Below are 112,204 nucleotides of genomic sequence, written 5' to 3' on the forward strand. Positions count from 1 at the left end.
CGAACTCCAGGGTCACCGGTTCGGGAACGTCGGGCACGCTCGCCGCCTGCCGCGGCAGCGGTAGCACCGGCTCGGTGACGAAGTACGCCTCGGCCTCGTAGGCGGGCCGGTAGGTGTCCTCGTACATCCCGTAGGGCAGCGTCTCCGCGGTGTGCACGGAGGCGTCATGGCCGTACGGGTCGTACGTCTCGTACTGCGACTTGCTCACGCCGACACGCTCCAGAAGGCCAGAGGGGTCCGGATCGGGCCCCCAGAACCTAGCGGAGCGGATGTCACTGTCCAAAGCGACGCGACTACGTACTGTTGCGCGCCGAATCTGCGGCCGGTGATCGAATCAGTAAGCGAAGGCGCGTGCGGTGTTCGCGCCCAGGGCGGTCGCCAGGGTGTCCTCGTCGATGCCGCGCACGGCGGCCATCGCGCGCACCGTGACCGGCACCAGATACGGGGCGTTGGGCCGTCCGCGGTAGGGCGCCGGGGTCAGGAAGGGCGCGTCGGTCTCCACGAGGACCAGCTCCAGCGGGGCGACGGCGAGGGCGTCCCGGAGGTGCTGGGCGTTCTTGAAGGTGACGTTGCCCGCGAAGGACATGAAGTAGCCCTCGCGGGCGCAGATCTCGGCCATCTCGGCGTCGCCGGAGTAGCAGTGGAAGACGGTGCGCTCGGGGGCGCCCTCCTCCTTCAGGACGCGCAGGACGTCGGCGTGGGCGTCGCGGTCGTGGATGACGAGGGCCTTGCCGTGCCGCTTGGCGATCTCGATGTGGGCGCGGAAGGACCGCTCCTGGGCGGCCTTGCCCTCGGGCCCGGTGCGGAAGTAGTCCAGCCCCGTCTCGCCGACGCCCCTCACCTGGGGCAGCCCGGCCAGCCGGTCGATCTCGGCGAGGGCGTCGTCCAGCGCGGCGTCACCGCCCGGCTGCCGTGCGCCCTGCCGGGACCAGCCGTCGGGGTCTCCGTGGACGATCCGCGGGGCCTCGTTGGGGTGCAGGGCGACGGTCGCGTGGACGTTCTCGTGCGCGGCGGCCGTCTCGGCGGCCCACTGCGAGCCCTTGATGTCGCAGCCGACCTGGACGACCGTCGTCACTCCCACCGACGCGGCCTTCGCGAGGCCCTCCTCGACCGTGCCGGACTGCATGTCGAGGTGGGTGTGGGAGTCGGCCACGGGCACTCGGAGGGGCTCCGGGAGCGGCGGTGCCGCGTTCTTGTCGGCGTTCGAAGGCATGCCTCCGATCCTACGAAAGGAGCATGCGTTCGAACGTCGGCGAGGTGCTCAGCTCGCCCTGCGCTGGAACGGGTGCAGGAGATCGGACAGATGCCAGTGGTGGTGTTCCTCGGTCCGCGCGGCCGTCTCCGCCGCCTGCGGTGCCTCGGCCTGCGGCGCCTCGGCCCGCGGTGCCTGGTGGTGCTGCGCCGCGCTGCGCACCGACGACACCTGCCCCGGCCGCATGATCCGGACGACGTGGCCGTCGCAGTTCTGGCACGTCGGCCGGCTCAGCGGGGACGGCACGACCTGCCCGCCGGTCACGTACATCACGAACTCGTGGCCGTCGGCGTCCGTGTGGTGCTCTATCGCGTACGACTGCTCCCAGCCGTGCCCGCATCGCATGCAGGCGAACGAGTACGACTCGTGAACGACGGCTGTGGCCGTACCGCGGAGGCCGGTCTGCCCTGCGATCTCGCTCATGCCAGCTCCTCTTGTCCGCTGGACACGGGACGGGTGCGTCCCTTCGACCAGTGGACGCCTTCACCGGAGCGAATGCAGCAGGCCTGTCGAGTGTTGGAGGCGATTTGGACGTCGCTTGCCAAATCGGCCCGGGGCAGGGGGCTGGTCTTTGCTTTCGGCGCCGGCCTTTTGCCCTCACATGGGGCGCGTGCTCAACCGAGAACGCCCCTGCTCAGAGGGCCTATTCAGCAGGCTGGGGGGAAGCGCCCCGAAAGGGGCGCGGGGCTGTATCGATATGCGGCTCCGCCGCGTGGGCGCGACCAGCCACAGCAAACCGTCAGCCCGCCACAAACCGAACCCCCACGGCGCTCCCCGGACAGCCGCCTCACTCAGCGGAGCGTTTCGCAGCAACGACCGCGTCAAAAACAACCCTCTTCTGCAGCCCGGCCTCCGCCGCCACCGCGGCGATCGCCTCCTTGCGCCGTTCCCCCGCCTCCTCGCGAACTCGCACCCGGCGCACCAGCTCCGCCGCGTCGAGTTCCTCGGGGCCGGATTCGGGCGCACCCTCCACGACGACGGTGATCTCCCCGCGAACCCCCTCGGCGGCCCACCGCGCCAGCTCGTCCAGCGGCCCCCGCCGCACCTCCTCGTACGTCTTGGTCAGCTCACGGCACACGGCGGCCCGCCGCTCCGCGCCGAAGACCTCGGCCATCGCGGCGAGGGTGTCGTCGAGCCGGTGCGGGGCCTCGAAGTAGACGAGCGTCCGCCGCTCGCCGGCGACGTCGCGCAGCCGGGACAGCCGCTCCCCCGCCTTGCGTGGCAGGAAGCCCTCGAAGCAGAACCGGTCGACGGGCAGCCCGGACAGGGCGAGGGCGGTGAGCACGGCGGACGGCCCGGGTACGGCGGTGACCCGGATGTCCTTCTCCACGGCGGCCGCGACCAGCCGGTACCCCGGGTCGGAGACCGACGGCATCCCCGCGTCCGTGACGAGCAGCACACGCGCTCCGCCGAGCAGCTCCTCGACCAGCTCGGGGGTGCGGGCGGCCTCGTTGCCCTCGAAGTACGACACCACGCGGCCCTTGGGGGTCACGCCCAGCGCCTGGGTGAGCCGGCGCAGCCGACGCGTGTCCTCGGCGGCGACGACGTCGGCGCCCGCCAGCTCCTCGGCCAGCCGGGGCGGCGCGTCCGCGATCTCGCCGATGGGGGTTCCTGCCAGGACAAGGGTTCCAGTCACGCCCCCATCCTCCCAGGGCCGGAGAGGAGGGGGGAAAGCGACCGCATCCCGACCGGTACCTCACATGCACGGGACTCACACAGAACGGTTCCCTACGATGGCGCGGTGACCAGTACCGCGTCCTCCACGGACCTCCGGCAGGGCCAGGCAGCGCACGACCAGCGGCCGTCGTGGCAGCGGCGGCTGCGCCGATTCGGCTACACGCCCGCCAAGGACGCTCCCTCGGGCGACGTACGCGACCAGCTGGTGCCGCCGTACGTCGAGCCGAGTCCGCGCCTGTGGCAGGCGCTGGGCGTCCCGCCGGTCCTGGCGGAGCGGATCACCCGCTGGTCGGGCTGGATCGGTCCGCTGCTGGTGACGCTGATGGCGGGCGTGATGCGGTTCTGGAACCTGGGCAGCCCGCGCGCGGTGATATTCGACGAGACGTACTACGCCAAGGACGCCTGGGCACTCGTCCACCGCGGGTACGAGGTCAACTGGGACAAGAACGCCAACGACCTGGTGTTGCAGACCCACGGCCACCTCGCGATCCCCACGGACGCGGCGTACGTCGTGCACCCGCCGGTGGGCAAGTACGTCATCGGCCTGGGCGAGCTGATGTTCGGGTTCAACCCGTTCGGCTGGCGCTTCATGACGGCGCTCCTGGGCACCCTCTCGGTCCTCCTTCTGTGCCGGATCGGCCGCCGGATGTTCCGCTCGACGTTCCTCGGCTGTCTGGCGGGCGCGCTGATGGCGGTGGACGGCCTGCACTTCGTGATGAGCCGGACCTCGCTGCTCGACGGCGTGCTGATGTTCTTCGTCGTGGCCGCGTTCGGCTGCCTGATCGTCGACCGGGACAGATCGCGGGAGAAACTGGCCGCCGCCCTCCCCGCCGGGCCCGACGGCCGGGTACGCCCCGACGACCACGTCGGCGACACCTTCCGCTTCGGCTGGCGGCCCTGGCGCTGGGGCGCCGGGCTGATGCTGGGCCTGGCCATCGGCACGAAGTGGAACGGCCTGTACATCCTGGCCGCGTTCTTCGTGATGGCGGTGCTGTGGGACTCGGGCGCCCGCAAGGTGGCCGGCGCCCAGCGCCCGCTCATCGCGGCGCTCAAGTACGACACCGGCATCACGTTCCTCGCGACGTTCCCGGTGGCGCTCACCGTCTACCTGGTCTCCTGGACCGGCTGGATCCTCTCCCCGTCCGACGGCACCGGCGGCTACTTCCGCAACTGGGCGGCGACCGACGGCAGGGGCGGCAACTGGACCTTCCTGCCGGACTGGCTGCGCAGCCTGTGGCACTACGAGCACGAGGTCTACAAGTTCCACATCGGCCTGTCGTCCCCGCACACCTACCAGTCCAACCCGTGGAGCTGGATGGTGCTGGGCCGCCCGGTGTCGTACTTCTACGAGTCCCCCTCCCCCGGCGCCGACGGCTGCCCGGCCGACGCCGGCCAGAAGTGCGCCCGGGAGGTACTGGCCATCGGCACACCGCTGCTGTGGTGGGCGGCCTGCTTCGCGCTGCTGTACGTCCTGTGGCGGTGGCTGCTGCGCCGCGACTGGCGGGCCGGCGCCATCGCCCTGGGAATCGTGGCCGGCTACCTGCCCTGGTTCCACTACCAGGAGCGAACGATCTTCCTTTTCTACGCGGTCGTCTTCCTGCCGTTCCTCTGCCTCGCGGTGGCCATGATGATCGGCGCGATCATCGGCCCACCGGGCTCCACGGAGACCCGCCGCGTGATCGGCGCATCGGCGGCGGGAGTCCTTGTGCTCCTGATCGCCTGGAACTTCATTTATTTCTGGCCGCTGTACACGGGCACGGCGATCCCGATCGACAGTTGGCGGTCGCGGATGTGGCTGGATACCTGGGTTTAGCTGTGCAGACCTTGCACGAGGGCACGGCCGGCGGCCGTGCCCTCGTGGTCGATTACAGCCGTGCCGGGGACGTGCCTCGAGCTGCGGTTTCGCAGCCGACGACGACGGTCACCGCACGTCTGCCCCACCGGAAGGTGACTCTGGTAGGTCGTCGAGCCGGTCAGCCAGAATCATCGCCACATCGTCTGCCAAGTCACCGTCGGTGTGGCGGATCAACGCCTGGTGCAGTTGCTCCAGGAAGTCCGGCGGGGTGGGGCCGGCGCCCAGACCCTCCATGGCCTCCGGCAGAACGAAGAATTCGCTGTCGCGGTTGCGTGCCTCGATCACACCGTCGGTGTACAGCAGCAAACGGTCACCAGGGATGAACGCATAGCTTTCAGGCTTCTCAGGGGGGCCGACGATGAGGTCTTCGAGGCCAAGGGGTGGCGACGGCAAGCTCGGCATCAGCGGCATGGCCCTGCCCTGGTGCAGCAGCAGCGGTGGCGGATGTCCACGGCTTACCAGCTGCACCACGGGTTCGTCCGGCACCTGCGCGATGAGCGCCGTGGTGAACCCTTCCAGCAGAACCTCCTGACCATACGCACCCGGCACGGCGACCTCCCGTCGCAGCGCAGCCGCGCAGCGGTTCATGACCTCCGCCAGGTCCTCCTCGTAGTGCACGGCTTCCCGGAACGCGCCCAGCGCCACCGCGACGGCTCGCACCGCGGACAGCCCCTTGCCCCGGACATCCCCGACGATCATCCGGACGCCGTACCGCGTCTGTACGGCCTCATACAGATCACCGCCCACCCGTGCCCCGGTCCCGGCGGCAAGGCAAAGGCTGCCGACCCGCAGCGGGCCCAGGCGCGCGGGCACGGGCCGCAGCACGACCTCCTGGGCCGCCACGGCGATGCGGCGGACCTGGTCAAGCTCTTCCTGCCTGCGCTCCTGCATAGCGCGGCTCGTAATGAAGCCAGCCACGGAGACCAAGATCAGAGCCAGGAAGTTGCTGTAGACCTGCAGGGTGCCCCATGCCCCGTTATAGGTCGCAGTGGTCACGCTGATCGCCAGCGCCAGGACCGCCGCCGCGGTGGTGCCCTTGGGCCCCAACGTCACTGCCGCCAGCGCCGGCACTGCGGTCAGAAAGGGGCCGGTATAGATGAAGTGCGCAGGCGTGAGCTCGATGACCAGGACGGCCAGCGCAATCAGATAGGGCACATACTGCATCAGTGTGAAGAGGACCCGGACCCGGTTATGACCGCCTGCTCCTGGCAGCGAGGGTGAGCGCAAGAGCGACCCCATGCACCAAGGGTGCCTCGCTGTAACCCACGGCTCCACCCAGTCAGCCGCCCTGGGCAGTACGAGGACTGGCCCAGCCCATTTACAGCGGGCTGAGTCAGCTGTCCGTGACCTGCAGGTTTGCCTCTGCGTGCTGCTGCTGGGGGATGCCTGGGGGAATCTGCGGGCGGGGAGGCGCGGTACGGCGCTGAGGGGCGGGGACCACGTCGATTTCCGTGGTGGTTTGTTCAGCGGCCCGGTCACGGGCAAGGGCGATCACCATCACCACTACTACGGGGCCCGGCGGTCTGCGGTCGCGTGGCCGCATCAGGTGGGGGTGATCCCGCCGCAGGCGGGCTGTTTCCAGACCCGGGCCGAAGTGATTCGCCTGCGCGAGGCACTCACGGGTGGGCAGGCCGCGGTCCTGGTGGGTCGGGACACGTTCCGCGGCCAGGTGCTGGCCGGGATGGGCGGGGTGGGCAAGACCCAGCTGGCCGCCGACTATGCCCGCACGGCCTGGCGAGCCGGTGAGCTGGACCCTGACCACCCGCAACAACCTCGCCCGATGGCAGGGGGAGACGGGAGACGCAGCCGGCGCCGCAGCCGCATACGAGCAGCTGCTGGCCGACCGGCTGCGGGTGCAGGGCGAGGACCACCCCCCACACCCTGACCACCCGCCACAACCTCGCCTACTGGCGGGGGAAAGCGGGAGAGGCACCCCACGCCTGAAGGTCGGCTGGATCCGACACCGCCCCCGAACCTGACGGGCTGACCGCATGATTGCGGCGTACTGACGTACGCCTACGGTCCCGTTGCCCTCCACGGATGCCGCTCCTCACCGCCTTGCGCTACGGCGGTTTTCAAGAGCGCTGCTGCATCGCACTGGACCTATCCCCTGACCTGCACTGATGTCACAAGCCGTCCACGGGATCGGCAGGTTGGCCCACAGACGGCCCACGGCAGGGACATCGAGCCCGACGGGAAGCACGGTTCGACTCGGGCGCAACATGCGATCACCCGCCGAAAGGAGTACTCGTGGAATAGCGAGGGCTGCAGGGCGCCAGTGACCCGGACCCCTATTTCGGGCGCCGTGCAACGCCGACGGGAGACCCAGAGCCGATCCGAGGGAGGAACGGCCTATGGGTAGCGGGAAAAGCCGACGCGCCGCAAATGCAGCAGCGGTGAGGGCCGCACAGAAGAGGACTCAGAAGCAGCAGCAATCACGACCGTGGTGGCGGCGCATCCATTGGAAGACGTGGGGCGCGGTACTGGGAGCTGTCGCAGCAATTGGGACGCTGCTCTTCACTGGTATCACCACCTATTATCAGGCGCGCGTCTCAGCGAGCCAACTCTCACAGGCTAAAAGCGACGCCGCGCGGGCATCGCGCGACCAAGCATCCCGCGTTACCTTCTGGATAGCCAAGGCGCCGAACGGCTCGAACTGGCTTTACCTGGAGAACCGATCACCAGACCCTGTCACTCGCGTGATCCTCATGTTCGAAATTTTCACGGAAATGACGAGCCCGGGGCAGCCATTCAATATCTCAGTCCAAGTCGTACTGCCCTGGCTGTCCCCATGTTCTGAGTATGTTTTCAAGCCCGAGATGATCAGATATTCCGGGCATTATTATGACCGGAAGCACCTCTACGTTTCGTTTTCCGGACGTGTTCCACTCCGGGCGACTTTCACCTTTCCTCGCGCCATATTCTCCGACTGGGACGGTAAGGAATGGCATCGCGTTTCCGCCGGACAGCTTAAGCAAGGCGCAACCGGTCACCTCTTCGAGTGGCCTGATGTGGCCAATCCACATTACGCGCGGGGAGAGTTGACACGAGACCCGGCAGTGACAAAGGCGATTTCGTGCGGCTGACAACCGCCTCACGCAGTACGCGGGACGCCGGTTCAAGACGCACACGGTCGAGATCAACAGCCGCACTACTGAGCCGTGCCGGGATTGAGACCATGACCTCATCCGCGCATGCCGCCCACCTCGCCGAGCTCAACGTCGGCGAGGCCCTGGAGCGGCTGACGGACCTGCGGGCCCCACCGCCGGCGGCGGCAAGGAAGTCGCGCCGGCTCACAGACCGGGATCATCGAACCGGTCGAGAAGGAAATCGACCGGCGCGAGGCCCGCGGCGGCGGACGCTCCGTCGTGAAGGAACTGCTCCGTCCAGATGACCTTGCCGCGGGTGGTGTACCGCGTCCCCCATCGCTGGGCGAACTGCGCCACCAGGAACAGCCCCCGCCCGCCTTCGTCGGTGGTCGCCGCCCGCCGCATGCGCGGCGAGGTGCCGCTTCCGTCCGACACCTCACAGATCAGACAGCGTCCGTGGAGCAGCCGTACGCAGACCGGCGGCGAGCCGTACCGGATCGCGTTCGTCACCAACTCGCTGACGATCAGCTCCGTGGCGAACGCGGTCTCCTCCAGCCCCCACTCCAGCAACGTCTCCCGGCAGCGCGCCCGCACCGAGGGAACCACCGCCGGGTCCGCCGGCACGTCCCACATGGCCACGTCCGAGCGCGGGAACCTCCGGGTACGTGCCGTCAGCAGCGCGATGTCGTCGGAGGAGTGTGACGGCTTCAACGAGTCGATCACCGCCTGACACGTCTCCTCCGGCGTGCGGCCCCCGGACCCGCCCAACGCCCGGCGCAGTCGCTCCATCCCGACGTCGATGTCGTGGGTGCGGTCCTCCACGAGGCCGTCGGTGTACAGCACCAGTTGCGAACCCTCCGGCAGGGACAGTTCCACGGTCTCGAAGGGGTGGCCGCCCAGGCCGAGCGGCGCCGAGGCCGGCACGTCAGGACAGGTGACCGTCCCGTCCGGGCGCACCAGCACCGGCTCCGGATGCCCCGCACGGGCCACCGTGCAGACCTCCGTCACCGGGTCGTAGACCGCGTAGAGGCAGGTCGCTCCGGTCACGCCCTCCCCCTCGTGGCCTTCCCCGACATCGCCCGTGTTCTCCTCGTTGTCCATGCGGACGACCAGGTCGTCCAGGTTCGCGAGCACCTCGTCCACGGGCAGGTCCAGGGTGGAGAAGTTGTGCACCGCGGTGCGCAGCCGACCCATCGTCGCCGCCGCGTGCAGCCCGTGACCGACGACATCACCCATCACCAGAGCCACGCGAGCACCCGGAAGCGGGATGACGTCGAACCAGTCCCCGCCCACCCCGGCCTCCGCGGGCAGGTACCGCCAGGCCACCTCCAGTGCGTCCTGCTCCGGTTGCCGCCGCGGCAGCAGGCTGCGCTGCAACGTCACCGCCATCGCGTGCTCCCGGGTGAACCTCCGGGCGTTGTCGATGGCCACCGCCGCCCGCGCGGCCAGTTCCTCCGCGAAGGTGAGGTCATCCGGCTCGAACGCCGCGGAATCCACTGTCCGGTAGAAGTTCACCACGCCCAGCGTCACGTTCCGCGCCTGCAGTGGCACGGCCACCAGTGAGCGCAACCCGCGCTCCAGGGCCCGCATGGCGCGCTCCGGATCTTGTTCCCGCCAGCCCTGTGCCTGCCGCAGGTCCGCCTCGAGCGTCACCCGTCGCTCCTGCAGTGCCCGCATCTGCGGCGTTCGGCGCGAGAACGAGATCATCTGGCCCCGCGGATACACCGGAATCATCCGCCGGTCGCCGCCGATCGCCGCCCGGCGCAGATGCCGCCAGCCCTCCGCCGTGGGCTCCCACCCCCGCAGCACCGCTTCGAGCAGGTCCACCGTCACGAGGTCGGCGAACTGCGGCACCGCCACGTCGGCCAGCTCCTGGGCCGTACGCTCCACATCCAGCGTGGTCCCGATCCCCACCCCGGCCTCGTACAGCAGCTTCAGCCGCTCCCGCGCGACCTCGGCCCGCCCCGAGACCGTCGCCAGCTCCGTGGTGTCCCGCAGGGTCACCACACTGCCCTCCGGGTCGGCCTGCGGGTATGTCGGCCGCTTGTTCACCACCAGCAACCGGTCCCCCGCGAGACGGACCTCATCTGTCACCGCCTCCGGCGACGACAGCAGTCGCGTGATCGGCTCCGGCAGTCCCAGCTCCCGCACCGGACGCCCCCGCACGTCCGCCGACAGTCCGAGCAGCCGTGTCGCCTCGTCGTTGGCCAGCAGCAGTCGTCCGTCGGCGTCGGTGATCAACACTCCTTCTCGCACCGCGTGCAGGACCGCGTCGTGGTGCCTGTACAGCTCCGCCAGCTCCACCGGGGCCATGCCGTACGTCTGCCGCCGCAGTCGCCGGGACACCAACGTCGTTCCCGTCACGGCCAGCGCCAGCGCGGCCACGCCGCTGCCCAGAATGATCGGCAGCTCCGGCAGCCACAGCCCCGCCACGTTCCTGACCGTGATTCCGGCGGAGACCAAGCCGACCACCTTGCCGTGCGAGTCGGTCACCGGAACCACCGCCTGCACGTCCGTCCCCTTGCCTGCGGGCAGCGGCGGCCCGCCGGCCTGCTCGACGACGGTGCGGCCTTTCAGCGCCGGTTCGATGATGCCGACGAACTTCTTCCCGATCTCCCGCGGGTAGGGATACGTATAACGAATCCCCTCCGTGTTCATGGCGATGACGAAGTCCACGCCCGCGCGCTTCCGCGCCTCCTCGGCCCGAGGCTGGAGCACCGCCGTCGGATCCGGGCTCTGCAGCGCCGCAGCCACGCCAGGAGCACTCGCGAACGACTGCGCCGCGACGATCGACTCCCTACGCCCCTGCTGCAAGGCGTCACTTGCCTCCTGGAGCACCATGGCCCCCACCGCGGCCACGACGAGCAGGACCACGATCAGCACTTGGAGAAGGAACACCTGACCGGCCGCACTGCGCAGGTCCAGCAGCGAGGCGCGACGTGCGCGCGAGCCCCCGACGGGCGGATGACGTTCCGGACCCCTGGGGCGCCCGGAAAATACTTCCATACACCCTTGATAACACCGCTGCGCGGAAGCCGACGCCGTTCACCTCCGTCGCACGGGCTGCCGCGTCCCTCACCCCAGGGCTTTCGGCGCGACGGGGTGCCCTCGCCCCTCCGCCAACGTCTCTGTTCGGACAACAATCGGCAACTCTGGCCACAGCCGCCCCGCAACCGCTTACAGTTCCTCTGCGACGTGTTTTTGAACGCGTTCAACGGGGAAAACGGGGAGGATTCGCGCGATGCGCAGGGGAGTCAAGGGTGCCGTCATAGGCGGCGTGTGTGCGGTCATGCTGGGCGGGGCCGGGTACGGCGCGTACAACTTCGTGTCCGCGCTGAACGGCGACGGGGGGACGGGGGGCGGCCCGGCCGTCGTGAAGAGCGGTCCGCCGAGCAGCACAGAGGTCAAGGAGACGGCCGCGAAGTTCTTCGCCGCCTGGGAGAAGGGGGACGCCTCGACCGCGGCGGCCTACACCGACTTTCCCGAGGCGGCGCGGGAGTTGCTGACGGCGTACGGGGGCGACGCGCACATCACCGACGTGCACATCACGCCCGGTGCGGCCACCGGCACGACCGTGCCGTTCACGGTCAAGGCAACGGTGTCCTACGAAGGGAAGACCCGGCCGCTCAGCTACGAGAGCCGCTTGGACGTCGTGCGCGGGAAGACCTCGTACCGGCCTCTGGTCGACTGGCAGCCCTCCGTCGTGCATCCGCGGCTGCAGAAGGGGGACACGCTGATGACGGGCGAGTCCGCGACCCCGCCGATCGAGGCCGTCGACCGGGACGGGAAGGTGCTCACGCCGGAGAAGTACCCGTCCCTCGGCCCGATCCTGGACGAGCTGCGCAAACGGTACGGCGAGAAGGCGGGCGGCCGGGCCGGCGTGGAGCTGGTGATTCGCCACGCGGGCGCAGAAGCAGGAGGAGAGGAAGGAACAGGAGGAACAGGGGAAACCGGGGCCGACACCACCCTCGTGACCCTCGCCAAGGGGCGGCCCGGCAAGCTGCACACGACGCTCAGCGCGAGTGCGCAGGCGGCGGCCGAGGGCGCTGTGGAGAAGTACGCCGATTCGTCCCTCGTGGCCGTGAAGCCCAGCACGGGCGAGATCCTGGCCGTCGCCAACCACCGCGACGACGGATTCGACGCGGCCCTCCTGGGTGAGCGCCCACCCGGCTCCACCATGAAGATCATCAGCGCGGCGGCCCTCATCGACAACGGCCTGACCACCGCGAACGGCCCCGCGCCCTGCCCGCCCTCCGCCGTCTCCGAGAGCCAGACCTTCCAGAACCTCAAGGGCCTCACCCCGGACGAGCACGCCACGCTCTCCGACAGCTTCGCGCGCTCCTGCAACACGGCGTTCGTGAAGTTCGCGGACGAGGTCGAGGTGGACACTCTCACCAAGGAGGCCCAGGAGCGGTTCGGGCTGGGGCAGAACAACTGGCGGATCGGTGTCCCGTCCTTCGACGGCCGGGTCCCCGCCGCCGGTGGCTCCGACACCGCGGCCGCCCTGATCGGCCAGGGCCAGGTCCAGATGAGCCCGCTGAACATGGCCTCCGTGACGGCGACCGCGATGACCGGCGCCTTCCGGCAGCCGGTGATCGTGCCGCTGGGCCTGGACCACCGCGAACCGGCACGCGCGCGAGGACTGTCCCAGAGCACCGTCCAGCAGCTGCGCGCCATGATGAATCGCACAGCGACGAGCGGCACCGCGGCCGGGGTCATGTCCGGGCTCGGCGGGAGCATCGGCGCGAAGACCGGCTCGGCGGAGGCCGACGGGCAGGCGAAGTCGGACAGTTGGTTCACCGGGTACCGGAACGACGTCGCCGCCGCGGCCATGGTCCAGGACGGCGGACACGGCATCGACGCGGCCGGGCCGATTGTCGCAAGTGTGCTACGGAATGCGGGCTGACATCACCCGCAAAGGCGGGGACCTTACCGTGGTTGCCGTCGTTGGGGAGTGTGAGGGCTGCGGGGACCCTGGGGAAAGCGCGGAGGAACTGAGGAAGTGGGCAAGAGAAGGCGCGTCGCCGAGCGACGGAAGACCAACCCCGCCGTGCTCGGCGGGATGATCGCCGTGGTCGTCGTCGGCGCCGGGTTCGGCGTCTACGCGCTGTACGGCGGCGGTGCGTCGGCCGACGAGCGGACGTCCGCCACGTCCGACCACAAGGCCGTGAAGACCGGCCCGCTCACCGCCGCCGAGGTCCGCACGGCCTCCACCCGCTTCCTCACCGCCTGGCGGCAGGGCCGGACCGCCGAGGCGGCGGCCGCCACCGACGACCCGTCCGCCGCCACCGCACTGCTCACCGGCTACACCAAGGACGCCCACCTGAAGGACGTCACGCTCACCGCCGGCACCGCCACCGGCGCCAAGGTGCCGTTCTCCGTCAAGGCGACGGTGTCGTACCAGAGCCTCAGCAAGCCGCTCGCGTACGGCAGTTCGCTCACCGTGGTGCGGCGGTCGAGCGACGGGAAGCCGCTGGTCGACTGGCACGCCTCGGTGGTCCACCCGGACCTGAAGGACGGCGACACGCTCGTCACCGGCGAGTCCGGCACCCCGCCGGTCAAGGCGCTGGACCGCGACGGCGGGGAGCTGACGACCGCCGAGTACCCGTCGCTGGGCACGGTCCTGGACGGGCTGCGGGAGAAGTACGGCAAGAAGGCGGGCGGCAAGGCGGGCGTGGAGCTGCGCGTGGTGCGCGGCAAGGCGTCGGAGGCGGCCAAGCTGTCCGACAAGACGCTCGTGGAGCTGAGCAAGGGAACGCCGGGCACGGTGAAGACGACGCTGAGCCCGAAGCTTCAGGCGGCCGCCGAGAAGCAGGTCGGCAAGTGGCCGAAGGCCTCGGTGGTGGTCCTGCGGCCGTCGACCGGTGAGATCCTCGCGGTCGCCAACAGCGGGCACGGCTTCAACACCGCCTTCCAGGGCTCCCTGGCGCCCGGCTCCACGATGAAGATCGTGACGGCGACGATGCTGTTCGAGAAGGGGCTCGTGACCCCCGAGGCATCGCACCCCTGCCCCAAGAAGTACAAGCTCGCCGGCTGGACGTTCCACAACGACGCCGACTCCGAGATCAAGAAGGGCACGTTCAAGCTGAGCTTCGGGGCCTCCTGCAACAACGCCTTCATCAATTTCGCGCCGAAGCTGTCCAACAGCGACCTGACGAAGGAGGCGCAGGAGGTCTACGGCCTCGGCCTGAACAACTGGGCCATCGGCGTCCCGTCGTTCGACGGCGCCGTCCCGGTGCAGAGCGGCGCGCAGATGGGCGCCTCGCTGATCGGGCAGGGCGGAGTGCGCATGAACCCGCTGAACATGGCGTCGGTGTCGGCGACGGTGGAGTCGGGCGTCTTCCGCCAGCCGTACCTGGTGGCCCCCACGGTGGACCACCGCACGCTGGCGAAGGCCGCGCGCACCATGTCGTCGAAGACGCAGGCCCAGCTGAAGGACGTCATGCAGTACACGGCGGCGTACGGCACGGCGGCCAAGGCGATGTCGGGCCTCGGCCCGAACTACGGCGCGAAGACGGGCTCCGCCGAGGTCGACGGCCAGAAGAAGCCGAACGGCTGGCTCACCGCGTACCGGGGCGACCTCGCCGCGGCGGGCGTGGTCCAGGCGGGCGGCCACGGCGGCGACACGGCCGGTCCGATCGTCGCGGCGCTGCTGAAGATGGGCGGCTGAGCAGGGCGGCTGTGCGGGGCGGCTGAGGTGAGCGGCCTGAGCTGGAGGACGGTTCCAGGGCTGGACGGCTGAGCGGTCCGGGAGGCGTCAGCGGCCGACGGGCTCGGCGGTGTACGTCCGGCGCAGGAACCGGAGCAGCGTCTTCGACTCGAACTGCACCACCTCCACGCCATGCGCGGTGTGGAACTCCACGACGGCCTGGACACGCCCACAGGGCCACACGCGTACGTCGCCGCTCTCGACCGGCGACCGCAGTCCCCGTTCGAGCAGCGCACGCGAGAAGGTCCACTCGTGGTGCGGTCCGGGCAGGCCGACCCGGACCGATCGCGGATCGGTGTCGGGGTCGTACCGCAGCGTTACGGGTACGGCCCCCGGATCCTCCTCGTCCGTGACGATGTGGGCGCGCGCGTACTGTTCGACTACAGACATCGGACCGCCCTCTCACGTTCTGTGACCTACACGGAAGTCGTGCATCCGCTTTCCATCCAATGTGCCACATTTTCCCGTTCGCGCCCGGCGAGAAAGCGAGACTACGTCTCTCTTGCAATAGGTTCGCAACAAGCCTCTAAGATCGTACGGTGCACGTACCTGACGGATTCATCGACGCCCCCGCCTCCGCGGTCACCGGAGTGGTCGCCGCCGGCGCCCTCGCGGTGAGCCTGCGTGGCGCCCGCCGCGAGCTCGACGAGCGGACGGCCCCGCTGGCCGGCCTGGTGGCGGCGTTCATCTTCGCCGTACAGATGCTGAACTTCCCGGTGGCGGCAGGCACCAGCGGCCACTTGCTGGGCGGTGCGCTCGCCGCGATCCTGGTCGGCCCGTACACGGGCGTGCTGTGTGTGTCGGTCGTGCTGCTCATGCAGGGCGTGCTGTTCGCCGACGGCGGGCTGACCGCGCTCGGCGTGAACATCACCGACATGGCGATCGTCACGACCGTGGTGTCGTACGCCGTCTTCCGTGCGCTGCTCGCCGTACTGCCGCGCAAGCGGCGCTCGGTCACCATCGCCTCCTTCGTGGCCGCGCTGGTCTCCGTGCCGGCCGCGGCCGTCGCCTTCACGCTCATGTACGCGGTCGGCGGCACCACGGACGTCGCCATCGGCAAGGTGGCGACCGCGATGATCGGCGTCCATGTGCTGATCGGCATCGGCGAGGCCGTGATCACCGCGCTCACGGTGAGCGCCGTCATCGCCGTCCGCCCGGATCTGGTGCACGGCGCGCGCGGCCTGCAGCAGCGGCTCAAGCTGCGCGTGAACGGCACCCTGGTGGACGCTCCGGCGCCCACGGCACCCGTCGCGGCGCGCACCTCCCGGCGCACCCTGTGGATCTCCGGACTGGTCGCGTCGCTGGTGCTCGCCGGCTTCGTGAGCTTCTACGCCTCCGCCGACCCCGACGGCCTGGAGAAGGTCGCGCGCGACCAGGGCATCGACAAGAGGACCGAGCAGCACGCGGCGGCCGACTCCCCGCTCGCCGGCTACGGCGTCAAGAACGTCTCGAACGCCCGGCTGTCCGGCGGCGTCGCGGGCGTGATCGGCGTCGGCGTCACGGTCGTCGCGGGCAGCGCGGTGTTCTGGGCCGTGCGCAGGCGCCGCGGCGCGGACGTCTCGCCCGTGAACACGGGCGTGTGACATGGGAGCGGGACACGCGCACCGGCTCTACCGGCACGGGCACTCCCCCGTGCACGCCCTGCCTCCGCACACCAAGCTGGCGGCCGCGTTCGCCTTCGTCGTGGTCGTGGTGTCCACCCCGCGCGAGGCGATGTGGGCGTTCGCGGCGTACGCCGTCCTGCTCGGGTACGTCGCGTACCGCGCGCGCGTGCCCGCCGGTTTCCTGCTCGGACGGCTGCTGATCGAGGTGCCGTTCGTGGCGTTCGCGGTCCTCATGCCGTTCGTGGCGGAGGGCGAGCGGGTGCACGTGCTGGGCCTCTCGCTCAGCGTGAACGGGCTGTGGGGCGCCTGGAACGTGCTCGCCAAGGGCACGCTCGGCGTCGCCGCCTCCGTGCTGCTGGCCGCCACCACCGAGCTGCGTGAACTGCTGCTCGGGCTGCAGCGGTTGAAGCTGCCGCCGCTGCTCGTGCAGATCGCCTCGTTCATGATCCGCTACGGCGACGTCATCACCGACGAGATGCGCCGGATGCGGATCGCCCGCGAGTCGCGCGGCTTCGAGGCGCGCGGCGTACGGCACTGGGGCGTGCTCGCCAAGTCCGCCGGCGCGCTGTTCATCCGCTCCTACGAGCGCGGGGAGCGCGTGCACCTGGCCATGGTGAGCCGGGGGTACGCCGGCTCGATGCCGGTCATCGACGAGGTGACCGCGTCCAGGGCGCAGTGGTCGTACGCCCTCGCACTCCCCTGCGCCGCCCTCGTCGTCTGTCTGCTGGGATGGGTCCTGTGAGTACTGCTTCCCTGGAGGTCTCCGGCCTCGCGTTCGCCTATCCCGACGGCCATCAGGCTCTGTTCGGCGTGGACTTCTCGATCGGGCGCGGCGAACGGGTCGCGCTGCTCGGCCCGAACGGCGCCGGCAAGACCACCCTCGTCCTGCACCTGAACGGCATCCTGGGCGGCGGCACCGGCACGGTGACCGTGGCCGGGCTGCCGGTCGGCAGGCAGCACATGGCGGCGATCCGGCAGAAGGTCGGCATCGTCTTCCAGGACCCCGACGACCAGCTGTTCATGCCGACCGTGCGGGAGGACGTGGCGTTCGGGCCGGCCGCCGCCGGGATCAAGGGAGCGGTGCTGGAGGAGCGGGTGCGCACGGCCCTGGCGCGGGTCGGCATGCAGGACTTCGCCGACCGGCCGCCGCACCACCTGTCCTTCGGTCAGCGCCGCCGGGTCGCCGTCGCGACCGTGCTCGCGATGGAGCCGGAGATCCTGGTCCTGGACGAGCCGTCCTCCAACCTCGACCCGGCCTCCCGGCGCGAACTCGCCGACATCCTGCGCTCCCTGGACGTGACGGTCCTCATGGTCACGCACGACCTGCCGTACGCCCTGGAGCTGTGCCCGCGCTCGCTGATCCTGAGCGACGGCGTGATCGCGGCGGACGGCCCGACCGGCGAGCTGCTCTCCGACGACGCCCTGATGCGGGCGCACCGGCTGGAGCTGCCGTTCGGCTTCGACCCGAAGTCCGTGACAATGGGCGCGTGACGAACCAGGACCCCGCCGCCGAGGGCTCGCTGCTGCTGGACGACCAGCTGTGCTTCGCGCTGTACGCGGCACAGCGCGCCGTGACCGCCGCGTACCGCCCGCTCCTGGACGACCTGGGGCTCACCTACCCGCAGTACCTCGTGCTGCTGGTCCTGTGGGAGCGCGGTGAGACCAGCGTGAAGGAGCTGGCGGGCGCCCTGCGCCTGGACTACGGCACCGTGTCGCCGCTGCTGAAGCGGCTGGAGGGGGCGGGCCTGGTGCGCAGGGAGCGCGCGGCGGACGACGAGCGCTCGGTGCTCGTCGCGTGCACCGGGCGCGGGGAGCAGCTCAAGGAGCGCGCGGCTCGCGTGCCCGGCGCACTGCTCACGACCACGGGGCTGGAAACGCAGGAGATCACGCGGTTGCGCGAGGAGCTGTGGAAGCTCACCGAGCGCGCCGACGCGGCCGCCGACCGACGCTGATCTCGCGTTACCCGCGGTTGCCACCCCCTGGCGGCACAGACCGACCTACCGGCCGGTACCTTGTGCGCGATGTACTTGTGCGCCACTTGTCCCGGGGGAGGCCAACCTTGACCGCTGACACCGCTGACACCGCTGACGCGGCTGTCGAGACCCGTCCGACGAAGATCATGTACGTCGCCGAGGCAACCGCCCACGGTGGCCGGGACGGCTATGTCACCAGTCAGGACGGCCAGATCGAGCTGAAGGTCGCGATGCCCCCGCAGCTGGGCGGAGACGGCAACGGCACCAACCCCGAGCAGCTGTTCGCGGCCGGCTACAGCTCCTGCTTCCACAACGCGCTGATCCTGGTCGGCAACCGCGCGGGCTACGACCTGACCGGCTCCACGGTGGCCGCGAAGGTCGGCATCGGCCCGAACAAGCACCGCGGCTACGGCCTCGCGGTCGCCCTCAGCGTCTCCCTGCCGGTCCTGGACCGGGAGATCGCGGAGAAGCTGGTGGACGCTGCGCACGAGGTGTGCCCGTACTCGAACGCGACCCGAGGCAACATCGACGTAACGATCCTCCTCGGCTAGCGCAGCAAAGGAATCCCAGGCTGACAGTGGGTGTTGCATGCACTGTCAAAGGTGAGCCGAGAGGGATGAGCGGGCGTGGACGTGAACGGCGTGGTGGCCGAGGGCTTCGAGCCGGTCAGGGAGGCGTTCGCGGCGAACTTCGCGCTGCTCGGGGAGCGCGGCGCGGCCGTCGCCGTGTACCGGGACGGCCACAAGGTCGTCGACCTCTGGGGCGGCACCAGGGACGTGGACGGTACGGCCCCCTGGGAGCACGGCACCGCACAGGTCGTGCGCTCCGCGACCAAGGGCGTCGCCGCGGCCGCGCTCCTGCTGCTGCACCAGCGCGGCGAACTGGACCTGGACGCCCCGGTCGGCACGTACTGGCCCGAGTACAAGGCGGCCGGCAAGGAGCGCACGCTCGTCCGGCACCTGCTCGCGCACCGCGCCGGCGTGCCCGTACTGGACCGCCCGCTGACTCCCGAGGAGGCGGCCGATCCCGACCTCGGGGCGGCGGCCGTCGCCGCGCAGGCGCCGGTGTGGGAGCCGGGCACGGACCACGGCTACCACGCGCAGACCTACAGCTGGCTCACCGGCGAGCTGGTCCGGCGGATCACCGGGCGGCCGGTGGGCGCGTGGGTGGCGGACGAGATGGCCGCGCCGGCCGGCGCCGACCTGTGGCTCGGCCTGCCCGTGGCGGAGCAGGCGCGCGTGGGCCGCGTCGGACCCGTGGAGGCACCCCGAACGTCGGGCGCGCTGAAGACCCGCCCGAAGCGGTCCGTGTCCGAGGCCTACGCCGACCCGGACTCCCTCACCCGGCGCGCCTTCGCCGCGATCACCCCGCTCCCGGACGAGAACGCGCCCGCCTACCGCGCGGCCGCCCTGCCCGCCTCCAACGGCATCGCCACCGCCGACGGCCTGGCGCGCTTCTACGGCTCGCTCATCGGTGAAGTGGACGGCGGCACGCGTCTGTTCACCCCCCGGACCATGGAACTGGCCCGCGCCGAGCAGTCCGCCGGACCGGACCGGATCCTCGTCGTGGGCACACGGTTCGGCCTCGGCTACATGCTGCACGGCAGCGCGTCCCCGCTGCTCTCCCCCGGTTCCTTCGGCCACCCGGGCCGCGGCGGCGCCCTGGCGTTCGCCGACCCGGAGACGGGCGTCGCGTTCGGCTATGTCACCAACGGATTCAGGAAGAGCGTGACGGCGGACCCGAGGGCGCAGGCGCTGGTGCGGGCGGTGCGTACGGCGCTCGCGTAGGGCGCTCGCGTAGGGCGCTCGCGTAGGGCGCTTGCTCAGGGCGCGTGCGGCGCCGCACGCGCCCCTTGGGCGTCACACGTTGATCGGGTGCGACGTCCGGCCGGACGCCGCGTCGATCTCCCCATGGGCCTTGGTCAGCAACTGCATGGCCAGTTCGTTGAGCGCGCGGGCGCCCGCTATCTCCTCGCCGACCCGTGGCTGGTTCGAGTCGACGCGGTGTCGGCTCGCGCTCCCATGGGCCCGGACCTCGCTGCCGTCGGGCAAGCGCACCAGGGCGACGGCGCGCGTGTGCGTGTCGTCTTCCTGGAATTCCAGCTCCACGTGCCAACCCACAGCGGTGTGCATCATCTCGACCACCTCCGGAGAACCACTGATACCAGGGTGCTCCCGCGCGCGCGGAACGTCACGCGGAGGCTCGGTCGGTCCCGTCGCGGCCTTTGGGCCGGCTCAGCCGGCCGGCTCAGTCGCCCGGCTTCTCGTCGAAGCTGGCGAAGTAGGCGGCGGCCATGTCCTCGTCGCCGTGCCCCTGCGCGGCGGCCCGGGCGAGCCGTTCGGCCGTCGCGGCGGCGACGTCGAGCCGGACCCCGCCCCGCTCGCCCGCCTGCACGATGAGCCGGGCGTCCTTCGCCGCGGTGGCCACGGCGAACGACGCCGGGGACAGCTTCCCGTCGAGCACCAAAGTGGCCTTGGCCCGCAGGTACCCCATGTCGAGCGGCCCGCCCCGGATCAGTTCGAAGAAGTCCTGCGGGTCGACGCCGAGGGCCTGGCAGAGGGCCAGCACCTCACCCGCCGCCGCGGTGGCCGTGAGGACCCAGCTGTTGGCGACCAGCTTCAGCCGGCTGGCGCTGCCCGCCGCCCCGTCCGCACCGGTCCACACGGTCCTGGCGCCGACCGCGTCGAACACGGGCGTGACCGTCTTCCGGCCCTCCTCGGGCCCGGCGGCCAGCACGGTCAGCTGACCGGCCTCGGCGGGCTGGCGGGTACCGAGGACGGGGGCGTCGTAGAACACCAGCCCGTGCTCGTCCGCGAAGGCGGCCAGGTCGGCGAGCAGTTCGACCCCGGCGGTGGTGCACTGCGCCCACACCGTGCCCGGACGCAGCGCCGGGGCGGCCTCGCGCATGACCTCCAGGACGGCGTTGCCGTCGTACAGCATGGTCAGCACGACGCCGGCGCCCTCGACGGCCTCGGCGGGCGTTTCCGTGGCCCGGATCCCGTTCGCGGCCAGCGGCTCGGCCTTCTCGCGGGTGCGGTTCCACGCCCGGACCTCGAATCCGGCGCGGGCGAGGTTGCGGGCCATGGCGGCGCCCATGATGCCGGTGCCCAGGACACTGACGGTCGGCTTGTCGGTCATTGACGGCTCCCTGTCGTACGGTTCCTGTCCTCGTCGTCCGCGATCATCTTCGTACGGACGACCCTCAGGACCGCTCCTTTCCGGCGGCGGCGCGGGTCAGCTCCGCTGGAAGAACTCCACCTCCGCCAGGGCCAGGTGGCGGCCCCGGGTCAGACCGACGGGCGAGCGGAGCACCAGGCGTACCGTCTTCGCGTCGCTGATCCCGGTGGGGATCGTCTGGGGCCCCGGTTTGTCGCTGAGGGTGACCTCCTTGTGGTGCTTCTCGCCGTCCTGTGTCGTCACCTCCATGTCCAGCTGGAGTGCGCGTGCCTGGCGGGCGTACTCCTCCGGGGACGAGGACGCGCCGTTGGTGATGATCACGTCGACCAGCCGGAACGGCTTGCGGAAGGTGTAGGTCACCGAGGCGCCCGGCCCGGGCGCGCCCCAGTAGCGGTTGCTCAGCCCGTCCGTGGTGTCCGTCGCCGGATGCCCCTGCACCTCTGCGCTCGCCTTGACCTCGGCCGGGGTCACGGACCTGGCCTTGCCCAGTTTGTCCCGGGTGTCCTCGAACAGGGCGCGTCCGGCCGGCAGCAGCAGGAAGGCGCCCGCGCACAGCGCCAGCACCACGGCCAGGATCACGAAGAACCGGAACGCGCGGCCCGAGCCCGCGCGGGTCCGGCGGCGGAACGGCCACACCGTTCGCCACCACGGAAGCGGGGCGGGCTTCGCGGCGGGCGTCAGCTCGGCGGCGCAGCGTCGGCAGAAACGGCGTTCCGGCTGGTTGAGGGTGCCGCAGGCGGGGCAGGGGCGTCCCGTTCCTTCGTCCGGCGCGGCGACTGGTCGTACGACGGGGCGGGGAGCCACGGGCTTTGCGGGGCGTACGGGGCCGATGGGGTCCGGCGCCGATGCGGGTGCCTGCGGCGCGCGGGCCGGGATGGTGGGAGCAGGTGGAGTGGGGGGTATGGCGGCCTCGGCTTCGCCTTCGGCCGGGTTGTTCCCACCCGCACCACCCGTGCGGATTTCGTCGTCGGGTGCGGGTGGCCCCTGTGGGGCGTCCTCGCCGTCGGCGGCCGGCGGTTCGTTCGTCGTGGCAGCGGCGGGGCCACGGGTTGCGGGCGGTTCGTTCGCGGCGGACTGGGGTGGAAGGGTGGTCTCGGTGCGGCCGGGGGCGGCGCCGGAGCCCTCGGTGTCCGGGGTGCTCGTCCCCCTCACCTCACCGCGGCCGCGGCCGGTCAGCCGGTCGCGCAACGATGAGGTGCGGGTGCGCGCGGCGGGCGCCGGGGTGGGCGTGGAGGCGGGCGCGGACGCGGAGGCGGAGGCGGACTCGGACGGAGGCTCCGAGGACGGGGTCGACGGCTCCGGCGGCGCAGGTGTACCCGAAGCCGACGGCCCCGGCGCCGCAGGCGTACCCGAAGCCGACGGCCTCGGCGCCCCACCTGTACCCGAGGCCGGCCGCTCCGGCGCTGCACCTGTACCCGAGACCGACAGCCCCGGCGCCGGAGATGTGTTCGGCGCGGACGGATCCGGGGCTGCCGGCGAGGGTGTGCTGGAGTCGGACGAGGGTGTGCTGGAGTCGGACCAGCCCAGGTACGCGCCGCAGTTGCCGCAGAAGTCGTCCGTGGGGTCGTTGGACGCCCCGCACGCGGGACACGCACGCATGACGTCACCTCCCTTCGTCGGCGGGCGGGGCGGACAGGGCCTCCACCCGGAAGGCCATGTGCACCGGGCACATGGCCCGGACGATCTCGCGGACCCTGACCACGTCGATCCTGACCACGTCGGCCCTGACCACGTCGACCCGCGCCTCGCGGGGCGGCCACACCCGGACCAGGACCTCGGCGCCCGGGTCCGGCGGTAGCTCGGTACCCGCGGTGCTCGACCACGTCGCGCCGCCGTCGCCGGTCACCTCGGCGTGCACGCCGAGCGCGAGGTGCAGGGCCTCGACCAGGCCACGCCTGGTGCCGCGCCACCGGTGCAGCTCCACCGCGCGGCCGACCGCCTCGCGGCGCAGTTCCACGGGCCACTGCGGGTCGTCGGAGACGCCCACCCACGACGCCAGCCAGGCCAGGAAGTCGGTCGGGGTCACCCGGGGGTCGAGGTAGGCGGGCAGGTTGTCGAGGGTCGCGAACACCGGGGCGAGGACGGTGTCGAGACCGGCGGTGAAGCGTTGCGCGAAGTCGTCGTCGGCGTACAGGGCGGGCAGTTGCTCGCCGATCGGGTACCTGCTCGGCAGGCCGGGCACGGCGGCGCGGCTCATCCCCGCGCCTCCGGATCGACGGCCGTGACGACCACCTGGTGCTGGTAGGAGAAGACCAGCGCGCCCGGGGCCACGTCGATGCGGTCCGACGGGGCGCCGCGCCGGCCGGTGATCGGGTCGGCGGGGAACAGCCGGATCTCCTCCACCAGGGCGTTTCCGGTGGCGCGCTGCAGGACGCCGAAGACGTCGCCGTACTGCACCGGCCGCCCGAACGGCCAACCGGTGCCGTCCGGACCGCCGTTCAGCGGGTTGAGGTGCCGGAACAGCGCGTCGAGCGCCGCGTCGCGCACCCGGTCGGTGTCGCCCGGCGCCGCCGCGAGCCGGGCCACCACGGTGACGCCCTGGTACACCGGCGGCTCCACCACAAGGCGGGTGCCGATCAGGCGCCGCTCGTCGAGGCTCTTGGTGATCGCTTCGAGCACCTGGTCCGAGGGGATCAGCTGCTCGAAGCGGAGCCGGTCGTCGCCCTCGTCGGCCACCGCGTCCGGCACCACCAGGACCCGTACCGCGCCCGGACCGTCCGCGGCGGGCAGACAGCGGACCCGGCGTACCGAAGGCGCGGCCTGGCGGCTGATGATCTCGTAGTCCTCGGCGGTCACCGCGCGCTCCTGCATCCGCAGCACCTCCGGCGCCCGCAGCTTGGCGTTGGCGACGGTCTCCCCGGCGACGCCGCCCCGGGCCGCCTCCCGGTTGGTGACCCGGGCGACGTACGGGACGGAGCTGCGCAGCACGGAGATCGCGCCGCGGGCGACGTTGCCCGCCGGGCCGCCGCCGGTGCGGTAGCGGGCCACCCGTATCTGTGCGCCCTTGGGCGGTACGGCGCCGCACTGCCGCAGCGTGCCGTCCGGTTCGCGCAGCGCCGGGGGGAAGGTGAACTCCCCGGTGGTGGCGTCCACGCGGACGTGCCGGTCGGTGGGTCCGGAGCGGCCGAAGTGCTCCACCACCTGCCAGCGCTGCCATCCCTCGTCCGAGGACACCTCGACCACGGGGGGCTCGCCGTCGAGGAGGACCGGCGGGCGGCCGAGCCGGAACGTCTGCCCCGAGACCCCTTCCGAGGCGCCGAGCGGCACATCGGTCACGGTCTCCGCGTGCTCGACGGACATGGTGCCGCCCACGGTGAACACGGCCGCCTCGCGCACCGTCGGGGACTCCGAGTAGAACGGCTGGCCCGGCTCCGCCTCGGTCACCCGGCAGCGCAGCCAGCCGGCCCGGATCCCGCCGATCACCGACGCCGTGTGCCCGGCCGGTACGTACACGATGACCTCGCCGGGCCGGTTCAGCCCGCCGGTGGTGTCGGTGCCGGTCTCGCACCGCTGCCAGCCGCCGCCGTCCCAGGCCTCCCACACGAGCGGGGGCTGGCGCGGGTCCACGCCGACGCCCTCCACGCGGCTGTCCAGGCGCACCGCGACGACACAGCGCGGCACCGCCGTCGGCAGGCCGAACAGCAGCGCGTCGCCCGGCTCCGGTGCCGGCTGGAAGCAGGGGATGTCGTGGCCCTCGGCGAGCACGGCCGTCCGGTCGGTCTGCTGACCGGACCGGGGTGCGGTCACCAGGCGTATCAACTCGCTGGGGACGATGCGCAGTTCGTCCGTGGTCGTGAACACCACGGCCTCGTCGGTCTCGCCGCCCGCGGTGGTCACCTCGGTGCCCGCGGGCAGCGCGACCGTGTCGGGCTGCGGCGCCGAGAGCCAGAAGTCGACGTCGGCGTGGGCCGCGGTGGGCGGGAACAGACGGATGTCCAACAGGTCGAGGAACGCGGTGTAGTTCTTGTCCGGGACCCGGTTCAGCCGGTACAGCAGCTGGTCCACGAGGTAGGCGAACGTCTCGATCAGGGTGACGCCCGGGTCGGAGACGTTGTGGTCGGTCCACTCCGGGGCGCGCTGCTGCACGTACCGCTTGGCCTCGTCGACGAGTTGCTGGAACCGCCGGTCGTCCAGGTTCGGGGAGGGCAGGGCCATCAGTGAGCGCCCGCTTCCTCGGCCCCCTCCTCGGAGGGGATCGTGTAGAAGGGAAAGACCAGGTTGCGCCGGTCGTTGGTGGAACGCACCGTGTAGTGCACGTCGATGTAGAGGGTGCCGTCCTCGACCGCGTCGAAGGCGACCACCACGTCGTCCACCGCGATGCGCGGCTCCCACCGCTCCAGGGCCTCGCGCACCTGCTGCGCGATGCGTCCGGCGGTGGCGCCGTCACCGGGGGCGAAGACGTAGTCGTGGATGCCGCAGCCGAACTCGGGGCGCATGGGGCGCTCGCCGGGCGCGGTGCCGAGCACCAGGCGGATCGCCTCCTCGATCTCCCGCTCCCGTTCGACCATCGCGATCCCGCCGGTCGGCCCGACCCGCAGCGGGAACGCCCAGCCACGGCCGATGAACCGCTCGCTCATCACACACCGCCGATCAGGACGTTCGGGGCGCCGGTCACGATCATGGCGCCGCACGTCGTCTGGTCGCGCGCCCGAGCGGCCGGCAGCCCGCCGATGAGGACGGTGCCCCGGGTTGCAGCGGCCGGGTTCGGCATGATCACGTTGCCCGGTCCCAGGGCCGCGTGCGGCGGCACCACGCAGGTGTGCAGGCTGCCCACGACGGCGGCGGGGCGGCCGCCGATCAGCACGGTCGCCACCGCCCTGGCGGCGGCGGGCGGCGGGGCGGCGATCACCCCGCCGTGGTTGGTGGGGTCTCCGGTACGGGCTGCGGCGGGCATGCGGCGCTCCTTTCGAGTCGAGATCTCGGGGCAGGGGGTCAGTTGATGCGGATGAGCTTGGCCTTGAGGACGCCGAGCAGGCCGCCGTCGACGGTGACGTTCGAGCTGCCGCTGACGCTCACCGTGCGGCCGCCGATCTTCACGCCGACCCTGCCGTTGATGTCCACGTTCGTGCCCGACACGCTCACGTTGCCCCGCCCCGCGTCCAGGGTGATGCCCCTCCTGTCGAGCTGGACGGAGGTGAGGGGTTGCCGGCTGCCCTTCCCCGCGTACACCTTCAGCTCGATCCGGTCCCGCCGGTCGTCGAGGAACACTTCGAGACGCTCGTCACCGGTCATCAGCCGCACCCCGGAGCGTCCCGGTGCCCTCGCGTCCAGCAGCTCCATCCGGTGCCCCGAACGCGACACGATGGAGCGGCGGTTGACCTTCCCGCTGGTCCTGTCGATCAGCGGGACGTCGTGCGGCGACGGCTTGTCCACGCCGTTGTAGAGCCCTCCGATGACGTACGGGCTGTCCAGCAGGCCCTGTTCGAAGCCCACCAGGACCTCGTCGTTGACCTCCGGGCTCACCACGCCACCGCCGCCCTTGCCGCCCCACTGCACGGTGCGCACCCAGTCGGTGACGTACGTGTCGTCCAGCCAGGGAAACTTCAGTTTCACCGAGCCGCGCTCGGAGCCGCCCGGTTCGCGTACGTCGGTCACCACGCCGATCGCAAGTCCCGGCATGCGCGGGCCACGGGACGGCGCGTTGGCGCCGGTCACCAGGCCGGTGAGCGAGCGGTCCGGGCTGGCACCGACCCACACCGTCGTCCGGTACCCGCCCTGCGGTTCGAGAACGTGCTGCACCGCCGTCGCCGTGTACTTGCCGGAGAACGCCTTCCCGACGTTGCCGAGCGCCACGGGCTTGCCCGCCCGCAGCTTGGGGTTGCCCACGGCCACCACCTCCAGCTCGCCGAAGCCCGCACTGACCTGGGCGGCCACCGCGTCGGCAACCGCGGTCGTCTCGGCCTGGGTGCGGTACGGGGTGTCGGTGACGGTCAGCTTCGACGACTTGCCGAACCGGGCGGCGAACGCCGGGCTCAGGCCCGGCACCACCGTGTCACTGTCCACCGACGGCTGCCGGGACACCAGCGGCCGCTTCGTGGTGACGTCCCAGCCGCGCACCTCCACCTGCTGCGCGCCGTCCGCGGCCGACAGCGAGGCCCGCAGCGCCAGCAGGTTCCGCCCGTACTCCAGCACCATCGGGTTCCGGGTGGCCGAGGTCGACGGCGCGGGCGCGCCGGACGCCTTCTGCGGCTTGGTGAACTGCAGCAGCCCCTTGTCGTCGACGCGCACCTGCGCGCCGCTCTCGGCCGCCAGGAACTGCAGGAAGTCCCAGTCGGACACGTTCGCCTGCGACAGCTGCTTGTACGTGACCGGCGCGGCCTGCACGGTGCCGCAGGCCAGCCCGGCCCCGGCGGCCACCTTGCGGACGATCGCCGCCGCGGTCATGTTCCGGTACGCCACCACCTTGCGGCCGCGCTGGAGGCGGTGCGCCTTGGAGTAGGCCCGCACCACCGTGAACGAACCGGTGCTGTCCCGGTCCAGCTCCAGGGCCGTCACCTCGCCGTTGAACAGCCGCTCGCGCGCCTGTCCGCTCACGGTCACCACGGACACCCTGAGCGGGGTGCCGATGGTGATGCCGGTCGCCGTCAGGAACTCGTGGTCGGGGTCGCGGAAGGTGAGCACCGCCGCGTCCGGCAGGCCCACGTTCTCGTCCACCACGCAACTCACCAGCTGGGCGGCCCAGATCGGCGGAAGTTCGCCGGGTGTCTCCACGACCGGGTCCGCCGCGAACGACCGGCCGCCCTGTTCCCCGGATATGCTCACCGCTCCTCCTCTGCACCCGCGTCCCGCAGCGCCGGCACCACCAGTTCGGTGCCGGGTACGAGCGCCATCGGGTCGTCGATCTCGTTCGCCTCGGCGATGGCCCGCCAGGCGGTCGCGTCGCCGTACTCCCGCCAGGCCAGCAGGGCCAGGCTGTCGCCCGCCACGACGGTGTGCGTACTGCGGGCGGTGCGCGCGCCGGACGTCGGGTTCTGGCCCGGCGGGTCGACGCTCGCCTCCTCGATCGACAGCGCGCACGTGGCCCGCAGCGGTTTGCCGTCCACGTCGAAGAGCGTGTACGTCACCGACAGGCTGGACAGCACCCCGTCGAACGAGGTCGTCCGCGCGGTGCCCCACTCGAACCGCACCCACGGACTGGCCGGCTTCTTGCGGCCGAGGCTCGCCGGAGTCGGCACGCACGCCTTCATCAGCTTCTCCACCGCCAGTTCCACGGAGTTGTCGTGGGTGGCGGTGGCGTCCAGGAACACCTCCAGGCTCAGCTCACGCGGGCCGCTGCCGACGAACTCGGGCAGCGCCGACTGCCCCGCCATCCGGGACGGGGAGCGCCGCCACTCGGTGGTCTTGCGCAGCTCCAGGGTGGAGGGGTTGAACTGGAGGTTCAGCCGCGCGATCGTCCCGCCGGGCTTCGCGCCGACGGAGGCCGGGGGCTCCTTCAGCGTCAGCTGGGCCCTGGCCCGACTGGAGCGGGACGCTGGGGACATGCCGGGACTTCCTTTCCGGGACGAGGGCGAATCACTGGCCAGGGGAGGCTCGATGATGGTGCGTCAGGAAGGGCGAAGCCCCTCGTGGGCGATCTCCAGGGTCTCCACCGCGGCCTGCGAGCTGTTGGGGTCGAAGGACGGGCCCTGCCAGCGCACCGGGACGATCCCGAACACCTGCCAGCTGATGATCCGGGTCAGGTCGGGCTTCAACGCCACGATCTCGCCGTCCTTGGGCTCCACCCGCCTCAGCGTCTCGTCGAGCCAGCGGGCGATCTTCGCCGTGTCGGCGGTGACCGGCCGGGTGAGCGTGATGTTCGACCAGGTCACGCGGCCGGGTAGCTGCCAGGTGAAGTCATTGTTGCCGCCCTCCGCGTAACTCTCCATCTCGACCTCGGCGCCCATGCCGGAGCAGGTCTGGAAGGCGCCCAGGTCGTTGCCGCCGATCGCGAGCCGGAAGAACACGCTCGTCGCGAAGATGTTGTCCGTCATTCGTCCGTCATCCGTCCGATCCGTTCCGTGCCCTCAGCGGCGTCCGTCGTAGGGGCGGCCCGTGCGTTCCCGGCCGCGCCGCAGCTCGGTGCGCAGCAGCCGGGCCATCGGGTCCAGCAGGCGGCGGGCCAGGTCGTCCAGGTCGATGCCGGGGTCCTGCGGTGCCTCGACGCGGTGGGGCGTGCGCTTGCTGGAGGCGGACAACTTGGAGGACGCGGAGGACGTGGACGACGTCGAGGACGTGGTGGGTGTGCCGGACGGGTGTTGCTTGCCGCGCGCCGGGGCCGACTTGGCCGGTACGCCCTTGGACACGGTCTTCCCGGCGCCTGAGACCTCGCGCTGGACCGGGAATGCCGCCGGGCTGTTCCCGCCGGCGCCGCCCGCCGTCGATCGGGAGCCTGGTGCGACGTTCCTCGGCCGGACCACGGGAACGGTCCCTTCCGATGCCGGTGCCGGTGCCGACATGGCCGGCTGGCGGTCCGGAAGCGGCGGCGCCTGCGGGGCGGTCACCGGCAGGGGGCGCCCCGGTGCGGCGGCGGCCCGGGCGAGCGGCCCGGAGGTCTCCGACCCCGGCGGTGCGGGGCGTACGACTGGGACGCGCTGGACGTTTTCCGGGGAACTGGTGCTTTGTAGCGCCGAGTTGCCCGGGCCGTGCGCGGTCGTGGCTCGCTGTGCGTGAGGTGTTGCCGGGGAACTGGTGCTTGGCATCCCCGAGTTCTCCGGTCCGTACGCGGTCGCGACCCGCTGTACCTGAGGCGTCACCGGGGCGCCTGCGGACGGGCTCGGGCTCCGGGACGGCCACGCGGACGCCCCGGTGGGCGGCGCGGGGTCGCCCTGCGGGGCGGCCGACGCGCCGGGCCAGCGCATGGCCACCACGGGACGGCCGCCGGTGCGGGAGGCAGCGGGTTGCGCCACCCCCTCCGGAGCGCGGGTGTTCACGGCGAGCGGTCGCGCGTGGAGCAACTGGAGGCTGCGGGGCGCCGCAGGGACTGCGTGCGCCCCGGAGCCGGTCGCGGTGAGAACGCGCGGGTCGGCTACGCCGCGAGGTCGGTCGGCCGTGGTGCGAGGTCGGTCGGCCGCGGTGCCGAGGGAGTGGGATGCCGTCGGTGCGGACGGCGGATCGGCGGCAGGGGGCCGGCCGCCTTCGGTGCGCTCGGTGCGCTCGGTGGCTGCTTCGGCCAGGGCCCGGGCCACGACGACCGGGCCCGGGGCGCCGGGTCCCTGGGGCCGTTGCCCGCCCGGGCCGGGCCCGCCGGAGGTCACACCGGAGCGTGGCGCATTCCCTGCCGGGCCTGCCGAGCCTGCCGTACCCGCTGCACCTTCCGGCACTGCGGCCGGAGACGGCGTCACCAGCGGTGTGGCCGGCCCGTCTCCATGGCTTGTGGGGCGGGGTGACGTGGTGCCCCCTGTGGTGGGCTCGTCCGCGAGGCTGCGCTGGACGTCGACAGCCCCCAGCAGCGGCGCGTCCGCTCCGCCCTCTCCCCGCCGGAGGGGTGCCGCCTCTCCGGGCGCCAGGTCGCGATCCGCCGCGGACGGTGCCGGAGCGGCTCCGGCGCCCCTGTCCTGGTGGGCCGGGGCGCGCTGGACGTCCGGGCCGGGCGCCGTACGAGCGGCGCTGGCACCGGACGCGGCTGAACCGGGCAGGTCGGCGCTCGGCGGCATCGCGGGCAGCGGCGCGCCCAGGCCACCTCGCACACGTGCGCCGCTCCGGGCCGGGCCGGCAGTCCGGCGCGACTCGTCGGTGCCGCCCGGGGTGCCGTGGGCCGTCCCCTTCCCTCCGCCGTCGGCCGGGCGCGGGGCGCCGTGGTTCGTCCCCCTTGCATCGCCGTCTGCCGAGCGCGAGGCACCATGCCTCGTCCCACTCGCACCACCGTCGACCGGCTGCGAGGCACCATGCCTCGTCCCGCTCCCGCCGCCGTCAGCCGACCGCGAGGCACCATGCCTCGTCCCGCCCGCACCACCGTCAGCCGACCGCGAGGCGCCAACTGCGCCTTCCGCTGTGCCCTCGGCGTGCCGCTGGACGACAGGAAGCGCCCTACCGGACACGGATCCGGCGCCGGGCGGAGGCTGTGGGGCGGGGGCGGCCTGCGTCGGCGGAACGGCCGTGGCGGGCAGCTCGCTCAGTGGGGCGCCGAGAGGTGCGCGGCTCGCCGTGCGGGTGGCGGCACGCTGTACGGGGGCGGTCGAGGGCACCCCTGTACCGGCCGGTTCGGTCGTGGCGGAGTCGGGACCGGGTGCCTCGGGGGCGCCGCCCGCGGTCGCCGGGGTACCGGCGGGCCGCAGGGCGGGGATGCGGCGTGCGGGTCCGGCCGGGCGCAGGGCGACGGTCAGCCGAGTCCCCACCGGCCGGAGTCGGACGGCAGGGTGGGACGCCTCCGGCTGTCCGGCTCCGCGAGCGGATGGTGAACCTGCCTCCGGCCGGGATGCACCCCCAGAGTCCCGCTCGGACGCGGAGCGGGCCATGCCCGCGCCGGCTGCTGTGCCTGGAAGCACCGCCACACGTCGTACCAGCGGAATCTCCCGAGCGGCCGGCGGGCGGCCGGTGTCGGTGGGAGTCACGACCGGAGCCGTGCCCGGCGCCGCGGCGCGTTGGACAGGGGGAGGCGACGAGGAGAGCACGGCCGGGGAATCCCCAGACGTGAGGCCACGGTTCTGCGGAGCCCCGCTCGAACGCCCCTCCCCCGCCACGTTGTTGCCGCTGTTGCCGCCGCCAGCGGCGGGCCGTACGGCGGAGGCAGAGGCAGAGGCAGAGGGCAGCGAGCCGGACGGGACCGTACCGGACGGCCTTGAACCAGACTGCGCTGAACCAGACGGCGTTGAACCGGACGGCGTTGAACCTGACGGCACTGAACCTGACCGCTCCGAGACGGACGGCCCGGGACCCGACGTCCGCGCCCCCGCACGCGCCCGGCGCTGCACCTGCGGTGTCCGGCCATCCGGCGTCCGAGCCGTGCCGTCCGGGGTCCCGGCATCCGGAATCCCACGGCCCCGCGGCCCCTCCGCCCCCTCCGTCCCGTCCGCCCCCTCAGGGCGCAGCGCCCGAAGCAGCAGTGGCCCCCCACCGGTGTGGGTGGGCCGTGCGGCGGCCGGGCGCGTGACTCCTCGTACGAGGCCGGTCGGGGCCGTGGGCTGCAGGGCGTGTCCGAGGCCGTTGTCGAACGACGGGTTCTGCCAGGCGGCGAGGCCCGCGCGGAAGGTGAGGCCGTCGCTGACGCCGAGCGGAGCGCGGGAGAGGGTCAGTTCGGGCGCGGCGGTGCGGCGCCAGCCGCCGTCCCAGTCGTGCGGCACGGAGGGAACCGGCGCGGTGGAACCCGAGCCGCCGGGCGTGCTCGGGTCAGGGCCCTCGCCGGTGCGCCCCGCACGCCGCGGGCGTTCCGCGGTGTCCGGTCCTCCGGTGGCCCGGCGGCGCAGCCAGTCCCGCCATGCCATGTGCTCAACCGCCTTCGTTCATGCGGGTGTTGATGCGGGCGATCTCGGCCACCCACTGCTGGCGCTCGCCGTGGGTCAGGTCGAGGATCTCCTCGCGCTGCCAGTGGAAGTGGTAGGCGATGTACGCGATCTCTTCCCGGAGCCGGGGAAGGGCGTACGTCACGATTCCCCCAGGCGCCCACCCGAGAGGTCGACCTCGAAGCCGCCGTCGCAGTGCGGGCAGGTCACCGCCGCACGGGTGTGGCCCTCGCTGTTGACGCGGCGGTAGAAGTCCTGGAGGAAGGCGACGTCGGTGGCGTACATCCGTTCCACGATCCCGGCGTGCACATCGGTGATGTTCCCGAGCCGGGTGATCACCTGGCTCAGCAGTACGACGCTCAGGTACGCCGGGTTCTCCTTGACCCGCAGATCGATCTGGGGCCGCAGCTCGTCCCGGGCCGTGGCCAGGCGCATCGAGCCATGGCGATGCACCGTGCCCGCCTCGTCGACGTACCCGCGCGGCAGCTCGAACTCGAACTCGGTGCGCAGGCCGTGGTCCTCCCGGGGCGCCGGGGCGGCGGCCGGAGCGGCCGCCACCTGTTCCGGCGCGGCGGCGGGTGCCGTGGCGGGTGCCGTGACCTGGAGCAGCTCCTCCAGGTTGCCCGCCGTGACCGTACGACGCCTCATTCGACGACGATCTCCTCGAACACGATCGTGACGGACTCGGTGGCCGCGGACGACTCGCCCGCCTTCAGGGACGGGCCTTCCCACCTGGAGGCCCAGCCCTGCATCAGCTGGATGCGGCGGACCGTGTTGCCCTCGGTGTCCTTGATCTCGATAGTGAGGTTCTGCCGTGCGGAGTTCACGGCCCCGTTGTTCAGGGTCTCCTTGATCCACTTGGTGAACTCGCTGCTCTGGTCGAGTCCCCGGGTGATCGTGATCTCGCCGGCCTGCCGGGCGCCCGGCTGCTTGCGGATGATCTGCTTGCCCTCCGAGGTGACCTGCTTGACCTCGACTACATCCTCTTCGACGGTGAACCCGCTGATCTCCTGGATCGACTCGACCATGTAGCCGCCGAGCTGCACGCCGAAGACGTGGGTGGAAAGAGCATCGCCCGTTGCCATGACTGTCTGTCAACCTTCCTTTGCAGAACCGCGGGTCACTCGTCGATGAGGCTGGTGGTGTCGGAGAACTGGGCCAGCCGGAAGACCACGAACTCGGCGGGCTTGACCGGCGAGACGCCGATCTCGCAGACGACCCGGCCCTGGTCGATGGACTCCTGCGGGTTGTTGTCGCGGTCGCACTTCACGTAGAAGGCCTCTTCGGCGGTGCGGCCGAACAGGGCGCCACGGCGCCATTCCTCGCTGAGGAACGCCGTGACGTTGCGCCGGATGCTCGACCACAGCCGGTCGTCGTTCGGCTCGAAGACGACCCACTGGGTGCCCAGGAGGATCGACTCCTCCAGGTAGTTGAAGAGACGGCGCACGTTCAGGTAGCGCCAGGCCGGGTCGGAGGAGAGGGTGCGGGCGCCCCAGATCCGGATGCCCCGGCCGGGGAAGGCCCGGATGCAGTTCACGCCGATCGGGTTCAGCAGGTCCTGCTCGCCCTTGCTGAGCCGGGTCTCCAGGTCGACCGCGCCGCGGATCACCTCGTTGGCGGGCGCCTTGTGCACACCGCGCTCGGCGTCGCTGCGCGCCCACACACCGGCGATGTGCCCGCTCGGCGGGACGACGGCGTTGCGTCCGGCGGCCGGGTCGAAGACCCGCACCCACGGGTAGTAGAGGGTGGCGTACCGGGAGTCGTAGCCCGCCTCGTCGTTGCGCCAGGTGCGCACCTGCTGGGCGGAGAGCCCGGGCGGGGCGTCCAGGACGGCGACCCGGTCGCCCATCTGCTCGCAGTGCGAGATCACGGCGAGTTGCACGGTGCGCACGCCCTCGGCGTCGATGTCGCCGCGCTGGTAGGCGCTCATCAGGTCCGGCACCGCGACCATGGTGATCTCGTCGATGGTCTCCAGGCCGCCGAACCCGGTGCGGGCCCCGGCGTCACCGACGTACTCGGCCGGGTCGAGGCGGGACACCGCGTCGGAGCCGAGCACGGCGGGCGCGGCCGGGGCGTCGGCCAGTGCCACGGTCTGGTTGGCGGGCCTGCTCTGGGTGGCACCGCGCTGCTCGGTGACCTCGATCAGCTTGGAGGCGCGGGCCTGGTTGACCAGGTACCCCTTGACGTTCTTGCGGGCGGAGACCTCGTACGTCTCCGCCACCTGGTCGCCCTGGCGGACCAGGACCTTGAAGCGGTCCTCCGGCGGGTTCTCGCCGTCCGCGTCAACGACCTCCACCGATACCCCGGAGGTGCCGGGCTTGGCCGCGACCAGGAAACCGCCGAGTTCCGCCGGTTCCACGGCCTTGGTCTGCTGCCGCTTGGCGCCCTGGGCCGCCGGCGCGGAGGTGTCCTCGGCGGATCCGCCGATCCGCACGATGTACGCGGCGCCGCCGCCGTTGGCGAAGTAGCCGTAGACCGCGTGGGGCAGGTAGGCGCCCTCGGTGAAGCCACCGAACAGCTGGGTGTACTGGTCCCAGCCGGTGACCAGCGTCGGCGCGTGGAACGGGCCGTTCTCGGCGAAGCCCACGAACGCGGCGACAGCGGTGCCGACCCCTTCGATCGGCCGGGCACCGGACTGCACCTCCTCCACGTACACGCCCGGGGTGAGGTACGTCGGCATGCTCGCTCCTTCGCGTCCTACGGGTCTGTCAGCTGTGTCCAGGCCGAGTCTGGGCGGGAGGTCCGCCGGGGCGACAGGGACGCGGAGACCTGGCCAAGGGCAAGATCGCTGCCTTTGACTGCCCACTCGGGCGGTCCGGCCGCCGCCCGGACTTGCCCTCGTTCTGCCCGTACGGGCCTGGACGTCCCGGTCGCCCGGGCGGTCCACTGGGGGGCCGGAGCAGGGGTGCGGCCGACTAGGAGGCAGCGAAGTGCGGACGTCCGGGGCGCACACAGAGCAGACCGAGATCCGGCAGGCCACGCGCGGCCCGGCCGCCGCCGCCCGCCGGGAGACGTCCTCGGGCGGCGCCGCCACGCCGCCGCCACTCACCGCCGACGCGCTCCGGGCCGCACAGCGCGGCGCGGGCAACGCCGCGGTCACCGCCATGATCGCCCGGCGCGCCCGGCGCGCGCCCGCCCAGGAGCAGCTGGACGCCCACGAGCAGCAGGACGCCGGGGTGCACGAGGACCCTCACTCGAAGCATCAGCACGGCGCGGGACACGGCCGGGAAGCCGCGGCGCAGCCGAGCGCCGCCGACGCGGTGAACTCCGTGGTGCGGTCCGCCGGCAGCCGACTGCCCGCCTCGCTGCAGCGGGAGATGGAAGCCCGCTTCTCGGGCGAGGACTTCTCCGACGTCGCGGTCCACACCGGCGCCAATGCCCGGCGTTCCGCCGAGGCGGTCGGGGCCGAGGCGTACACCACCGGCACCCGTCACATCGTGTTCCGCGGCACGATCGACAAGAAGACCCTCGCGCACGAACTGGAGCACGTCCGCCAGCAGCGTGCAGGGGCTGTGGCCGGTACCGACGACGGCAGCGGCCTGAGCATCAGCGACCCCTCCGACCGGTTCGAGAGGTCGGCCGAACGCAAGGCCGAGCAGGTGATGCGGGGCGGTGCGGACGTCCAGCGCTCAGCCGCGGACCACACCGCCGACGCCGCGCACCGGACGACGACCGGGGCGTCGGCCGAGGTGCAGCGCATGCCCCCCAAGAAGAAGCAGTCGAAAAAGCAGGCGGGGGCCAACCCACCCGCGGAAGCGGCCACTTCCTCGAAGACCGTGTTCGAGGAAATAATGGAGTACTTCGAGGGACGCAGCGAAGAATTCAAGGCAAAGAAGCAGAACGAGAAGGAGCTCCTCCTCGAAGAGATCGGAATCGTACCCGGAAGCGATCTTTTCACGCTCGACGAAGTGAAGAACGACGAGTCAATGATGGACGCTCTCCTCGCGGAGATCGAAACCGCGAAACACGCGTCCGGGTTCGCGGGTACGGGCGGCGGCAGCAGTGACTGGGCGGCGAGCGCGGTCACTTCGGCACATGCAGGGATGCGGGTGGACCATCCGCACTGGGGCGACAAGACAACCCTCCATCACAAGATCTCCCGTAGCGAGTTGGACGCTGTACTCGCCTCGGCCGAGAGGGACAAGGCGAACGCGAAACCGCTGTTCGAGTTCCTGGACGAGGTACGGACGGTACTCGACTCGACCGCGGGGGACAAAAAGGCCCTGCACAACATGCCGGCCAACCTGGAAATGGGACCGGCGAGCGACACGAGGATCGGCGACCCGGGATCCGGAACCGACTTCAACTACACGCCTGAGGGTGCGATGACGCCGCGCTCGAGCGAGTTGAAGGACGCACTGAGCTTGGCGAACGCGCCCACCGTCGACTGGGGGGCCGTTGCGGACAAGTTGAGGGAGGCGCAGCGCCTTCACGAAAAGGAGTACGGAGGCGCGATCCTCTCCCCGCCCGCCCTCGAACGGTGGAAGAAAGCGGGCGACAAGTGGAAGAAGGCCTCCGACTGAGGTCCTCCGCGCCGCCCCCGGCTCAGGCGTCGAGGGCGTCCGCCAGGTAAGGCCCGAACTCGCCCTCCAGGACCAGCCGTCCCAGCTTGCGGTACTCCTGCGCGACCGCCCTCACCAGTTGCCGCATGGTGAGCGGGCTGCCGGACTCGGCCGCGAGGTAAGCCGCGGTCACCGCGCAGGCGCGGATGGAGCCGCCGGCGAGTTCGAAGCGGTCGGCGCAGAAGGCGAGGTCCAGGTCCTCGGCGCGGGGCAGCCGGCCGCCCAGGCAGCGCTCCCACAGGGCGAGGCGCTGGCCGGAGTCGGGCACCGGGAAGTCGGCGATCACATCCAGCCGTCGGGTGAACGCCTCGTCGAGGTTGGCCCGCAGGTTGGTGGTCAGCACCGCGATCCCGTCGAAGGACTCCATGCGCTGCAGCAGGTACGCCGACTCGATGTTGGCGTGCCGGTCGTGCGCGTCCTTCACCTCCGAGCGCTTGCCGAAGATCGCGTCGGCCTCGTCGAAGAGCAGCACGGCGTTGACCGCCGACGCCTCGGTGAAGATCCGCTCCAGGTTCTTCTCGGTCTCCCCCACGTACTTGTCCACCACTGTGGACAGGTCCACCACGTACAGGTCCATGCCCAGGTCGGCGGCGACGACCTCGGCGGACATGGTCTTGCCGGTGCCCGACTCCCCTGCGAAGAGCGCGATCACGCCGCGTCCCCGGCCGCCGCCGGGCCGCATCCCCCACTGCCCGAGCACCTGCTCGCGGTGGCGGGCGCGCACCGCGAGTTCGCGCAGCCGCCGGTGGGTGGCCGGCGGCAGCACCAGGTCGTCCCAGCCGACGCCCGGCTCCACCCGGCGGGCGAGCCGCTCCAGCCCCGCGCCGTTCTGGGCCCGTACGGCCGTGCGCAGGTCGTCGGGGCGGACCGGACGCCCCGCGAGGGCGGCCGTGCGCACCGCCACGTCGGCAGCGCGGCGCAACTGCCCGGAGTCCAGGCGGTGCGCGGCGACCGCCTCGGCGAGCGCTTCCACGTCACCGGTCGCGAGGTCGTCACCCGAGATGGCGTCGGCCGCCCCTTCGAGGGCGTGCCGCCAGCGCGCGGCCTGCCGTTCGGGCGAAGGCGCCGGCACGGTCAGGGCGACGGGGGTGTCGGCCGCCCACTCCGGGGCCCAGCCGACCGTGCCGTGGGTGATCAGGGGGATACCCCGCAGCGCCGCGCACAACGCCCCCAGCGTGCCGGCCCGTTCGGCGGGTTCCGCGGGGAGCGCCTCCAGGGGGCCGAGGACGACTCCGGCGCCGGTAAGGCGGGCTTCGAGGGCGGCTGTCCGGGCGAGTTCCGGTACGTCGGCCGAGCGCCGGGCGAGGGCCACCGTGTCCAGGACGAGCGGTGGCAGCCCGGCCGCGCGCAGGGCGGCGACGGCGAGACCCGCCGCATCGCCGCCCCGGCTGCGCAGATGGACGAGGCCGACGCCGGTGCCGGCCGCGGCCGCCGAGCGGTGGACGTCGGCCGCCTCGGCGGTCGGGTCCTCGCGGGCCTCGCCGAGTATCCCGGCGAGCCGGGCGTCGGGCCGGGCACTGCCCAGCAGATGCCCGGTGACCCGGTCGGAAACCGCCAACCCCCGTGACAGTGGCGGCCGTTCGGGCTCAGTGACCTCCATCAGACCGCCCGCGATCAGCGGGGCGCCCGGAGCGAGCCGGAACCGGGCGGACGCCGCCCCGGCGAGCCCGCACAGTTCCAGGGCGAGCCCGACCGTGGGGCGCCGTCGTGTCAGGTCGTCGTTGAGGTAGCCGTAGAGCCGCTCGAACCGTGCGTCGAGGTCGGGTGCCAGCGCGACCAGGAGCAGGTCCAGGTCGAGCGGGGACAGCCCGAACCTCCGGGCGAGGCCGTCGAGGACGGACTCGGCGGGCGGCCGCCCCGGCTCGTGCGGGGGTACGTCGAGGCCGCCCGGCTCGTCCAGGATGCGGGCCGCCGCCTCGGGGGTGAGGTACTGGCCCCGGTACGGGTCGTCGGGATCGGGGTCGCCGGCCCGGCGGGCCGCCACCGCGTGCCGCACGCGCTCCTCGACCACGCGAAGCCGCGTCCACAGGTGGTCCACGTCGGCGGAGACGGCATCGGCATCGGCATCGGCATCGGGGCGCACGTCGGTTCGGGCGGCCACGTCGGCTTCGTTACCGGAGGGGCCGGTCACTACGTTTTCGCTTTCGGCTCGGGTGTCCGCGACATCTTCGGCGGTGTGTGTCACGGCTGGCGGTCCCCCCGGCGGCGGCGTCGGGCGGGGGCGGGTGGCCGTTCACGCGGGCCGGTGAAGCCCTCCGGGCCCGGATCGCCGACCTCCGTGTAGCGCAGCCGGCGCCCGGACGTCGCTTCTTCGCCCTCGCGCCCGGCCGCGGAACGGACGACCAGGCCCTCGGTGACCGGTGGTGCGGCGGCCGTGGTCACGCCGGCGAGCGGTGCCCGCACCTGCACCGCGAGGGAGGCCTTCATCTCCCCGCCGAGCGCCGACCACACGTCGGAGGCGGCCGGTGCGTCGAGCGCGCCCCCGGCGGTGTCCAGCCCCACGGTCAGGCCGAGTTCGGCGAGCGTGCCGGTGAGCAGCCGCGCGGGAAGCGTGTCGTTGGCCACCAGACAGGTGAGCACCTGCGAGAGCAGCCGGTGTTCGTCCTGCGGGCGGTTCGCCCACGCCGTGACCAGGTACGTCAGCTCGAACCAGCGCGGCGGGCTGCGCCGCGCCACGAGGTACCCGTCCTCGTCGTACACCTCCCCGGCGCCGCTGCCGCGCCGGGTGGCGTCCTCGCGGATGTGGTACAGGAAGACGCACACCGTCGGGGCGCTGCGGCGCGCGGCCCAGTCCCGGGTGGGGGCGTCGAAGACCACGTCGACGCCCGATGCCTCCAGGCCCGACTCGCCGAGCAGGCGGCGCAGCCCCTCGTCGACCTCGTGGATCATCGGCGGGTCACCTCGTCGGGCGGCTGCACGCTGCCGCTGACCACCAGGAAGTCGGTGGTCACCGGTGAGAACCCGGGGCCCTTGGCGGTGATGACGCGCGGTCCCGTCTGGTCCTTGGCGAGGATGAGCAGCTGGCCGATGAACGTGCCGTCCGGCTTCGGAACGGTCGGCGCCGCGGCCGCGGTGATCCCCGGCTTCCAGGTGAACCGCACCGGCGCGCCCGGCGGGAAGTCCTTGCCGCGCACCGAGGTGACGAACCCGGGCTTGCCGATGTCCGGCACCGCGATGATGCGCGGCTGCAGGATGCGCAGCCGCTGCCGTGCGGTGTTGTCGCTCTTGTCGGCGTCCGTCCCGGTGGTGGTGAGGACGCCGGTGACCCGGCCGGTCAGCGCCTTGTCGGGGCTGAGCACGACGCGTACGACGGTGCTCGCGCCCGGCGTCAGGTCCGGCAGCGCGCACACCCAGGAGCGGTCGCAGCCCTCCGGCGGCCCGCTGTTCGGGATGCCCTTGGGCAGGCCGATGCGCAGCCGCAGACCGGTCGCCAGCGCGTTGCGGCCGTTGCGCACCGTGTACGTCACGACGACGCGCCCGCCGACGTAGCCGGGGTTCGGCTGGGCCGTGACGCGCACCCCGGGCCCGGCCTTGGGCTCCGCCGGCTTCGGCGGCACGGTGGGCGGCGGTGTCGGAGTGGGCGGCGTCGGGGTCGGCGTGGGAGTCGGGGGCGGCGCGACCTCGCGCACCGGGACCACGGTCCGGCCCGCGTTGTCGCTGGGCCGCGGATCCAGGACCGTGCCGGTGACCGACCAGTCGACGGGCGCGTCGCCTGGGGTGACCCCGGTGAGGGTGACGTCCACCGGAACGGTCGTGCCGGGCGGCACCACGCCGACGTCGCACTGGAGGGAGGCGGCGTCGCAGGTGCCCCCGGACCAGGTGATCCGGGTGACACGCACGCCGAGCGGCGGGGCGACGGTCAGCCGGGTGCCGGGGGAGGCGGCGGGGCCGTTGTTCACGACGTCGACGCGGACCGTGGTGGAGTCGCCGACGGTCACCTCCGGGACGGTGCCGGGCGCCTTGACGGCGAGGTCGACGGACTGCTGGACGCTGGGTTCCTTCTGCCGGCCCGGAAGCTCGGTCGTGAGCTTGGTGAGCTTGCCGGACGCGATGTCCAGGAGCTTGAGTTTCTCGGGGGTGTTGACCGGACGGCTGGGGCGGGCGCTGATCACCAGCCCCTTGCCGTCGGCCGTCCAGGCGGCGTCCCGGGGCTGGAACGGGCCGGTGTTCTCCGGCAGTTGCCGACCGCAGGCGCCGGGCAGGCCGCGGGCGGCGGTGGGCAGCAGCACCTGGCAGTCGTCGCCCGACAGCGACGTCAGGAGGATGCCGTTCTGCTCGTCGATCCGGCCGGCGCCGTTCTTGCGGTTGAAGGCGATGCTCAGCCCGTCCGGGGAGAACGCCGGGCTGTCGTCGATGACCGCGCAGTCGCCCGGGCAGATCGTGGCGCTCAGGTCGCGCTGCCGGGACAGGTCGTTCACGGGCACGGTCCAGATGTGCTTGTTGCCGCCGCCCCCGTTGATCTCCATGTTGCGGGTGAAGGCCAGGGTGGTGCCGTCGGAGGACCAGGCGGGCTGGGCATCCTGGCCCTGGAGCTGCCCGGCCGGCGGGGTGATCCGGCCGGTGATCGCGCCGGTGGCGACTTCCGCGATGAGGATGCGGCTGGGTCCGGCGGCCTGGCCGACGCCGCCCGGCGAAGTCCGGGTGAAGGCGAGGTACTTGCCGTCCGGGGAGAACGTCGGGTCGGTGTCCCAGTCCGTCGCCCCGCGTCCCGCCAGCGGCAGGGGGGCGGCGTTGGAGCCGTCGGCGTCCGTCATCCAGATCCGCTCGATCCGCCGGCCGTCGGCGTTGTTCTCGAAGCGGGTGACGACGATCCGGCGGCCGTCGGGCGTGTAGTTCTGCCGCTCGGTCCAGGGGTCGTACCCGGCCGCGGGCTGGAACAGCGGGTCCTTGGCGGGATCGGTGTTGGTGTCGGCCGCCGGGTCCTCGTCGAGGATCGTCAGGCCGAGGTCGCGGGGGTCGGCCCCGTCCATCCGGATGTCCTGCAGCGTCACCACGTGCGGGGTGGCCGCCGAGGTGCGCTCCACGACCACGCCGCCGCCGTTCAGCGGGCCGAGCCAGGTGGGCGAGAGGACCTCCCGGTTCTCGTTGAGCACCAGTGAGGGGACCTGGTCGGAGTGGGCGGTCGCCCGGAACACGTGGTCCCAGTCGCCCTCGCACTCACAGGTGATCTCCGGGCTCAGGAACAGCACACCGTCCCCGTCGGGCAGCCACGCTGCCCCGTGGGCACGCCACTGTGCCCGCGCGCCCCCGAGCAGCGGCTCGTCACCGGTGCCCTCCGCGTTCGTCACCCGCAGCCGGGGCACAGGCTGCCCGTCGACGGTGGTCGTGGCGGTGTACGCGATCCAGTTCCGGTTCTCGTCGTCGTTCACCGGGTTCCACGCCGGTTCGGTGGCCGTGCCGTTCACCGGGTCGGTGACCCGGGTGGCGGTGCCCCCGTTCAGGGGCCGGACGAAGATCTGCGATCCGGCCACCGGATCGCTGTCGCTGGAGTACGCCAGGCGCTGCCCGTCCGGGGACACCGTCGGGCACTCCTCGTCGGCGGGCGTGTCGGTCAGCCGGGTGAGGCCGGTGCCGTCGGTGCGCACCAGCCACAGGTCGCGCTGTGTCCCGCCGTCCGGGCCGCCGGGTGCGGCCGCGTCGAACACCACGGCCCGGCCGTCCGGCGTCAGCCGGGGGTGCGCCGCGTCCAGGCCCCTGGTGAGCCGGCGTACCGAACCGTCGGCGGACCGCAGGTAGATCTGCGGCTTCTTCTCGTCGCGGCGGCTTGCGAAGACCATCTGGTCGCCGAGGGCGGACGGCTGGACGTCGTTGTGGGCCGGGCCCGCGCCGAACAGCGGTGTGCTGGAGGTGGTGGTGGCGACCCGGCCGAGACTGCGGTGCCGGGTACCGGCGTACGCGACCCGGGTGGCCGCGGCGTCGGCCGGCCTCGCCTGGGGTTCGGCGCTGCCCGGCCCGGCGGCCGCGGCCACCCCGAGCAGCGGGACGAGCAGCAGCAACGCCGAGCCGAGTCTCCCCAGGCGGTACCGCCCGCCGGAGCCAGCGGTTTCCATCACGGTCCCCTTCGCAGTGTGGTGCGGCATCCGGATGTGCCCCCGCCACCCTGCACCGGCCGCGCGCGGCGCGGCAGGGCGGCGGGGCCGTACCCGGGGGAAGCGCGCGGTGCGCTTTCGGGCAGTGCCGGGTTCCCGGCCGTCGCCGGGCCGACCGCCCGGCCGCCTGGCCGGCCCCCGTCCCGGCCCGACGACGCCGTCCGTCAGATCAGCCCGTTGCGCAGCGCATAACCGACCGCGTGGGCCCGGTTGCGCAGCTGCAGCCGGGTGATGATCTCGTGCAGGACGTTCTTGACGGTGCGTTCGGAGTACGCGGTCTTGCGGGCTATCTCCGCGGTGTCCAGGCCCTCCGACACCAGGCGCAGCATGTCCGCCTCGCGCGTCGTCAGGGTGGACAGGGACAGGCTCCCGTGGTCGAGCGCCGAGCGCTGCAGGCTGCCGACGTGGGAGAGCAGCTTGCCGAGCAGGTCGCCGGGCAGCACTCCCTCGCCGTTGGCCAGGGCCAGGACCAGGCGCAGGAGCCGGTCCTGATCGGCCTCGGCGCGGCGCAGCACCGCAGCCACGCCGCACTCGATGACACGTTGCAGCCCGCCGGCCGCGAGGGTGCCGACCACGAGGCCCGTGTGCGTGGCGCTGTTGTGCCGCAGCCGGTTGAGCAGGGCGGCGACGTCGTCGTCGACGCTGTCCACGACCACCAGTGACACCAGGGCCCGGTCCGCGTCGGCCTCGTCCACCAGGTCGACCTCGGGGCGCTGGCGCAGCTGCTGGACGACGCCGATGCGCAGGACGGGATCGGCGGCGTAGAGCGCCACGGTCACCCGGTTCGGGAGGGCTGGGCGGGAGGTCCGGTGGGTCGAGTCGATCCAAGCGGCAGCATCTGACGTGGTGGTGTCGGACATAACAGGGCCGTTCTCCTCAACAGGGGACATGGTGTACCTGTTTCATGAGTTTCGTGGGGGTAAAAGTGCAGATCGAGGCGACCATGGGAGGGCGGCCCGCGGGAGGCGGCGCGCCACATCAACGACCCGCTGTCACAAAGACGTTCGATTTGACTTCACGGGCACCGTGACTGCCCGGGTGTTGCCCTCGCGCTCCTCGCCGCACTCCGGAGCGCTCTCCTACCGTGCTGGCGTGACGCCTTCCGCAGCCTCTTCCGGACCCGGTGCGCCCGGCCTCGACATCCCGGCCGTGACGGTGACGCCCGGTGACATCGCCACCACCACCCTGACCGTGCGCAACGACAGCGACATCGTCGAGGCGTACAGCCTGGAGGTCGTCGGGGACTGCGCGCCCTGGACCACGGTGGAACCCGCGCGTGTCTCGCTGTACCCCGGCACCTCCGAGACGGTGACGCTCCGTCTGGCGCCGCCGCGCTCCCCGGAGATCCGGGCCGGCGACAAGCCGCTCGGCGTGCGGGTGCTGCCGACCGAGCACCCCGAGTCGGTGCGGGTCCTCGAAACCACCGTGCATGTCGAGGAGTTCCACGAGCTGCAGACCGAGCTGGCCCCGCGCCGCCGGCGCGGCTGGCTGCGCGGCCGCTACCGGCTGGCCGTGCGCAACCAGGGCAACACCCCGGTGCAGGTGGGTTTCACTCCCGGCCAGGCCGGCGAGGAGCTGGGGTTCGCCTTCACCCCGGCGGAGCCGAAGCTGGAGCCCGGTGAGTCGACGGAGGTCGTGCTGCGGGTCCGCACCGCCAAGCCGGTGTGGTTCGGCAAACCTGTGGTGTGGCCGTTCACCGTGGACACCACCGAGACCGGGGACCCGGAGGAGGCGGCGGAGACCAGGCGGGACGATCCCGCCGTACGGGCGCCGCTGGATGCGGAGTTCGTCCAGATCCCCGTCTTCCCGAAGTGGCTGCTCGCGCTGCTCGCCGCGCTGATCGCGCTGTTGCTCGCCTGGTTCGCCCTGGTCCGTCCGGCGGTGCGCAGCGCTGCCAAGGAAGCGGCCCACGAGGCGGTCCAGCCCCGTCCCACGCCCGGCGGGGACCAGGGTTCCGGGGAATCTCCGGGCACCGGCGGGAACAACAAGCCCGGCGGCAAGGCGTCGGGGGCACCGTCCGGAACCGGCGGTGACGGCGGCTCGGGTGACGGCGGTTCGGGCGGTGACGGCACCTCCGGCGGCGACGGCCGGCAGAGCTCGGCGACCATCGATCTGAAGACGTCCGGCGGGCAGACCAAGACCGGCACCTACAAGGTGCCCGAGGACAGTGTCTTCGGGGTCACGGACATCGTCGTCGCCAACTTCCAGGGCGACGAAGGGGTGCTGACGATCACGTTCGGCGAGCGCAAGATCACCACGATCGCGCTGGAGACCTTCCGGAACCAGGACTACCACTGGGTGACCCCCATCAAGATCCCCGCGAACGACACCGTGACCATCAACGTGACGTGCGCGAAGCCCGGCACACCGGCCACCGGACGTCAGGCACAGGGGTGCCACGAGGTCCTGAACGTCAGCGGAGTGCTCAGCCGTACCAGGGAATGAACCGGTCCTTCCGATTCCGGGCCATTGTCGATCGTTACCGACGGCTTATGTAAAGGGTTGACTTTTGTTCCGGCCGGAAATCGGCAATCCAGGACCAAAAACCACACCATTACCGACAGAAACAGGTCACCGCCGGCTGCCGGGTCGCTCGCTCGCTACCCCGCGTGCAGCATCAGCCCGATCCCCACGACCAGCAGACCCGCCGCCGCAATCCGCGGCACACCGAAGCGCTCCTTGAAGAACAGCGCTCCGATGGCCGCGCCCACGATGATCGAGGACTCGCGCAGGGCGGCGATGGGGGCGAGGGCGGCGCGGGTCTGGGCCCACAGGACGAGGGCGTACGCGGCGACGGACAGGGCTGCACCGAGCAGGCCGAGCGAGGCGTACGGCCGTAGCTGCCGGACCGCGTCACGGCGCACACGCGCGTACATGTACGCGGGGACGAAGACACCCTGAACGGCCATCAGCCAGGCGATGTAGCCGAGCGGGGCGTGCGAGGCGCGTACGCCCAGGCCGTCGATCACCGTGTACGCGGCGATGGTCAGACCCGTCGCCAGAGCGGCACCGATCGCGGCCCAGTCGGGCCGGCTGCCGCGCAGCCCCCACAGGCTGACACCGGTGAGCCCGACGCACGACACGGCGATCCCGGCCGCCGCCCACGCGCCGGGCACCTCGTGCGCGAACACCGCCGCCGGCACGGTCACCACCAGCGGTGCGCTGCCGCGCGCGATCGGGTACGCCTGCCCGAAGTCGCCCAGCCGGAACGAGGTCATCAACAGCGCGTAGTAGGCGATGTGCACGCCCGCGGAGGCGAACAGGTACGGCCAGGCCGGCCCCGCCGGAAACGTGACGAACGGCGCCGCCGCGAGCCCGATGAGCATGCCGCCGCCGGAGATCAGCGTGAACCCGACCAGTTTGTCGGTGATGCGGTGCGCGATGGCGTTCCAGCTGGCGTGGGTGACCGCAGCGAGCAGCACCGCCACGGTGACCAGCGGCGTCACGCGTTCTGCTCGCGTACGTCCACCAGGTCGGCACCGGCGTGAGCGACGAGCGCCTTGGGCTCGACAGGAAAAACCGTGTGCGGCGTCCCGGCCGCCGCCCACACCACGTCGTGCGCGAGCAGCGAGCGGTCGGCGAGGACCCGGGTACGGGTGCGGTGCCCGAAGGGCGGTACGCCGCCGATGGCGTACCCCGTGGTCTCGCGTACGACGTCGGCGTCGGCCCGGGTGACCTTCCCGGCCCCCAGCACCTCCCGCACCCGCTCCACATCCACCCGCGAGGCCCCGTCCATCAGCACCAGCACAGGTACCCCATCCGCCGCGAAGACCAGCGACTTGCAGATCCGGCTCAGCTCACACCCGATCGCGGCGGCGGCCTCGGCGGCGGTACGGGTGGCCTCCGGAAACCGGCGGGTCCGGGCGAGGAGATCCTCCAGCCCGAGCGCACGGAGGGCTTCGGCGAACCGGGGGTGGGCTCCGGACTCTTCGGCGTCAGTGGCGGCTGTCGTCGTCATGCCGGGCACGCTAGCGGCCGCTGTACAGCACACGCGACTGAGTTGTCGGATGAGTTGTCGGAGCGAACGGCATTTCCTGGTTGCCGTGGGGCCGCCCGCTTCTTGGCCAGTGTCGTGCTTCCGCGAGGAAGAAGCGAGCGGGCGGCCAGGGGAAAAGTGGCCGACTTGCCGGGATTGGTCCCCTGGGTGGGCTGCGTACGCGACGTCGGCGGAGGGGGGCGCGGCCACGCCTCGCCTGCACGCCGGGTGGGCTTGGCGGCTTGCGGTGAGTGGGTGGGGCTGCCCTCGGGGGCGGGGCGGTGGGGCAGTTGGGGCGTCACATCCGTCCCTCCCGTCACGCGGGGGGGGGTGGTGATTGGCAGCATTGGGCCATGAGTGGTGCATCCGCCCCACCTCTACGGCTGGGAGCATGACCCTGACCTGCGAATCTCCCTCAACCCCTTGGCCCAAATGCACCAATTGCTGCCTGAGGGGGCGCCGCCCACCTTGCCACCTCCCCCCCCACCGGCCGGAAGTCGCTAAGAGGTTCCGCGAGTGGGCTGACCCCGCTGCGTACCGTCACCGGTCGAGGCGCTCACCAGCCAGTAGGCACTTCCGAGGGGCTGTCGGGGCCGTCAAGGTGGGTCGGTCGGGCGATCTCCGCAGGGTGGCTACACGCAACGCCGCGGCGACAGTCCGTCCAGCACCATGTCGACCGCCCTGTCTACGACAGCCCGGTCGCCCCGGGCGTTGGCCAGCGCTTTGATCAGCACGTAGATCTCGTCCACCGTTGCGTCCGCGCGCACCTCGCCGGCTTTCTGGCCCCGGGACAGCAACACCTCGACGGCGTCCTGCAACGCAGAGGCTGCAGGTTCCACCTCGTCGGGGGCGCCCGCCGGAGCGGCGGACTCCTCCAGCAGCGCGAGGAGCGCGAGCTTGGCCGGTGCGCCTGAGACCATCTCCCGGAACGTCGTCCGGAAGGCAGCTCCTGCCTCGCTGTCCTCGCTTCGCGCACGCGCTGTGTCGGTGAGCAGGGTGAGGTGCCGCACGATCGTGGCCTCGATCAGCAGCTGCTTGGTCGGGAAGTGCCGGAACACGGTGCCGATCCCGACGCCGGCCCGGCGTGCGACCTCCTCGGTCGAGCCGGCTTTGCCGAACTCGCCGAAGACCTCTTCGGCCGCGGCCAGCACCCGGTCCCGATTCGCCTGCGCGTCGCTTCGCATCCGGCCATTCTCCCTCTCCGGATGATCCCCTCGCTCTGGTGGGATCCGTGATCCACTTGCAAGCGGAGTCTTCACTCCGATACATTCCGGAGTGAAGACTCCGATTAGAAGGGTCGACCATCATGCGAACCCCCGAAGAGACGTTCCGCGCCATGCTCGACGGCGCCTGCCGGCTGAACAACGGCGACCGCAGCCAGGTCGACAAGCTGGCCGAGTTCTACGCCGAGGAAACCTATGTGCGACACCCGATGGCTCCGCTCGGCGACACCCCGCTGCTCAGCCGCGAAGCACTCCGGCAGCACTTCGCCACGGCAGTGTCGGCCGGCCTGGCAGGCGTCCGGGTCGAGGACGTACGCGTCCACCAGACCGCTGACCCGGAGGTGGCCATCGGCGAGTTCACCTACCGCGGCGACGGGGGCTGGGCCGCGCCGGGCATCATCGTCTTCCGGATCCGCGACGGGCTGATCGTCGAGTCGCGAGACTACATCGATCACCTCGGGCTCGCCCGTGCCACCAACACGGTCGACGCCCTCTGCGCGCAGCTGACCGACGCATAGAAGTATGAGAAGCACGCCGACGCCTCGTGCTCGGCGACCACGATCAGGGCGCGCCCCTGTGGCGGCGAGGCCGCCGGGAAATCACCGGTTGACCGGGGGAACTCGGCATCAAGTGGTCCCGGTTGACCGACGGCAGCGGGATCCCGCTGGGGCATCCCAGATCGTGGCCGAACTCGCGACCAACGCGGCCACCCACGGCCGAGTCCCCGGCCGGGACTTCCGCCTCACCCTCTACGTCGTTGGCGACACCCTCCGTGTCGAGGTCACCGACACCCACGGTGACCGTCCCCCCCACCTCGAACCGCCCGCCCCCGAGGGCGAGTCGGGCCGCGGGCTCCTCCTCGTGGCGGCGCTGGCCGGCCGCTGGGGCGTCGCGCATGGCTCACGCCCGCGCAAGACGGTGTGGGCCGAGGTGACGCTGCCAGGACGAGTTCAGCCGACCTGAACCCACGTCCACACCGCGAGCCCGGTCGGCACCGGGAAGGCGAGGGCGCCCGTCAGCAGCAGGCGGGTGAGGGGGTTGAGGCGGCGGATGCCGGGGGCGAAGGCCAGTGCCGTCAGAACAGCGGCGGCGCCTACGACGGTCAGGGCGTATGGCAGCACCAAACCCCGGACCTCCGGCCAGGACATGCCGTCCGCCAGGCCCCACACGGCCACCATGCCCACCAGGAACGTCAGCCAGCCGAGCGAGCTGAGGGTGAGGATCCAGAGCACGGCGGCCAGCAGGCCAACCGCAGTCTCGCCACGGCTGTTCCGCGGTGCCGGCCGTGCGGGGCCGTACAGAGTCGCATACGTCTGAGGGTTCAGGTTCACGAGGACGATCCTGCGCGGAGGGGCGCCGGTGCGGCATGGGCGCGGATACTCAACGCGGGCCCCCGGGTACTCATCCGCCCTGCGCCCGTCTGAGGCACAGAAGAAGCCGGTGAGGGTGCCCCGTCCCCACGGATCCCTCACCGGCTGGTCTGCTGTCAGAAGCAGTACGTCAGGCGCGTACCAGCTCCTTCTTCTCGTCCGGGTCGGCGTCCTTGCCGTCCGCCGAGGACTGCTTGCGCAGGCCCTCGCCCTCGACGTCGACGTTGGGCAGGGCGCGGTCCAGCCACTTCGGCAGCCACCAGGCCTTCTTGCCGAGCAGTGCGAGCACCGCCGGGACGATGGCCATGCGGACGATGAACGCGTCGAAGAAGACGGCGACGGCGAGACCGAAGCCGATCATCTTGACCATCGACTCGCTGGAGCCGATGAAGCCGGAGAACACGGCGATCATGATGACCGCGGCGGCCGTGACGACCCGTGCGCCGTGCTTGAAGCCGGTCACGACGGCCTGGGCGGGCTTCTCCCCGTGGACGTACGCCTCCCGCATACGGGTCACCAGGAAGACTTCGTAGTCCATCGCGAGGCCGAAGACGACACCCACCATGAAGATCGGCATCATCGACATGACCGGGCCGGTCTCCTCGACGTTCATCAGGCCCGACAGCCAGCCCCACTGGAAGACCGCGACCACGGCGCCGAGGGCCGCCATCACGCTGAGCAGGAAGCCGAGGGCCGCCTTCAGCGGGACGAGGATCGAGCGGAAGACCACGATCAGGAGGAGGAAGGCCAGGCCGACGACGAGGGCGAGGTAGGGCAGCAGGGCGTCGTTCAGGCGCTGCGAGACGTCGATGTTCATCGCCGTGGAGCCGGTGACCAGCACCTTCGCGTCGGTCGCCGAGGTGATGTCCGCGCCCTTGCCACGGATGGCGTGCACCAGGTCCTCGGTGGTGGTCGAGGACGGCTTGGAGTCCGGGATGACGGTGATCGTCGCGGTGTCGCCCGCCTTGTTGGGCGCGGCCGGGGTGACCGTGACGACGTCCTTCAGGCCCTTGATGTCGTCGCGGACCTTGGTGAAGGCCGCCTTCGGGTGGTCACTGTCCTTGGCGTCGACCACGACCATCAGCGGGCCGTTGAAGCCCGGTCCGAAGCCGTCGGACAGGAGGTCGTAGGCGCGGCGCTGGGTGGTGGAGACCGGCTGGGAGCCGTCGTCCGGGAGGCCCAGTTCGAGGGAGGCGGCCGGGACCGCCGCCGCGCCGAGGCCGATCACACCGAGAAGGAGGACGGCGACCGGGCGCCGTACGACGAAACTCGCCCAGCGGGTGCCCATGTTCGGGCGGGCCTGCTTCTCCGCGCTCTTGGGCCTGCCGCCGCCGAGCAGCTTGCTCTTCTCGCCGGCCGGCTTGATCCTGCGACCTGCGTAGCCGAGCAGCGCCGGGATCAGGGTGAGGGCGATGAGGACCGCGATGGCGACCGTGCCGGCGGCCGCGACACCCATCTTGGTCAGCATCGGGATGTTGACCACGGACAGGCCCACGAGGGCGATGACGACGGTCAGGCCGGCGAAGACCACCGCCGAGCCCGCCGTACCGACGGCCCGTCCGGCCGCCTCCTCGCGCTCGCGGCCCTCGGCCAGTTCGGAGCGGTAGCGGGAGACGATGAAGAGGGCGTAGTCGATGCCGACGGCGAGGCCGATCATCGACGCCAGCGTGGAGGTGGTCGTGCCCAGGTCCAGGGCGTTCGCCAGCGCCGTGATCGTGGAGACGCCGATGCCGACACCGATGATCGCGGTCAGCAGCGGGAATCCGGCGGCGAGCAGCGAGCCGAAGGTGATGACGAGGACGACCGCGGCGACCGCGAGGCCGATGACCTCGCTGGAGCCGGTCTCGGGCGTCGTCTGCAGCGCGTCACCGCCGACCTCGACCGTGAGTCCGGCGTCCCGCGCCTTCTGCGCGGCCTCCTTCAGCGCGTCGCGCGAGGAGTCCTCCAGCTCCATGCCGGAGACCTTGTACTTCACCGAGGCGTAGGCGATCGTGCCGTCCTTGCTGACGGCGTGCCCGATGTACGGGTCGGCGACGGAGACGACCTCGGAGCCGCTCTGCAGCTCCTTCACCGTCTTCTTGACGGTCGCCTTGTTGCCGGCGTCCGTCATCTTCTCGCCGTCCGGCGCCTTGAAGACGACCCGGGCGGTCGCGCCGTCGGCGCTCATCCCGGGGAAGCGCTGTTCCAGCAGGTCGAAGGCCTTCTGGGCCTCCGTACCGGGGATCGAGAAGGAGGAGTTGCCGGCGGCCGGCGCGGAGGCGGCTCCCACCCCGGCGAGGGTGAGCAGCGCGACCCATATGAGGGCGACGAAGTGCCGTCGCCTGAAGGCGAGCCGGCCGATTCTGTAGAGGAACGTGGCCACGAGGGCGTACTCCCGGTCAGGTCGTGGGGTTCATCTGGGCAGGGGCGATCAGCCCAACGACGTGAGCGGTGACGTCAGGTGGTGGGCTTGCTGGGGAGAGGGTTCAGCCGGTGGGTTCGGCCGAGGGGCTCGGCCGACGGGTCAGCCGGCGGTGACGCCGAGGGCGGGGAGGACCACGGCGTCGATGTACGAAATGAGGAAGTCCTGCGTCGGCGGCTTCTCGTCGATCAACGTGCGGGCGGCGAACCCGCCGATCATCATGTGCATCACGAACTCGATCGCCGGGTTGTCCGCACGGACCTCGCCCCGGTCGATCGCCCGCTGCAGCACCTTGCGGAACTGGGCCATCTCCGGCTCGATGAGATGGTCCCGGAACGCCTGCAGGAGTTCCGGGTTGCCATGGATCGCCATGGCCAGACCCCGCATCAGCGCGGAGTTCTGTTCCATCTCGCAGTCGTCCGACCGCATGGTCAGGGTGTGCAGGTCGCCCTTGAGCGACCCGGTGTCGATCTCTTCGAGACCGAGGCCGCCCGGCTGCTTGTTGTGCCGCACCGCCTTCGCCACCAGCTCGGCCTTGCCGCCCCACTGGCGGTAGAGCGTCGCCTTGCTGGACCGGGTGCGGGCGGCCACGGCGTCCATGGTGAGGGCGTCGTAGCCGACTTCGCGGAGCAGGTCGAGCACGGCCCCGTACAACTCGGCCTCGCGTTCGGGCGTGATCCGACTGCGACGCGTTGCGGCGACCTCAGTCATGTCAATCACCTTCCCGACGCGGTTGCCCGCTCCGAACGACACGGTTTCGTACGTGACGAATGTATCGCAACGACTAGCGAAACGAAACAGTTTCGTACGTGTCCTGGGTCACGCCTGTCGGTTTTCCATAAGTTGCTGGGCCTGCGCACCCGGAAAAGCATGGGGAGGTGAGCTATCTGCGCCTTCCCCACCTCAACGGCGACCTGCTGTGCTTCGTGGCCGAGGACGACCTGTGGCTGGCCCCCCTCGACTCCCCCGGCCGCGCCTGGCGGCTCACCGTGGACCGCACCAAGACCGGCCATCCCCGCTTCTCCCCCGACGGCCGCCAGATCGCCTACACGAGCTGGCGCAGCCTCATGCCCGAGATCCATCTCGTCGGCGTCGACGGCGGACCCGCGCGGCAGCTGACCTACTGGGGCAGCGTCGACACCCAGGTCTGCGGCTGGACACCGCCCGACGCGGACGGCCACCGCGACATCCTCGCCGTCGCCTCCCACGGCCAGCCCTTCTCCTACTACACCTGGGCCTACAAGGTGTCCACGAACGGCGACCCCGGCCGCAAGCTGCCCTGGGGCCCAGTCTCCGACATCCAGGTCGCCGACATCGACGACGTGCACATGACCCTGCTGCTCACCGGCACTCCTCCGCACGAACCCGCCTCCTGGAAGCGGTACCGGGGCGGCGCCATGGGCCGGCTGTGGCTGCACGGCAAGCGGCTGCTGGAGGGGATCGGCGGGCATCTGGCCTCCCCCATGTTCGTCGGCGGCCGGATCGCCTTCCTCTCCGACCACGAGGGCGTCGGCAACCTCTACTCCTGTGCCCACGACGGCTCCGACCTGCGCCGCCACACCGACCACGACGCCTTCTACGCCCGCAACGCCGCCAGCGACGGGACCAGGGTGGTCTACCAGTGCGCGGGCGACCTGTGGCTGGTGGACGACCTCGCCCCGAACGCCGTACCGCACAAGCTCGACATCCGGCTGAGCGGCCCACGCGCGGGACGCCGCAGGTACCAGGTGCCGGCCGCCCAGCACGTGGACGGCATCTCCGTGGACGAGACCGGGCGGGCCAGCGCCGTCGTCGTGCGCGGCAGCCTGCACTGGCTCACGCACCGGGACGGCCCCGCGCGCACGATCACGGACACGCCCGGCGTGCGGGTCCGGCTGCCGGAGATGCTCGGCTCGACCGGGCAGGTGGCGTATGTGACGGACGCCGAGGGCGAGGACGCCATCGAGATCGCCCACCTCCCCCGCGCCAGCGGCGACCGCGCCCCGCGCCGACTGGCCTCGGGCGAGCTGGGCCGGGTTCTGGAGATGGCGTCCGACCCGCTGGGCGAGCGGCTGGCGATCGCGTCGCACGACGGGCGTTTGCTGCTGATCGACGTGGCGGAGGAGGCGGAGGAGGCGGAAGTCGGAGAAGGGGTCGCAGAGGGTGTCACTGCGGGCTCCGACGACTCCGGTGGCGCTGAAGACTCGGTGGACTCGGTGGACGGGCAGGTCGCCGAGCTGATTCGGTCCATCAACGGGCCCGTCCGCGACCTCGCCTTCTCCCCGGACGGATCCTGGCTCGCCTGGTCGCAGCCGGGCATCGGCCGCTCGCTGCGGCAGATCAAGCTGGCCCGCATCAAGGACCGGCTCATCGTGGACGTCACCAACGGCCGCTTCGAGGACGAGAACCCCGTCTTCACCCGCGACGGCCGCTACCTCGCCTTCCTCTCCTGGCGCGGCTTCGACCCGGTGTACGACGTCCACACCGGCGACCTGTCCTTCCCGCTGGGCTGCCGCCCGTACCTGGTCCCGCTGTCCTCCGCGACCCCGTCCCCGTTCGCTCTGAACCCCGAGGGCCGGCCGGCGGCGGGCGGGCTCGACCCCGTCGAGGACGAGGAGAGCGGCGAGGCCGGCACGGTGACCGTGGAGGTGGAGGGCCTGGAGAACCGGGTGACGCCGTTCCCGGTCATCGCCTCCAAATACTCGGCGCTGCACCCGGTCGCGGGCGGCGGCCTGGTCTGGCTGCGCTGGCCCATCTCCGGCGCGCTCGGCGAGACCTTCGTCAACCCGGCCGACATCAGCGGACGGCCGACGCTGGAGTACTTCAACATCACCAAGGCGAAGAAGTCCGAACTCGTCGACCATCTCGACTGGTTCGCGGTGAGCGGGGACGGGACCCGGCTCGTGGTGGTCGACGAGGGGGATCTGCGGGCGGTGCCGTCGACCGAGTCCGGCGACAGCGACACGACCGTGTGGATCGACCTGCGCCGCATCCTGCACGACGTCGACCCGGCCGCCGAATGGCGTCAGTCCTACGAGGAGGCCGGCCGTCTCATCCGCTCCTACTTCTGGGACCCGGGCATGAGCGGCATCGACTGGGACGCCGTGCTCGCCCAGTACCGGCCGCTCGTCGAACGGGTCGCCTCCCCCGACGAGTTCGCCGACCTGCTGCGCGAGGTGCTGGGCGAGCTGGGCACGTCGCACGCCTATGTCACGGCCGCCCGGCGCAACGAGGGCCCGCCCCACTACCAGCGCTGGCAGGGCCTGCTCGGCGCCAACTTCGTCCGCCGGGACGCGGGCTGGACGGTCAAGCGGATCCTGCCCGGCGACTCGTCCGACTCCAAGGCCCGCTCGCCGCTGGCCGGGACCGGCATCCAGGAGGGCGCCGTCCTGACCCATGTGGACGGCCGCCCGGTCGATCCGGTGGCGGGACCGTATCCGCTGCTCGCGGGCTCGGGCGGTACGACCGTGGAGCTGACCTTTGCCCCGGCGGAGGGCGAAACCGGCGTGGCCCGGCGGGTCGCCGTCGTCCCGCTCGTCGACGAACGGCCGCTGCGCTACCAGGACTGGGTCACCAAGCGCCGCGAGGTCGTACGGGAGTTGAGCGGCGGCAAGTGCGGCTACCTGCACATCCCGGACATGGGCGGCTCCGGCTGGGCCCAGTTCAACCGGGACCTGCGCAAGGAGGTGTCCCGGCCCGCGCTGATCGTGGACGTGCGCGGCAACGCCGGCGGGCACATCAGCGAACTCGTCATCGAGAAGCTCACCCGGACGATCCTGGGCTGGGACCTGACCCGGAACGCGCAACCGGTGTCGTACACCTCGAACGCGCCCCGGGGCCCGGTGGTGGCCCTGGCGGACGAGGCGACCTCCTCCGACGGCGACATGATCACCGCCGCCTTCAAACTCCTGAAACTCGGTCCGGTCGTGGGGCAGCGCACCTGGGGCGGAGTCGTCGGCATGACCGGCCGGCACCGCCTCGGCGACGGCACGGTGATCACGGTCCCGATGAACGCCGCCTGGTTCGACGCCTACGGCTGGTCCGTGGAGAACCACGGCGTCGCCCCCGACCTGGAGATCCTGCGCACCCCGCTGGACTGGGCCGAGGGCCGGCACGCCCAGCTCGACGACGCCGTGCAGCTGGCCCTGGAGCTGCTGGACACCAACCCCGCGGCGGTTCCCCCGGACTACAGCGACGTACCGGACCGGTCGAGGCCGAAGCTGCCGCCGCGGGCGAGGTCATGACGAAGCGGGGTGCCCGGGAACTCCGGGCACCCCGCCTCAGGGGTGAAGTCGAGCGCGGCGACTAGGCGTCGTAGTCCTGGTCGAAGCGTTCCTGCATCTCCCTCTCCGTCTCCGGAATGTCACGGAGGTTCTGCTGACCGCGCTGCGGCTGCTGGCCACGCTGCGGCTGCTGACCCCGCTGCGGCTGCTGACCGCGCTGCGGCTGACCGGTCTGGCCGGGCTTCTGCTTCGCCTGACCCTGCTTCTGGCTGGGCTTGTCCTTCATACCCATGTGGGTTCACTCCCGTGGGGGTGGGGGGTTGGCCCCTTGGTGGGGCCTCGACCAGATTCACACGGGTGGACACGCAGCGCACGTCGATCAGTTACGGTGCGTAGCCCTCGCCGCTTCGTCGGCCTCGCCACCTGCGCCGACGAGCCCGGAACTCATCCCCTGCAGACGGGGCGCGAACCGCCGCATCTCGCGCTGGCCGACGGTGCCGATGAGCGCCGGCAGATATCCGCGCACGCCCTGCATGCCGCGCAGCCACCACTGCGCGTACACGTGCGCCGAGCGCCGCTCGATACCGTCGACGATCCGGTCCACCGCCGGGCCCAGCGGGTACGTCTTGTTCGCCGGCCACGGCAGCCGCTGCCTCAACTCCCGCATGACGTCGTCCTGGTCGGCCCCACGCACCATGTCGGTGTCGGTCCAGGACAGGTAGCCGACGCCCACGCGCACGCCCTGGTGGCCGACCTCGGCGCGCAGACTGTGCGCGTACGCCTCCACGCCCGACTTGGAGGCGCAGTACGCCGTCATCATCGGCGCCGGGGTCATCGCGGCGAGCGAGGCGATCTGCAGCAGGTAGCCGCGGCTCTCGGTGAGCACCGGCAGGAAGGCCCGGGCCGTCACCGCCGAACCGATCAGGTTCACCTCGATCACGCGCCGCCAGGCCTGCGGATCGGAGTCGGCGAAGGGCCCGCCGGTCGCCACACCGGCGTTGGCCACGACGATGTCGACCTTGCCGAACCGCTCCTTGACCTCCTGCGCCACCCGGCTCATCGCCTCGTGGTCGGTGACGTCGGCGTACCAGTGCGCACTGTCGCTGTGCAGCCGCTCGGAGACCTCCTTGAGCGCCTCCTCCTCCAGTCCGACGAGCGCCACCTTGGCACCGCGCGCGGACAGCTTGCGCGCGAGCAACTCGCCGACGCCGCGCGCCGCTCCCGTGACGACGGCGACCTGACCTTCGAGGCTGACCCTGCTCATGCGCCCTCCTTGGTGTACGTGTAGGTGCTGACGAGTGCCCGGATCTTTCCGGTCATCAACTCCGGGGCCTCGATCGGGGTCATGTGACCGACGCCGGTGAGTTCGGTGAGGCCGATGCACCGGGGCAGCGTGGCCACCAGCGCGCGGGCGTGCACGGGGGGCGTCAGCCGGTCGGATGCGCCGTGCACCACCTCGGTGGGCACGTGCAACTCCCGTACGCCGTGGTCGAGGTCGAGCGCCGCGAGCACGGCGGCCCAGGCGTGGCGCACGGCGCGCGGGCAGGCGTGCACGATCCGCGCGCACGCCTCCACCATGTGCGGGGCGGAACCGGCGCCCATGGTGGCGTACTTGAGGATGCGCTTCGCGACGGGCGTGACCGGGCCGAGAGGGGCGCGCGAACCGAGAATGTGCCCGGTGATCCAGGTACGCACGCGCCCGGCGCGCAGCGGCACCACCCGCGACTCCGCGACCAGCCGCGAGCTGCCGGTGCTGCACAGCAGGACGGCGGCGGCGTGTTCGCGGAAACGGGGGCGCGCGGAGGCGGCCATGACCGTCATCCCGCCCATGGAGTGCCCCACGATCACGGCCTTCTCGCCGGGCGCGAGCGTCTCGGCGAGCACCGCTTCCAGATCGTCCGCCAGGGCGTCGGTGGTGCACGCGGGGCTCGCGGGACTGCGCCCGTGCCCCCGCTGGTCGTACGCGATCACCCGGTGGTCGGCCGCCAACTCCCGTATCTGCGCCGCCCAGAACGCGGTCGAGCAGGTCCAGCCGTGGGAGAGGACGACGGGGGGCGCGTCCTTTGGCCCGTGGACCTCGACGTGCAGGCGTGCGCCGTCGGCGGAGACCACGGTGAGAGTGTGGGCGGGAGCGGGCGGGGCGTAGGGGCCCAAGGCCACGGAGGTGAGACGGCTCATGCGGCGGCCTCGCTCTGCTGCTGGACAGCCGTGTCCGCTTCGGCGGGCTTGGCGCCGGCCTTCCGGATCACTTCGTACTCCGCCAGGTCCACCCGCCGGGTCGCGCGCCGGAACTCGGCCGTCGTACCGGGCCAGATGGTGGTGTTGCGGCCGCTCGCGTCGAGGTACCAGCTGGTGCAGCCGCCGGTGTTCCACACGGTCCGCTTCATGCGCTCCTGGACCTTGTGGTTCCAGTCGTCGACGGCGGCGGGCCGGGCGTCGAGTGCGGTGCGCCTGCCGAGGACGTCGAGCTGGCGCAGGTAGTCGGCCATGTAGTTCAGCTGGGACTCGATCATGAGGATCATGGAGGAGTTCCCGAGCCCGGTGTTGGGCCCGATGATCGTCATCCAGTTCGGGAACCCGGCGGCCGAGGCGCCGCGCAGCGCCTGCATGCCGCTCTTCCAGGACTCCGCGAGCGTGCCGCCCGCCGCGCCGACCACGCGCTCGGCGATGGGCATGTCCGTGACGTGGAAGCCCGTACCGAAGATGATCACGTCGACCTCGGCCTCGGTGCCGTCGGCGGCGATCACGGTCGACCCGCGGATCTCGGTGAGCCCGCTCGCGACGACGTCCACATTCGGCCGGGCGAGGGCCGGGTAGTACTCGCTGGACAGCAGGATCCGCTTGCAGCCGATGCGGTAGTCCGGGGTGAGCTTGGCGCGCAGGTCCGGGTCCTTGATGGCGCGGGCCATGTTGCGCTTGGCGAGCTGTTCGACCAGGCCGAGTTCGTCGGGATGCTTGGTGAACGCCTGCACCTGCAGCTCCCGGAGCCCCCACAGCACTCCGCGGCGCAGCTGGGTGGTGAAGGGCAGCGCCCGGTGCAGCCGGCGCTCGGCGCCGCTGATGGCGCGGTCCACGCGGGGCATCACCCAGGGCGGGGTGCGCTGGAAGAGGGTGAGCCGGCCCACCTGCGGCTGGATGGCGGGCACGATCTGGATGGCGGAGGCGCCGGTGCCGACCATGGCGACGCGCTTGCCGCGCAGGTCGTGGTCGTGGTCCCAGCGGGCCGAGTGGAACACCTTGCCGGGGAAGGAGTCGAGCCCAGGGATCTGCGGGATCTTCGGGTCGGACAGCGGCCCGGTGGCGGAGACGACGACGTCGGCGGTGAGCGAGCCGCGCGCGGTCTCGATGTTCCACCGCAGGTTCTCCGCGTCCCAGCTCATCAGCTTCACCTCGGAGTCGAAGCGGAGGTGCGGGCGCAGCCCGAAGACGTCGGTGACGTGCTCCAGGTAGGCGCGGATGTGCCGCTGCCCGGAGAAGGTGCGCGGCCAGTCCGGGTTGGGTGCGAAGGAGAAGGAGTACAGGTGGGAGGGGACGTCGCAGGCGCACCCGGGGTAGCTGTTGTCCCGCCAGGTGCCGCCGACGCTGTCGGCCCGCTCCAGGACGACGAAGTCGGTGATCCCCTCGCGGCGCAGCCGCACCGCGGCTCCCAGTCCGCCGAACCCGGACCCGATCACCGCCACTCGTACATGCTCGTGCTCGGCCATCCCGAAGCCTCCACGCATCGCCTTGGACTCTGCCAGTGAACACTGGCGCAATGGGACTGTAGAGCAGCTCCGTACCGAGCGGTAGGGGGGAGGGAAAGGAAAGTTACCGGCGGTACAACATAGGCTTCGGACGTGGCAGACGACGGCGAACGCAAGGACGAGCAGGGCAGCGGCAAGGTCGGCGCACCGCGCGAGTACCGCATGGAGGAGCTGGCCCGCCTGGCCGGCATCACCGTACGCACGCTGCGCTTCTACCGCGAGCGCAAGCTGATCCGGCCACCCCGCCGCGAGGGTCGTATCGCCTGGTACGACGACCACCACCTGGCCCGACTGCGCACGATCTCGGCGCTGCTGGAGCGCGGTCACACGCTCAACGGCATCGCGGAACTCGCGGAGGCCCTCGACCAGGGCCGTGATGTCGCCGACCTCCTCGGCGTCGGCACCCCCACCGAGGAGGAGCCGGTCCACCTCACTCCCGAGGAACTCGCCGCCCGCTTCGAGGGCGAGGTCACCCCCGAGAACCTCGCCGCCGCCATGGAGCTGGGCTATCTCGGCACCGACGGCGACGAGATCGTCCACATCAGCCGGCGCCTGCTGGACGTCTCCTCGGCCCTGGTCCGCGAGGGCATACCCCTCGCCGAGGTCCTGGCGGCCGGCAAACGCGTGCGCGAACACGCCGACGCCCTCGCCGAACTCTTCCGCGACCTGATCCTGCGCCACGCCCCCGAGGAGGACCTGCACCGCCTGCGCCCGCTCGCCCGGAGCGTCGTGGAGGCGGAACTGTCCCTGGCGCTGGACCGGCGGCTCAGCAAGCGGGACTGAGCCGCGCTCCTACAGGTCGTACACGACGGTCACCGGCGCATGGTCGGACCACCGCTCGGCGTGCGTGGCCGCGCGCTCCACGAGCCCCTTGACGGCCTTGGCCGCGAGCCCCGGGGTGGCCACGTGGTAGTCGATGCGCCATCCCGAGTCGTTGTCGAAGGCCCGCCCGCGGTACGACCACCAGGTGTACGGCCCCTCGGCGTCCGGGTGCAGGGTGCGCACGACGTCCACGTAGCCGCCGTCCTGAGCGGTGAGCACCCGGGTGAGCCACTCCCGCTCCTCGGGCAGGAAGCCCGAGTTCTTGGTGTTGCCGCGCCAGTTCTTGAGGTCGGTCTGCTGGTGGGCGATGTTCCAGTCGCCGCAGACGACCACCTGGCGCCCGTCGGCGGCGGCCCGCTCGCGCAGCTCCTTGAGGTGCACGAGGAACTCGTCCATGAAGCGGACCTTCTCGTCCTGGCGCTCGGTGCCGACCTCACCGGAGGGCAGGTAGAGCGAGGCGACGGTCACACCGGGCAGGTCGGCCTCGACGTAGCGCCCGCTGCCGTCGAACTCGGCCGACCCGAAGCCGACGCGGACCCGGTCGGGCTCGCGCCGTGTGTACAGGGAGACGCCCGCGCGCCCCTTGGCGGCCGCCGGGGCGTGCACGACGTGCCAGCCGTCGGGCTGCCGGACCTCCTCCGGCAGCTGGTGCGGCTCGGCGCGCACCTCCTGGAGGCAGACGACGTCCGCGGAGGTCTGGGCGAGCCACTCCACGAAGCCCTTCTTGGCGGCGGCCCGCAGCCCGTTCACGTTCACCGAGGTCACAGTCAGCACCAGGGCACGATACCGGCACACTGGTCGTGGTCCGCGTTTGCCACCCTCTGCATAGAAGTACGATACTTAGCATGAATATACGCCGTGTTCGCTTCGATCACCCCGACGCCGTCAAGCTCAACGACGAGGTCCAGGCCGAGTACCACCTGCGCTACGGCGACGGCGGCGACGCCACGGTCCTCGACGCCGCCGACTTCGCCCCGCCCCGGGGCGCGTACCTGATCGCCTACGACGAGCACGACCGCCCGGTGGCCACCGGCGGCTGGCGCAGCCAGGACCGCAACGAGGAGGGCAACGAGGACGGCGACGCCGAACTCAAGCGCATGTTCGTCGTCGAGGCGATGCGCGGCCGGGGCCTCGCCCGCCGCATCCTCGCCGTCCTGGAGGAGGACGCCCGCGCGGCCGGCCGCGTCCGCATGGTCCTGGAGACCGGCACCAAGCAGCCGGAGGCCGTCGCCCTGTACATCTCCAGTGGTTACGAGCCCTGCGCCAAGTTCGGCTACTACCGCCACTACGAGGAGAGCCTCTGCTACGCGAAGCAGCTCAGATAAGCGATGAAGCCCCGGTCGGCTACTGCCGACCGGGGCTTCATGATGCGTGGACCTGAGGGGATTTGAACCCCTGACCCCCTCGATGCGAACGAGGTGCGCTACCGGACTGCGCCACAGGCCCTTGCAACGAGTGAAACTCTAGCATCCCCATCGGGGTGCTTGGAAATCCGTTCCCTGACTGGTCAGAGGCGGGCTTCCAGCCGCGTGACAGCGGTCACTCGTTGGCCGCGCGCGGCCGGTCCCCGTCCTCGTACTGGTCGAAGAGGGGGGTGCGTCCGCGCTCGCGCGAGCGGCGGGCGGAGGCCGCCCGGCGGGCGTCGCTCCGGCCGTCCGCCGGCTTGTCCTCGGACGCGAGCGCCGCCTCGCTCTCCCCGGCCTCCGGCACGCGGCTCGCCTCCTGCTCCGGCACGACCGAGCTGGAACGCGCCGAACTCCAGGTGTCGGGCGCCCCCAGGTCCACGTCGGAGGTGGCCCGCGGCGCGACCGGCGCGGTCACGTACGTCGGCAGGGGCACCGGCACCGGGTCCCAGCTGTCCCCGTGCCCGGGCCGCCGCTGGCGCTCACGCTGCTGCTGGTCGACCCACTCGGCGTGGTCGGTCTGCTCGACCAGGGCGCGGCGGTCCGCGGCGAGCGCGGAGAGGCCGGTGTCGGTCTCGGTCTCTGGTCCCTCGTCCGGTTCGTCGGCGACGGGGCCCGCGTCGAGGGACGCGCGCCGCCGCGGCTGGCGTTCGCGCAGCCGCTGGGCCGCGACCTCGGCGCGCCGGCGATCCATCTGGTAGGCGAACCGGCGGCGCTCCTGGGAGCGCAGATAGGCGATGTACGTGCTGAGCATGACCGCGGGTACGCCGGGCGCCCACAGGAAGGCGAGGCCTCCGACGGCGGCGACGATCGCGCCGAGCGTGAAGGCGACGAAGAGCATCACGGTGGTGCGCCGACGGCGCGCCAGCACCTTCGAGCGCCGGGCGCGCGCCGCGGACGCCTGTGCCGAGGGCGCGCGCCGCGCGGCCGGTACGCGCTTCTGCGCGGACGCGGAGGCGGAGGCTGAGGCGGACACGGAGGCTCCGGGCGAGTGATGCGCGGACGCGGACGGGGACTTGGGCGCCGGGATGACGGGCCGGTCGCGTACCGGTTCCGCCCGCCCGGACGCCTCCGCCCCGGCCTCCGGGCGCACCTGACGGCGGGTCGGAGGCATGGCGAAGGCCCGGACGTCCACCGAGTCGGTGGCGGCGTCCGGATCACTGGCGTCCGGCTCCCCCTCCTGGGCGGAGCGCGCCCGCAGGTCCCTGGCGTACCGACGCTCCATCCCCGCCCGTCCGGACAGCAGCCGGATGGCGGTGCTGAAGCGTTCCGTCGGACGGGCCTCGTTCAGCTCGTCCTGCCTACGGAGCCACATCGGCACCAAGTAGGCGGCCCAGGCCCCGACAATGACTGCGTAGATGAGGCCGCTGCTGCTCACGCCTCACACGGTAGAGGGGTTTGCGTGAGGCCATCCGCCAATTGGGCCGGTGTGTCGCACGATCTGGCTGATATTTCGAGCTTTTTTTGCGACCGATGCGATCAGTGGACCGTCCGAGCCGCCAATTCAATGCACCGAGACGGTCATCAGCCGATCAATTTCGAACACGTATTCAATTTCTGGCCTAGACCGGATTCCCCGGAGTGTTCTCCTGCGTGTGCCGCATCTGCTGAGAGCGTGCCCGCTGCCAGCGCCCGAGCAACCCCTCCGGCACTTCTTCCGCCGTGAGCGCGAAGACGAGGTGGTCGCGCCAGGCTCCGTCGATGTGCAGATAACGCGGCCGCAGCCCCTCCTCGCGGAATCCGAGTTTCTCCACGACCCGGCGGCTGGGCCGGTTCTCGGGGCGAATGCAGACCTCGATGCGGTGCAGCCCGACGGTGCGGAAACAGTGGTCGACCACGAGCGCGACGGCCGTCGGCATCACCCCGCGCCCGGCCACCGCCTCGTCCACCCAGTAGCCGACGTGGCCCGAGCACATCGACCCCCAGGTGATCCCGGCGACCGTCAACTGCCCGACGAGCTGCCCCCGGTACTCGATGACGAACGGCAGCATCCGGCCCGCGTGGGCCTCTGACCGCAGATGCCGGACCATCTGGCGGTAGGTCGGCCGGTGCGTGATCGGCCCGCTCGGCGTGGGCGGCGGGATGGTCGCCTCCCAGGGGCGCAGCCAGTCCCTGTTGCGCCGGTTCACCTCACGCCAGGCCCGCTGGTCGCGCAGCTTTATCGGCCGGAGGACGACGTCTCCGTCCGCCAGCACGACGGGCCAGGAAGGGCTGTTCAGCTCGCACCCCCACTACTGGGTCTCGGGTGGTCGCCGCCGCGGATCTGGTCGACGGCGTGGACCAGCAGCGGCTCCAGGACGGCGAGGCCGTCCCGCACCCCGCCGGTGGAGCCCGGCAGATTGACGATCAGGGTCCGCCCGGCCACTCCGGCCAGGCCCCGGGACAGCGCCGCGGTCGGCACCTTCTCCCGTCCGAACGCCCGGATGGCCTCCGCGATGCCCGGCACCTCGTAGTCGATCACCGCGCGGGTCGCCTCGGGCGTGCGGTCGGTGGGCGAGACGCCGGTGCCGCCGGTGGTGACGACGACGTCGTAGCCGGCGTCGGCACCGGCGCGCAGGGCCGCCTCCACCGGGTCACCGTCCGGGACGACCCGAGGGCCGTCGACCTCGAAGCCGAAGCCCCGCAGGCCGTCGGCGATCAGGGGGCCGCCCTTGTCCTCGTAGACCCCCGCGGCAGCCCGGTTGGAGGCGGTGACCACCAGCGCGCGGTACGTCATGACCGGCTCCAGTCGCCCGACTTGCCGCCCGTCTTCTCCTCCACCCGAACGTCCGTGATGACCGCTCCCTTGTCGACCGCCTTGACCATGTCGATCACGGTGAGCGCGGCGACCGTCACCGCGGTGAGGGCCTCCATCTCGACGCCCGTACGATCCGTCGTCTTCACGGTGGCCCAGATCTCCACGGCGTCGTCCGCGACCGACAGATCCAGTTTCACACCGGACACCGACAAGGGGTGGCACAGCGGGATCAGGTCCGGGGTGCGCTTGGCGCCCATGATCCCCGCGATGCGCGCGGTGGCCAGGGCGTCCCCCTTGGGCACCCCCTCACCGCGCAGCAGCTCGACCACCCGCGGTGACACCAGGACCCGGCCGCTCGCGCGGGCGGTGCGCGCGGTCACGTCCTTCCCGGACACGTCGACCATGCGGGCCGCGCCCGCGTCGTCGATGTGCGTGAGTCGGTCCTGCACAGGGCGTCCGGGGGTCTCCCCCCGGGAAGGCACAGTCATGGTGTGTGGCGCTCCCGGTCCGGGCCCGTCGCAGTGCGGTGCGCGGGCCTGTTGTGCGCGACACGGTACCGCCCGCTCGTCAGCCGAGCAGCACGACCTCCACGTCCGTACCGGGCTCGGCGGACTCCACGTCCTCGGGGACGACGATCAGCGCGTCGGCCTGCGCCAGCGCCGCGATCAGATGGGAGCCCGAGCCGCCCACGGGAGTCACCTCGCCGTCGGCGTACTTGCCGCGCAGGAACTGCCGTCGCCCCTTCGGGGAGCCGAGCGCCTTGTCCGCCTTCAGGGTGGCCCGGGTGCGGGGCCGGTGGACGTCGTCGAGGCCCATCAGGGTGCGGATCGCGGGGCGGACGAACAGCTCGAAGGAGACGTACGACGACACCGGGTTGCCCGGCAGCGCCAGCAGGGGCGTGTGGTCGCGGCCGATGGAGCCGAAGCCCTGGGGCTTGCCGGGCTGCATGGCGATCTTGCGGAAGTCGATGCCGCCACCCGCCTCGTCCTCGTCGCCCACGTGCGACAGCGCCTCCTTGACGACGTCGTACGCCCCGACGCTCACCCCGCCCGTGGTCACCAGCAGGTCGGCGCGGATGAGCTGGTCCTCGATGGTGGAGCGGAGGGTGTCGGCGTCGTCGGCGACGGCGCCCACCCGGTAGGCGATGGCGCCCGCGTCACGGGCGGCCGCGGTGAGGGCGAAGCTGTTGGAGTCGTAGATCTGGCCGCTGCCCAGATCCTCGCCGGGCTGGACGAGTTCGCTGCCCGTGGACACGACGACCACGCGTGGGCGCGGGCGCACCCGTACCGTGCCCCGGCCGATCGCGGCGAGCAGTGCGATCTGCGGCGGACCGAGGATCGTCCCGGCCTCCAGGGCCAGGTCTCCGGCCTTCACGTCGCTGCCCCTGTCGCGCACGTGCGCGCGTGCCTCGGCGGGGCGGTGCACGCGCACCTGCCCCTCGGCGCCCTCGGGGGCCAGGCTGCGGGCCCGCATCCCGCTCACGGGGCCCTCGCCGAGCCCGCCGTCGGTCCACTCGACAGGGACGACGGCCTCGGCGCCGGGCGGCAGCGGGGCTCCGGTCATGATGCGGGCGGCCTGGCCGGGTCCGACCCGGACCAGGTCGGCCGAGCCGGCCGCGACGTCCCCGACGACCTCGAGGACGGCCGGGAACTCCTCGGTGGCACCGGCGACGTCCGCGACCCGCACCGCGTACCCGTCCATGGAGCTGTTGTCGAACGGTGGCAGGGAGACCGGCACCGTGACGTCGTCGACCAGGACGCAGCCCTGGGCATCGAGCAGTTGCAGCTCGATGGGTTCGAGGGGACGGACGGTGGAGAGGATGTCCTCCAGGTGCTCGTCGACCGACCAGAGGTGGTCCGGGCCGGCGGGGCTGGTCGCGGCGCTGCTCAACGTTGCTGCATCTCCTCGGCTACGTAACTGCGAAGCCAGGTCCGGAAGTCCGGGCCCAGGTCTTCACGTTCGCACGCCAGTCTGACAATGGCACGCAGGTAGTCGCCACGATCGCCGGTGTCATAGCGGCGGCCCTTGAAGACGACGCCGTGCACCGGGCCGCCGACCTTCTCGTCTTCGGCCAGCTGCTGGAGGGCGTCGGTCAGTTGGATCTCGCCGCCGCGGCCGGGCTCGGTCTTGCGAAGTATGTCGAAGATGTGCGGGTCGAGGACGTAGCGGCCGATGATCGCGTAGTTCGACGGGGCGTCCGCCGGGTCCGGCTTCTCGACCAGGCCGGTCACCTTGACCACGTCGCCCTCGGCGGTGGCCTCGACGGCCGCGCAGCCGTAGAGGTGGATCTGCTCGGGCGCGACCTCCATGAGCGCGATCACGCTGCCGCCGTGCTGCTCCTGGACCTCGATCATGCGCTGGAGCAGCGGGTCGCGCGGGTCGATCAGGTCGTCACCGAGGAGGACCGCGAAGGGCTCGTGACCGACGTGCGGGGCGGCGCACAGGACGGCGTGGCCGAGGCCCCTGGGGTCGCCCTGGCGCACGTAGTGCATGGTGGCCAGGTCGCTGGACTCCTGCACCTTCGCGAGCCGCCCGGCGTCTCCCTTCTTCTGGAGCGCCGATTCCAGCTCGTAGTTGCGGTCGAAGTGGTCCTCCAGCGGACGCTTGTTGCGTCCGGTGATCATGAGGACGTCGTCGAGCCCCGCCGACACGGCCTCCTCGACCACGTACTGGATCGCCGGCTTGTCCACGACCGGCAGCATCTCCTTGGGAGTGGCCTTGGTGGCCGGCAGGAACCGGGTACCGAGGCCCGCTGCGGGAATGACAGCCTTGCTGATCCTGGGGTGCGACTGAGTCATGCTCGCAACCTTAACCGGTGCCTTTGGTAAGGAATATGTGACTCCGGTTATTTGGCCCTCATATGAGCGCATTAAGAAGGGTGCAAGAACGACCAGTGGTACACGACGGACGCACGAGCGAGCCTGACAAGCGAAAGTTGCGACGGGAGTTCCTCGCGATGAGGAACAGGTTGCCGGAGGATGTCGTACGGGAGGCGGGCGACACGCTGGCCGAGCGCGCCCTTGAGCTGCCCGAACTGGCGCGTGCGCGCACGGTGGCGGCGTACGTCTCCGTCGGGAGCGAGCCCGGCACGCTCGCCCTGCTGGACGCGCTGCGCGCGCGGGGCGTGCGCGTCCTGCTCCCCGCGCTCCTGCCCGACAACGATCTGGACTGGGGCGAGTACGCCGGTCCGGGCTCCCTCGCGCGGATCCAACATGGCGGAAAAATGGCCCTGTTCGAGCCCTCCGGCGAGCGCCTCGGCCCGGACGCCGTGATCGCGGCGGACGTCGTGCTGCTGCCCGGGCTCGCGGTGGACGCGCGCGGGATGCGCCTGGGGCGCGGCGGAGGGTCGTACGACCGGGTGCTCGCGCGTCTGGAGCGGGCGGGCGCGCGCCCCGCGCTCGTGGTGCTCCTGTACGACACGGAAGTCGTCGCACGCGTCCCGGAGGAGGCGCACGATCAGCCGGTGCACGCGGTGGTGACGCCGTCGGGGGTGCGCCGCTTCACCGGCGCCTGACCGGGCGAGGCCCCTGGTACTGGTACACGAACGGGACGGGCCCCCTCCACGCGCGCGTGGAGGGGGCCCGTCCCTTCGGCCTGCCGTCAGCCGATCACGGCTTGAGGACGAGTGTGTCGCTCGTGCTCGCGTCGACCGCCTTGTCCGAGAACGACCAGGGCAGCAGCTCGCCCTTGACCCACTTGCTGGTCTGGTCCGTGTAGTGGGCGCTGTAGGCGTGTCCGGAGGCTCCGGTCAGGTTGATCCACTTGGACTTGTCGAGGTCCTTGAGGTTGACGACCATGCGCATCGACGGCACCCAGACGACGCCGTAGCCGCCGGCGGCGTTCCAGCCGGTCGCGTTGACGGTGGCCTCGCCGCCGCTGAGCTTCCAGGGACCGCGGTTGAGGACGTACCGGAGGAACTCGGGGCCTTCGGTGCCGAGCGTCTGGTTCTTCAGGAACAGGCGGTGCAGCCGGCCCCAGCTCCAGGTGTCGATGTCCTTGCCGAGCTTGGCGGTCAGCTCCCAGCGGGCGTCGATCATGGCGCGGGCGAACAGCTGGTCCCGGTTCTTCGCCTCCGGGCGGGTGCCCGACTTGGGCGTCTTCCACCAGTCGCTGTCCGGCTTGTCCATCAGCGTGCGCACGACCTCGAACCAGCGGTCGCCGCCGTCCGGCTGCGCCTGGTCGGCGTCGCGCTGGCCGCACTCGCGGACCTTCGCGTCGTCGTCCACCGGGCCGGTGCTGTCGATCTTGTCGACCCACAGGCACTGGCCCTTGACGCGCAGCTCCTTGGGGAGCTTGTTGCCGAAGGCGAGCTTGAGGACGTTGCGCCACACGGAGTTGAAGTAGGCGGCCGCCGCGGAGTCGGCGTCCTGGGTGTAGTCCCAGCCCTCCAGCAGCTTCTGCGCCTCCCGGACATGCTTGTCGTCGAGGTTGATCTTCAGCAGCTTGGGCACCAGCAGCTTGGCGATCTCACTGCTGTTGTCCACCTGCATCTGGCGCATGTCGTCGGTGGAGATCTTGCCCGTGCCCTTGATCTTGGACTCGATCAGGTCGGTGATGCGCTGGCTGCGGGTGCCGTAGCCCCAGTCCGAGGTGAGCGTGTACGGGTACTTGTCCTTGTCGACCACGGCCTGGTTGGCGGTGACGATATAGCCCCGCTCGGGGTCGTACTCGTAGGGCAGCTCGTCCTGCTTGATGAAGCCGGTCCAGCGGTACTTCGAGTCCCAGCCCGGCGCCGGGATGGAGCCGTCGTCCACCGAGGAGCGGGTGGGGATCCTGCCCGGCAGGGTGTAGCCGATGTGGTTGTCCGTGCTGGCGTAGACCAGGTTCTGCGAGGGCACGTCGAACAGGGCGGCGGCGGAGCGGAAGTCGCTCCAGTCGGCTGCCTTGTCGAGGGCGAACACGGCGTCCATGGAGGTGCCCGGGTCGAGCGCCGTCCACCTCAGGGCGATGCCGTAGCCGTCGCCGCGGTCGGGCGCGGCCGTGTTGACGGCGGCCTTCCTGCCGACCTGGACGAGTTCGTCGTCACGGTCGGACAGCAGCGGCATCCCGTCGGCGGTCTGGCGTACGACGATGGTCTTGGACTTGCCGCCGGCGACCTTGATGGTCTCCTCGCGGCTCTTGAAGGGCCGGACCTTGCCGTCGTACAGGTAGCCGTTGCCGCTGAGCTTCTCCAGGTACAGGTCGGTGACGTCGACCCCGGAGTTGGTCATGCCCCAGGCGATGTCCCCGTTGTGGCCGATTATCACGCCGGGCATGCCGGCGAAGGTGTAGCCGGTGACGTCGTACTGGCACTTGCTGGAGACGGTGCGGCAGTGCAGGCCCATCTGGTACCAGACGGACGGCAGCGACGCCGACAGGTGCGGGTCGTTGGCGAGCAGCGGCTTGCCGGTGATGGTGTACTTCCCGGCGACGACCCAGGAGTTGGAGCCGATGCCCTGGCCGTTCACGCCGACCGCGGTGGGCACGTTGTCCAGGACCTTGTAGAGGCCCGCCAGCTGGCTCGTGAGGGCCGAACCGGCCGCGGACGAGGGGGAGGAGCCGGTCGCGCCGGTCGCACCCTGAGAACCGCTCGTGGCGCCGCCCTGCTGGAAGGCCTTGGCCACATCGCTGTACTGGCCCTCGTGGACGATCGGCTTGTTGCGGCTGTAGGGGTACTCGGGGTACAGGTCCTCGATCTGCTGCGGGCCCAGACGGCTGGTCATCAGGGCGCGGTCGATCTCGTCCTGCATGTTGCCGCGCAGGTCCCAGGCCATCGCCTTCAGCCAGGAGACGGAGTCGACCGGGGTCCACTTCGCCGGCTTGTAGTCGTTGGTGAAGCCCAGAGCCGCGTACTCCAGGGAGATGTCCTCGCCGTCCTTGCCCTGAAGGTAGGCGTTGACACCCTTGGCGTAGGCGTCGAGGTACTTCTTCGTGGAGGCCGACAGCTTGGTGTCGTACTCCTCCTTGGCGATCCGGTCCCAGCCGAGGGTGCGCAGGAACTCGTCGCTCTTGACCTGCCCCTTGCCGAACATCTCCGACAGACGCCCGGAGGTCATGTGCCGGCGCACGTCCATCTCGTAGAACCGGTCCTGCGCCTGGACGAAGCCCTGCGCCATGAAGAGGTCCTCGTCGGACGAGGCGTAGATCTGCGGGATGCCGTTCCCGTCCCGCTTGACGTCGACGGGCCCCGACAGGCCCTGGAGCGTGATCGATCCCGTGGTCTGCGGGAAGGAGGCGCGAACGGTGCTGATCGACCAGTAAGCCCCGTAGGCGACGCCTCCGATGAGGGCAAGGACCAGCACCAGCACGAGCAGCCGGGCTTTGCGTCCCTTCTTCCTGCCGGACTTGACGGACGTGGCACCCGTGGTGGCGGTGTCACCCGTTGTGGCGGTGGTGTTGGGGGGCATCGCTGTCCTTGCTGTCCTAACGCGAGCGGCAGGTCGGGCTGTGACTTTGAATGAGCGCTGGAGCAACCATAGGCGCAGGGTCCCGAGCCGCTTGACGCGGAGTCGGGAACCGGCGCGCACGGACGTTCGATCTTGCCCTGGCGAGCGTCAAGAAAACGTCAAGAGTTAGGTAAGGTAACGAAGTACTTGGGTGCGGTGCGCCGCAGCCTCGGGTCTTGTGTACGTGAGCTCACGCGCCCCCCGCGCGAGCCGAGGAAGGGAACCGCCGCTGACCGTTCACCACCTCGACCAGCTCCTGCTCGTCTGCTCCCTGGTCCTCCTGGTCGCCGTCGCGGCCGTCCGGATCTCCTCCCGCAGCGGGCTCCCCAGCCTGCTCGTCTACCTGGGGATCGGCGTCCTCATGGGCCAGGACGGCATCGGGAACATCCACTTCAACAATGCCGAGATGACCCAGGTCATCGGGTACGCGGCCCTGGTCGTGATCCTCGCCGAGGGCGGTCTGGGCACGAAGTGGAAGGAGATCCGGCCGGTCCTGGGGTCCGCCTCCATGCTGGCGCTGGCGGGGGTCGCGATCAGCGTCGGCGCGACCGCGACGGGCGCGCACTATCTGGTCGGGCTGGACTGGCGGCAGGCGCTCATCATCGGCGCGGTGGTCTCCTCGACGGACGCGGCGGCGGTCTTCTCGGTGCTGCGCAGGATCCCCCTTCCCGCGCGCGTGGTGGGCACGCTGGAGGCGGAGTCCGGCTTCAACGACGCCCCGGTGGTCATCCTGGTCGTCGCCTTCTCCACGGCCGGCCCGGTCGAGCACTGGTACGCCCTGGTCGGCGAGATAGCGCTGGAACTGGCCATCGGCGCGGCCGTGGGTCTCACGGTGGGCTGGCTCGGGGCCTGGACCCTCAAGCGTGTCGCCCTGCCCGCCTCCGGCCTCTACCCGATCGCCGTACTGGCGATCGCCGTCACGGCCTACGCCGCCGGCGCACTGGGTCACGGCAGCGGCTTCCTCGCCGTCTACCTGGCGTCGATGGTGCTCGGCAACGCCAAGCTCCCGCACTGGCCCGCCACGCGCGGATTCGCCGAGGGGCTCGGCTGGATCGCCCAGATCGGCATGTTCGTCCTGCTCGGCCTGCTCGTCACCCCGCACGAGCTGGGCGACGACGTCTGGCCGGCCCTCGTCATCGGGCTCGCGCTGACCATGGTGGCCCGCCCGCTGAGCGTCGTCCTCAGCCTGGCCCCGTTCCGGGTGCCGTGGCCGGAGCAGGCGCTGATGTCCTGGGCGGGACTGCGCGGCGCCGTGCCCATCATCCTGGCGACGATCCCCATGGTGAACGGCGTCGCGGGCAGTCATCGGATCTTCAACATCGTCTTCGTGCTGGTCGTCGTCTACACCCTCGTGCAGGGGCCGACCCTGCCCTGGCTGGCGGGCAGGCTGCGCCTCGGCGAGCCGGGCGAGGCCGCCGACCTCGGCATCGAGTCGGCACCCCTGGAGCGGCTGCGCGGGCATCTGCTGTCCGTCTCGATCCCCGAGGGCTCCCGGATGCACGGCGTCGAGGTCAACGAGCTGCGGCTGCCGCCCGGCGCCGCCGTCACCCTCGTCGTCCGGGATGGAAAATCGTTTGTTCCGCTGCCCACGACGGTGCTGCGGCACGGCGACGAACTCCTCGTGGTCGCCACCGACCCCGTGCGCGACGCGGCGGAACGACGCCTGCGCGCGGTCGCCCACGGCGGCAAGCTGGCCGGCTGGCTGGGCATGGACGGGCCGGGCGGCTCACGTTAACCAGGCTGCTCGCGTTAAGGGGGCGTTTCGTACGGTTCACACCTCCGGCAATCACAGGTGACCGCGCCGAATGGTGCTCATTTTCACAGGTGGGCGAGGCGGTGCCCCCTGTACGATGAAGGCGCACCCTGATCGAACCAACTCTGCCTGACGCAGAGCTGGCGCGACCGTATGGCGGCCGGGCCACCCCCACCCACAGTGGGCGCCGGTATCTACCGCAGTTTGCGCAAGAGGACAGCTCTCGGCGCCCGGGCCCACAACGGGGCCCGCGCTACCAGGCGGCAGAAAGGCACGGGCCGTGGGATCCACGGTCACCACCACCGCACCGGAGACGACCTCGCCGGCCTCTTCCCGCCCGGGATACGGACAGCTGCTGCGCACCCGCGGCGCCTGGACGTTCCTGCTCCCCGGCTTCGCGGCGCGCCAGCCGTTCGCGATGCTCACCATCTCCATCGTGCTGCTCGTGCAGCACACCACCGGCTCGTACGGTGCCGCGGGCGCCGCCGCGGCCGCCACCGGTGTCTCCATGGCGCTGTTCGCGCCGTACAGCGGCCGCCTCGCCGACCGTTACGGGCAGCGCGCCGTCCTGATCCCGGGTGTCCTGGTGCACGCGCTGTCGGGCCTGACCCTGACGGCGCTCGCGCTGGCGCACGCGCCCCTGTGGGCGCTGTTCGTGGCGGCCGTGCCGACCGGCGCCTCGGTCCCGCAGGTCGGCCCCATGGTGCGTGCGCGCTGGGGCGTGAAGCTCCAGGGCTCGCCCCTGATGACCACCGCGGCGGCCTTCGAGTCCGTCACGGACGAGCTGACCTTCGTCTTCGGGCCCCTGCTGGCGACCGCGCTGTGCACCGCCGTCACCCCGTCCGCGGGCCTGGTGACCGAGGCCGCGCTGACGCTCGTCGGCGGTCTGCTGTTCGCCGCGCAGAAGAGCACGCAGCCGTCGGTGTCCCGCGGGAGCGGGCACGCGCGCGTGCAGCACGCCTCCGCCCTGCGCGTCCCGGGCGTCCGGGTGCTGGTGGTGACCTTCCTGGGCATCGGGTCGGTCTTCGGCGGCATGCAGGTGTCGCTGGCGGCGTTCACCGAGTCGATCGGCGAGCCCGGCCTCAACGGCGTCCTCTACGGCACCTTCGCCGCCGGCAACATGCTCTCCGGCATCGTCTGCGGTGCGATCGCCTGGAAGGCCGCCCCGCAGCGCCGCCTGATCCTCGGCTACGCCGCGCTCGCACTGACCGCGTCCGCGCTGTGGACGGCGCACTCGGTGCTCCTGCTGGCCGGTCTCGGCCTGCTGGTCGGCATGTGCATCGCACCGGCCCTGATCACCGGCTACACGCTGGTCGAGGGCCTGGTGCCGGCCGAGGCCCGCACCGAGGCGTTCACCTGGCTGACCGGCGCCGTCGCGCTCGGTCAGGCGGCCGCCGTCACGGTCGCCGGACAGCTGGAGGACCGCCTGTGGGGCGGTGCCGGTTTCCTGGTGCCGATGGCCGGCACCGTGCTCGCGCTGGCCACCCTGGTCGCCCTGCGTTCGCGGCTGGTCGCCCGGGCCCAGACCCGCACCATCGCACGTGGCGTCGGTCACCGCGTGCCGGTGACGGTGGACTGATCCCCGGGAATACGTCACTATGGACCGTCGTTAGCACTCATTGAGTGAGAGTGCCAGGAGGAAGACAGTGCCGACCTACCAGTACCAGTGCACCGAGTGCGGCGAGGGCCTCGAGGCGGTTCAGAAGTTCACCGATGACGCCCTGACCGAGTGCCCCAACTGCGGTGGCCGCCTGAAGAAGGTGTTCTCCGCGGTCGGCATCGTCTTCAAGGGCTCCGGCTTCTACCGCAACGACTCCCGCGGCTCCACGTCGAGCAGCAGCCCGGCGACGAAGTCGTCCAGCTCCTCGTCGTCCGACTCGAAGTCGTCCTCGTCGGCGTCCACGTCGTCCTCGGCGTCCTCGTCTTCGTCGGGCTCGTCGAGCAGCAGCTCCGCGGCCTGAGATCTCACTCCCCGGGCCCTGCCGTCGCCTGACGGCAGGGCCTCAGGTGTACTCGGGCACCGGCTCCCCCGGCTTTCCGCAGCCAGCTAATGTGCTCGTCATGGCGAACGCAGAGATCGGTGTAATCGGCGGGTCGGGCTTCTACTCGTTCCTCGACGACGTGACCGAGGTCCAGGTGGACACCCCCTACGGGCAGCCCAGCGACTCCCTCTTCCTCGGCGAGATCGCCGGCCGGCGGGTCGCCTTCCTGCCCCGGCACGGCCGCGGCCACCACCTGCCACCGCACCGCATCAACTACCGCGCCAACCTCTGGGCGCTGCGCTCGGTCGGCGTCCGGCAGGTCCTCGGCCCGTGCGCGGTCGGCGGTCTGCGCGCCGAGTACGGCCCTGGCACCCTGCTCGTGCCGGACCAGCTGGTGGACCGTACGAAGGCCAGGGTCCAGACGTACTTCGACGGGCTGCCGCTGCCCGACGGCACGGTGCCCAACGTGGTGCACGTGTCCATGGCCGACCCCTACTGCCCCGCCGGCCGGGCCGCCGCGCTGAAGGCGGCGCACGGACGGGACTGGGAACCGGTGGACGGCGGCACGCTGGTCGTGGTCGAGGGGCCGCGCTTCTCGACCCGCGCCGAGTCGTTGTGGCATCAGGCGCAGGGCTGGTCCGTGGTGGGCATGACCGGCCACCCCGAGGCAGCGCTCGCCCGTGAACTGGAGCTCTGCTACACCTCGCTGACCCTGGTCACCGACCTGGACGCCGGTGCCGAGACCGGCGAGGGGGTCTCCCACGAGGAGGTGCTGCAGGTGTTCGCGGCCAACGTGGACCGGCTGCGCGGCGTGCTGTTCGACGCGGTGGCGGCACTACCGGAGACCGGGGCACGGGACTGCCTCTGCAAGAACGCCCTCGGCGGGATGGATCCGGGCTTCGAACTGCCGTAGCGGGAGGAACGGGGCAAGGCGGGGGACGGGGCGACGCGAAGACCCGGGCGAGGCGGGGACCGGGGCGAGGCGAGGGATGGGACGGGCGGAAGTCCCCGTTCGGGTGGGTGAGTTGTCCACAACCCCTCAGTAGTCCACCGGCTCCGGCGGGCTTCGGCGCGAGGCGTCATCGTGGCAGGGCAAGCCGAAATCCCCTCGTCGCAGGCGGTGATCCCCATGCCCTTGACCTCGTCGTCCCCCAGTCCGGCCGCGCCTCCCCTCCGCCTCCCGCGTCCCCTCGGCACCGACGCCCCGGCGACCTGCGAGGTCCCGCCCTTCACCCCGGTGCGCGTGCGCGGCGGGCGGTATCAGCTGCAGCGGCTGGTACGGCATCGCAGGCGGGCTCTCGCGGCCGGCCTCGCCGTGACCGCGGCCGCACTCGTGGCGGCGGGGCCGCGGACCACGTCGGAACCCCACCGCGCCGAACGGGTCCGCGGGCACCCGGTCACGGAACCCGCACGACGGCACGGAGCGGTGGACATGGTGACGGCGCCGGTGCGGATCTCGGACGCCGCCACCGTCCGGCTGCTCCGGCCCGGCGACCGCGTCGACGTCATCGCGGCCGAGGATCCGTCGGCCGGAGGAGGCGCCCGGGTGCTCGCGCGGGGTGTGCGGGTGACGAGGGTGCCGGAGCCGCTGGAGGGTGCGTCCGAGAGCGGGGCGCTGGTCGTGCTGTCGGTGCCGCGCACCACGGCGGCGCGGCTCGTGGGCGCGAGCGCCACCGCACGGCTGGCGGTGACGCTGTGCTGAGCCACCTCGGCCGATGTCTCTGCGACCCGCCGTCGACCCCTTCGATCGAGCTACGGAATTGGACACAATGGCCGCACCGTGCCGTAGGTTGCGGAGCGTTTCGTTCCACACCCTGCGCGCGCGAGGAGAGTCCCCGAGGTGAACGCGAAGAAGGAACCGAGCATCTGGCAGGGCTTCAAGGCCTTCCTGATGCGCGGCAACGTCGTCGATCTGGCAGTCGCGGTCGTCATCGGCGCCGCTTTCACCAACATCGTCAACTCGGTGGTGAAGGGGCTCATCAACCCGCTGGTGGGCGCGATAGGCACGCAGAACCTGGACATCTACAGCGCGTGCCTGAGCAGCAGCTGCAAGGGCGACCAGGGCATCCAGCTGATGTGGGGCTCGGTCCTCGGCGCGACGCTGAGCTTCGTGATCACCGCGGCCGTCGTGTACTTCCTGATGGTCCTGCCGATGGCGAAGTACCTGTCCCGGGTGGAGGCCCGCCGGAAGGCGAAGGAGGGCACGCACGAGATCATCGAGGTGACCGAGCTGGAGGTCCTCAAGGAGATCCGCGACGCGCTGGTCGCCCAGCGCGGGTCGGGGCACGACGAGCGCTAGCGGCGCTCCCGCGGGCCGCTCAGAGGTGGTGGGGCGGCTTCTCGTCGAGGAAGCGCTTCAGGTCGGCGGCGCTGTCGCCGTCCGGGCGCTCGCCCCACCCGCGGTCGGTGTCGTCCGAGGACTGCTGGCTCAGCGGGTCGTCGAAGATCAGCGCGGGCTTGGGGTCGCGCGGCTCGGGTTCGGGGGCAGTGCTCATGTCCCCAGGGTACGGCCCCGGCCCGGGCGGCCCCGCGAGGCCTCTGACCTGGTGGTTTCTCCCGAACTTCGAATCCCCGCAGGTTTGTGAATCCCTTCACAAGATATTGTCGCGGTTTTCTGCTGTCCTGGGAGGCATGACGTCCAGTTCCGCTTCGGCGCCCGCCTCGGGTGCGCACAAGTCCCACGGGCTCCTGCGGCGGCTCACCGCGCGCAGGCGCGACGAGGCGCACCGGGTCTCCTCCCCGCTGGAGCTCTTCTTCGACCTGTGTTTCGTGGTGGCCATCGCACAGGCCGGCGTGCAACTCGTGCACGCCGTGGCCGAGGGGCACGCGGGCAGCGGGATCATGAACTACGCGATGGTGTTCTTCGCCATCTGGTGGGCCTGGATGAACTTCACCTGGTTCGCCTCGGCGTACGACAACGACGACGCGCTCTACCGCGTGGTCACCCTGGTCCAGATCGCCGGTGTGCTGGTGCTGGCGGCCGGCGTCTCCCGGGCGTTCGAGCACCACGACTACCTGGTCGTCTGGCTCGGCTACGTGATCATGCGGCTGGCGATGGTCGCGCAGTGGCTGAGAGCGGCGCGATCGGCCGAGGGGCCGGAGCGGACCACGGCGCTCAGATACGTGTGCGGTGTGCTGTTGTGCCAGGTCGGCTGGGTGGGGCTGATCCTGCTGCCGGAGCCGGCCCGGCCCTGGGTGTTCCTGGTGATGGTGATCGCGGAGCTGGCCGTGCCGGTCTACGCGGAGAGGGCCCGAGTGACGTCCTGGCATCCGCACCACATCGCCGAGCGGTACGGCCTGTTCACGATCATCGTGCTCGGCGAGACGATCGCCGCGGCCACGGTCGCCGTGAAGTCGGCGCTGGACGAGCACGACGCGCTGGGCGAGCTGCTGCCGATCGCGGCGGGCGGCCTGCTGATCGTCTTCGCCGCGTGGTGGATCTACTTCGTGGTGCCCATCCACGGTCATCTGCGCTCCAGCAGACAGGCATTCCTCTGGGGCTACGGCCACTACCTGATCTTCGCCTCGGCCGCGGCCATCGGCGCCGGCCTGGAGGTGGCGGTGGAGCAGGTGGTCGGCAAGGCGCACATCTCGACGCTGTCCGCCTCGGCGGCCGTGACCCTGCCGACGGCGCTGTACCTGCTGACCGTGTGGGCGCTGCACTCGCGGCACTTCAAGGTCGGCATCAGCCAGCAGCTGGTGCTTCCGGTGACGGCGCTGTTGGTGGTCTGCTGCACCTTCCTGGGCGAGTGGGCGGTGCTCGCCGCGGGGCTCGTGTCCGCGGCAGCGGTGGCGGTCGGGGTCACGCTGACGACGCGCATGGTCGCCCACAAGCGGCGCGCGAACGAGACGGCACCGGCCGCCTGAACCCCGCGGACGCGTCCTGGGGCTGGGCCAGACTGGCCCCATGACAGTTGACGCATTGACGGATGTCGCCGGACTGCGGGTGGGGCACGCCACCCGCAGCGGGGACGGCCGGCTCACCGGCACCACGGTCGTCCTCGCGCCCGAGGGCGGCGCCGTCGCCGCCGTGGACGTGCGCGGGGGCGGCCCCGGCACCAAGGAGACCGACGCCCTCGACCCGCGCAACGTGGTGCAGAAGGTCGACGCCGTCGTGCTGACCGGAGGCAGCGCCTACGGGCTCGACGCCGCGTCCGGGGTGATGGCCTGGCTCGAGGAGCAGGGGCGCGGGGTGCGGGTCGGGCCGGACCCGGGGCACGTCGTGCCGGTGGTGCCCGCCGCGTGCGTCTTCGATCTGGGGCGCGGCGGTGACTTCCGCGCCCGGCCGGACGCGGCGACGGGGCGCGCGGCGGTGGAGGCGGCCGCGGCGAGCATGCAGGGCGCGGCCGTGCACGAGGGGTGTGTGGGCGCCGGTACGGGCGCCGTGGCGGGGCAGCTCAAGGGCGGGGTGGGCACCGCGAGTGCGGTGCTGGACTCGGGGGTCACGGTGGCCGCCCTGGTGGTGGTGAACGCGGCGGGGTCGGTGCTGGATCCGGAAACGGGCGTCCTGTACGGGGAGTTGTTCCAGGGGCGCGTGCAGTACCCGGAGGAGCGCGTGCACGAGGCCGCGCGTCGGCGTCTGGCCGAGGTGGCCTCGAAGAACGCGCCGCCGCCGCTGAACACGACGCTCGCGGTGGTCGCGACCGACGCGGACCTCACCAAGGCGCAGGCGCAGAAGATGGCGGGTACGGCGCACGACGGCATCGCGCGCGCCGTGCGGCCGGTGCACCTGCTGCACGACGGCGACACGGTGTTCGCGCTGGCGACCGGCACCCGCGCGCTCGACGGCACCGGCCCGCTGGCGCTCAACGACGTCCTCGCGGCCGGGGCCGACGTCGTGACGCGCGCGATCGTGCGCGCCGTGCGCGCCGCCGGGTCGGTCGACGGGCCGGGTGGAGTGTGGCCGTCGTACGGGGAGTTGTACGGGGAGTCGTCCGGGCGGCGATGAGCCCCGGCGGCCGTCGGCCGCGGGTTGAGCCATGGATTGTCGCGGTTCTGTCACGTGATGACGTCAACGGGATCCGGAGGGAACCTCCCCCCGGGCCCGGGCCCTCTTTCATCACGCACTGGAACGGAACACGCACATCACACGAACATGGAGCAGCCCGTGACAACGCCGGACATTGCAGCGCGGCGCGTACTGGGGGCCTGTGCCGCCTTGGTGGTCGGCGCCCTGACCCTGACCGCCTGCGGTGGCAGCGCCAACGCCTCGAACGACGACGGCAAGGGCGGCAAGGACTCGCCCAGGACGTCGACGGCGAAGGTCGTGATCTCGGCCAAGGACGGTTCGACCGGCGCGTCGATCAACGCGACCGGCGTGAAGGTCAGCGGCGGCAAGCTGACGGACGTGAAGATGACCGTGGCCGGGTCGGGGCAGGCGGTGCAGGGGGCGATATCGGCGGACGGCAGCAGCTGGAAGCCGAAGGGACAGCTGGAGCGCGGCACGAAGTACGAGATCGCCGCGACCGCGAAGGACGCGAGCGGGCGTACGGCGGCGGCCAACTCCATCTTCACCACCGTCAGCTCGGCCAACAGCTTCATCGGCACCTACACGCCGGACGACGGCTCGACGGTCGGTGTGGGCATGCCGGTGTCGTTCACCTTCGACAAGGGCATCACCGACAAGAAGGCCGTGCAGTCGCACATCACGGTCAACTCCAGCAGCGGTCAGCAGGTGGTCGGCCACTGGTTCGGGAACCAGCGGCTCGACTTCCGGCCGCAGGAGTACTGGAAGGCCGGCTCCAAGGTCACCATGAAGATCGACCTGGACGGGGTGCAGGGCGCGAGCGGCGTCTACGGCGTGCAGAAGAAGACGGTGTCCTTCACGATCGGGCGCTCGCAGGTCTCCACGGTCGACGCCAACGCGCAGACCATGACCGTGGTGCGGGACGGCAAGACGCTCAAGTCGGTGCCGATCTCCGCGGGCAGCCCGCAGCACACCACGTACAACGGGCAGATGGTCATCTCCGAGAAGTTCGTGCAGACCCGTATGAACGGCTCGACGGTCGGCTTCGGCGGGGAGTACGACATCTCCGACGTGCCGCACGCGATGCGCCTGACGACGTCCGGCACGTTCATCCACGGCAACTACTGGTACAACAAGGGCAACCCGCCCTTCGGCCGGGAGGGCACCAGCCACGGCTGCGTCGGCCTGGCGGACGTGCAGGGCGCGCAGGGCGACACGACGGCCAAGTGGTTCTACGACAACTCGCTCATCGGTGACGTCGTGATCGTGAAGAACTCCCCCGACAAGACGGTGTCCCCGGACAACGGTCTCAACGGCTGGAACATGTCGTGGAGCGCCTGGACCGCCGGAAGTGCCGCCTGACCGGCCGGTCCTGACGGATCGTGAGGCCGCGCGGCAACTTCTCGCGCGGCCTTCACGTTTTCCCTGCATACGTTTTCTCGGTTCCCGGACATGATGTCCGACCGAGGGGCTACGGTATGCACCCACAAGGTGACATGCAGCAACGCCGGGAGAAGCCTTGAGCGTTCCGTACGAGACGGCAGCGTACGAACCAGCCGAGTCGCCCGAGTCTCCTGAGGAGCATCTCGAGGCGCTCCTCGGCCGTGCCCTGAACTCCTTCGAGCTGCCCGACGAGGTCATACGACGGCTGGACTGCGCCCTGGCGCACGACAGTTCCCTGCACTCCGCCCACCACAGCGCGGGGCTGCACCGCGAGACGTACCGGCACACCTGGCTGCTCGCCGACGGCTCGGCGCTGACCCTGTGGGAGCTGGTCCACAACCTCGTGCCGGGCGGCGACGCACAGCACGAGGTGTACGTCGACGAGGAGGAGCTGCACACGGCCACCGCCCGGCTCGCGCTGCCGCCGGACACTCCGGACTTCGAGCTGCCGGTGCTGATGCAGCTGTCGGCGATCCCCGAGCCCCGGCACGTGTACGCCCCGGACGACTCGCCGGACCACGCGCGCCGGCTGCTGCGCCGCGCGGAGAACCCCGACCGTCCGGACGCGGAGACGGCGGCGCTGCTGGCGACGGCGGCCGCGCATCAGATCACCCAGGCGTTCGGGCGGCCCGGACGGACCGGCCGCGCGGGCCTGAGCTTCGCGCTGTACGAGCACGCGTTCCTGCTGCCGGACGGCCAGGAGGTCTCCCTGTGGGAGGTCGAGCACACGGCGACGCCCGACGGCTGGCACATGTGCGAGGTCTACACGTCGGAGGACGCGGCCCGGGACGCCATGGAACGGCGCGCGGCGCGGCGGGCCTAGGACCTGGCGGCGGCCTCGGGCCCGCTTCCGTCAGCGGTGTCCGAGTCGTCGTACCAGGCCCGCGAAGGCGTCCTGTTCCGCCGCGCTCAGTTCGACGTACTCCTGCGGCGGAGGGCCGAAGCGCTGGTGGGGGAAGGCCGACAGAGCGGCCTCGACGCGCGCGCGGCGCATGATGCGGGTCACCGCGACGGCCCAGACGACGCCCGCCAGCGTGAGGACGGCCACGCCGATCACTTGAAGAGTCGAGACTTGCTCAGGCATGCCGTCCAGTACACACCACGGTCCGGGACTTTGGCCCCGGACCGTGACGTATCTCGCAGGTGGCGTGAACAACTCACAGCTCACCAAAGGGACAAGAGGTAGCGGAACCCCGTCAGGCGGCGACGGGCTGCTTCGCCTCCTTCGACGCCGTGGCCGGGCCCGCGGCCGGGTCCGTGGCCGTGGTCTCCGGGGCCTGCTTGCGCATGCCCTTGAGGAGGATCACCAGGGCCGCGCTGACGCACACGCCGACCGCGATGGCGATCAGGTAGAGGAAGGGGTTGCCGATCAGCGGGACCACGAAGACGCCGCCGTGCGGGGCGCGCAGGGTGGCGCCGAAGCCCATCGACAGCGCGCCGGTGATCGCGCCGCCCACCATGGCGGACGGGATGACCCGCAGCGGGTCCGCCGCGGCGAACGGGATCGCGCCCTCGGAGATGAAGGAGGCGCCCAGCACCCAGGCGGCCTTGCCGTTCTCGCGCTCGGTCTGGGTGAAGAGCTTGCCGCGGACCGTCGTGGCCAGGGCCATCGCCAGCGGCGGGACCATGCCGGCCGCCATCACCGCGGCCATGATCTTCATCGCGGAGTCGCTCGGGCTGGCGACCGCGATGCCCGCCGTGGCGAAGGTGTAGGCCACCTTGTTGACCGGGCCGCCCAGGTCGAAGCACATCATCAGGCCGAGCAGGGCGCCGAGCAGGATGGCGTTGGTGCCGGTGAGGCCGCCCAGCCAGTCGGTCAGGCCCTTCTGGGCGGACGCGATGGGCTTGCCGATCACGACGAACATCAGGAACCCGACGATCGCCGAGGAGATCAGCGGGATCACCACCACCGGCATGATGCCGCGCAACGCCGCCGGGATGTTGACCTTCTGGATCGCCATCACCACGCCACCGGCGATCAGACCGGCCGCCAGACCGCCGAGGAAGCCGGCGTTGATGGTGAGGGCGATCGAGCCGCCGACGAAGCCGGGAACGAGACCGGGGCGGTCCGCCATGCCGTAGGCGATGTAGCCGGCCAGGACCGGGACGAGGAAGCCGAAGGACACCACGCCGATCTGGAACAGCAGCGCGCCCCAGCTGCCCGTCTGGGTCCACACGAAGTGGTCCATGACCGACGGCGCCTTGTTGACCTTCCAGCCGCCGATCGCGAAGCCGAGGGCGATGAGCAGACCGCCGGCCGCGACGAACGGGACCATGTAGCTGACGCCGGACATCAGCCACTTGCGGAGCTTGGTGCCGTAGCCCTCGGTGGAGTCGCCCGCGCGCTCGACGGGCGTCCCATGAGCGGCGCCCGCGGTGACCTCGCCGCGCTCGGCCCTGCCGCGCACCTCGGAGATCAGCTCGGCGGGGCGGTTGATGCCCGCCTTCACGCCGACGTCGACCGTCGGCTTGCCCGCGAAGCGGTCCTTGTCGCGCACGGGGACGTCGTGCGCGAAGATCACGCCGTCCGCCGCCGCTATCACCGCCGGGTCGAGCCGGGTGAAGCCGGCCGAGCCCTGTGTCTCGACGACGACCTCGACGCCCGCCTCGTGGCCCGCGTTCTCCAGGGACTCGGCCGCCATGTAGGTGTGGGCGATGCCGGTCGGGCAGGAGGTGACCGCGACGATACGGAAGGGGCGTTCGCCCGTTCCCGTGGCGCCCGGCGCCGGGGCGGAACCACTCTCGGTGGCCGCACCCGGCGCCGGGGCCGTGCTGCCCGCTGCGGCGCCGGCGGAGGCCGCCACCGGCGTCGCAGCGGAGTCTTCGGAGGCGTCCACGGACGCCTGTGCACCGGAGGACGCGCTGTCCTCGGTCGCCGGTGCCTCGTCCCCGCGGATCAGCGCCGCCGCCGTCCCCGTGTCACCCGCCGACCGCAGCGCGTCCGTGAACTCGGTGTTCATCAGCTGCCGGGCCAGGGCGGAGAGGATCGTCAGATGGGCGTCGTCGGCGCCGGCCGGGGCCGCGATCAGGAAGATCAGGTCGGCGGGACCGTCCGGGGCGCCGAAGTCGATGCCGGCGGCGCTGCGGCCGAAGGCGAGCGTCGGCTCGGTGACATGGGCGCTGCGGCAGTGCGGGATGCCGATGCCGCCGTCGAGGCCGGTCGGCATCTGGGCCTCACGGGCGGCCACGTCGGCGAGGAAGCCCTCCAGGTCGGTCACCCGGCCCTGGGCCACCATGCGCTCGGCGAGGGCGCGCGCCGCCGCCTCCTTGGTATCGGCGGACAGGTCGAGGTCGACCAGGTCCGCGGTGATCATGTCGCTCATCGCGGGCTCCTATGCACGCGTATCGCCCGGGGAGTGGGGTGGGCGGAGGTGGGGACGGGGGTGCTGTGGGGGGGGGAGGCGGCGGGGTGGACGAAGACGGGGCCGGGGAGACCTCGCCTCCTGGGCTCTGTCAGACGACAGGACCCCGGGGTGGCAGGGCGGATCGGGGCGTCCTGCCGGCCCGCTGAGGCGGCGAGTAATGGGGAGCCCCGCCGCTTCTGGGCCGGTGGGGTGGGTGTGTCCGGGCGTGTGGGCATCGGGCGAGCGGGCACGGGGCGTGCGCCCAGGTGCCGGGTTCCAGGGCGTGTACCACGCAGCACGAGCGAGTTCATGACACCGGCTCCATCAGTTCGCGGTCGACCGGGATGTCGGCCGTGACCGTCACCGCGGCCGGGTCCAGGTCGGCGGGGGTCGGCATCACGCTGCCGGGGAGCTGGACGGCGGCGGCGCCGTGGGCGACGGCGGAGGCGAGGGCCTCCGGGCCGCGGCCGCCGGCGATCAGGAAGCCGGCGAGGGAGGAGTCGCCGGCGCCCACGTTGCTGCGTACGGCGTCCACGTGCGCGCTGCCGAACCAGGCGCCCGCGTCGTCCACGAGCAACTGCCCGTCGGCGCCCAGGCTCGCGAGCACGGCGCGTGCGCCCATCTCGCGCAGCTCCTCGGCCGCCTTCACCGCGTCGCCCACCGTCGTCAGGGGGCGCCCGACGGCTTCCGCCAGCTCCTCGGCGTTCGGCTTCACCACGTCGGGCCGGGCGCGCAGCGCCTCCAGGAGCGCGCGCCCCGAGGTGTCGAGCGCGATGCGCGCGCCGCCGGCGTGCGCCCGTGTGACGACGTCCGCGTACCAGGAGGGTGCGAGGCCCCGGGGCAGGCTCCCGCAGCACGCGATCCAGTCAGCGTCGCGGGACTGCTCGCGGACGGTGTCCAGGAGCAACTCCTGTTCGGCCGGGGACAGCTCGGGGCCCGGGGCGTTGATCTTCGTGAGCGCTCCGTCCGCCTCCGCGAGCGCGATGTTCGAGCGGGTGGCTCCGGCGACCGGGACCGGCGCGACCTCGATGCCCTGCGCGTCGAGCAGATCGGCGACGAGCGCACCCGGCGCACCGCCCAGGGGCAGAACGGCGACCGTGCGCCGGCCGGCGGCCGCGACGGCGCGCGACACGTTCACGCCCTTGCCTCCGGGGTCCATGCGCTCGGTCTCGGCGCGGATGACCTCGCCGCGCTTGAGGGCCTGGACCTCGTAGGTGCGGTCGAGGGACGGGTTGGGGGTGACGGTGAGGATCATGCGCGCACTACTTCCGTGCCGCCGCGCTCGATCACGGCGGCGTCTTCGGGACTCAGCCCGCTGTCGGTGATCAGCAGGTCCACGTCGCTCAGGTCGCCGAAGCGGGCGAAGTGCTCCTGGCCGTGCTTGGAGGAGTCGGCGAGGAGGACGACGCGGCGGGCGGCGGCGACGGCCGCGCGCTTGACCGCGGCCTCGGCGAGGTCGGGGGTGGTCAGACCGTGCTCGGCGGAGAAGCCGTTGGCGGCGACGAACAGGACGTCGGCGCGGATCTCGCCGTACGCGCGCAGTGCCCAGGCGTCCACGGCGGCGCGCGTACGGTGCCGGACGCGCCCTCCGACCAGGTGGAGCTGGATGCCCGGGTGGTCGGCGAGGCGGGCGGCGATCGGCAGACTGTGCGTGACGACGGTGAGGGAGGCCTCCAGCGGGATGGCCGCGGCCATCCGCGCCACCGTCGTACCCGCGTCGAGGACCATCGTGCCCTCGACGGGCAGCTCGGCGAGGGCCGCCTTGGCGATGCGGTCCTTCTCGTCGGCGGCGGTGGACTCGCGCTCGGCGAGGTCCGGCTCGAAGTCGAGGCGGCCGACCGGGATGGCACCGCCGTGCACCCGGCGGACGAGGCCCGCGCGGTCGAGGGCCTTCAGATCCCGGCGGATCGTCTCCGCCGTGACCTGGAACTCCTCGGCCAGCGACAGCACGTCCACCCGGCCGCCGTCACGGGCGATCCGGAGGATCTCCTGCTGCCGCTCCGGTGCGTACATGTCCGTTCGCCTCCGACTCATGCCCGAACGTGTGGTTTCACCGCGAGACTACGCCCCGATTTCCGGAAAGTAAACAGGTTCGGGCCACAATCGGGCATGAACGGACTTCCGGTTGCTGCCCGGACAGATCCGGGCAGCAGAAAGGCCCGGTACCTGGTCGGTACCGGGCCGCCTCCTGCCTGGTCAGGCCACCAGCTCGGGCTCCCTCTCCACTGCCGGAGCGTCGGACGCGCCCTCCACGTGCTGCGCCGGACGCTTCGGCAGAGCGGACATCAGCAGGAAGATCACACCCAGCACACCGGCCACCCACCACAGCGCGTGCTGGAAGCCGTGGACGAACGCCGGGCCCACCTCGGCGCGCGTCAGCCGGTCGCCGATCACACCGAAGAACACCACCGAGACCAGCCCGAGGCCGAGCGCGTTGCCCATCTGCTGCACGGTGTTGATCAGGCCGGACGCGGAGCCGGCGTGCTCGCGCGGCACCTCCGAGAGCACCGCGTCCGTCAGCGGGGCCACGATCAGGCCCATGCCCGCGCCCATCACGACCAGCGGGAGGGCCATCTGCCAGGAGGCGATGCCGAGGCCGTAGCGGTGCGACTCCCAGATGTAGACGAGGACACCCGCGGCCATCACCAGCGCACCCGCCTGGAGCACCTTGCGGCCGAAGCGCGGAACCAGCTTCTGCACGGACATGCCGGCCGCCGTCGAGACCGCGAGCGAGAACGGCACGCCCGTCAGGCCCGCCCGCAGCGGGCTCCAGCCCAGCCCGACCTGCATGTACAGCGTCCAGACCAGGAAGAAGATGCCGAGCGCGACACCGAAGACGGTCTGCACGGCGATACCGGCGGCGAAGCTCTTCACCCGGAACAGCGACAGCTCGATCAGCGGGGAGCCGTCCTGGGCCGCCTTGCGCCGCTCGTACGCCACCAGCGCCGCGAAGACACCGAACGCGCCGGCCATCGAGACGTACCCCCACAGCGGCCAGCCCAGCTCGCGGCCGCGGGTGAGCGGGTAGAGCAGCATCAGCAGGCCCAGGGTCACCAGGGCGACGCCGACGAGGTCCAGCTTCAGCGCCTTCGGGGCGCGGGACTCGCTGATGTAGCGGCGGCCGAGGAGGAAGGCGACGACGCCCACGGGGAGGTTGATCAGGAAGATCGGGCGCCACTCCAGCCCGAACAGGTTCCACTCCGTCAGCAGGGCGCCGAGCAGCGGGCCGGAGACCGCGCCCAGGCCGACGATCGCGCCGAAGAGGCCGAAGACCTTGCCGCGCTCGTGGGCGGGGAAGGTGGCGTGCACGATCGACAGGACCTGCGGGACCATCATCGCCGCCATGCCGCCCTGCAGGATGCGGGAGGCGACCAGCATCTCCGGGTTCGCGGCGAAGCCGCACAGGGCGGAGGCCAGGGTGAAGCCGCCGATGCCGATGAGGAACAGCCGGCGGCGGCCGTGGATGTCGCCGAGCCGGCCGCCGGTGATCAGGCCGGCGGCGAAGGCCAGGGCGTAGCCCGCGGTTATCCACTGGATCTGGCTGAAGGAGGCGCCCTCGTCGTGCTGGATCGAGGGGATCGCGATGTTGACGATCGTGACGTCGACGAGGTCCATGAAGGCCGCGGCCATCACGATCGCGAGCGCGAACCACCGGCGGCGGTCGCCCGGGGTCTGCTGTGCGCTGAGGGTCTGTTCCGTGGAGGTCATGCGTACAAGCTAGGACCGCATTAGGTCAGATCATGTCCTAGTTGTGCGGCATTCTCGAATGCATGACGACGGACACTCCGGCTCGGCTCCTCCAGTTGCTCTCCCTCCTCCAGACCCCGCGCGAGTGGCCCGGCGGCGAGCTGGCCGACCGGCTCGGGGTGTCCCGCCGTACCGTGCGGCGGGACATCGACCGCCTGCGGGAGCTGGGCTATCCGGTGCAGGCCAGCAAGGGTGCTGACGGCGGCTACCGCCTTGTCGCGGGCAAGGCCATGCCGCCGCTGGTGCTCGACGACGAGGAGGCGGTGGCGATCGCGGTCGGGCTGCGGGCCGGGGCCGGGCACGCGGTGGAGGGGGTGGAGGAGGCGTCGGTGCGGGCGCTGGCGAAGCTGGAGCAGGTGCTGCCGTCGCGGCTGCGGCACCGGGTCTCGACGCTTCAGGCCGCGACGACGGCGCTGACCAGTGGGGACGGGGCGAGCATCGCGCCCGAGACGCTGACCGTGATGGCGTCGACGGTGGCCGGGCACGAGCGGCTCCGGTTCACCTACCGGGACAAGGACGGCAGCGAGTCGCGGCGGCTGGCCGAGCCGCATCGGCTGGTGTCCACCGGGCGGCGGTGGTACCTCGTCGCATACGACCTCGGGCGCGAGGACTGGCGGACGTTCCGGGTGGACCGGGTACGGGAGCCGTTCGCCACCGGCGTGCGGTTCGCTCCGCGGGAGTTGCCGATGGGGGGTGCGGCGGAGTACCTGCGGCGGTCCATTCAGCGGCGGCCCGACACCGGGACGTACGAGTTCGAGGTGCGGTTCGCCGGGTCCGTGGAGGAGGTGTCGCCGCGGGTGCCCGGGTGGGTCGGGGTACCGGAGGCGGACGGGGAGGGCTGGTGCGTGGTGCGGGGCAGCAGCGGGGATCCGGTGGAGTGGCTGGCTGTGCGGTTGGCGATGGTGGGGTGCGAGTTCACGGTTCGGGCGCCGGTTGAACTGGTGGCTTATGTACGGGAGTTGGGTGAACGGCTGAGCCGGGCGGGGGGAGCGGGGGGAGCCTAGGCGGGTCGGGTGGCCGGTGCTTCGGCTGGCCGGGGCTGGGTTTCACTCACCCGCGCTGGCGGGGTGCCGCTGCGCCCACCCTCCCCCAAGCTCTCGGCTTCGCTCGAGCAGGGGGACTCCCATCGCCCCAGCGGCACGACTGCCCGCAGCTGCGCGGGGACGGCCGGGCCGCTGCTGTCTGCGGCTGCGGCTGCGGCTGCGGCTGCGTGACTCCGGCGCCGATGCAGCCGACGGCACGGCAACTCCCCAGGGGCGCGGGGAACTGCGCGACCAGCCACAGCGGACCCGCACTCCGGCGACGACGGTCAGTCCAACGGCGGCCTCCGGGCACTGACGAGGCGTTGGCTACTCCTCGCCCCACTCGAACTCCCCCACCGCCTCCAGGTTTTGGAGGGCCAGGGCTGCTGGGCCGGTGGGGCCGGTGGGTGGGGACGTGGTGGTGGACCAGGATTCGACGGCTACACGAACTGCCGCGCCGGCCACCGCCGCTGCGAAGTGGAGGTGCAGGGGGATCGGGGCCGGGTGGGCAACGTTGTCGCCGGACTCGGGGTCGGGGTCGGGGTCGGCGGAGACCGTCTGCCCTCGGGATACCGACAAACGCTCCGCCAGAATCTCCGCGAGCGTCCTCTCCGAGGACTGGCAGACCTCCGCCCAGACCTTGCGCAGGGCGGGACTCGCGTCGGCCAGGCGGATCAGGGTGCGGACCCATTCCCAGGACGACACCGAGACGCCGAGGCCCGGGGTGAGGGTCTGGTGGACCGCGTGGCGCAGGGCCTCCGGGACGGTGAGGGCGGGCGGGGCCTCCCGGACCGCCTGCGTCCAGCGCTCGGCACCCGCCGCGTAGAGAGGGGCCACCGCCTCCTCCTTCGAGGCGAAGTAGCGGTAGAACGTGCGCGGGGCGATGCCCGCCGCCTGGGCGATGTCCTCCGCACGGGTGGCACGCAGCCCCTGGCGGACGAAGAGCGCGGCCGCCGCACGGGCGATCTCCATGCGGGTCTCCGCCTTGCGGCGCTCGGTGAGGGACACCGGGGCGGGCGCGGAGGCGGAAAAAGGCTGGTGCGCGGTGTTGCCGGCGGTGCTCGGGGTGCTCACCTCGGCAGGCTATGCCGATGTGGCAGAATCTGCCATCCGGCGGGCCACCCCGTGGTTCAGGTACGGAGTGGCCCGCCGATCCAGCATGTCCGCACCGCCGGCCTTCGGCGAGCCCACGCCCTCCCACTCTCCCTCTCCTCCCCACAGCAAGAAGCCGGGCCCCGGCGCCTGGGGGGGGTAGGCGCCGAAGCCCGGCTCCGGGAAGGTCCCGGCGCCGGGGGGGGGATAGCGCGGGGACGTGGCTCACATGTCGAGTAGGAACTGACGGACCAGGACCTACGACGTGCTCGTCATGGCAGGTGTGGGGTGTCTGCGGAAGGCGGGAGTGCGGGCCCTGGGGTCCAACTCCTGGGCCCTGAAGGGTTGTTCCCTCGGGTCCGGGGGTTGAAGCGATGGGACCACGCCATGTTTGCGCCGTCTTTCGCCACCGGGCGTACGCGGTCGTACGCCCGGTTTCGTCATCGGCTGTGCTACCCGTCCGTCAATGGGCTGTACTCCCCGTCCCTCACGCCGCCGCGTCGAAGCCGGTGCTGCGGGCCAGCTTCTTCAGTTCGAGCAGCGCGTGCTTCTCGATCTGGCGGATGCGCTCGCGGGTCAGGCCGTGTTCCTTGCCGACCTCGGTCAGGGTGCGCTCGCGGCCGTCCTCGATGCCGTACCGCATCTTGATGATGGAGGCCGTGCGCTGGTCCAGGCGGCCGATCAGGCCGTCCAGCTCCTCGCTGCGCAGCAGCGTCAGCACCGACTGCTCCGGCGACACCGCCGAGGTGTCCTCCAGGAGGTCGCCGAACTGGGTCTCGCCCTCGTCGTCCACGGACATGTTGAGGGAGACCGGGTCACGGGACCAGTCGAGCACGTCGGTCACGCGCTCCGGCGTCGAGCCCAGCTCGGCGGCGATCTCCGCGGGCTCCGGCTCGCGCCCGTGCTCGCGGTTGAACTCCCGCTGCACGCGGCGGATACGGCCCAGCTCCTCCACCAGGTGGACGGGGAGCCGGATCGTGCGGGACTGGTCGGCGATGGAGCGGGTGATGGCCTGACGGATCCACCAGGTGGCGTACGTCGAGAACTTGAAGCCCTTGCGGTAGTCGAACTTCTCGACGGCGCGCACCAGACCGGCGTTGCCCTCCTGGACCAGGTCGAGGAGGGGCAGGCCGCTGCGCGGGTAGCGCCGGGCCACCGCCACGACCAGGCGGAGGTTGGAGCGGATGAAGACGTCCTTGGCCCGCTCGCCCGCGGCGACCAGGGCCTCCAACTCCTCGCGGGAGGCGTCCGTCTGTGACTCCTCCTCGCCGTCGAGGACCTGCCGTGCGAACACACCCGCCTCGATGGTCTGGGACAGCTCGACTTCCTTTGCGGCGTCGAGCAGCGGCGTACGCGCGATCTCGTCGAGATACATACCGACCAGATCGCGATCGGCGATCTCGCCGCCATGGGCGCGAACACTGCTTGCCGAGTCGGCCGTCTCGCCGGTGGCGGACTGACGACGGGCGACGGCACGGGTTGCCATGCGTGCTCCCTTGCGATGGTGGGCGGGCGGTGGTCCTTAAGGGATGCTCAGCACTCCTGGAACTCCTGGGACTCTCCACGAGTGCCCGGCATCCGAAGGAAACAACGACTGGAATCCGGACAGAATTCCCAACCCGCCCCTCAATTTTTCTGATCTTGCAGTACCCTGTCCGACCACAGGGAGGCCGGATGCCGTCGGCGCATGCAGAAGTGCAGGTCAGGCCGGGAGTCGAGAGCGACCTCGAAGCCCTCACGGACATCTACAACCACTACGTGCGCGAGACGCCCATCACGTTCGACACCACGATCTTCACGCCGGAAGAGCGCCGTCCTTGGCTGCTCTCCCACCCGGAAGACGGACCGTACCGCCTGATGGTTGCCGCGGAAGGACGAACTCAGCGAATTCTGGGGTACGCCACATCCAGCCCCTACCGGGTGAAGCCCGCGTACGCGACGTCCGTGGAGACTTCGGTGTACGTCACCCCGGACGCCGGCCGCCGCGGGATCGGCACCCTGCTCTACGACACCCTCTTCAAGGCCCTGGCAGACGAGGACATCCACCGCGCCTACGCCGGCATCGCCCAGCCCAACGAGGCCTCCGAGCGGCTGCACACACGCTTCGGCTTCCGGTACGTCGGCACCTACCGGGAGGTCGGGCGCAAGTTCGGCCGCTACTGGGACGTGGCCTGGTACGAGAAGGATCTCGGCTAACCCTCGTCCGAAGCCGGCCCTCGTCCGGAGCCGGCCCTTGTCCGGAGCCGGCCCTGTCCGGAGCCGGCCCTTATCCGAACTGCACCGAGCGCTTCGCCATTCCCATCCAGAACCCGTCGATCACCGACTTCTGCGCGTCCTGCTCGCCGCCCGCCTCCGCCGCGCCCATGGCGACGAAGAGCGGGGCGAAGTGCTCGGTGCGCGGGTGGGCGTAGCGGCCGGCCGGGGCCTTGTGAAGGAAGTCCAGCAGCGCGTCCCAGTCACGGGCCTCCAAGGCCCGCCGGCCCCAGTCGTCGAACTCGGAGGACCAGCTGGGCACGCCGCCGCCCGTGTGACGCAGGGCGGCCAGGTTGTGGGTGAAGAAGCCGGAGCCGACGATCAGCACGCCCTCGTCGCGCAGCGGGGCGAGCTTGCGGCCGATGTCCATCAGACGCCGTGGATCGAGGGTGGGCAGGGAGACCTGGAGGACGGGGATGTCGGCGGCCGGGAACATCTCGACGAGGGGGACGTAGGCGCCGTGGTCGAGGCCGCGGTCGGGGATGTCCTGGACGGGGGTGCCGGGGGCGCGCAGCAGCTTGCGGACGGACTCGGCGAGTTCGGGCGCGCCGGGAGCGGCGTACCGGACCCGGTAGTAGTGCTCGGGGAAGCCCCAGAAGTCGTAGACGAGCGGGATGGTCTCGGTCGCGCCGAGGGCGAGGGGGGCCTCCTCCCAGTGCGCGGAGACCATCAGGATCGCCTTGGGGCGCGGCAGGTCCGCGGACCAGGCGGCGAGCTGGCCGGGCCAGACCGGGTCGTCGGCGAGCGGCGGGGCGCCATGGCTGAGGTACAGGGCGGGCATGCGCTCCTGGGTGGCGGCGGACATGACGGCAGCTCCCAATAAGATGTTTTAACTCTCAAGCTCTCACTGCCAGAGTACGCCCGACTTGTTCAAGTTTCAAGGAGATGCGCCGTACAGTGGGGTACATGAACACGGCAACGGACTCCGCCGGCCGGCACCGCTGGCTCACCGACGAGGAGCAGCGCGTCTGGCGCGCCTATCTGCACGCCACCACCCTGCTGGAGGACCACCTCGACCGGCAGCTGCAGCGTGACGCGGGCATGCCGCACATCTACTACGGCCTGCTCGTCGTTCTCGCCGAGGCGCCGCGCCGTCGGCTGCGGATGACGGAGCTGGCGATGAAGGCGAAGATCACCCGCTCCCGGCTGTCGCACGCCATCGCGCGCCTGGAGAAGAACGGATGGGTCCGCCGTGAGGACTGCCCCTCCGACAAGCGCGGCCAGTTCGCGGTGCTCACCGACGAGGGCGCCGAGGTGCTGCGCCGGACCGCGCCGGGCCATGTGGACGCCGTACGGCAGGCGCTGTTCGAGCGGCTGACCCCGGAACAGCAGAAGACCCTCGGCGAGATCATGGAGATCGTCGCCGAGGGCCTTCAGCCCAACGAAGCGGGTGCGGACCTGCCCTGGCTCCGCTAAGTCACGGCCGCGGGGGTCAGTGGGCGACCACCGGCACCGGCACCTCGTCCTCGACGCCCTCGCCGGAGGCCACCGTGACGGCGCCCGGACGGCCGGCGTTGACGAAGGTGAAGGCGATCAGCGAGGCGAGGCCCAGGATGCCGACGGCGAACCAGATCGCCGCGCTGTAGCCGTGCACCATGCCCTGCAGCTGGACCAGCTGCTGCTGCGGCTTGGAGGCCGCACCGGCGATGTGGTCCTTGACGTACGACGTCGTCGCGGAGGCGGCGATCGTGTTCAGCAGGGCGGTGCCGATCGCGCCGCCCACCTGCTGCGAGGTGTTGACCATCGCGGAGGCGACACCGGCGTCCCGGGGCTCGACGCCCGAGGTGGCCAGGGACATGGCCGGCATGAACGCCGTACCCATGCCGAGGCCGAGCAGCAGCATCGCGGGCAGCAGCAGGGTGGTGTACGAGGAGCCGACCTCCAGCTGGGTCAGCAGCAGCATGCCGAGACCGGCGACCAGGAAGCCGGGGCCCATCAGGAAGCGGGCCGGGACCCGGGTCATCAGCCGGGTGCCGATCTGGGTGGAGCCGGTGATCATGCCCGCGATCATCGGCAGGAACGCGAAGCCGGTCTTGACCGGCGAGTAGCCCTTCACGACCTGCAGGTAGTAGGTCAGGAAGAGGAACAGGCCGAACATGCCGATGATCGCGAGGCCCAGGGAGAGGTAGATCCCGCCGCGGTTGCGGTCGGTGACCACGCGCAGCGGCAGCAGCGGGGCCTTGACCCTGGACTCGACCAGCGCGAAGGCGATCAGCAGCACCGCGGACGCGACGAACATCGAGACGGTCACGGCATCGCTCCAGCCGTCGGACTCGGCGCGGGTGAAGCCGTAGACGAGGGCGACGAGGCCGAGGGTGGAGAGGATCACGCCCGGGATGTCGAGCGGGGAGCGGTTGCGGCCGCCCTCCGGCTCACGGATGACGAAGTTGGCGCCGAGCGCGGCGACGACGGCGAACGGGACGTTCACGAAGAAGGTCCAGCGCCAGTCCAGGTACTCGGTGAGGAAGCCGCCGAGGATCAGGCCGACGGCGCCACCACCACCGGCGATCGCGCCGTAGATGCCGAACGCCTTGGCGCGCTCCTTGGCGTCCGTGAACATCACGGCGAGCAGCGACAGCGCGGCCGGGGCGAGCAGGGCGCCGAAGGCACCCTGGAGCGCGCGGGCGCCGAACATCATCGCGCCGGTGGTGGCGACACCGCCGAGCACGGAGGCCGCGGCGAAACCGGTCAGGCCGAGGACGAAGGCGCGCTTGCGGCCCCACAGGTCGGCGATGCGGCCACCGAAGAGCAGCAGACCACCGAAGGCGAGGGCGTAGGCGGTGACGACCCACTGTCGGTTGCCGTCGGATATGCCGAGGTCCTGCTGGGCGGAGGGCAGGGCGATGTTCACGATGGTGGCGTCGAGGACGACCATCAGCTGGGCGAGCGCGATGAAGACGAGCGCTTTCCAGCGGTTGGCGTCACCGCTCAGTGCGACGGCGCGGGGAGCCTTGAGGGCTGTTTCGGACATGGGGGTACCCACTTCGGGACTTCGTGACGGAAAAACGATCAGAAAACGGAAAGATCAGAAAAAGATCAGAAAAGGGCAGACTGTCGGGCGTGCTGGAGGGTCCGGCCCGTCGTCGCTGACGACCGGGGTGCTGGTGTGTGGGAGACCGCCGGCGCGGCCGGAACTAATCGCTCAGCACCGGCGCAGCTCCTTGATGGTCACGGCCGTCCCCGGCAGGGCCGAGCGGGCGGGGGCCCGCAGCCCGTCCAGGAACAGCTGCAGATGGCGGTGGACGAAGCGGTCGCTGCTCAGGCAGTCGGTGCCGGCCGGCGGCCGGCTGAGCTGGGACACGGCGACGAGCAGGTCGCCGACGCCCACGTCGGCGCGGAGCTGGCCCGCCTCCTTCGCCCGGTCCATGACTGCCTCGACCAGCTGCTCGACCCGGTCCTGGGATGCCACCAGGTCGGGGTGGTCCTTGTCGAAGGTGCTGGAGACCATCGGGCACAGCGCGCTGATCCGCTCGTCGGCGGCGGTGTGCGCGAAATGCTCCAGGGCGGCGAAGGCGTCCCCGGTCTCCGCGAGGGCCTGCTCGGCCGCTTCGGCCGTACGGTCCATGACGGAGCAGACGACCTCGCGGACGAGGGCGTCACGGTCCGGGAAGTTGCGGTACAGGGTGGCATTGCCGACGCCGGCCCGGCGGGCGATCTCGTCCAGCGGCACGTCCGGGCCGTGTTCGACGAACATCTCCCGGGCGGCGGTGACGATCCGCTCCCGGTTGCGCAGGGCGTCGGCGCGCGGCCGGGACACCTTGCGCGTGGGGGTTGCGGTCTGCACGGCGTACTCCCTGAGTCGTTGACATGACGGTGATCTGCGCCTGTTGACGGAGATCAGCGTCTGCTGACGGAGATCCGCGTCTCTTGACGGAGATCCAGGTCTGCGGGGGCGATCCGGGGAAGGACTCCCCGTTTCGCTCGGACACAGGTCTAAACGGGGAGAGGTTCCCCGGTTATTTCCCGCCCCGGAAAGAATTCCTGTGACCTGAACCACACTTACCGGGCGCGGTTCCCACCCGCTCGCGCGGGGATTTCCCACGATCGGTCTCCTCCAGCGCGCGCCCCCCACCCCGTCGACACAGGGTGAGCGCAAGGGTGCAGTCGGCGACCGGCGGCTGCCGTGGAGCGAAAGGTCCATGCATGCAGCCGCACTCGCCCCGCCGCCAAATACGCCCGCGCCGCATACGCCCGCGCCGCGTGGCCGCCCTCGTCGCGGTGACCGTTCTCACCCTCACGGTCAGCACCTCGGCCGGGACCGGACATCTGGCGGCGCCCACCACCGCCGGGCCGATAGGCCTGGCCCGCTCCACCGCCCTCTCGCCGTGCCTCATCCACAGCGGCCTGGACGTCCAGATGACGGAAGGCCTGCCCACCCCGGCCGGTTACTCCCGCTCCACCGGCACGGTCCACGCCCTGACCCTGATGGTCGACTTCTCCGACGCGCCCGGGCAGGGCAGCGCACTCGACCGGTTCCACGAGTTCTTCCCCCAGACCCAGGAGTGGTTCCGCACGGCGTCGTACGGCCGGCTCGACTACCACCCCGAGACCCCGATCGGGTCCTGGCTGCGGATGCCGAAGCCCTTCAAGGAGTACGGCATAGAGCGCGGCGCGCCCTTCGACCCCGGCTACCGGCAACTGGTGCAGGACATCGTGGCCGCCGCCGATCCCGACGTGGACTTCCACTCGTACGACCTGCTGAACGTGCTGATCACCCCGAACGCCGGCCCCTCCGCCCTGGACACGGTGCTGTCCGTGACCTTCGCCGGCAACGCCGACGCCCCGGTCGCCGACGGCATCCCCATCGCCAACGCGTCCTTCGTCTACTCCCGCCAGGACGACGGCTCCGGCTCCTACTCCCGCACCGGCTACCGCGTCCTGCCGCACGAGAACGGCCACACCTTCGGGCTGCCCGACCTCTACACCCAGGAGGGCGGGGGCACGGTCGGCCACTGGGACATCATGAGCGAGGACTGGGGGGCCAACAACGACCTGCTCGGCTGGCACAAGTGGAAGCTGGGCTGGCTGGACGGCAACCAGGTCGGCTGCGCGGCCGCCCCGGGCACCGTCGAATACACGCTGACGCCGCTGTACAAGGAGGGCGGCGGGAAGCTGGTCCTCGTACCGGTCGACGCGCGGACCACGTACGCGCTGGAGCTGCGCGCCCCGGGCGGCAACGACGAGGCGGTCTGCAAGCCGGGCATCCTCGTCTACAAGGTCGACGCCGCCGTGGACACCGGACGCGGCCCGGTCACCGTCTACGACGCCCACCGGGGCAGCGGCGGCTGCACCCGCAGCCCCAACGTCCAGGCGGAACTCTCCGACGCCCCCTTCACCACCGGCGAGTCCTTCAAGGACCCGCGCCACGGCATCACGATCGAGGTGCTGGGTGCGGACGATTCCGGGAACTACAAGGTGCGGATCACCCGGACCTAGCGGGAGCGGAGCGGAGACGGAGCGAGAGGCGGGCCGACCGCCGCGCGGGCGGGTTTACCGTAGCGCGTAGGCGTGCCTGGATGCCGTATCGGAGAGTTGATGCCCGCGAACACCGCACTGGATGCCGAGGTCCACGCCGGGGTGCCGGCCGAGGCGGTCGCGCCGTTGATCCGTGGGATCGCCGTGCTGCGGCGGCTGACCGAGGCGGGCGGCACACTGAGCCCGAGCGCGCTGGAGCGGGCCACCGGGCTCGCCCGGTCCACGGTCGACCGGATCACCGCCACCCTGGCCCGCATGGGATACGTCCGCCTCGACGGCCGGGACGTCGTCCTCGCCCCCCGCGTGATGGAGCTGGGCAACGCCTACCTGGCCGCCCTGCGCCTGCCCGCGCTCCTCGACGCGCGCGCGGACGCCCTCGCCGACGAGCTGGACGAGTCGGTGTCGCTCGCGGTGGCCGACCTGGACGGCATCCGCTTCATCCACCAGGCCACCCGCCGCCGCGCGATGTCCGTGAGCTTCCGCATCGGCGACCTGCTGCCGGCCGAACGCACCGCGCCCGGACCGCTGTTCGCGGCCGGATGGACGGACGCGGACTGGCAGCGGTGGCGGGCCCGCCGGGCCGACGACCCCGAGGACGCCTCCTTCCCCGCCGTACCGCCCCGGCCGGCATCCGCCGCGGACGACTTCGAACGGCGGGCGAAACGGGCCCGCCGGGACGGCTGGGCACTGGACGACCAGCTGATCGAACCCGGCCTGGTCGCGGTGTCCGTACCGGTACGGGAGCCGGACACCGGCCGGGTGGCGTGCGTGGCGAGCGTGGTCAGCCACACCAGCCGCCACTCGGCGGCCGACCTGCGCACCTCCCTGCTCCCCCGGCTGCGTACGGCGGTGGCGGCGATGGAGGCCGACCTGCGCGAGGCACCGCGGCCGCACCCCGGCCCGCCGCCCGCGGGCCTGGCGACCTGGACGACGGCGTCCAAGCACGAGCTGGGCCGGGAGTTCGTCGAGTCTCTGGCCCGGGGCCTGACCGTACTGACCGCGTTCGGCGCGGACCGCTCCGCGCTGCCGCTGACCGAGGTGGCCCGGGCGACCGGCCTGGCCCGCGCCACGGCCCGGCGGGCGCTGATCACGTACGAGCACCTGGGCCTGGTGGCCGCGGGCCCCGACCGCACCTTCACTCTCACGCCCCGCGTCCTGGACCTGGGCTTCCCGCCGCTGTCCCGCACCACGCTCCCCCGCCTCGCCGAGCCCCATCTGCGCGCCCTCACCGACCGGTTGCACGAGCCGACGGCACTGGCGGTCCTGGCGCCGGGCGCGGAGTCGGAGATCCAGTACACGGCCGGGGCAGGCGCGAGCCGGGTACTGACGGTGGACATCACGGTGGGCGCACGGCTGCCGGCCGCGTCGACGTCCCTGGGCCGCGTCCTCCTGGCGGACGGCGCCGAACCCCTGTCCCCCCTGTCCCCCGCCCTCGCCGAGGTCCGCGCGCAGGGCTACGCCCTCGTCGACGAGGAGCTGGAGTCGGGCCTGCGCTCGATAGCCGTACCGGTACGGGACCGCACGGGTCGGGCGGTCGCCGCAGTGAACGTAGCCACCCACCCGGCCCGCCGCACCCTGCAGGAGTGCGTCGACGACCTCCTCCCCGCCCTCAGCGCGACCGCCGACCGGATCCAGACGGACCTGCACACCGCGTCCCGCTTCACACGGGTCCCGCCGGCCTGAGCCCCGGCCGGATGCCCCCTGGCCCAACATCCACCCGCCAAGCCCGAGCGCCCCGTTGATAACCTGAACAAACATCCATCAACGCCCCTTCTACCCCCCTTCTGCGCTCCTCCTGCGTTCCTCCCGCGCCCCTTTCCACACCCCTTTCCACACTCCTTGTCCCTTCCAGGTCGGAAACCGAGACCCTCCATGCTCGACGCCAGCACCATCGACGCACTGTTCCCCGCGGACCTTCCGGAGCCCGCGCACTGGGAGCAGCGCTACCCGGCCCGCGACCTGCCCGCCGGCGCGCAGGTCACACGGCTGGCGCCGTCGCCGACCGGCTTCGTCCACATCGGCGGGATCTACGCGGGCCTGATCAACCAGGCCGTCGCGCACCGCACCGGTGGCACGTACCTGCTGCGCATCGAGGACACCGACCAGTCACGCCAAGTCGAGGGCGCCACAGAGCAGTTCGACCGGGCGTTCGCCTACTTCTCGCTGCCCGCCGACAACGCCACGACCGTCGGCGACTACGGCCCCTACCTCCAGTCGGCACGCCAGGAGATCTACCTCAGCTACGCGCGTGCGCTGCTGCGGACGGGACAGGCCTACCTCTGCTTCGCGACCCAGGAGGAGCTGGCCGACATCCGGCAGCGCCAGGAGGATGCCAAGGTGCCGACCGGCTACTACGGCGACTGGGCGATCTGGCGCGACGCCGACCCCGCCGAGGTCGCGGCCAAGCTCGCCGAGGGCGCGCCCTACGTGGTGCGTTTCCGCTCGCCCGCCCTGCGCGGTGCGCGCCGGTCCTTCACGGACGCCATCCGCGGGCGCCTGGAGCACGAGGACAACCGCAACGACGTGGTGATCCTCAAGTCCTCCGACAGTGCGCTGCGGTTGCCCACGTACCACTTCGCGCACGTCGTGGACGACCACCTGATGCGGGTCAACCTCGTCATCAGGGGCGAGGAGTGGATCTCCTCCGTGCCCGTGCACCTCCAGCTCTTCGAGGCGCTCGGCTTCGAACCGCCCGTGTACGCGCACATCGCGCCGCTGATGAAGCAGATCAAGGGCGGCAAGCGGAAGCTCTCCAAGCGCAAGGACCCCGAGTCCACGGTCGACTTCTACCTCGGCGAGGGCTACCCGGCCGAGCCGGTGCTCTACTACCTCCGCGGCCTCGCGAACGGCCGGCTGGCCGAACTGCCGCTCGCCCAGGCGCTGCAGGAGCCCATCAGGCTTGAGGACTGCGGCGTGGCTGGTCCGCTGGTCGACCTGGTGAAGCTGGAGGGCATCAGCGCGGACCACATCGCCACCCTGAGCAGCGAGCAGATCCTCACCGCCGTACGGGAGTGGGCCCTGTCCCACGACCCCGGCCTCGTACCGGTCCTGGACGCCGAGCGGGCGCTCGCGCTGGCGGCCGTGGACGTGGAGCGCGTGGGCGTGGACAACCCCCGCAAGGATCTCCGCAAGTGGTCGGACTTCCGCGACGCCTACGGCTTCTTCTTCCCGCAGCTGTTCACCCTCGTCGCCGCCGGGGACGAGCGTCTCGGCGGCCTCGACGAGGACCTGGTCCGCGCCTTCGCGCAGGACTTCGCGGCGCAGTATGCGGAACTGGACGACCCCCAGGCCTGGTTCGACCAGATCCGCACCCTCGCCACCAAGCACGGCTTCGCCCCCTCGCCCAAGGAGTACAAGAAGAACCCGGACGCCTACCCCGGCTCGATCCGCGAGGCCTCCCAGCTGATCCGGGTGGCCCTGACCGGCTCGACCCGCAGCCCGGACCTCTTCGCCGTGGCCCGCACACTGGGCCGCGACGAGGTACTCCGCCGCGTGTCCGCACTGACCGCGTAGCCCTTCCCTCACCACCCCCACCCGCCGACCCCACAAACGCTCGAACCCCCCACGGCGGCAGCCGCTACACTGTCGGTGCAGATCCTCGCCTTCGTAGCTCAGGGGATAGAGCACCGCTCTCCTAAAGCGGGTGTCGCAGGTTCGAATCCTGCCGGGGGCACCATGCCTGACCAGGCACGATGCACCAGAAAGGCTCCTCGGAAGTGATCTCCGGGGGGCCTTTTGGCCTTGCATGGGAACGAATGGGAACGGGCCGTCGGGCAACCTCCCGCGCGGGAATCCTGGGCGATTGCCCCCCTTCGTCCCCTTTCACGCACAGCCGTCAGTAGGCCCCGTCCACATCGGCGTCCTCGAGCCCGACTAGGACCCCGCGGTCGCCCCTGCACCCGTGCTCTCCGACCGCCTGCCGACGTCACGCGGGCCACCGTCCGCAACGGACGGCCCAAGCCGACGACTTAGCGATTTCTGGCGGTGTTGGTGTTCGCTGTGCGTCAGGCAGCTCGGGAGCCTGGAGAGGACAGCTCGAAACGTCAATCGTTGGGTGGGTCAGGCCCGCCGAGCGGCGCCGTGATCAATCCTCACAGTCGTTCGTACAGTGGCGCGCTCCACCTGGACGCCAGGGACCACGCCTGCTCCACGGTGTGTGGGTCGACGGCGTACGGGATGGGAGCTGGGGTGAGTGGTGGGTGAGGCAGGGGGTCAGGCCGGTCGGAAGACCTGGACCTCGTGTCGGGCGAGCGGCACCTGTAGTTCCCACCTAGGGTTGAACAAAGAGGATCAAACGAAGTCGATCTCCGCTACAGGTAGCGACGTAGCGACAGAGGAGACACTCATGGCCGGAAAAGCCAGCATCGTGCTGGCCCACGGCTTGTGGGCCGATGGCTCGTGCTTCGCAAAGCTCATCCCCGCACTCCAGGCCGAGGGTCGCGAGGTCTTCGCGTCACAGCATGGACTTGACTCGCTCGCAGGCGACGTCGACTGCGTAACCCGCGCGATCAACCACGTGCCCGGCCCGGTCGTGCTCGTGGGCCACTCCTACGGCGGCACACTGATCACCAAGGCGGGCGTGCACGACCGGGTGGGCGCCCTGGTGTACATCTGCGCGCTTGCCCCGGACGACGACGAGACCTCGCAGCAGCACCTGGCCGCGTTTCCCAGCTCGCCGGTTTTCGAGCACCTTGAGGTCGCCGACAACCGCATCTACCTCAAGGAGTCGGGCATCGGCGACTTCTGCGGCGACCTGCCGCTGGAGGAACAAAAGCTCGTGCTGGCGACCGCCAACCCGCCGATCGCGGACCTCTTCGACCAGCAGGTACCCGGCAATGCCTGGCGAGCGAAGCCGAGCTGGTACATCGTGGGCACCCAGGACCGCACGGTGAACCCGGACCGGGAGCGCGCTTCCGCCGAACGGATGAAGGCAACGACCGTCAGCCTCGACAGCAGCCACGTCCCGATGCTCTCTCAGCCCAACGCTGTCCTCGAGGTCATCCGCAACGCTGCGAAGACCCTGGAGTAGGGCCGAGGACCGCGGGGCACGCCGCCTTTGGGCATCGCTGCGGGGGTGAAGTCCTGCTGCAGGCTCCACCCGAGAGTCTTGCGTGGGCGCGCGTTGGGAGCCGCCGCGACGGCGTCGAGGTCGCTGCGGGCATGGCGTACCCGTCGCGTGTGACAAGGCGGTGCCGCGAGGCTGGTCAGGTGGAGCCCGTGCTCGCGACCCTGTTCAAGGCCGTACGAGGCTCTTCCGGGCGGACTTACACCTCTTCCGCGGGAATGGCCGGCCGTGCCGCGTAGCGGGTGCGCATCGCGTCGCTGGCTGCGGGGCCCGCGGTGAAGACGTAGGCGGCGCTGTCGTCGAGTCGGCGGCCGGTTTTGGCGTCGACGACGACAGGCTCGACTTCCTCGCCGGTGTGCGCGTCGACGAGGATCATGCTGCGCTCCGTCGGCGTGAGGCGGGAGTTGCCCCACGCGGCGAGGGCGACGATCACCGGGCGCAGGGAGCGCCCGAGTTCGGTCAGGACGTACTCGTGCCGGACGGGGCTGGTCTGGTAGGGCCGGCGCTCCAGCAGACCGTCGGCGACCAGGGTCTTCAGCCGGGTGGTGAGCATGCTGGAGGAGATGCCCAGGCTCTCCTGGAACTGGTCGAAGCGGGTGTAGCCATCGAAGGCGTCGTGGAGGATCAGCAGTGTCCACCACTCGCCGACGTGTTCCACCGTCGTGGACAGCGGGCACTCCCGGTCCTCCAGCCTGATGCGGCTCGCCACGGCGACCATCCCCTCAGTTACTGCTAATGTCGAAGTTAGTAGCTTCTATTTTAGCAGTCGCGACGGGAGCGGCGCCTCGTATACCCGCGCCCGGGAACGGAGCACAACGTGACCACATCCATCAGCGAATCCCTCGAAGGCCGACGCGCTCTGGTCACCGGCGGCACCAAGGGCACCGGAGCCGCGATCGCCCGACGGCTCGCCGAGGCCGGCGCGACCGTGCTGGTCACCGCCCGCAGCCGCCCCGACGACGTCGAGGAGAAGACGTTCATCACCGCCGACCTGTCCACCGCCCAGGGCGCCGCCCACGTCGCCTCCGAGGTGGACGCCCGCATGGGAGGCGTCGACATCCTGGTCAACACCCTCGGCGGCTCCGAGGCACCAGCAGGAGGATTCGCCGCGCTCGGCGAGGACGACTGGGCAAGGGAGCTGAACACGAACCTGCTGGCCGCCGTCCGCCTGGACCGCGCACTCCTCCCGCACATGATCGCCACGGGCAAGGGCGCGGTCGTGCACGTCACCTCGATCCAGCGCCGCATGCCGCTGTGGAACGGCACCCTGGCCTACGCCGCCGCCAAGGCCGCCCTGACCACCTACAGCAAGGGCCTGGCCAACCAGGTCGCCCCGCACGGCGTCCGCGTCAACACCGTCTCGCCCGGCTTCGTCCAGACCTCGGCCGCCGACAACCTCGTCACCCGGATCGCCCACGACGCCGGCATCAGCCAGGAAGCGGCGCTGGGCCGGCTCATGGACTCCCTGGGAGGCATCCCGCTCGGCCGTCCCAACCGGCCCGAGGAGGTCGCCGAACTCGTCGCCTTTCTCGTCTCCGACCGCGCCTCGGCCATCGTCGGCGCCGAACACGTCATCGACGGCGGCACCACCCCCACCGTCTGAACCCGCCACCACCTTCAGGAGCGTCATGCACGACAACCAGCCCCGGACCATCACCCCGGACGACCTGCCCGCGGTGATCACCCGCTACCTCACAGCGCACCGCGCCCACGACACCGCCACCGCGGTCACGACGTTCACCGACGACGCCACAGTGATCGACGACGGCAACACCTACCAGGGCAGCGCCGCGATCGAGCGGTGGCTGGACCGATCAGCCACCGAATTCACCTACACCATCCACCTCACGAACGCCCAGCAGACCGGCACCGCCCACTACATCGCCACACACCATCTCGAAGGCAACTTCCCCGGCGGCACCATCGATCTCCACTATCGGTTCACGCTCCGCGACGACCTCATCGAACACCTCGCCATCGAACCCTGAACCCGCTCCCACACCACCTGTTCCCGACCTCGAGAGAGACCCCACCCACCCCCGGACCGCCCCGTCCCAGCCCTCGTGCCCACCCAGCCACCCGGCCAAGAGCCAGCCCTCAAGTTCGGCAACCCGCAGATCGGCACTTGCACGCCTGAGGAATCGAGGCAAGCAACTCCGGGGCCTGCAAAGGGTGAGGAGATTCAAAGATCCCCATCAGCGTGCCCGATCGGGCGGGAACTTCCTGAGCTGACCCCGAGCAGACACAGTGCTCCGTCCTCACTGATGGGCGGCGCACCGTCGGCTTGCAGTCATTGGGACTCCGCGGACCGCATGGGCACCTGGCCCACCGATAATGATCCGAGAAACGAGGTGCTCGATGACTGTCTTCCGGTGTCGCGGTTGCCACTGTGTGCTGACGCGGCCACTCGCCGAGCGGTCCTTGCCTGATCCGAACACGGATGAAGGGTGGTACCGGCCGGAGGCGTCGCCGGCGGACGCAAACGGGCATACCAGTGATCCCATCGTGCGGATGGGGCCGGGAACATTTGCGATCGACCCCGAACCGTGCGGCCCTCCCTACGTACTGGATGCTGCATCGGGTCTACTGGTGGAGTCCGGTCCGAGAGGCACCGTCGTGCTCAACCCTGAAGACGGCCTCGGTCTGCAGGGGCATCCCGACATCGCGATGCGCCGCGGGTACTGCTGTGGGATGGACGGTGAATCGGGGCCCAATCTCGCATGTGTATGCGGCACGATCGTCGGAACCATCTATTCGGATTGCTATCAAGTCCAGGAACTACGGCTTCAGCCGGACGCTGTCGAGCGCCAAACCTGATCGTCGGATGCCCTGCTTCCCTGACGCTCTGACGAACCTTAGGTCTCGGATTGCCGAGTCGCGTGCAACCTCGCGCGTTCGGCCCGCACCGTCTCGTCGAGCCCGGGCCGCGCTCCATGCCAGGCTGGCAAGTTGGCCGTTCAGCCCTGACCTGCATACGCGATCTTCCAAACCAGTGCTTCGGGATCCGAGCACGGCGGCGCTTGGCTGGGCGTCGAAACTCCAGCCAACGCCGCTCAGCTGCCCGCCCGTTACAGTGCCGCCCCCAGGATTGACTCGATGGGCACTTCAGGATGAGTGTGGATGATCATTTCCTGGTGATGGGGGAGCAACGTGTCGTTACGGTGCTTGCGGGGATGGGCCCTGGCGGTAGGCGTCCTGGTCAGCTGGGGGGCGGCGGGATGCTCGTCGGGGATGCACGCCAGTACCAGGGCGGTCATCGGGGTCGATGTGCCGATAGCCCTGGCTGATCAGGCCGTTCACTTGAGGGTCAGTGGTCTGGAGCCACACGACGAGATCACCGTCGGCTCTGCGGCGACCGCGTACGACGGCAAGGTGTGGCATGGCCGGGCAACGTTCACCACGGACGATGACGGCGTCGTCGACCTCTCCACGACGCGGCCGGTGTCGGGGACGTACAGCATGGTCGACGGTATGGGCCTGTTCTGGTCGATGAGGCCCCCGGCCGGCGATTCGAACAGTGACTACTTCCTCCCCCATTACCCTGAGTCTTCCCCCTCCTACGCCGTGCAGATCACCGTGACGGCGCATGGGCGGCAGTTGGCGAGCCGCACGCTCACCCGTGAATGGGCGGCCAAAGGAGTCAGCGCCCGAACGCTCACCCTGGCCCATGACAAGGTCGTCGGAGAGATGTTCCTGCCCCGCCCCGGCACTCCCCGGCACCCGGCCGTGCTGGCCTTCGGCGGATCCGAAGGCGGTGTCAGCATGAAATGGGAGGCGGCTCTGCTGGCCTCCCACGGCTACCCGACACTGGCTCTCGGCTACTTCGGGGAGCACGGCCTGCCCGCCACCCTGCGCAACGTCCCGTTGGAGTACTTCGCCACCGCAGCCCGCCTGCTGGCCGCCCAGCCCGACGTGGACCCTGCCCACATCATCGCCATGGGCTACTCCCGAGGCAGCGAACCCGCCCTGCTCCTCGCCGAGGACTATCCCCGTCTGATCCACGGCGTCGTCGTGTACTCCCCGTCGTCCAACGTCAACCCGGGATACCAAGGCAGGGGCAACGCCTGGACCAAGGACGGACATCCCATTCCCCAGGGCAGCATCCCGCTGGACCACCTCAGCGGACCACTGCTGGCCATCGCGGGCGCAGACGACGCCCTTTGGCCGTCACCGACTTACGTCAAGACGATCACCGGGAACCTGCATGCGATCCACGACCGGCATCCGTACCGGGCACTGGTCTACCCCGGCGCCGGGCACGGCGTCGGAACCTTCCCCTTCCTCGCGGAGGGCACAGTCGCCCCATCCATGGGCGGTAATCGCGTCGGCAACGCTGTCGCCAGAGAGCGGGGCTGGCCCAAGCTCCTCGCCCTCCTCGCCGACACCCAGAGGTGAGCGCCCCGGTGGCTGCGGCCAGGGCCGGGGGCCGCGAAGGGAAGACCGAGGCATCGACACCGACCGTCAGCACACGCGCACCGCTGCCGTCGTCGAGCGCGGTGGTACGAGCCCGGGTCACCGGCTCCGGATATCGAATTCCGGACGCCCTGGTTCCGGACTCCCCTGACACGCCCCCCGGCAACGAGCCGCCGTGGCCGTCCGCCATGTCTCCCTCTCCCGCCGCCCGGACCCGGGCGGCGCAAAGGTGCCGACCTCCTCGCCCTCCTCCCCGCCGAGCACCTCCCCAAAGCCGTCCGGCACGGTCTCCTCGAGCCCATCACCGAGCCGCGCGCCGTCGCAGCAGGAGTCGGCAGCTCCGGCGCCGAATCCCACACCCTCCGCGTCCGCCTCAAGCCCACCGCCCAATCCGGCGACCCATTGCACCGGGTGGGGGGGAATCAGGTGTTAGTCGCGTTCAGGTGAAGGCATGCGGCCGGATCGTGGACGACCGCCTGTACATGAACGCCGAGTGGCGCACGACATCCCGATCCGCCCTGGTAGACGTCTACATCTGGCTCGAGGACGCCACGGGCCAAGAGGTCGTCCACCCGGGCACGTCCATGCCGAACGGCATGCCGTCGTACAACATGGCGGCCTGGCCGACACCCCGGATCCATCCGCAGTGGACGGAGTACCCGGTCGGCAAGGGCCTGGTACACGGCGAGAAGTACCAGGTGTCCGTATCAGTGAGGGAACAGGGCGGCGTCAAGCCCAACATCTTCAACCCCGCCGTGCAGGGCAACCAGCTGGGGATCGTCTACCCATAACCTGCGGCCACCCCGCGGCCTCCCACAGCACCTACTAGAAAGCGGCGATCAGCACCGTGCCCGTATGAGGCACATCGGACTCAGAGACGTGTACCCCGCCGACCAGCAAGACGCCTACTCGGCCGGCCGAGGCCCAGCGCTCTCGTAGTACCTCGCCCGCGCCTCGCGCACCGCGGTGAGTGCGGCACTGTGCTCCGCACCGTCGACGTTGAGCGGCGGCCCCAGCCTGGAGATCAACTCCCCCTCCACCGACAGCGGATCGGGGCGCTCGACCCAGGTGAGCGCGAGGTGCTCGTGCATCCACTCGGTGAGACGCTCCTCGTCCTCCGGGACAAGGACCACCCGGTCGGTCCACACCGTCCGGTAACCCTCGGTGGGCATGAGCAGCCCCGCCAGCGTCCGGCGCAGCGTGGAACTCCCGGAACGCCTCAGATGGTTCAAGGTGATACGGCTCCGCAGCCGGGTGGCCTTACCGAGATAGAGCAGCCGACGCCCGGGGTCCGCGGAGTTCACCGGCCCAGAAAACGACGGGAGAACGCTCGGCGGCGCCCACCAGGCGTACAGCCCCGCGGTCCTCGGCAGCGCGACCACCGCCTCGGACAGCAACCGCGGTGAGGTGAACAGGGCTTCGGTGGTCTGTTGCACAGCCGTCTGCTCCGACATGGCCGCAGGATAGAGCCACGGGCAGAGGGCGCTCCCCGAGTCCTCCAAGTCCGCTCCGCCGAGATGATGCGTACTCGCCCGCGAAGGCCGAGCGGTGCTCACGAGTTCGCGAGACGCGACCCGGCATGCCCCGTTGTACGCCTTTGGGCGGCCGGGCACACCAGGCGGCCCGGATGGGGACCAGGTGGGGACAGCGCGGGGACAGGGGCCCTGTTGGGGACAGATTAGGGACGTCGTGATTGGTACATCCAGGGACCCGACGTCATCGACAGAGCCGGTGCGATGCGTTCGGCGATGAGTCCCGGTTCTGCTGTGAGGATCACGGCGAGGTCCGGCGGCGGCGCATGGCGGTTGATGTCGAGCAGGATTTCCCAAGGCACCCCGTCGAGCCGTTGCAGGACCAGCGCCGGCCTGGTCCGATCCCCTGGTGACGAGTCCACCACGCCGGTTCCTCATGTGTCGTGGGCTCGCTGGTCGGATGCCGGCCGACGGGAAGGGAGTGTGAGCGACATCAGCGTGCCGGGCGGATGGCAGACAGTACGCTGAAATCCAGCGGGATCGGGCCCGCAGCACAGTGTCCGGGAGGTGCTTCATGACGGCCGAGATGGTGGCCCCGGCGTGGATGCATGAGCAGATCACGGCTGAGGAGTACGAGTCCTGGTCCGAGGAGCAGTGCGCCGGCATCGAGATCGTGGACGGGATGGTCGTCGTGAGTCCGAGTGCGTCCAAGCGGCACAACCGGCTGGCCCGGATTCTGGCGAACGCCCTGGATGCCGCCGCGGGCCCGGAGTGGAACGCCGACACGGACTTCGACGTCCGGCTTCAGGACGTCCCGCTCACCAATCGCCGCCCGGACGTCGTCGTGTACCGCGCAGACACGATCGACATCACCCCCACCCGCCCTGAGCACGTGCTGCTGGTCGCGGAGGTGGTGTCGCCGGGCTCGGAGACCACCGACCGGATCGTGAAGGTCGACCAGTACGCCAAGGCAGGCATCGGCTTCTACTGGCGGATCGAGCAGGCCGCGACAGGCGTTCCTCTCGTGTACACGTACGTTCTCGACCCCGCGACGAAGACCTACCGGGACGGAGAGCTGTTCACCGGCATCCTCAAAGTAGCGGCCCCCTTCCCGGTGGAGATCGACCTCGGCCAGGTCTGACCATCGTGCCGCCCAGCAGCCGCCAGCGCGTGAGCGATGCGTGAGAGGACGGCCCGACACAGGGCGGCATGAGCCGGATCAAGTGGCTCGCAGCGCGGTTCTGACCAGGGGGAAACGGCACCGCGCGGCAGCGCCGGGCACCCCTCGACAAGGATTCGGTCCCGCTCCTGCCGGAGGCACAGAGAAACACCTGGTCAGAGACCCTTTCGTCCGTCGGACGGGAGGGCCTTCGCTGGAGGACGACCACCCGTCGCGGAGGACACGCCTGAGGGTCCTCCCAGGGCTCTGCCGCCTGTCCGGGTGAGGCCGCGCCTGCCGAACGGTCTACCTCAGTGGCTTTGAGCAGGAGTAGGCAGTCCTTGCCGCCTACTGTCGCCCGAGGAGCAACTCCCGATCTTGTTCATTCCGGGTCTGCGGGGGTCACCGGGGAAGGGGTGCCGGGTGCCAAGGAGGTCGGCAATGGCGACGCAAGAGAGGCGGGTTCGCCGGACACGGAGAAGGATCCGTCACACCGTCGGAGCCTGCATGGTCGCTGCGGGATGTGTCGTCGCAAGCTGCGTGCCCCCGACCGCGGCGAGTCCGCAAGGGCGTTCATCCCTGTGCGCGACGGAGCCCTTCCCCCCATCGGAAAGCACCCCGCCCCCGATCCTCTCGGGCAGCGATGTGTGGAGCTTCGTCTCGGCGCCGGGCCTTCACCCCATGCGGGTGACCGTAACTGCGAACAAACCGGGAACGGCTCGCGGAGACATCTTCGTGGCCCCGTTCAGCGCGGACCAGATGATCGGCCAGACCGGTGCGTTGATCAACGACAACTCCGGCAATCCGGTCTGGTTCCGCCCGCTCCCCTCCACGAACCTCCAGAACGCCGACTTCAGGGTCCAGACCTATTACGACGCCCGCCGGGACCGGGGACAGCCGGTGCTGACCTGGTGGCAGGGGAGCCTCGCCCTGCCACCGGCGTACACGAACCTGCCGGCCGGTGCGCCCGAACCGGGCGGGTGCTACTACATCTACGACACCCACTACCGCCTGCTCAAGACGGTCTTCGCGCATCACGGCTACTACCCGGACGAGCATGAATTCACCCTGACCCGCAGGGGTACCGCGCTGTTCATCGCGTCCAAGCCCGTGCCCATGGATCTCACGCCCTACGGAGGCCCGAAGAACGGCTCCATCGAGAACAGCGAGATCCAGGAGGTCGACCTCGCCACGGGCAGACTTCTCTTCTCGTGGAACGCACTGGACCACCTGGACCCCTCGGATTCCGAGGAGCCGGTCTCCAGTGCGTCGTCGTCCGACGGGGTGTGGGACGCCTTTCACATCAACTCGG

The 112,204-nt window shown here is 71.2% G+C and carries 100 protein-coding genes, 2 tRNA genes and 1 pseudogene (2 of these 103 cut by a window edge); 43 read left to right on the forward strand and 60 right to left on the reverse strand.

Translation table 11 applies throughout. From position 1 onward, the window contains the following. From ACFYZZ_RS16295 to rsmI, 4 genes are all read right to left on the reverse strand, one after another. Window positions 1-208, reverse strand: partial view of a ubiquitin-like domain-containing protein gene (locus ACFYZZ_RS16295; RefSeq protein WP_389176021.1) — the 5' end (the start) only. The gene continues 1,157 nt to the left of window position 1, outside the view; the window shows 208 of its 1,365 coding nt (coding positions 1-208); the start codon lies at window positions 206-208; the stop codon falls past the left edge of the window. A 126-nt stretch (window positions 209-334) separates the two neighbouring features. Then, window positions 335-1,213 carry a TatD family hydrolase gene (locus ACFYZZ_RS16300; RefSeq protein ID WP_389176023.1) on the reverse strand — a complete coding sequence of 293 codons (879 nt, stop codon included), beginning with the start codon at window positions 1,211-1,213 and terminating at the stop codon, window positions 335-337. A gap of 48 nt (window positions 1,214-1,261) precedes the next feature. After that, a complete protein-coding gene (locus ACFYZZ_RS16305) occupies window positions 1,262-1,675 on the reverse strand; it encodes a hypothetical protein (protein ID WP_389176025.1) in 414 nt (137 codons plus the stop codon). Between the two features lie 364 nt (window positions 1,676-2,039). Continuing rightward, the gene (gene rsmI / locus ACFYZZ_RS16310; protein WP_389176027.1) at window positions 2,040-2,888 is read right to left on the reverse strand and encodes a 16S rRNA (cytidine(1402)-2'-O)-methyltransferase; all 849 of its coding nucleotides are present in this window, start codon (window positions 2,886-2,888) and stop codon (window positions 2,040-2,042) included. Window positions 2,889-2,993: 105 nt separating this feature from the next. On the opposite strand from rsmI, the gene ACFYZZ_RS16315 reads away from it, so the two are divergent. Continuing rightward, window positions 2,994-4,742, forward strand: coding sequence for a dolichyl-phosphate-mannose--protein mannosyltransferase (locus ACFYZZ_RS16315; protein ID WP_389176029.1), 1,749 nt, complete (start codon window positions 2,994-2,996; stop codon window positions 4,740-4,742). Between the two features lie 108 nt (window positions 4,743-4,850). On the opposite strand, the gene ACFYZZ_RS16320 is transcribed toward ACFYZZ_RS16315, so the two are convergent. Together ACFYZZ_RS16320 and ACFYZZ_RS16325 are read right to left on the reverse strand one after the other, a co-directional pair. After that, window positions 4,851-5,948 (reverse strand): PP2C family protein-serine/threonine phosphatase, encoded by a 1,098-nt coding sequence (locus ACFYZZ_RS16320; protein ID WP_389176031.1) that lies wholly within the window; start codon window positions 5,946-5,948, stop codon window positions 4,851-4,853. Between the two features lie 169 nt (window positions 5,949-6,117). Then, entirely contained in the window at window positions 6,118-6,546 is a 429-nt protein-coding gene (locus ACFYZZ_RS16325; RefSeq protein ID WP_389176033.1) for a hypothetical protein, read from the reverse strand. A gap of 592 nt (window positions 6,547-7,138) precedes the next feature. On the opposite strand from ACFYZZ_RS16325, the gene ACFYZZ_RS16330 reads away from it, so the two are divergent. Next, window positions 7,139-7,870, forward strand: a complete 732-nt coding sequence (locus tag ACFYZZ_RS16330; protein ID WP_389176035.1) for a hypothetical protein — start codon at window positions 7,139-7,141, stop codon at window positions 7,868-7,870. Window positions 7,871-8,077: 207 nt separating this feature from the next. On the opposite strand, the gene ACFYZZ_RS16335 is transcribed toward ACFYZZ_RS16330, so the two are convergent. Further along, window positions 8,078-10,879 (reverse strand): SpoIIE family protein phosphatase, encoded by a 2,802-nt coding sequence (locus tag ACFYZZ_RS16335; protein ID WP_389176037.1) that lies wholly within the window; start codon window positions 10,877-10,879, stop codon window positions 8,078-8,080. 235 nt (window positions 10,880-11,114) lie between these two features. Here ACFYZZ_RS16335 and ACFYZZ_RS16340 point away from each other — a divergent pair, with 235 nt between their 5' ends. Together ACFYZZ_RS16340 and ACFYZZ_RS16345 are read left to right on the forward strand one after the other, a co-directional pair. Next, window positions 11,115-12,779, forward strand: coding sequence for a penicillin-binding transpeptidase domain-containing protein (locus tag ACFYZZ_RS16340; RefSeq protein WP_389176039.1), 1,665 nt, complete (start codon window positions 11,115-11,117; stop codon window positions 12,777-12,779). 96 nt (window positions 12,780-12,875) lie between these two features. Next, window positions 12,876-14,543, forward strand: a complete 1,668-nt coding sequence (locus ACFYZZ_RS16345) for a penicillin-binding transpeptidase domain-containing protein (RefSeq protein ID WP_389176041.1) — start codon at window positions 12,876-12,878, stop codon at window positions 14,541-14,543. An 87-nt stretch (window positions 14,544-14,630) separates the two neighbouring features. On the opposite strand, the gene ACFYZZ_RS16350 is transcribed toward ACFYZZ_RS16345, so the two are convergent. Then, a complete protein-coding gene (locus ACFYZZ_RS16350; RefSeq protein WP_389176042.1) occupies window positions 14,631-14,972 on the reverse strand; it encodes an SsgA family sporulation/cell division regulator in 342 nt (113 codons plus the stop codon). A 149-nt stretch (window positions 14,973-15,121) separates the two neighbouring features. Between ACFYZZ_RS16350 and ACFYZZ_RS16355 the strand changes: the two genes are divergently transcribed. The 6 genes from ACFYZZ_RS16355 to ACFYZZ_RS16380 all read left to right on the forward strand — a co-directional run bounded on the left by ACFYZZ_RS16355 (window position 15,122) and on the right by ACFYZZ_RS16380 (window position 19,946). Beyond that, window positions 15,122-16,165 carry an energy-coupling factor ABC transporter permease gene (locus ACFYZZ_RS16355; protein WP_389176044.1) on the forward strand — a complete coding sequence of 348 codons (1,044 nt, stop codon included), beginning with the start codon at window positions 15,122-15,124 and terminating at the stop codon, window positions 16,163-16,165. 1 nt (window position 16,166) lies between these two features. Next, window positions 16,167-16,928, forward strand: a complete 762-nt coding sequence (cbiQ, locus tag ACFYZZ_RS16360; protein ID WP_389176046.1) for a cobalt ECF transporter T component CbiQ — start codon at window positions 16,167-16,169, stop codon at window positions 16,926-16,928. Beyond that, complete coding sequence (locus ACFYZZ_RS16365; protein WP_389176048.1) at window positions 16,916-17,677, forward strand: energy-coupling factor ABC transporter ATP-binding protein; 762 nt, start codon at window positions 16,916-16,918, stop codon at window positions 17,675-17,677. Before cbiQ ends, ACFYZZ_RS16365 begins: the two co-directional genes overlap by 13 nt. Next, complete coding sequence (locus tag ACFYZZ_RS16370) at window positions 17,674-18,138, forward strand: MarR family winged helix-turn-helix transcriptional regulator (RefSeq protein WP_389176050.1); 465 nt, start codon at window positions 17,674-17,676, stop codon at window positions 18,136-18,138. The genes ACFYZZ_RS16365 and ACFYZZ_RS16370 overlap by 4 nt, the downstream gene beginning before the upstream one ends. Before the next feature lie 167 nt (window positions 18,139-18,305). Continuing rightward, window positions 18,306-18,710 (forward strand): organic hydroperoxide resistance protein, encoded by a 405-nt coding sequence (locus ACFYZZ_RS16375; RefSeq protein ID WP_389176868.1) that lies wholly within the window; start codon window positions 18,306-18,308, stop codon window positions 18,708-18,710. Between the two features lie 75 nt (window positions 18,711-18,785). Further along, on the forward strand, window positions 18,786-19,946 hold the full coding sequence (locus ACFYZZ_RS16380; RefSeq protein ID WP_389176051.1) for a serine hydrolase domain-containing protein: 1,161 nt from the start codon (window positions 18,786-18,788) through the stop codon (window positions 19,944-19,946). A 72-nt stretch (window positions 19,947-20,018) separates the two neighbouring features. Here ACFYZZ_RS16380 and ACFYZZ_RS16385 read toward each other — a convergent pair whose 3' ends face one another. The 15 genes from ACFYZZ_RS16385 to ACFYZZ_RS16455 form a co-directional block, all read right to left on the reverse strand. Beyond that, window positions 20,019-20,294, reverse strand: coding sequence for a DUF1876 domain-containing protein (locus ACFYZZ_RS16385; RefSeq protein ID WP_389176052.1), 276 nt, complete (start codon window positions 20,292-20,294; stop codon window positions 20,019-20,021). 112 nt (window positions 20,295-20,406) lie between these two features. Beyond that, a complete protein-coding gene (locus tag ACFYZZ_RS16390; RefSeq protein WP_389176053.1) occupies window positions 20,407-21,297 on the reverse strand; it encodes an NAD(P)-dependent oxidoreductase in 891 nt (296 codons plus the stop codon). A gap of 96 nt (window positions 21,298-21,393) precedes the next feature. Beyond that, window positions 21,394-22,488 (reverse strand): NADase-type glycan-binding domain-containing protein, encoded by a 1,095-nt coding sequence (locus ACFYZZ_RS16395; RefSeq protein WP_389176055.1) that lies wholly within the window; start codon window positions 22,486-22,488, stop codon window positions 21,394-21,396. Window positions 22,489-22,939: 451 nt separating this feature from the next. After that, on the reverse strand, window positions 22,940-23,533 hold the full coding sequence (locus ACFYZZ_RS16400; RefSeq protein WP_389176057.1) for a phage tail protein: 594 nt from the start codon (window positions 23,531-23,533) through the stop codon (window positions 22,940-22,942). After that, complete coding sequence (locus ACFYZZ_RS16405; protein ID WP_389176059.1) at window positions 23,530-25,491, reverse strand: putative baseplate assembly protein; 1,962 nt, start codon at window positions 25,489-25,491, stop codon at window positions 23,530-23,532. Before ACFYZZ_RS16405 ends, ACFYZZ_RS16400 begins: the two co-directional genes overlap by 4 nt. After that, window positions 25,491-25,913, reverse strand: coding sequence for a GPW/gp25 family protein (locus tag ACFYZZ_RS16410; protein ID WP_097254132.1), 423 nt, complete (start codon window positions 25,911-25,913; stop codon window positions 25,491-25,493). Before ACFYZZ_RS16410 ends, ACFYZZ_RS16405 begins: the two co-directional genes overlap by 1 nt. After that, window positions 25,913-26,230: a PAAR domain-containing protein gene (locus tag ACFYZZ_RS16415; RefSeq protein ID WP_389176061.1), complete on the reverse strand. Its 318-nt coding sequence runs from the start codon at window positions 26,228-26,230 to the stop codon at window positions 25,913-25,915. The genes ACFYZZ_RS16410 and ACFYZZ_RS16415 overlap by 1 nt, the downstream gene beginning before the upstream one ends. Before the next feature lie 38 nt (window positions 26,231-26,268). After that, the gene (locus ACFYZZ_RS16420; protein WP_389176063.1) at window positions 26,269-28,098 is read right to left on the reverse strand and encodes a VgrG-related protein; all 1,830 of its coding nucleotides are present in this window, start codon (window positions 28,096-28,098) and stop codon (window positions 26,269-26,271) included. Then, a complete protein-coding gene (locus tag ACFYZZ_RS16425) occupies window positions 28,095-28,817 on the reverse strand; it encodes a LysM peptidoglycan-binding domain-containing protein (protein ID WP_145876483.1) in 723 nt (240 codons plus the stop codon). The genes ACFYZZ_RS16420 and ACFYZZ_RS16425 overlap by 4 nt, the downstream gene beginning before the upstream one ends. Window positions 28,818-28,880: 63 nt before the next feature. Continuing rightward, window positions 28,881-29,306, reverse strand: coding sequence for a phage tail protein (locus ACFYZZ_RS16430; protein ID WP_386573280.1), 426 nt, complete (start codon window positions 29,304-29,306; stop codon window positions 28,881-28,883). Window positions 29,307-29,339: 33 nt separating this feature from the next. Beyond that, on the reverse strand, window positions 29,340-29,618 hold the full coding sequence (locus ACFYZZ_RS16435) for a hypothetical protein (RefSeq protein WP_389176066.1): 279 nt from the start codon (window positions 29,616-29,618) through the stop codon (window positions 29,340-29,342). A 3,121-nt stretch (window positions 29,619-32,739) separates the two neighbouring features. Then, window positions 32,740-32,898, reverse strand: coding sequence for a DUF6760 family protein (locus ACFYZZ_RS16440; RefSeq protein ID WP_163014002.1), 159 nt, complete (start codon window positions 32,896-32,898; stop codon window positions 32,740-32,742). Further along, on the reverse strand, window positions 32,895-33,401 hold the full coding sequence (locus ACFYZZ_RS16445) for a hypothetical protein (protein WP_389176068.1): 507 nt from the start codon (window positions 33,399-33,401) through the stop codon (window positions 32,895-32,897). The genes ACFYZZ_RS16440 and ACFYZZ_RS16445 overlap by 4 nt, the downstream gene beginning before the upstream one ends. Continuing rightward, a complete protein-coding gene (locus ACFYZZ_RS16450; RefSeq protein WP_389176070.1) occupies window positions 33,398-33,838 on the reverse strand; it encodes a phage tail protein in 441 nt (146 codons plus the stop codon). The genes ACFYZZ_RS16445 and ACFYZZ_RS16450 overlap by 4 nt, the downstream gene beginning before the upstream one ends. Window positions 33,839-33,873: 35 nt before the next feature. Beyond that, on the reverse strand, window positions 33,874-35,433 hold the full coding sequence (locus ACFYZZ_RS16455; RefSeq protein ID WP_389176072.1) for a phage tail sheath family protein: 1,560 nt from the start codon (window positions 35,431-35,433) through the stop codon (window positions 33,874-33,876). A gap of 250 nt (window positions 35,434-35,683) precedes the next feature. On the opposite strand from ACFYZZ_RS16455, the gene ACFYZZ_RS16460 reads away from it, so the two are divergent. Beyond that, window positions 35,684-37,276: a DUF4157 domain-containing protein gene (locus ACFYZZ_RS16460; RefSeq protein ID WP_389176074.1), complete on the forward strand. Its 1,593-nt coding sequence runs from the start codon at window positions 35,684-35,686 to the stop codon at window positions 37,274-37,276. A gap of 22 nt (window positions 37,277-37,298) precedes the next feature. On the opposite strand, the gene ACFYZZ_RS16465 is transcribed toward ACFYZZ_RS16460, so the two are convergent. From ACFYZZ_RS16465 to ACFYZZ_RS16480, 4 genes are all read right to left on the reverse strand, one after another. Then, window positions 37,299-39,398 (reverse strand): AAA family ATPase, encoded by a 2,100-nt coding sequence (locus tag ACFYZZ_RS16465; protein WP_389176870.1) that lies wholly within the window; start codon window positions 39,396-39,398, stop codon window positions 37,299-37,301. A 98-nt stretch (window positions 39,399-39,496) separates the two neighbouring features. Further along, window positions 39,497-40,204: a DUF4255 domain-containing protein gene (locus ACFYZZ_RS16470; RefSeq protein ID WP_389176076.1), complete on the reverse strand. Its 708-nt coding sequence runs from the start codon at window positions 40,202-40,204 to the stop codon at window positions 39,497-39,499. Beyond that, complete coding sequence (locus ACFYZZ_RS16475; RefSeq protein WP_389176078.1) at window positions 40,201-43,365, reverse strand: hypothetical protein; 3,165 nt, start codon at window positions 43,363-43,365, stop codon at window positions 40,201-40,203. Before ACFYZZ_RS16475 ends, ACFYZZ_RS16470 begins: the two co-directional genes overlap by 4 nt. Window positions 43,366-43,568: 203 nt before the next feature. Beyond that, complete coding sequence (locus ACFYZZ_RS16480; protein ID WP_389176080.1) at window positions 43,569-44,264, reverse strand: LuxR C-terminal-related transcriptional regulator; 696 nt, start codon at window positions 44,262-44,264, stop codon at window positions 43,569-43,571. 232 nt (window positions 44,265-44,496) lie between these two features. Here ACFYZZ_RS16480 and ACFYZZ_RS16485 point away from each other — a divergent pair, with 232 nt between their 5' ends. Then, entirely contained in the window at window positions 44,497-45,849 is a 1,353-nt protein-coding gene (locus ACFYZZ_RS16485; RefSeq protein WP_389176081.1) for a hydrolytic protein, read from the forward strand. Between the two features lie 155 nt (window positions 45,850-46,004). Here the strand turns inward: ACFYZZ_RS16485 and ACFYZZ_RS16490 are convergent, their stop codons facing one another. From ACFYZZ_RS16490 to ACFYZZ_RS16500, 3 genes are all read right to left on the reverse strand, one after another. Further along, window positions 46,005-46,850 (reverse strand): EamA family transporter, encoded by an 846-nt coding sequence (locus ACFYZZ_RS16490; RefSeq protein ID WP_389176083.1) that lies wholly within the window; start codon window positions 46,848-46,850, stop codon window positions 46,005-46,007. Continuing rightward, window positions 46,847-47,362, reverse strand: a complete 516-nt coding sequence (locus ACFYZZ_RS16495; protein ID WP_389176085.1) for a YbaK/EbsC family protein — start codon at window positions 47,360-47,362, stop codon at window positions 46,847-46,849. Before ACFYZZ_RS16495 ends, ACFYZZ_RS16490 begins: the two co-directional genes overlap by 4 nt. A 650-nt stretch (window positions 47,363-48,012) precedes the next feature. Beyond that, a complete protein-coding gene (locus ACFYZZ_RS16500; RefSeq protein ID WP_389176087.1) occupies window positions 48,013-48,564 on the reverse strand; it encodes a TetR/AcrR family transcriptional regulator in 552 nt (183 codons plus the stop codon). Between the two features lie 122 nt (window positions 48,565-48,686). Between ACFYZZ_RS16500 and ACFYZZ_RS16505 the strand changes: the two genes are divergently transcribed. The 3 genes and pseudogenes from ACFYZZ_RS16505 to ACFYZZ_RS16515 all read left to right on the forward strand — a co-directional run bounded on the left by ACFYZZ_RS16505 (window position 48,687) and on the right by ACFYZZ_RS16515 (window position 49,566). Continuing rightward, entirely contained in the window at window positions 48,687-49,121 is a 435-nt protein-coding gene (locus ACFYZZ_RS16505; RefSeq protein WP_389176089.1) for a nuclear transport factor 2 family protein, read from the forward strand. A 3-nt stretch (window positions 49,122-49,124) separates the two neighbouring features. Further along, window positions 49,125-49,273, forward strand: a pseudogene (locus ACFYZZ_RS16510) (IS5/IS1182 family transposase); the annotation flags it as partial. Beyond that, a complete protein-coding gene (locus tag ACFYZZ_RS16515; RefSeq protein ID WP_389176091.1) occupies window positions 49,234-49,566 on the forward strand; it encodes an ATP-binding protein in 333 nt (110 codons plus the stop codon). The pseudogene ACFYZZ_RS16510 and the gene ACFYZZ_RS16515, both read left to right, overlap by 40 nt. Here the strand turns inward: ACFYZZ_RS16515 and ACFYZZ_RS16520 are convergent. The 3 genes from ACFYZZ_RS16520 to ACFYZZ_RS16530 all read right to left on the reverse strand — a co-directional run bounded on the left by ACFYZZ_RS16520 (window position 49,554) and on the right by ACFYZZ_RS16530 (window position 53,085). After that, window positions 49,554-49,934: a hypothetical protein gene (locus tag ACFYZZ_RS16520; RefSeq protein ID WP_389176093.1), complete on the reverse strand. Its 381-nt coding sequence runs from the start codon at window positions 49,932-49,934 to the stop codon at window positions 49,554-49,556. The two genes, ACFYZZ_RS16515 and ACFYZZ_RS16520, sit on opposite strands and share 13 nt — an antisense overlap. Window positions 49,935-50,103: 169 nt before the next feature. Continuing rightward, window positions 50,104-52,335: an MMPL family transporter gene (locus ACFYZZ_RS16525; protein WP_389176095.1), complete on the reverse strand. Its 2,232-nt coding sequence runs from the start codon at window positions 52,333-52,335 to the stop codon at window positions 50,104-50,106. Between the two features lie 141 nt (window positions 52,336-52,476). Further along, window positions 52,477-53,085, reverse strand: a complete 609-nt coding sequence (locus tag ACFYZZ_RS16530) for a TetR/AcrR family transcriptional regulator (protein WP_389176097.1) — start codon at window positions 53,083-53,085, stop codon at window positions 52,477-52,479. A gap of 167 nt (window positions 53,086-53,252) precedes the next feature. Here ACFYZZ_RS16530 and ACFYZZ_RS16535 point away from each other — a divergent pair, with 167 nt between their 5' ends. Beyond that, entirely contained in the window at window positions 53,253-56,597 is a 3,345-nt protein-coding gene (locus ACFYZZ_RS16535) for a S41 family peptidase (RefSeq protein ID WP_389176099.1), read from the forward strand. Window positions 56,598-56,658: 61 nt separating this feature from the next. Here the strand turns inward: ACFYZZ_RS16535 and ACFYZZ_RS16540 are convergent, their stop codons facing one another. The 4 genes from ACFYZZ_RS16540 to ACFYZZ_RS16555 all read right to left on the reverse strand — a co-directional run bounded on the left by ACFYZZ_RS16540 (window position 56,659) and on the right by ACFYZZ_RS16555 (window position 60,280). Further along, window positions 56,659-56,868, reverse strand: coding sequence for a hypothetical protein (locus ACFYZZ_RS16540; protein WP_389176101.1), 210 nt, complete (start codon window positions 56,866-56,868; stop codon window positions 56,659-56,661). A gap of 87 nt (window positions 56,869-56,955) precedes the next feature. Beyond that, window positions 56,956-57,840 (reverse strand): SDR family oxidoreductase, encoded by an 885-nt coding sequence (locus ACFYZZ_RS16545; RefSeq protein WP_389176103.1) that lies wholly within the window; start codon window positions 57,838-57,840, stop codon window positions 56,956-56,958. Beyond that, a complete protein-coding gene (locus tag ACFYZZ_RS16550) occupies window positions 57,837-58,754 on the reverse strand; it encodes an alpha/beta fold hydrolase (protein ID WP_389176105.1) in 918 nt (305 codons plus the stop codon). The genes ACFYZZ_RS16545 and ACFYZZ_RS16550 overlap by 4 nt, the downstream gene beginning before the upstream one ends. Next, window positions 58,751-60,280 (reverse strand): flavin-containing monooxygenase, encoded by a 1,530-nt coding sequence (locus tag ACFYZZ_RS16555; protein WP_389176107.1) that lies wholly within the window; start codon window positions 60,278-60,280, stop codon window positions 58,751-58,753. Before ACFYZZ_RS16555 ends, ACFYZZ_RS16550 begins: the two co-directional genes overlap by 4 nt. 201 nt (window positions 60,281-60,481) lie before the next feature. Between ACFYZZ_RS16555 and ACFYZZ_RS16560 the strand changes: the two genes are divergently transcribed. Beyond that, entirely contained in the window at window positions 60,482-61,102 is a 621-nt protein-coding gene (locus ACFYZZ_RS16560; RefSeq protein ID WP_389176872.1) for a MerR family transcriptional regulator, read from the forward strand. A gap of 9 nt (window positions 61,103-61,111) precedes the next feature. Here ACFYZZ_RS16560 and ACFYZZ_RS16565 read toward each other — a convergent pair whose 3' ends face one another. Continuing rightward, on the reverse strand, window positions 61,112-61,915 hold the full coding sequence (locus ACFYZZ_RS16565; RefSeq protein ID WP_389176109.1) for an exodeoxyribonuclease III: 804 nt from the start codon (window positions 61,913-61,915) through the stop codon (window positions 61,112-61,114). A 71-nt stretch (window positions 61,916-61,986) separates the two neighbouring features. Between ACFYZZ_RS16565 and ACFYZZ_RS16570 the strand changes: the two genes are divergently transcribed. After that, window positions 61,987-62,466: a GNAT family N-acetyltransferase gene (locus tag ACFYZZ_RS16570; RefSeq protein WP_389176111.1), complete on the forward strand. Its 480-nt coding sequence runs from the start codon at window positions 61,987-61,989 to the stop codon at window positions 62,464-62,466. A 47-nt stretch (window positions 62,467-62,513) separates the two neighbouring features. On the opposite strand, the gene ACFYZZ_RS16575 is transcribed toward ACFYZZ_RS16570, so the two are convergent. From ACFYZZ_RS16575 to galU, 7 genes are all read right to left on the reverse strand, one after another. After that, window positions 62,514-62,587 (reverse strand) — tRNA-Ala (locus ACFYZZ_RS16575). Between the two features lie 93 nt (window positions 62,588-62,680). Beyond that, complete coding sequence (gene glpR, locus ACFYZZ_RS16580; protein ID WP_389176113.1) at window positions 62,681-63,922, reverse strand: gephyrin-like molybdotransferase receptor GlpR; 1,242 nt, start codon at window positions 63,920-63,922, stop codon at window positions 62,681-62,683. A gap of 184 nt (window positions 63,923-64,106) precedes the next feature. After that, window positions 64,107-64,739, reverse strand: a complete 633-nt coding sequence (locus ACFYZZ_RS16585; protein ID WP_389176115.1) for a GNAT family N-acetyltransferase — start codon at window positions 64,737-64,739, stop codon at window positions 64,107-64,109. Window positions 64,740-64,759: 20 nt separating this feature from the next. Then, complete coding sequence (locus ACFYZZ_RS16590) at window positions 64,760-65,260, reverse strand: molybdenum cofactor biosynthesis protein B (RefSeq protein WP_389176117.1); 501 nt, start codon at window positions 65,258-65,260, stop codon at window positions 64,760-64,762. After that, window positions 65,257-65,769, reverse strand: a complete 513-nt coding sequence (moaC, locus tag ACFYZZ_RS16595; protein ID WP_389176119.1) for a cyclic pyranopterin monophosphate synthase MoaC — start codon at window positions 65,767-65,769, stop codon at window positions 65,257-65,259. Before moaC ends, ACFYZZ_RS16590 begins: the two co-directional genes overlap by 4 nt. A gap of 79 nt (window positions 65,770-65,848) precedes the next feature. Beyond that, window positions 65,849-67,171, reverse strand: coding sequence for a gephyrin-like molybdotransferase Glp (gene glp / locus ACFYZZ_RS16600; RefSeq protein WP_389176121.1), 1,323 nt, complete (start codon window positions 67,169-67,171; stop codon window positions 65,849-65,851). Then, on the reverse strand, window positions 67,168-68,079 hold the full coding sequence (gene galU / locus ACFYZZ_RS16605; protein ID WP_389176123.1) for a UTP--glucose-1-phosphate uridylyltransferase GalU: 912 nt from the start codon (window positions 68,077-68,079) through the stop codon (window positions 67,168-67,170). The genes glp and galU overlap by 4 nt, the downstream gene beginning before the upstream one ends. A 158-nt stretch (window positions 68,080-68,237) precedes the next feature. On the opposite strand from galU, the gene ACFYZZ_RS16610 reads away from it, so the two are divergent. Beyond that, entirely contained in the window at window positions 68,238-68,795 is a 558-nt protein-coding gene (locus ACFYZZ_RS16610) for a 5-formyltetrahydrofolate cyclo-ligase (RefSeq protein WP_389176125.1), read from the forward strand. 94 nt (window positions 68,796-68,889) lie between these two features. Here ACFYZZ_RS16610 and ACFYZZ_RS16615 read toward each other — a convergent pair whose 3' ends face one another. Beyond that, window positions 68,890-71,667, reverse strand: coding sequence for a penicillin acylase family protein (locus ACFYZZ_RS16615; protein WP_389176127.1), 2,778 nt, complete (start codon window positions 71,665-71,667; stop codon window positions 68,890-68,892). 223 nt (window positions 71,668-71,890) lie between these two features. On the opposite strand from ACFYZZ_RS16615, the gene ACFYZZ_RS16620 reads away from it, so the two are divergent. From ACFYZZ_RS16620 to mscL, 6 genes are all read left to right on the forward strand, one after another. Further along, window positions 71,891-73,441, forward strand: a complete 1,551-nt coding sequence (locus ACFYZZ_RS16620; protein ID WP_389176129.1) for a potassium/proton antiporter — start codon at window positions 71,891-71,893, stop codon at window positions 73,439-73,441. A 298-nt stretch (window positions 73,442-73,739) separates the two neighbouring features. Further along, on the forward strand, window positions 73,740-75,038 hold the full coding sequence (locus ACFYZZ_RS16625; RefSeq protein ID WP_389176131.1) for an MFS transporter: 1,299 nt from the start codon (window positions 73,740-73,742) through the stop codon (window positions 75,036-75,038). A 67-nt stretch (window positions 75,039-75,105) separates the two neighbouring features. After that, window positions 75,106-75,420, forward strand: coding sequence for an FmdB family zinc ribbon protein (locus tag ACFYZZ_RS16630; protein WP_389176133.1), 315 nt, complete (start codon window positions 75,106-75,108; stop codon window positions 75,418-75,420). 100 nt (window positions 75,421-75,520) lie between these two features. Beyond that, a complete protein-coding gene (locus ACFYZZ_RS16635; RefSeq protein WP_389176135.1) occupies window positions 75,521-76,354 on the forward strand; it encodes an S-methyl-5'-thioadenosine phosphorylase in 834 nt (277 codons plus the stop codon). A 216-nt stretch (window positions 76,355-76,570) separates the two neighbouring features. After that, entirely contained in the window at window positions 76,571-77,143 is a 573-nt protein-coding gene (locus ACFYZZ_RS16640) for a hypothetical protein (protein ID WP_389176137.1), read from the forward strand. A gap of 138 nt (window positions 77,144-77,281) precedes the next feature. Further along, window positions 77,282-77,740: a large conductance mechanosensitive channel protein MscL gene (gene mscL / locus ACFYZZ_RS16645; RefSeq protein ID WP_389176139.1), complete on the forward strand. Its 459-nt coding sequence runs from the start codon at window positions 77,282-77,284 to the stop codon at window positions 77,738-77,740. A 19-nt stretch (window positions 77,741-77,759) separates the two neighbouring features. On the opposite strand, the gene ACFYZZ_RS16650 is transcribed toward mscL, so the two are convergent. Next, window positions 77,760-77,936 (reverse strand): hypothetical protein, encoded by a 177-nt coding sequence (locus ACFYZZ_RS16650; RefSeq protein WP_386573335.1) that lies wholly within the window; start codon window positions 77,934-77,936, stop codon window positions 77,760-77,762. Window positions 77,937-78,072: 136 nt separating this feature from the next. Here ACFYZZ_RS16650 and ACFYZZ_RS16655 point away from each other — a divergent pair, with 136 nt between their 5' ends. The 4 genes from ACFYZZ_RS16655 (at window position 78,073) to ACFYZZ_RS16670 (ending at window position 82,673) form a co-directional block, all read left to right on the forward strand. After that, window positions 78,073-79,308, forward strand: a complete 1,236-nt coding sequence (locus ACFYZZ_RS16655) for a low temperature requirement protein A (protein ID WP_389176141.1) — start codon at window positions 78,073-78,075, stop codon at window positions 79,306-79,308. A gap of 40 nt (window positions 79,309-79,348) precedes the next feature. Beyond that, window positions 79,349-80,389 carry a P1 family peptidase gene (locus ACFYZZ_RS16660; RefSeq protein ID WP_389176143.1) on the forward strand — a complete coding sequence of 347 codons (1,041 nt, stop codon included), beginning with the start codon at window positions 79,349-79,351 and terminating at the stop codon, window positions 80,387-80,389. A gap of 159 nt (window positions 80,390-80,548) precedes the next feature. Further along, window positions 80,549-81,769, forward strand: coding sequence for an Ig-like domain-containing protein (locus ACFYZZ_RS16665; RefSeq protein ID WP_389176145.1), 1,221 nt, complete (start codon window positions 80,549-80,551; stop codon window positions 81,767-81,769). A gap of 157 nt (window positions 81,770-81,926) precedes the next feature. Then, a complete protein-coding gene (locus ACFYZZ_RS16670) occupies window positions 81,927-82,673 on the forward strand; it encodes a DUF6227 family protein (protein ID WP_389176147.1) in 747 nt (248 codons plus the stop codon). 30 nt (window positions 82,674-82,703) lie between these two features. Here ACFYZZ_RS16670 and ACFYZZ_RS16675 read toward each other — a convergent pair whose 3' ends face one another. From ACFYZZ_RS16675 to ACFYZZ_RS16695, 5 genes are all read right to left on the reverse strand, one after another. Then, entirely contained in the window at window positions 82,704-82,934 is a 231-nt protein-coding gene (locus ACFYZZ_RS16675) for a hypothetical protein (RefSeq protein ID WP_389176149.1), read from the reverse strand. A gap of 112 nt (window positions 82,935-83,046) precedes the next feature. Beyond that, window positions 83,047-85,173 (reverse strand): fructose-specific PTS transporter subunit EIIC, encoded by a 2,127-nt coding sequence (locus ACFYZZ_RS16680; RefSeq protein WP_389176151.1) that lies wholly within the window; start codon window positions 85,171-85,173, stop codon window positions 83,047-83,049. A gap of 328 nt (window positions 85,174-85,501) precedes the next feature. Then, window positions 85,502-86,449: a 1-phosphofructokinase gene (gene pfkB / locus ACFYZZ_RS16685; protein ID WP_389176153.1), complete on the reverse strand. Its 948-nt coding sequence runs from the start codon at window positions 86,447-86,449 to the stop codon at window positions 85,502-85,504. Then, window positions 86,446-87,207, reverse strand: coding sequence for a DeoR/GlpR family DNA-binding transcription regulator (locus ACFYZZ_RS16690; RefSeq protein WP_389176155.1), 762 nt, complete (start codon window positions 87,205-87,207; stop codon window positions 86,446-86,448). Before ACFYZZ_RS16690 ends, pfkB begins: the two co-directional genes overlap by 4 nt. A gap of 183 nt (window positions 87,208-87,390) precedes the next feature. Then, window positions 87,391-88,902 (reverse strand): MFS transporter, encoded by a 1,512-nt coding sequence (locus ACFYZZ_RS16695; protein ID WP_389176157.1) that lies wholly within the window; start codon window positions 88,900-88,902, stop codon window positions 87,391-87,393. Between the two features lie 62 nt (window positions 88,903-88,964). Here ACFYZZ_RS16695 and ACFYZZ_RS16700 point away from each other — a divergent pair, with 62 nt between their 5' ends. Continuing rightward, the gene (locus tag ACFYZZ_RS16700) at window positions 88,965-89,945 is read left to right on the forward strand and encodes a helix-turn-helix transcriptional regulator (protein WP_389176159.1); all 981 of its coding nucleotides are present in this window, start codon (window positions 88,965-88,967) and stop codon (window positions 89,943-89,945) included. 345 nt (window positions 89,946-90,290) lie between these two features. On the opposite strand, the gene ACFYZZ_RS16705 is transcribed toward ACFYZZ_RS16700, so the two are convergent. Further along, window positions 90,291-90,935: a TetR/AcrR family transcriptional regulator gene (locus tag ACFYZZ_RS16705; RefSeq protein ID WP_389176874.1), complete on the reverse strand. Its 645-nt coding sequence runs from the start codon at window positions 90,933-90,935 to the stop codon at window positions 90,291-90,293. Between the two features lie 607 nt (window positions 90,936-91,542). Next, a complete protein-coding gene (locus ACFYZZ_RS16710; protein ID WP_386573350.1) occupies window positions 91,543-92,541 on the reverse strand; it encodes an RNA polymerase sigma factor RpoD/SigA in 999 nt (332 codons plus the stop codon). 188 nt (window positions 92,542-92,729) lie between these two features. Between ACFYZZ_RS16710 and ACFYZZ_RS16715 the strand changes: the two genes are divergently transcribed. Next, window positions 92,730-93,251, forward strand: a complete 522-nt coding sequence (locus ACFYZZ_RS16715) for a GNAT family N-acetyltransferase (protein ID WP_389176161.1) — start codon at window positions 92,730-92,732, stop codon at window positions 93,249-93,251. A gap of 70 nt (window positions 93,252-93,321) precedes the next feature. Here the strand turns inward: ACFYZZ_RS16715 and ACFYZZ_RS16720 are convergent, their stop codons facing one another. Further along, window positions 93,322-94,113 (reverse strand): dioxygenase, encoded by a 792-nt coding sequence (locus ACFYZZ_RS16720; protein ID WP_389176163.1) that lies wholly within the window; start codon window positions 94,111-94,113, stop codon window positions 93,322-93,324. A 101-nt stretch (window positions 94,114-94,214) separates the two neighbouring features. Here ACFYZZ_RS16720 and ACFYZZ_RS16725 point away from each other — a divergent pair, with 101 nt between their 5' ends. After that, the gene (locus ACFYZZ_RS16725; RefSeq protein ID WP_389176165.1) at window positions 94,215-94,724 is read left to right on the forward strand and encodes a MarR family winged helix-turn-helix transcriptional regulator; all 510 of its coding nucleotides are present in this window, start codon (window positions 94,215-94,217) and stop codon (window positions 94,722-94,724) included. Window positions 94,725-94,740: 16 nt separating this feature from the next. Here ACFYZZ_RS16725 and ACFYZZ_RS16730 read toward each other — a convergent pair whose 3' ends face one another. Next, window positions 94,741-96,279 (reverse strand): MFS transporter, encoded by a 1,539-nt coding sequence (locus ACFYZZ_RS16730; RefSeq protein ID WP_389176167.1) that lies wholly within the window; start codon window positions 96,277-96,279, stop codon window positions 94,741-94,743. 171 nt (window positions 96,280-96,450) lie between these two features. Further along, entirely contained in the window at window positions 96,451-97,092 is a 642-nt protein-coding gene (locus ACFYZZ_RS16735; RefSeq protein ID WP_389176169.1) for a TetR/AcrR family transcriptional regulator, read from the reverse strand. A 359-nt stretch (window positions 97,093-97,451) separates the two neighbouring features. Here ACFYZZ_RS16735 and ACFYZZ_RS16740 point away from each other — a divergent pair, with 359 nt between their 5' ends. From ACFYZZ_RS16740 to ACFYZZ_RS16760, 5 genes are all read left to right on the forward strand, one after another. Beyond that, window positions 97,452-98,744, forward strand: coding sequence for a M6 family metalloprotease domain-containing protein (locus ACFYZZ_RS16740; RefSeq protein ID WP_389176171.1), 1,293 nt, complete (start codon window positions 97,452-97,454; stop codon window positions 98,742-98,744). Window positions 98,745-98,843: 99 nt separating this feature from the next. Further along, a complete protein-coding gene (locus ACFYZZ_RS16745; protein WP_389176173.1) occupies window positions 98,844-100,466 on the forward strand; it encodes an IclR family transcriptional regulator C-terminal domain-containing protein in 1,623 nt (540 codons plus the stop codon). Between the two features lie 189 nt (window positions 100,467-100,655). Further along, the gene (locus tag ACFYZZ_RS16750; RefSeq protein ID WP_389176175.1) at window positions 100,656-102,296 is read left to right on the forward strand and encodes a glutamate--tRNA ligase; all 1,641 of its coding nucleotides are present in this window, start codon (window positions 100,656-100,658) and stop codon (window positions 102,294-102,296) included. A gap of 87 nt (window positions 102,297-102,383) precedes the next feature. Then, window positions 102,384-102,459, forward strand: a tRNA-Arg gene (locus ACFYZZ_RS16755). 669 nt (window positions 102,460-103,128) lie between these two features. Further along, window positions 103,129-103,812, forward strand: a complete 684-nt coding sequence (locus ACFYZZ_RS16760; protein ID WP_067376493.1) for an alpha/beta fold hydrolase — start codon at window positions 103,129-103,131, stop codon at window positions 103,810-103,812. Window positions 103,813-104,047: 235 nt separating this feature from the next. Here ACFYZZ_RS16760 and ACFYZZ_RS16765 read toward each other — a convergent pair whose 3' ends face one another. Beyond that, entirely contained in the window at window positions 104,048-104,566 is a 519-nt protein-coding gene (locus tag ACFYZZ_RS16765; RefSeq protein WP_389176177.1) for a winged helix-turn-helix transcriptional regulator, read from the reverse strand. 99 nt (window positions 104,567-104,665) lie between these two features. Between ACFYZZ_RS16765 and ACFYZZ_RS16770 the strand changes: the two genes are divergently transcribed. The 4 genes from ACFYZZ_RS16770 to ACFYZZ_RS16785 all read left to right on the forward strand — a co-directional run bounded on the left by ACFYZZ_RS16770 (window position 104,666) and on the right by ACFYZZ_RS16785 (window position 109,052). Then, window positions 104,666-105,451, forward strand: a complete 786-nt coding sequence (locus ACFYZZ_RS16770; protein ID WP_380967704.1) for an SDR family oxidoreductase — start codon at window positions 104,666-104,668, stop codon at window positions 105,449-105,451. 25 nt (window positions 105,452-105,476) lie between these two features. Then, complete coding sequence (locus tag ACFYZZ_RS16775) at window positions 105,477-105,836, forward strand: nuclear transport factor 2 family protein (protein ID WP_389176180.1); 360 nt, start codon at window positions 105,477-105,479, stop codon at window positions 105,834-105,836. Window positions 105,837-107,079: 1,243 nt separating this feature from the next. Further along, window positions 107,080-108,243 (forward strand): acyl-CoA thioesterase/BAAT N-terminal domain-containing protein, encoded by a 1,164-nt coding sequence (locus tag ACFYZZ_RS16780; RefSeq protein ID WP_389176182.1) that lies wholly within the window; start codon window positions 107,080-107,082, stop codon window positions 108,241-108,243. Window positions 108,244-108,725: 482 nt separating this feature from the next. After that, window positions 108,726-109,052: a hypothetical protein gene (locus ACFYZZ_RS16785; protein ID WP_389176184.1), complete on the forward strand. Its 327-nt coding sequence runs from the start codon at window positions 108,726-108,728 to the stop codon at window positions 109,050-109,052. Window positions 109,053-109,166: 114 nt separating this feature from the next. On the opposite strand, the gene ACFYZZ_RS16790 is transcribed toward ACFYZZ_RS16785, so the two are convergent. Next, entirely contained in the window at window positions 109,167-109,715 is a 549-nt protein-coding gene (locus tag ACFYZZ_RS16790) for a GIY-YIG nuclease family protein (protein ID WP_389176186.1), read from the reverse strand. A 224-nt stretch (window positions 109,716-109,939) separates the two neighbouring features. Beyond that, on the reverse strand, window positions 109,940-110,158 hold the full coding sequence (locus tag ACFYZZ_RS16795) for a hypothetical protein (RefSeq protein ID WP_389176188.1): 219 nt from the start codon (window positions 110,156-110,158) through the stop codon (window positions 109,940-109,942). Between the two features lie 149 nt (window positions 110,159-110,307). Here ACFYZZ_RS16795 and ACFYZZ_RS16800 point away from each other — a divergent pair, with 149 nt between their 5' ends. Together ACFYZZ_RS16800 and ACFYZZ_RS16805 are read left to right on the forward strand one after the other, a co-directional pair. After that, window positions 110,308-110,874 (forward strand): Uma2 family endonuclease, encoded by a 567-nt coding sequence (locus ACFYZZ_RS16800; RefSeq protein WP_389176190.1) that lies wholly within the window; start codon window positions 110,308-110,310, stop codon window positions 110,872-110,874. A 753-nt stretch (window positions 110,875-111,627) separates the two neighbouring features. Continuing rightward, window positions 111,628-112,204, forward strand: partial view of an arylsulfotransferase family protein gene (locus ACFYZZ_RS16805; protein ID WP_389176192.1) — the 5' end (the start) only. It continues 788 nt past the right edge of the window; 577 of the gene's 1,365 nt are visible here — the first part of the coding sequence; it begins with the start codon at window positions 111,628-111,630; its stop codon lies off the right edge, out of view.

Source organism: Streptomyces sp. NPDC001816 (genome assembly GCF_042892235.1).
Taxonomy (GTDB): Bacteria; Actinomycetota; Actinomycetes; order Streptomycetales; family Streptomycetaceae; genus Streptomyces.

What these genes read in the sequence shown, in the direction of transcription:
- ACFYZZ_RS16300 (WP_389176023.1), bottom strand. Translation starts at nt 1,213, where the DNA reads ATGCCTTCGAACGCCGACAAGAACGCGGCACCGCCGCTCCCGGAGCCC.
- ACFYZZ_RS16305 (WP_389176025.1), bottom strand. Translation starts at nt 1,675, where the DNA reads ATGAGCGAGATCGCAGGGCAGACCGGCCTCCGCGGTACGGCCACAGCC.
- ACFYZZ_RS16320 (WP_389176031.1), bottom strand. Translation starts at nt 5,948, where the DNA reads ATGCAGTATGTGCCCTATCTGATTGCGCTGGCCGTCCTGGTCATCGAG.
- ACFYZZ_RS16330 (WP_389176035.1), top strand. Translation starts at nt 7,139, where the DNA reads ATGGGTAGCGGGAAAAGCCGACGCGCCGCAAATGCAGCAGCGGTGAGG.
- ACFYZZ_RS16335 (WP_389176037.1), bottom strand. Translation starts at nt 10,879, where the DNA reads ATGGAAGTATTTTCCGGGCGCCCCAGGGGTCCGGAACGTCATCCGCCC.
- ACFYZZ_RS16340 (WP_389176039.1), top strand. Translation starts at nt 11,115, where the DNA reads ATGCGCAGGGGAGTCAAGGGTGCCGTCATAGGCGGCGTGTGTGCGGTC.
- ACFYZZ_RS16350 (WP_389176042.1), bottom strand. Translation starts at nt 14,972, where the DNA reads ATGTCTGTAGTCGAACAGTACGCGCGCGCCCACATCGTCACGGACGAG.
- cbiQ (WP_389176046.1), top strand. Translation starts at nt 16,167, where the DNA reads ATGGGAGCGGGACACGCGCACCGGCTCTACCGGCACGGGCACTCCCCC.
- ACFYZZ_RS16365 (WP_389176048.1), top strand. Translation starts at nt 16,916, where the DNA reads ATGGGTCCTGTGAGTACTGCTTCCCTGGAGGTCTCCGGCCTCGCGTTC.
- ACFYZZ_RS16375 (WP_389176868.1), top strand. Translation starts at nt 18,306, where the DNA reads ATGTACGTCGCCGAGGCAACCGCCCACGGTGGCCGGGACGGCTATGTC.
- ACFYZZ_RS16385 (WP_389176052.1), bottom strand. Translation starts at nt 20,294, where the DNA reads ATGATGCACACCGCTGTGGGTTGGCACGTGGAGCTGGAATTCCAGGAA.
- ACFYZZ_RS16390 (WP_389176053.1), bottom strand. Translation starts at nt 21,297, where the DNA reads ATGACCGACAAGCCGACCGTCAGTGTCCTGGGCACCGGCATCATGGGC.
- ACFYZZ_RS16400 (WP_389176057.1), bottom strand. Translation starts at nt 23,533, where the DNA reads ATGAGCCGCGCCGCCGTGCCCGGCCTGCCGAGCAGGTACCCGATCGGC.
- ACFYZZ_RS16405 (WP_389176059.1), bottom strand. Translation starts at nt 25,491, where the DNA reads ATGGCCCTGCCCTCCCCGAACCTGGACGACCGGCGGTTCCAGCAACTC.
- ACFYZZ_RS16410 (WP_097254132.1), bottom strand. Translation starts at nt 25,913, where the DNA reads ATGAGCGAGCGGTTCATCGGCCGTGGCTGGGCGTTCCCGCTGCGGGTC.
- ACFYZZ_RS16415 (WP_389176061.1), bottom strand. Translation starts at nt 26,230, where the DNA reads ATGCCCGCCGCAGCCCGTACCGGAGACCCCACCAACCACGGCGGGGTG.
- ACFYZZ_RS16425 (WP_145876483.1), bottom strand. Translation starts at nt 28,817, where the DNA reads ATGTCCCCAGCGTCCCGCTCCAGTCGGGCCAGGGCCCAGCTGACGCTG.
- ACFYZZ_RS16430 (WP_386573280.1), bottom strand. Translation starts at nt 29,306, where the DNA reads ATGACGGACAACATCTTCGCGACGAGCGTGTTCTTCCGGCTCGCGATC.
- ACFYZZ_RS16445 (WP_389176068.1), bottom strand. Translation starts at nt 33,401, where the DNA reads ATGAGGCGTCGTACGGTCACGGCGGGCAACCTGGAGGAGCTGCTCCAG.
- ACFYZZ_RS16450 (WP_389176070.1), bottom strand. Translation starts at nt 33,838, where the DNA reads ATGGCAACGGGCGATGCTCTTTCCACCCACGTCTTCGGCGTGCAGCTC.
- ACFYZZ_RS16455 (WP_389176072.1), bottom strand. Translation starts at nt 35,433, where the DNA reads ATGCCGACGTACCTCACCCCGGGCGTGTACGTGGAGGAGGTGCAGTCC.
- ACFYZZ_RS16470 (WP_389176076.1), bottom strand. Translation starts at nt 40,204, where the DNA reads ATGATCCACGAGGTCGACGAGGGGCTGCGCCGCCTGCTCGGCGAGTCG.
- ACFYZZ_RS16475 (WP_389176078.1), bottom strand. Translation starts at nt 43,365, where the DNA reads ATGGAAACCGCTGGCTCCGGCGGGCGGTACCGCCTGGGGAGACTCGGC.
- ACFYZZ_RS16480 (WP_389176080.1), bottom strand. Translation starts at nt 44,264, where the DNA reads ATGTCCGACACCACCACGTCAGATGCTGCCGCTTGGATCGACTCGACC.
- ACFYZZ_RS16495 (WP_389176085.1), bottom strand. Translation starts at nt 47,362, where the DNA reads ATGACGACGACAGCCGCCACTGACGCCGAAGAGTCCGGAGCCCACCCC.
- ACFYZZ_RS16500 (WP_389176087.1), bottom strand. Translation starts at nt 48,564, where the DNA reads ATGCGAAGCGACGCGCAGGCGAATCGGGACCGGGTGCTGGCCGCGGCC.
- ACFYZZ_RS16505 (WP_389176089.1), top strand. Translation starts at nt 48,687, where the DNA reads ATGCGAACCCCCGAAGAGACGTTCCGCGCCATGCTCGACGGCGCCTGC.
- ACFYZZ_RS16530 (WP_389176097.1), bottom strand. Translation starts at nt 53,085, where the DNA reads ATGACTGAGGTCGCCGCAACGCGTCGCAGTCGGATCACGCCCGAACGC.
- ACFYZZ_RS16540 (WP_389176101.1), bottom strand. Translation starts at nt 56,868, where the DNA reads ATGGGTATGAAGGACAAGCCCAGCCAGAAGCAGGGTCAGGCGAAGCAG.
- ACFYZZ_RS16545 (WP_389176103.1), bottom strand. Translation starts at nt 57,840, where the DNA reads ATGAGCAGGGTCAGCCTCGAAGGTCAGGTCGCCGTCGTCACGGGAGCG.
- ACFYZZ_RS16550 (WP_389176105.1), bottom strand. Translation starts at nt 58,754, where the DNA reads ATGAGCCGTCTCACCTCCGTGGCCTTGGGCCCCTACGCCCCGCCCGCT.
- ACFYZZ_RS16555 (WP_389176107.1), bottom strand. Translation starts at nt 60,280, where the DNA reads ATGGCCGAGCACGAGCATGTACGAGTGGCGGTGATCGGGTCCGGGTTC.
- ACFYZZ_RS16560 (WP_389176872.1), top strand. Translation starts at nt 60,482, where the DNA reads ATGGAGGAGCTGGCCCGCCTGGCCGGCATCACCGTACGCACGCTGCGC.
- ACFYZZ_RS16570 (WP_389176111.1), top strand. Translation starts at nt 61,987, where the DNA reads ATGAATATACGCCGTGTTCGCTTCGATCACCCCGACGCCGTCAAGCTC.
- ACFYZZ_RS16590 (WP_389176117.1), bottom strand. Translation starts at nt 65,260, where the DNA reads ATGACGTACCGCGCGCTGGTGGTCACCGCCTCCAACCGGGCTGCCGCG.
- moaC (WP_389176119.1), bottom strand. Translation starts at nt 65,769, where the DNA reads ATGACTGTGCCTTCCCGGGGGGAGACCCCCGGACGCCCTGTGCAGGAC.
- galU (WP_389176123.1), bottom strand. Translation starts at nt 68,079, where the DNA reads ATGACTCAGTCGCACCCCAGGATCAGCAAGGCTGTCATTCCCGCAGCG.
- ACFYZZ_RS16610 (WP_389176125.1), top strand. Translation starts at nt 68,238, where the DNA reads ATGAGGAACAGGTTGCCGGAGGATGTCGTACGGGAGGCGGGCGACACG.
- ACFYZZ_RS16615 (WP_389176127.1), bottom strand. Translation starts at nt 71,667, where the DNA reads ATGCCCCCCAACACCACCGCCACAACGGGTGACACCGCCACCACGGGT.
- ACFYZZ_RS16635 (WP_389176135.1), top strand. Translation starts at nt 75,521, where the DNA reads ATGGCGAACGCAGAGATCGGTGTAATCGGCGGGTCGGGCTTCTACTCG.
- ACFYZZ_RS16640 (WP_389176137.1), top strand. Translation starts at nt 76,571, where the DNA reads ATGCCCTTGACCTCGTCGTCCCCCAGTCCGGCCGCGCCTCCCCTCCGC.
- ACFYZZ_RS16650 (WP_386573335.1), bottom strand. Translation starts at nt 77,936, where the DNA reads ATGAGCACTGCCCCCGAACCCGAGCCGCGCGACCCCAAGCCCGCGCTG.
- ACFYZZ_RS16655 (WP_389176141.1), top strand. Translation starts at nt 78,073, where the DNA reads ATGACGTCCAGTTCCGCTTCGGCGCCCGCCTCGGGTGCGCACAAGTCC.
- ACFYZZ_RS16660 (WP_389176143.1), top strand. Translation starts at nt 79,349, where the DNA reads ATGACAGTTGACGCATTGACGGATGTCGCCGGACTGCGGGTGGGGCAC.
- ACFYZZ_RS16675 (WP_389176149.1), bottom strand. Translation starts at nt 82,934, where the DNA reads ATGCCTGAGCAAGTCTCGACTCTTCAAGTGATCGGCGTGGCCGTCCTC.
- ACFYZZ_RS16680 (WP_389176151.1), bottom strand. Translation starts at nt 85,173, where the DNA reads ATGAGCGACATGATCACCGCGGACCTGGTCGACCTCGACCTGTCCGCC.
- pfkB (WP_389176153.1), bottom strand. Translation starts at nt 86,449, where the DNA reads ATGATCCTCACCGTCACCCCCAACCCGTCCCTCGACCGCACCTACGAG.
- ACFYZZ_RS16690 (WP_389176155.1), bottom strand. Translation starts at nt 87,207, where the DNA reads ATGTACGCACCGGAGCGGCAGCAGGAGATCCTCCGGATCGCCCGTGAC.
- ACFYZZ_RS16695 (WP_389176157.1), bottom strand. Translation starts at nt 88,902, where the DNA reads ATGACCTCCACGGAACAGACCCTCAGCGCACAGCAGACCCCGGGCGAC.
- ACFYZZ_RS16700 (WP_389176159.1), top strand. Translation starts at nt 88,965, where the DNA reads ATGACGACGGACACTCCGGCTCGGCTCCTCCAGTTGCTCTCCCTCCTC.
- ACFYZZ_RS16705 (WP_389176874.1), bottom strand. Translation starts at nt 90,935, where the DNA reads ATGGAGATCGCCCGTGCGGCGGCCGCGCTCTTCGTCCGCCAGGGGCTG.
- ACFYZZ_RS16710 (WP_386573350.1), bottom strand. Translation starts at nt 92,541, where the DNA reads ATGGCAACCCGTGCCGTCGCCCGTCGTCAGTCCGCCACCGGCGAGACG.
- ACFYZZ_RS16715 (WP_389176161.1), top strand. Translation starts at nt 92,730, where the DNA reads ATGCCGTCGGCGCATGCAGAAGTGCAGGTCAGGCCGGGAGTCGAGAGC.
- ACFYZZ_RS16720 (WP_389176163.1), bottom strand. Translation starts at nt 94,113, where the DNA reads ATGTCCGCCGCCACCCAGGAGCGCATGCCCGCCCTGTACCTCAGCCAT.
- ACFYZZ_RS16725 (WP_389176165.1), top strand. Translation starts at nt 94,215, where the DNA reads ATGAACACGGCAACGGACTCCGCCGGCCGGCACCGCTGGCTCACCGAC.
- ACFYZZ_RS16730 (WP_389176167.1), bottom strand. Translation starts at nt 96,279, where the DNA reads ATGTCCGAAACAGCCCTCAAGGCTCCCCGCGCCGTCGCACTGAGCGGT.
- ACFYZZ_RS16740 (WP_389176171.1), top strand. Translation starts at nt 97,452, where the DNA reads ATGCAGCCGCACTCGCCCCGCCGCCAAATACGCCCGCGCCGCATACGC.
- ACFYZZ_RS16745 (WP_389176173.1), top strand. Translation starts at nt 98,844, where the DNA reads ATGCCCGCGAACACCGCACTGGATGCCGAGGTCCACGCCGGGGTGCCG.
- ACFYZZ_RS16750 (WP_389176175.1), top strand. Translation starts at nt 100,656, where the DNA reads ATGCTCGACGCCAGCACCATCGACGCACTGTTCCCCGCGGACCTTCCG.
- ACFYZZ_RS16760 (WP_067376493.1), top strand. Translation starts at nt 103,129, where the DNA reads ATGGCCGGAAAAGCCAGCATCGTGCTGGCCCACGGCTTGTGGGCCGAT.
- ACFYZZ_RS16765 (WP_389176177.1), bottom strand. Translation starts at nt 104,566, where the DNA reads ATGGTCGCCGTGGCGAGCCGCATCAGGCTGGAGGACCGGGAGTGCCCG.
- ACFYZZ_RS16775 (WP_389176180.1), top strand. Translation starts at nt 105,477, where the DNA reads ATGCACGACAACCAGCCCCGGACCATCACCCCGGACGACCTGCCCGCG.
- ACFYZZ_RS16780 (WP_389176182.1), top strand. Translation starts at nt 107,080, where the DNA reads ATGCACGCCAGTACCAGGGCGGTCATCGGGGTCGATGTGCCGATAGCC.
- ACFYZZ_RS16790 (WP_389176186.1), bottom strand. Translation starts at nt 109,715, where the DNA reads ATGTCGGAGCAGACGGCTGTGCAACAGACCACCGAAGCCCTGTTCACC.
- ACFYZZ_RS16800 (WP_389176190.1), top strand. Translation starts at nt 110,308, where the DNA reads ATGACGGCCGAGATGGTGGCCCCGGCGTGGATGCATGAGCAGATCACG.